Annotated in this window: 126 protein-coding genes and 1 riboswitch (2 of these 127 only partly in view); of the genes, 93 read left to right on the forward strand and 33 right to left on the reverse strand. The window is 35.4% G+C overall.

The annotated features are described in order from the left end of the window. Nucleotides 1-236, forward strand: the 3' portion of a protein-coding gene (locus tag LAU42_RS03110) for a GNAT family N-acetyltransferase (protein WP_224184234.1). It extends 382 nt beyond the left edge of the window; 236 of the gene's 618 nt are visible here — the last part of the coding sequence; its start codon lies off the left edge, out of view; the stop codon is at nucleotides 234-236. On the opposite strand, the gene LAU42_RS03115 is transcribed toward LAU42_RS03110, so the two are convergent. After that, nucleotides 220-510, reverse strand: coding sequence for a hypothetical protein (locus LAU42_RS03115; protein WP_224184235.1), 291 nt, complete (start codon nucleotides 508-510; stop codon nucleotides 220-222). The two genes, LAU42_RS03110 and LAU42_RS03115, sit on opposite strands and share 17 nt — an antisense overlap. A 143-nt stretch (nucleotides 511-653) precedes the next feature. On the opposite strand from LAU42_RS03115, the gene aroD reads away from it, so the two are divergent. Further along, a complete protein-coding gene (gene aroD / locus LAU42_RS03120) occupies nucleotides 654-1,376 on the forward strand; it encodes a type I 3-dehydroquinate dehydratase (RefSeq protein ID WP_224184236.1) in 723 nt (240 codons plus the stop codon). A 67-nt stretch (nucleotides 1,377-1,443) separates the two neighbouring features. Next, nucleotides 1,444-1,977, forward strand: a complete 534-nt coding sequence (locus tag LAU42_RS03125) for a nitroreductase family protein (protein ID WP_224184237.1) — start codon at nucleotides 1,444-1,446, stop codon at nucleotides 1,975-1,977. A 55-nt stretch (nucleotides 1,978-2,032) separates the two neighbouring features. Here the strand turns inward: LAU42_RS03125 and LAU42_RS03130 are convergent, their stop codons facing one another. After that, nucleotides 2,033-2,356 (reverse strand): thioredoxin family protein, encoded by a 324-nt coding sequence (locus LAU42_RS03130; protein ID WP_224184238.1) that lies wholly within the window; start codon nucleotides 2,354-2,356, stop codon nucleotides 2,033-2,035. 127 nt (nucleotides 2,357-2,483) lie between these two features. On the opposite strand from LAU42_RS03130, the gene LAU42_RS03135 reads away from it, so the two are divergent. The 13 genes from LAU42_RS03135 to LAU42_RS03195 all read left to right on the forward strand — a co-directional run bounded on the left by LAU42_RS03135 (nucleotide 2,484) and on the right by LAU42_RS03195 (nucleotide 13,314). Then, on the forward strand, nucleotides 2,484-2,837 hold the full coding sequence (locus LAU42_RS03135) for a Spx/MgsR family RNA polymerase-binding regulatory protein (protein ID WP_224184239.1): 354 nt from the start codon (nucleotides 2,484-2,486) through the stop codon (nucleotides 2,835-2,837). A gap of 73 nt (nucleotides 2,838-2,910) precedes the next feature. Continuing rightward, a complete protein-coding gene (gcvH, locus tag LAU42_RS03140) occupies nucleotides 2,911-3,279 on the forward strand; it encodes a glycine cleavage system protein GcvH (protein WP_224184240.1) in 369 nt (122 codons plus the stop codon). A 69-nt stretch (nucleotides 3,280-3,348) separates the two neighbouring features. After that, nucleotides 3,349-3,738: a toprim domain-containing protein gene (locus LAU42_RS03145; protein WP_224184241.1), complete on the forward strand. Its 390-nt coding sequence runs from the start codon at nucleotides 3,349-3,351 to the stop codon at nucleotides 3,736-3,738. Further along, nucleotides 3,710-4,021: a thioredoxin family protein gene (locus LAU42_RS03150; RefSeq protein WP_224184242.1), complete on the forward strand. Its 312-nt coding sequence runs from the start codon at nucleotides 3,710-3,712 to the stop codon at nucleotides 4,019-4,021. The genes LAU42_RS03145 and LAU42_RS03150 overlap by 29 nt, the downstream gene beginning before the upstream one ends. Before the next feature lie 49 nt (nucleotides 4,022-4,070). Beyond that, nucleotides 4,071-4,174: riboswitch (SAM riboswitch) on the forward strand. Between the two features lie 72 nt (nucleotides 4,175-4,246). After that, nucleotides 4,247-5,275 (forward strand): methionine ABC transporter ATP-binding protein, encoded by a 1,029-nt coding sequence (locus tag LAU42_RS03155; protein ID WP_420908211.1) that lies wholly within the window; start codon nucleotides 4,247-4,249, stop codon nucleotides 5,273-5,275. Further along, a complete protein-coding gene (locus LAU42_RS03160) occupies nucleotides 5,265-5,960 on the forward strand; it encodes a methionine ABC transporter permease (RefSeq protein ID WP_224184244.1) in 696 nt (231 codons plus the stop codon). The genes LAU42_RS03155 and LAU42_RS03160 overlap by 11 nt, the downstream gene beginning before the upstream one ends. 52 nt (nucleotides 5,961-6,012) lie before the next feature. After that, nucleotides 6,013-6,834, forward strand: coding sequence for a MetQ/NlpA family ABC transporter substrate-binding protein (locus LAU42_RS03165; protein WP_224184724.1), 822 nt, complete (start codon nucleotides 6,013-6,015; stop codon nucleotides 6,832-6,834). A gap of 188 nt (nucleotides 6,835-7,022) precedes the next feature. Further along, nucleotides 7,023-7,799: a Fe-S cluster assembly ATPase SufC gene (gene sufC / locus LAU42_RS03170; protein ID WP_224184245.1), complete on the forward strand. Its 777-nt coding sequence runs from the start codon at nucleotides 7,023-7,025 to the stop codon at nucleotides 7,797-7,799. A gap of 31 nt (nucleotides 7,800-7,830) precedes the next feature. After that, nucleotides 7,831-9,135 carry a Fe-S cluster assembly protein SufD gene (gene sufD, locus LAU42_RS03175; protein WP_224184246.1) on the forward strand — a complete coding sequence of 435 codons (1,305 nt, stop codon included), beginning with the start codon at nucleotides 7,831-7,833 and terminating at the stop codon, nucleotides 9,133-9,135. 24 nt (nucleotides 9,136-9,159) lie between these two features. Further along, entirely contained in the window at nucleotides 9,160-10,395 is a 1,236-nt protein-coding gene (locus tag LAU42_RS03180; protein WP_224184247.1) for a cysteine desulfurase, read from the forward strand. Continuing rightward, on the forward strand, nucleotides 10,385-10,849 hold the full coding sequence (gene sufU, locus LAU42_RS03185; RefSeq protein WP_224184248.1) for a Fe-S cluster assembly sulfur transfer protein SufU: 465 nt from the start codon (nucleotides 10,385-10,387) through the stop codon (nucleotides 10,847-10,849). The genes LAU42_RS03180 and sufU overlap by 11 nt, the downstream gene beginning before the upstream one ends. 21 nt (nucleotides 10,850-10,870) lie before the next feature. Then, entirely contained in the window at nucleotides 10,871-12,268 is a 1,398-nt protein-coding gene (sufB, locus tag LAU42_RS03190) for a Fe-S cluster assembly protein SufB (protein ID WP_086042075.1), read from the forward strand. A gap of 119 nt (nucleotides 12,269-12,387) precedes the next feature. Then, nucleotides 12,388-13,314: a magnesium transporter CorA family protein gene (locus LAU42_RS03195; RefSeq protein ID WP_224184249.1), complete on the forward strand. Its 927-nt coding sequence runs from the start codon at nucleotides 12,388-12,390 to the stop codon at nucleotides 13,312-13,314. A gap of 32 nt (nucleotides 13,315-13,346) precedes the next feature. Here the strand turns inward: LAU42_RS03195 and LAU42_RS03200 are convergent, their stop codons facing one another. Together LAU42_RS03200 and LAU42_RS03205 are read right to left on the reverse strand one after the other, a co-directional pair. Next, nucleotides 13,347-14,111: an ABC transporter permease gene (locus LAU42_RS03200; protein WP_224184250.1), complete on the reverse strand. Its 765-nt coding sequence runs from the start codon at nucleotides 14,109-14,111 to the stop codon at nucleotides 13,347-13,349. After that, nucleotides 14,108-14,824: an ABC transporter ATP-binding protein gene (locus tag LAU42_RS03205; RefSeq protein ID WP_224184251.1), complete on the reverse strand. Its 717-nt coding sequence runs from the start codon at nucleotides 14,822-14,824 to the stop codon at nucleotides 14,108-14,110. Before LAU42_RS03205 ends, LAU42_RS03200 begins: the two co-directional genes overlap by 4 nt. 71 nt (nucleotides 14,825-14,895) lie before the next feature. On the opposite strand from LAU42_RS03205, the gene LAU42_RS03210 reads away from it, so the two are divergent. From LAU42_RS03210 to LAU42_RS03240, 7 genes are all read left to right on the forward strand, one after another. Then, on the forward strand, nucleotides 14,896-15,744 hold the full coding sequence (locus tag LAU42_RS03210) for a DUF72 domain-containing protein (protein WP_224184252.1): 849 nt from the start codon (nucleotides 14,896-14,898) through the stop codon (nucleotides 15,742-15,744). Nucleotides 15,745-15,755: 11 nt separating this feature from the next. After that, nucleotides 15,756-16,589: a sulfite exporter TauE/SafE family protein gene (locus tag LAU42_RS03215; RefSeq protein ID WP_224184253.1), complete on the forward strand. Its 834-nt coding sequence runs from the start codon at nucleotides 15,756-15,758 to the stop codon at nucleotides 16,587-16,589. A gap of 12 nt (nucleotides 16,590-16,601) precedes the next feature. Next, nucleotides 16,602-17,918 (forward strand): bifunctional metallophosphatase/5'-nucleotidase, encoded by a 1,317-nt coding sequence (locus LAU42_RS03220; protein WP_224184254.1) that lies wholly within the window; start codon nucleotides 16,602-16,604, stop codon nucleotides 17,916-17,918. 86 nt (nucleotides 17,919-18,004) lie between these two features. Next, nucleotides 18,005-18,919 carry a lipoyl synthase gene (gene lipA, locus LAU42_RS03225; RefSeq protein ID WP_224184255.1) on the forward strand — a complete coding sequence of 305 codons (915 nt, stop codon included), beginning with the start codon at nucleotides 18,005-18,007 and terminating at the stop codon, nucleotides 18,917-18,919. A gap of 10 nt (nucleotides 18,920-18,929) precedes the next feature. Next, nucleotides 18,930-19,382, forward strand: coding sequence for a YutD family protein (locus LAU42_RS03230; protein ID WP_224184725.1), 453 nt, complete (start codon nucleotides 18,930-18,932; stop codon nucleotides 19,380-19,382). A gap of 73 nt (nucleotides 19,383-19,455) precedes the next feature. Beyond that, nucleotides 19,456-20,415 (forward strand): serine hydrolase domain-containing protein, encoded by a 960-nt coding sequence (locus LAU42_RS03235; RefSeq protein ID WP_224184256.1) that lies wholly within the window; start codon nucleotides 19,456-19,458, stop codon nucleotides 20,413-20,415. A 71-nt stretch (nucleotides 20,416-20,486) separates the two neighbouring features. Then, nucleotides 20,487-21,578: a serine hydrolase domain-containing protein gene (locus tag LAU42_RS03240; RefSeq protein ID WP_224184257.1), complete on the forward strand. Its 1,092-nt coding sequence runs from the start codon at nucleotides 20,487-20,489 to the stop codon at nucleotides 21,576-21,578. Nucleotides 21,579-21,616: 38 nt separating this feature from the next. Here LAU42_RS03240 and LAU42_RS03245 read toward each other — a convergent pair whose 3' ends face one another. Further along, nucleotides 21,617-21,880, reverse strand: a complete 264-nt coding sequence (locus LAU42_RS03245; RefSeq protein WP_224184258.1) for a DUF3055 domain-containing protein — start codon at nucleotides 21,878-21,880, stop codon at nucleotides 21,617-21,619. An 83-nt stretch (nucleotides 21,881-21,963) separates the two neighbouring features. Here LAU42_RS03245 and LAU42_RS03250 point away from each other — a divergent pair, with 83 nt between their 5' ends. The 7 genes from LAU42_RS03250 (at nucleotide 21,964) to dltD (ending at nucleotide 27,539) form a co-directional block, all read left to right on the forward strand. Continuing rightward, nucleotides 21,964-22,401, forward strand: a complete 438-nt coding sequence (locus tag LAU42_RS03250) for a DUF86 domain-containing protein (protein WP_224184259.1) — start codon at nucleotides 21,964-21,966, stop codon at nucleotides 22,399-22,401. Beyond that, entirely contained in the window at nucleotides 22,388-23,167 is a 780-nt protein-coding gene (locus LAU42_RS03255; RefSeq protein ID WP_224184260.1) for a TIGR01457 family HAD-type hydrolase, read from the forward strand. The genes LAU42_RS03250 and LAU42_RS03255 overlap by 14 nt, the downstream gene beginning before the upstream one ends. 189 nt (nucleotides 23,168-23,356) lie before the next feature. After that, entirely contained in the window at nucleotides 23,357-23,494 is a 138-nt protein-coding gene (locus LAU42_RS03260) for a teichoic acid D-Ala incorporation-associated protein DltX (protein WP_224184261.1), read from the forward strand. A gap of 15 nt (nucleotides 23,495-23,509) precedes the next feature. Beyond that, nucleotides 23,510-24,916 carry a D-alanine--poly(phosphoribitol) ligase subunit DltA gene (gene dltA, locus LAU42_RS03265; protein WP_224184262.1) on the forward strand — a complete coding sequence of 469 codons (1,407 nt, stop codon included), beginning with the start codon at nucleotides 23,510-23,512 and terminating at the stop codon, nucleotides 24,914-24,916. Continuing rightward, on the forward strand, nucleotides 24,916-26,127 hold the full coding sequence (dltB, locus tag LAU42_RS03270) for a D-alanyl-lipoteichoic acid biosynthesis protein DltB (protein WP_224184263.1): 1,212 nt from the start codon (nucleotides 24,916-24,918) through the stop codon (nucleotides 26,125-26,127). The genes dltA and dltB overlap by 1 nt, the downstream gene beginning before the upstream one ends. A 12-nt stretch (nucleotides 26,128-26,139) precedes the next feature. Beyond that, complete coding sequence (dltC, locus tag LAU42_RS03275; RefSeq protein WP_224184264.1) at nucleotides 26,140-26,376, forward strand: D-alanine--poly(phosphoribitol) ligase subunit 2; 237 nt, start codon at nucleotides 26,140-26,142, stop codon at nucleotides 26,374-26,376. Beyond that, nucleotides 26,373-27,539: a D-alanyl-lipoteichoic acid biosynthesis protein DltD gene (dltD, locus tag LAU42_RS03280; RefSeq protein ID WP_224184265.1), complete on the forward strand. Its 1,167-nt coding sequence runs from the start codon at nucleotides 26,373-26,375 to the stop codon at nucleotides 27,537-27,539. The genes dltC and dltD overlap by 4 nt, the downstream gene beginning before the upstream one ends. Nucleotides 27,540-27,584: 45 nt before the next feature. Here the strand turns inward: dltD and LAU42_RS11975 are convergent, their stop codons facing one another. Next, entirely contained in the window at nucleotides 27,585-27,917 is a 333-nt protein-coding gene (locus LAU42_RS11975) for a NifU family protein (RefSeq protein ID WP_420907989.1), read from the reverse strand. Nucleotides 27,918-27,926: 9 nt separating this feature from the next. Between LAU42_RS11975 and LAU42_RS03290 the strand changes: the two genes are divergently transcribed. Continuing rightward, nucleotides 27,927-28,235, forward strand: a complete 309-nt coding sequence (locus tag LAU42_RS03290; RefSeq protein WP_224184266.1) for a YuzD family protein — start codon at nucleotides 27,927-27,929, stop codon at nucleotides 28,233-28,235. Between the two features lie 96 nt (nucleotides 28,236-28,331). Here LAU42_RS03290 and LAU42_RS03295 read toward each other — a convergent pair whose 3' ends face one another. Beyond that, entirely contained in the window at nucleotides 28,332-29,396 is a 1,065-nt protein-coding gene (locus LAU42_RS03295) for an NAD(P)/FAD-dependent oxidoreductase (RefSeq protein ID WP_224184267.1), read from the reverse strand. A gap of 159 nt (nucleotides 29,397-29,555) precedes the next feature. On the opposite strand from LAU42_RS03295, the gene LAU42_RS03300 reads away from it, so the two are divergent. The 8 genes from LAU42_RS03300 (at nucleotide 29,556) to LAU42_RS03335 (ending at nucleotide 35,143) form a co-directional block, all read left to right on the forward strand. Further along, nucleotides 29,556-29,792, forward strand: coding sequence for a YuzB family protein (locus tag LAU42_RS03300; protein WP_224184268.1), 237 nt, complete (start codon nucleotides 29,556-29,558; stop codon nucleotides 29,790-29,792). Nucleotides 29,793-29,803: 11 nt separating this feature from the next. Beyond that, entirely contained in the window at nucleotides 29,804-30,163 is a 360-nt protein-coding gene (locus LAU42_RS03305; RefSeq protein ID WP_224184269.1) for a HesB/IscA family protein, read from the forward strand. Nucleotides 30,164-30,295: 132 nt separating this feature from the next. After that, nucleotides 30,296-31,513, forward strand: a complete 1,218-nt coding sequence (locus LAU42_RS03310) for an NAD(P)/FAD-dependent oxidoreductase (RefSeq protein ID WP_224184270.1) — start codon at nucleotides 30,296-30,298, stop codon at nucleotides 31,511-31,513. Between the two features lie 72 nt (nucleotides 31,514-31,585). Beyond that, nucleotides 31,586-32,065 (forward strand): NUDIX domain-containing protein, encoded by a 480-nt coding sequence (locus tag LAU42_RS03315; protein ID WP_224184271.1) that lies wholly within the window; start codon nucleotides 31,586-31,588, stop codon nucleotides 32,063-32,065. A gap of 10 nt (nucleotides 32,066-32,075) precedes the next feature. Beyond that, nucleotides 32,076-32,396, forward strand: a complete 321-nt coding sequence (locus LAU42_RS03320) for a YuiB family protein (RefSeq protein WP_224184272.1) — start codon at nucleotides 32,076-32,078, stop codon at nucleotides 32,394-32,396. Between the two features lie 10 nt (nucleotides 32,397-32,406). Then, nucleotides 32,407-33,354 (forward strand): hypothetical protein, encoded by a 948-nt coding sequence (locus tag LAU42_RS03325; RefSeq protein ID WP_224184273.1) that lies wholly within the window; start codon nucleotides 32,407-32,409, stop codon nucleotides 33,352-33,354. 58 nt (nucleotides 33,355-33,412) lie between these two features. Further along, on the forward strand, nucleotides 33,413-34,726 hold the full coding sequence (locus tag LAU42_RS03330; RefSeq protein WP_224184274.1) for a Na+/H+ antiporter family protein: 1,314 nt from the start codon (nucleotides 33,413-33,415) through the stop codon (nucleotides 34,724-34,726). Nucleotides 34,727-34,747: 21 nt separating this feature from the next. Continuing rightward, nucleotides 34,748-35,143: a PaaI family thioesterase gene (locus LAU42_RS03335; RefSeq protein WP_420907978.1), complete on the forward strand. Its 396-nt coding sequence runs from the start codon at nucleotides 34,748-34,750 to the stop codon at nucleotides 35,141-35,143. Nucleotides 35,144-35,262: 119 nt separating this feature from the next. Here the strand turns inward: LAU42_RS03335 and LAU42_RS11910 are convergent, their stop codons facing one another. The 10 genes from LAU42_RS11910 to LAU42_RS03380 form a co-directional block, all read right to left on the reverse strand. Then, nucleotides 35,263-36,162: an IS3 family transposase gene (locus LAU42_RS11910; protein ID WP_331463387.1), complete on the reverse strand. Its 900-nt coding sequence runs from the start codon at nucleotides 36,160-36,162 to the stop codon at nucleotides 35,263-35,265. Further along, entirely contained in the window at nucleotides 36,117-36,659 is a 543-nt protein-coding gene (locus LAU42_RS11915) for a helix-turn-helix domain-containing protein (RefSeq protein WP_338147625.1), read from the reverse strand. The genes LAU42_RS11910 and LAU42_RS11915 overlap by 46 nt, the downstream gene beginning before the upstream one ends. Nucleotides 36,660-36,818: 159 nt before the next feature. Continuing rightward, nucleotides 36,819-37,160, reverse strand: coding sequence for a monovalent cation/H(+) antiporter subunit G (gene mnhG / locus LAU42_RS03345; RefSeq protein ID WP_224184275.1), 342 nt, complete (start codon nucleotides 37,158-37,160; stop codon nucleotides 36,819-36,821). Beyond that, nucleotides 37,132-37,434, reverse strand: a complete 303-nt coding sequence (locus LAU42_RS03350; protein WP_277601859.1) for a Na(+)/H(+) antiporter subunit F1 — start codon at nucleotides 37,432-37,434, stop codon at nucleotides 37,132-37,134. Before LAU42_RS03350 ends, mnhG begins: the two co-directional genes overlap by 29 nt. After that, the gene (locus LAU42_RS03355) at nucleotides 37,431-37,910 is read right to left on the reverse strand and encodes a Na+/H+ antiporter subunit E (protein WP_224184276.1); all 480 of its coding nucleotides are present in this window, start codon (nucleotides 37,908-37,910) and stop codon (nucleotides 37,431-37,433) included. Before LAU42_RS03355 ends, LAU42_RS03350 begins: the two co-directional genes overlap by 4 nt. A 1-nt stretch (nucleotide 37,911) precedes the next feature. Beyond that, a complete protein-coding gene (locus LAU42_RS03360) occupies nucleotides 37,912-39,390 on the reverse strand; it encodes a Na+/H+ antiporter subunit D (protein WP_224184277.1) in 1,479 nt (492 codons plus the stop codon). Further along, entirely contained in the window at nucleotides 39,383-39,724 is a 342-nt protein-coding gene (locus LAU42_RS03365; RefSeq protein WP_224184278.1) for a Na(+)/H(+) antiporter subunit C, read from the reverse strand. Before LAU42_RS03365 ends, LAU42_RS03360 begins: the two co-directional genes overlap by 8 nt. Beyond that, nucleotides 39,724-40,155 (reverse strand): Na(+)/H(+) antiporter subunit B, encoded by a 432-nt coding sequence (locus LAU42_RS03370; RefSeq protein WP_224184279.1) that lies wholly within the window; start codon nucleotides 40,153-40,155, stop codon nucleotides 39,724-39,726. Before LAU42_RS03370 ends, LAU42_RS03365 begins: the two co-directional genes overlap by 1 nt. After that, nucleotides 40,136-42,517, reverse strand: a complete 2,382-nt coding sequence (locus LAU42_RS03375) for a Na+/H+ antiporter subunit A (RefSeq protein ID WP_224184280.1) — start codon at nucleotides 42,515-42,517, stop codon at nucleotides 40,136-40,138. Before LAU42_RS03375 ends, LAU42_RS03370 begins: the two co-directional genes overlap by 20 nt. 172 nt (nucleotides 42,518-42,689) lie before the next feature. After that, nucleotides 42,690-43,067 (reverse strand): kinase-associated lipoprotein B, encoded by a 378-nt coding sequence (locus tag LAU42_RS03380; protein ID WP_224184281.1) that lies wholly within the window; start codon nucleotides 43,065-43,067, stop codon nucleotides 42,690-42,692. A gap of 63 nt (nucleotides 43,068-43,130) precedes the next feature. Between LAU42_RS03380 and LAU42_RS03385 the strand changes: the two genes are divergently transcribed. From LAU42_RS03385 to LAU42_RS03415, 7 genes are all read left to right on the forward strand, one after another. Beyond that, nucleotides 43,131-43,721, forward strand: coding sequence for a peptidylprolyl isomerase (locus tag LAU42_RS03385; protein ID WP_224184282.1), 591 nt, complete (start codon nucleotides 43,131-43,133; stop codon nucleotides 43,719-43,721). 127 nt (nucleotides 43,722-43,848) lie between these two features. Then, nucleotides 43,849-44,019 (forward strand): hypothetical protein, encoded by a 171-nt coding sequence (locus LAU42_RS03390; RefSeq protein WP_224184283.1) that lies wholly within the window; start codon nucleotides 43,849-43,851, stop codon nucleotides 44,017-44,019. Then, on the forward strand, nucleotides 44,003-44,257 hold the full coding sequence (locus LAU42_RS03395) for a DUF1871 family protein (RefSeq protein ID WP_224184284.1): 255 nt from the start codon (nucleotides 44,003-44,005) through the stop codon (nucleotides 44,255-44,257). The genes LAU42_RS03390 and LAU42_RS03395 overlap by 17 nt, the downstream gene beginning before the upstream one ends. A 66-nt stretch (nucleotides 44,258-44,323) precedes the next feature. Next, a complete protein-coding gene (gene ygs, locus LAU42_RS03400) occupies nucleotides 44,324-44,692 on the forward strand; it encodes a S1 domain-containing post-transcriptional regulator Ygs (RefSeq protein ID WP_224184285.1) in 369 nt (122 codons plus the stop codon). A 130-nt stretch (nucleotides 44,693-44,822) separates the two neighbouring features. Then, the gene (gene pruA, locus LAU42_RS03405; protein ID WP_224184286.1) at nucleotides 44,823-46,367 is read left to right on the forward strand and encodes an L-glutamate gamma-semialdehyde dehydrogenase; all 1,545 of its coding nucleotides are present in this window, start codon (nucleotides 44,823-44,825) and stop codon (nucleotides 46,365-46,367) included. Between the two features lie 102 nt (nucleotides 46,368-46,469). Then, nucleotides 46,470-47,663 carry an ornithine--oxo-acid transaminase gene (locus LAU42_RS03410; protein ID WP_224184287.1) on the forward strand — a complete coding sequence of 398 codons (1,194 nt, stop codon included), beginning with the start codon at nucleotides 46,470-46,472 and terminating at the stop codon, nucleotides 47,661-47,663. 93 nt (nucleotides 47,664-47,756) lie between these two features. Next, entirely contained in the window at nucleotides 47,757-49,001 is a 1,245-nt protein-coding gene (locus LAU42_RS03415) for a Glu/Leu/Phe/Val family dehydrogenase (protein ID WP_224184288.1), read from the forward strand. 50 nt (nucleotides 49,002-49,051) lie between these two features. On the opposite strand, the gene tagH is transcribed toward LAU42_RS03415, so the two are convergent. Continuing rightward, on the reverse strand, nucleotides 49,052-49,843 hold the full coding sequence (gene tagH / locus LAU42_RS03420; RefSeq protein ID WP_224184289.1) for a teichoic acids export ABC transporter ATP-binding subunit TagH: 792 nt from the start codon (nucleotides 49,841-49,843) through the stop codon (nucleotides 49,052-49,054). A 136-nt stretch (nucleotides 49,844-49,979) separates the two neighbouring features. Between tagH and LAU42_RS03425 the strand changes: the two genes are divergently transcribed. The 3 genes from LAU42_RS03425 (at nucleotide 49,980) to LAU42_RS03435 (ending at nucleotide 52,850) form a co-directional block, all read left to right on the forward strand. Next, nucleotides 49,980-50,780, forward strand: a complete 801-nt coding sequence (locus LAU42_RS03425; RefSeq protein ID WP_224184290.1) for a WecB/TagA/CpsF family glycosyltransferase — start codon at nucleotides 49,980-49,982, stop codon at nucleotides 50,778-50,780. Nucleotides 50,781-50,793: 13 nt separating this feature from the next. Next, nucleotides 50,794-51,612, forward strand: a complete 819-nt coding sequence (locus tag LAU42_RS03430; protein ID WP_224184291.1) for an ABC transporter permease — start codon at nucleotides 50,794-50,796, stop codon at nucleotides 51,610-51,612. Nucleotides 51,613-51,689: 77 nt separating this feature from the next. After that, complete coding sequence (locus LAU42_RS03435) at nucleotides 51,690-52,850, forward strand: iron-containing alcohol dehydrogenase (protein ID WP_224184292.1); 1,161 nt, start codon at nucleotides 51,690-51,692, stop codon at nucleotides 52,848-52,850. Between the two features lie 38 nt (nucleotides 52,851-52,888). On the opposite strand, the gene argH is transcribed toward LAU42_RS03435, so the two are convergent. Together argH and LAU42_RS03445 are read right to left on the reverse strand one after the other, a co-directional pair. Continuing rightward, a complete protein-coding gene (gene argH, locus LAU42_RS03440) occupies nucleotides 52,889-54,277 on the reverse strand; it encodes an argininosuccinate lyase (protein ID WP_224184293.1) in 1,389 nt (462 codons plus the stop codon). Beyond that, nucleotides 54,270-55,478 (reverse strand): argininosuccinate synthase, encoded by a 1,209-nt coding sequence (locus LAU42_RS03445; protein WP_224184294.1) that lies wholly within the window; start codon nucleotides 55,476-55,478, stop codon nucleotides 54,270-54,272. Before LAU42_RS03445 ends, argH begins: the two co-directional genes overlap by 8 nt. A 229-nt stretch (nucleotides 55,479-55,707) precedes the next feature. Here LAU42_RS03445 and LAU42_RS03450 point away from each other — a divergent pair, with 229 nt between their 5' ends. The 9 genes from LAU42_RS03450 (at nucleotide 55,708) to LAU42_RS03490 (ending at nucleotide 69,070) form a co-directional block, all read left to right on the forward strand. Then, entirely contained in the window at nucleotides 55,708-57,042 is a 1,335-nt protein-coding gene (locus LAU42_RS03450; protein WP_224184295.1) for a glucose-6-phosphate isomerase, read from the forward strand. A gap of 83 nt (nucleotides 57,043-57,125) precedes the next feature. Beyond that, nucleotides 57,126-57,695 (forward strand): TVP38/TMEM64 family protein, encoded by a 570-nt coding sequence (locus LAU42_RS03455; RefSeq protein ID WP_224184296.1) that lies wholly within the window; start codon nucleotides 57,126-57,128, stop codon nucleotides 57,693-57,695. An 18-nt stretch (nucleotides 57,696-57,713) separates the two neighbouring features. After that, nucleotides 57,714-58,262 carry a signal peptidase I gene (gene lepB / locus LAU42_RS03460; protein WP_224184297.1) on the forward strand — a complete coding sequence of 183 codons (549 nt, stop codon included), beginning with the start codon at nucleotides 57,714-57,716 and terminating at the stop codon, nucleotides 58,260-58,262. 60 nt (nucleotides 58,263-58,322) lie between these two features. Beyond that, the gene (gene addB / locus LAU42_RS03465; protein WP_224184298.1) at nucleotides 58,323-61,676 is read left to right on the forward strand and encodes a helicase-exonuclease AddAB subunit AddB; all 3,354 of its coding nucleotides are present in this window, start codon (nucleotides 58,323-58,325) and stop codon (nucleotides 61,674-61,676) included. Next, a complete protein-coding gene (gene addA, locus LAU42_RS03470; RefSeq protein WP_224184299.1) occupies nucleotides 61,660-65,109 on the forward strand; it encodes a helicase-exonuclease AddAB subunit AddA in 3,450 nt (1,149 codons plus the stop codon). Before addB ends, addA begins: the two co-directional genes overlap by 17 nt. Before the next feature lie 8 nt (nucleotides 65,110-65,117). Then, complete coding sequence (locus LAU42_RS03475) at nucleotides 65,118-66,095, forward strand: hypothetical protein (protein WP_224184300.1); 978 nt, start codon at nucleotides 65,118-65,120, stop codon at nucleotides 66,093-66,095. A 75-nt stretch (nucleotides 66,096-66,170) separates the two neighbouring features. Continuing rightward, a complete protein-coding gene (locus LAU42_RS03480; RefSeq protein WP_224184301.1) occupies nucleotides 66,171-67,070 on the forward strand; it encodes a fumarylacetoacetate hydrolase family protein in 900 nt (299 codons plus the stop codon). A gap of 82 nt (nucleotides 67,071-67,152) precedes the next feature. Next, entirely contained in the window at nucleotides 67,153-67,536 is a 384-nt protein-coding gene (locus LAU42_RS03485; RefSeq protein WP_224184302.1) for a YisL family protein, read from the forward strand. A 136-nt stretch (nucleotides 67,537-67,672) separates the two neighbouring features. Then, nucleotides 67,673-69,070, forward strand: coding sequence for an alpha-amylase family glycosyl hydrolase (locus LAU42_RS03490; RefSeq protein ID WP_224184303.1), 1,398 nt, complete (start codon nucleotides 67,673-67,675; stop codon nucleotides 69,068-69,070). A 40-nt stretch (nucleotides 69,071-69,110) separates the two neighbouring features. Here the strand turns inward: LAU42_RS03490 and LAU42_RS03495 are convergent, their stop codons facing one another. Next, complete coding sequence (locus LAU42_RS03495; RefSeq protein ID WP_224184304.1) at nucleotides 69,111-70,430, reverse strand: CoA-disulfide reductase; 1,320 nt, start codon at nucleotides 70,428-70,430, stop codon at nucleotides 69,111-69,113. A gap of 2 nt (nucleotides 70,431-70,432) precedes the next feature. After that, a complete protein-coding gene (locus tag LAU42_RS03500) occupies nucleotides 70,433-71,245 on the reverse strand; it encodes a Cof-type HAD-IIB family hydrolase (protein WP_224184305.1) in 813 nt (270 codons plus the stop codon). Nucleotides 71,246-71,330: 85 nt separating this feature from the next. On the opposite strand from LAU42_RS03500, the gene LAU42_RS03505 reads away from it, so the two are divergent. Beyond that, nucleotides 71,331-71,639 carry a metal-sulfur cluster assembly factor gene (locus tag LAU42_RS03505; RefSeq protein ID WP_224184306.1) on the forward strand — a complete coding sequence of 103 codons (309 nt, stop codon included), beginning with the start codon at nucleotides 71,331-71,333 and terminating at the stop codon, nucleotides 71,637-71,639. A 37-nt stretch (nucleotides 71,640-71,676) separates the two neighbouring features. Here LAU42_RS03505 and LAU42_RS03510 read toward each other — a convergent pair whose 3' ends face one another. Next, on the reverse strand, nucleotides 71,677-72,372 hold the full coding sequence (locus tag LAU42_RS03510; RefSeq protein WP_224184307.1) for a Crp/Fnr family transcriptional regulator: 696 nt from the start codon (nucleotides 72,370-72,372) through the stop codon (nucleotides 71,677-71,679). Nucleotides 72,373-72,520: 148 nt separating this feature from the next. On the opposite strand from LAU42_RS03510, the gene clpB reads away from it, so the two are divergent. After that, nucleotides 72,521-75,103: an ATP-dependent chaperone ClpB gene (gene clpB / locus LAU42_RS03515; RefSeq protein WP_224184728.1), complete on the forward strand. Its 2,583-nt coding sequence runs from the start codon at nucleotides 72,521-72,523 to the stop codon at nucleotides 75,101-75,103. A gap of 39 nt (nucleotides 75,104-75,142) precedes the next feature. Here the strand turns inward: clpB and LAU42_RS03520 are convergent, their stop codons facing one another. Beyond that, nucleotides 75,143-75,337 carry a YjzD family protein gene (locus LAU42_RS03520; protein ID WP_224184308.1) on the reverse strand — a complete coding sequence of 65 codons (195 nt, stop codon included), beginning with the start codon at nucleotides 75,335-75,337 and terminating at the stop codon, nucleotides 75,143-75,145. Nucleotides 75,338-75,423: 86 nt separating this feature from the next. Between LAU42_RS03520 and LAU42_RS03525 the strand changes: the two genes are divergently transcribed. The 15 genes from LAU42_RS03525 to LAU42_RS03595 all read left to right on the forward strand — a co-directional run bounded on the left by LAU42_RS03525 (nucleotide 75,424) and on the right by LAU42_RS03595 (nucleotide 88,623). Continuing rightward, on the forward strand, nucleotides 75,424-76,425 hold the full coding sequence (locus tag LAU42_RS03525; protein ID WP_224184309.1) for a BMP family ABC transporter substrate-binding protein: 1,002 nt from the start codon (nucleotides 75,424-75,426) through the stop codon (nucleotides 76,423-76,425). 81 nt (nucleotides 76,426-76,506) lie between these two features. Beyond that, nucleotides 76,507-77,451 carry a beta-ketoacyl-ACP synthase III gene (locus LAU42_RS03530; RefSeq protein ID WP_224184310.1) on the forward strand — a complete coding sequence of 315 codons (945 nt, stop codon included), beginning with the start codon at nucleotides 76,507-76,509 and terminating at the stop codon, nucleotides 77,449-77,451. A 2-nt stretch (nucleotides 77,452-77,453) separates the two neighbouring features. Continuing rightward, nucleotides 77,454-78,686 carry a beta-ketoacyl-ACP synthase II gene (fabF, locus tag LAU42_RS03535; protein ID WP_224184311.1) on the forward strand — a complete coding sequence of 411 codons (1,233 nt, stop codon included), beginning with the start codon at nucleotides 77,454-77,456 and terminating at the stop codon, nucleotides 78,684-78,686. A 283-nt stretch (nucleotides 78,687-78,969) separates the two neighbouring features. After that, nucleotides 78,970-80,703 (forward strand): oligopeptide ABC transporter substrate-binding protein, encoded by a 1,734-nt coding sequence (gene opp4A, locus LAU42_RS03540; RefSeq protein WP_224184312.1) that lies wholly within the window; start codon nucleotides 78,970-78,972, stop codon nucleotides 80,701-80,703. Between the two features lie 59 nt (nucleotides 80,704-80,762). Continuing rightward, complete coding sequence (locus tag LAU42_RS03545; protein ID WP_224184313.1) at nucleotides 80,763-81,761, forward strand: ABC transporter ATP-binding protein; 999 nt, start codon at nucleotides 80,763-80,765, stop codon at nucleotides 81,759-81,761. Then, complete coding sequence (locus LAU42_RS03550; RefSeq protein ID WP_224184314.1) at nucleotides 81,761-82,765, forward strand: ABC transporter ATP-binding protein; 1,005 nt, start codon at nucleotides 81,761-81,763, stop codon at nucleotides 82,763-82,765. The genes LAU42_RS03545 and LAU42_RS03550 overlap by 1 nt, the downstream gene beginning before the upstream one ends. Then, nucleotides 82,746-83,711 carry an oligopeptide ABC transporter permease gene (gene opp4B / locus LAU42_RS03555; RefSeq protein ID WP_224184315.1) on the forward strand — a complete coding sequence of 322 codons (966 nt, stop codon included), beginning with the start codon at nucleotides 82,746-82,748 and terminating at the stop codon, nucleotides 83,709-83,711. The genes LAU42_RS03550 and opp4B overlap by 20 nt, the downstream gene beginning before the upstream one ends. A 10-nt stretch (nucleotides 83,712-83,721) precedes the next feature. Then, nucleotides 83,722-84,639 carry an oligopeptide ABC transporter permease gene (opp4C, locus tag LAU42_RS03560; RefSeq protein ID WP_224184316.1) on the forward strand — a complete coding sequence of 306 codons (918 nt, stop codon included), beginning with the start codon at nucleotides 83,722-83,724 and terminating at the stop codon, nucleotides 84,637-84,639. A 10-nt stretch (nucleotides 84,640-84,649) separates the two neighbouring features. Beyond that, on the forward strand, nucleotides 84,650-84,793 hold the full coding sequence (locus tag LAU42_RS03565) for a hypothetical protein (RefSeq protein ID WP_224184317.1): 144 nt from the start codon (nucleotides 84,650-84,652) through the stop codon (nucleotides 84,791-84,793). Between the two features lie 10 nt (nucleotides 84,794-84,803). Beyond that, nucleotides 84,804-85,076, forward strand: coding sequence for a hypothetical protein (locus LAU42_RS03570; protein ID WP_224184318.1), 273 nt, complete (start codon nucleotides 84,804-84,806; stop codon nucleotides 85,074-85,076). A gap of 52 nt (nucleotides 85,077-85,128) precedes the next feature. After that, a complete protein-coding gene (locus LAU42_RS03575; RefSeq protein ID WP_224184319.1) occupies nucleotides 85,129-85,380 on the forward strand; it encodes a DUF2087 domain-containing protein in 252 nt (83 codons plus the stop codon). Between the two features lies 1 nt (nucleotide 85,381). Next, nucleotides 85,382-85,912: an ABC transporter ATP-binding protein gene (locus tag LAU42_RS03580; RefSeq protein ID WP_224184320.1), complete on the forward strand. Its 531-nt coding sequence runs from the start codon at nucleotides 85,382-85,384 to the stop codon at nucleotides 85,910-85,912. Nucleotides 85,913-85,966: 54 nt separating this feature from the next. Further along, nucleotides 85,967-86,947, forward strand: coding sequence for an ATP-binding cassette domain-containing protein (locus LAU42_RS03585; RefSeq protein ID WP_224184321.1), 981 nt, complete (start codon nucleotides 85,967-85,969; stop codon nucleotides 86,945-86,947). Nucleotides 86,948-86,975: 28 nt separating this feature from the next. Further along, nucleotides 86,976-87,830 carry an ABC transporter ATP-binding protein gene (locus LAU42_RS03590; protein ID WP_224184322.1) on the forward strand — a complete coding sequence of 285 codons (855 nt, stop codon included), beginning with the start codon at nucleotides 86,976-86,978 and terminating at the stop codon, nucleotides 87,828-87,830. Next, nucleotides 87,820-88,623 (forward strand): ABC transporter permease, encoded by an 804-nt coding sequence (locus LAU42_RS03595; protein WP_224184323.1) that lies wholly within the window; start codon nucleotides 87,820-87,822, stop codon nucleotides 88,621-88,623. The genes LAU42_RS03590 and LAU42_RS03595 overlap by 11 nt, the downstream gene beginning before the upstream one ends. Nucleotides 88,624-88,763: 140 nt before the next feature. Here the strand turns inward: LAU42_RS03595 and trpS are convergent, their stop codons facing one another. After that, nucleotides 88,764-89,756: a tryptophan--tRNA ligase gene (gene trpS / locus LAU42_RS03600; protein ID WP_224184324.1), complete on the reverse strand. Its 993-nt coding sequence runs from the start codon at nucleotides 89,754-89,756 to the stop codon at nucleotides 88,764-88,766. A gap of 395 nt (nucleotides 89,757-90,151) precedes the next feature. On the opposite strand from trpS, the gene spxA reads away from it, so the two are divergent. The 4 genes from spxA to pepF all read left to right on the forward strand — a co-directional run bounded on the left by spxA (nucleotide 90,152) and on the right by pepF (nucleotide 94,244). Continuing rightward, on the forward strand, nucleotides 90,152-90,547 hold the full coding sequence (gene spxA, locus LAU42_RS03605; protein WP_012656519.1) for a transcriptional regulator SpxA: 396 nt from the start codon (nucleotides 90,152-90,154) through the stop codon (nucleotides 90,545-90,547). 128 nt (nucleotides 90,548-90,675) lie between these two features. Further along, entirely contained in the window at nucleotides 90,676-91,335 is a 660-nt protein-coding gene (gene mecA, locus LAU42_RS03610; RefSeq protein ID WP_224184325.1) for an adaptor protein MecA, read from the forward strand. A gap of 65 nt (nucleotides 91,336-91,400) precedes the next feature. Next, nucleotides 91,401-92,396 (forward strand): competence protein CoiA, encoded by a 996-nt coding sequence (locus LAU42_RS03615; RefSeq protein WP_224184326.1) that lies wholly within the window; start codon nucleotides 91,401-91,403, stop codon nucleotides 92,394-92,396. 36 nt (nucleotides 92,397-92,432) lie between these two features. Further along, entirely contained in the window at nucleotides 92,433-94,244 is a 1,812-nt protein-coding gene (gene pepF, locus LAU42_RS03620) for an oligoendopeptidase F (RefSeq protein WP_224184327.1), read from the forward strand. Nucleotides 94,245-94,502: 258 nt separating this feature from the next. Here the strand turns inward: pepF and LAU42_RS03625 are convergent, their stop codons facing one another. The 3 genes from LAU42_RS03625 to LAU42_RS03635 are packed head-to-tail and all read right to left on the reverse strand — an operon-like array spanning nucleotide 94,503 to nucleotide 96,293. Further along, nucleotides 94,503-95,282 carry a ClpXP adapter SpxH family protein gene (locus LAU42_RS03625; protein ID WP_224184328.1) on the reverse strand — a complete coding sequence of 260 codons (780 nt, stop codon included), beginning with the start codon at nucleotides 95,280-95,282 and terminating at the stop codon, nucleotides 94,503-94,505. A 15-nt stretch (nucleotides 95,283-95,297) separates the two neighbouring features. Then, nucleotides 95,298-95,666, reverse strand: a complete 369-nt coding sequence (locus LAU42_RS03630; RefSeq protein ID WP_224184329.1) for a globin domain-containing protein — start codon at nucleotides 95,664-95,666, stop codon at nucleotides 95,298-95,300. Nucleotides 95,667-95,711: 45 nt separating this feature from the next. Beyond that, a complete protein-coding gene (locus LAU42_RS03635) occupies nucleotides 95,712-96,293 on the reverse strand; it encodes a CYTH domain-containing protein (protein WP_224184330.1) in 582 nt (193 codons plus the stop codon). A gap of 153 nt (nucleotides 96,294-96,446) precedes the next feature. On the opposite strand from LAU42_RS03635, the gene LAU42_RS03640 reads away from it, so the two are divergent. The 7 genes from LAU42_RS03640 to fabI all read left to right on the forward strand — a co-directional run bounded on the left by LAU42_RS03640 (nucleotide 96,447) and on the right by fabI (nucleotide 104,232). After that, on the forward strand, nucleotides 96,447-96,788 hold the full coding sequence (locus tag LAU42_RS03640) for a UPF0738 family protein (RefSeq protein WP_224184331.1): 342 nt from the start codon (nucleotides 96,447-96,449) through the stop codon (nucleotides 96,786-96,788). A 14-nt stretch (nucleotides 96,789-96,802) separates the two neighbouring features. Next, nucleotides 96,803-97,429: a GTP diphosphokinase gene (gene yjbM, locus LAU42_RS03645; RefSeq protein ID WP_224184332.1), complete on the forward strand. Its 627-nt coding sequence runs from the start codon at nucleotides 96,803-96,805 to the stop codon at nucleotides 97,427-97,429. Between the two features lie 11 nt (nucleotides 97,430-97,440). Beyond that, nucleotides 97,441-98,238, forward strand: coding sequence for an NAD kinase (locus LAU42_RS03650; protein ID WP_224184333.1), 798 nt, complete (start codon nucleotides 97,441-97,443; stop codon nucleotides 98,236-98,238). Further along, on the forward strand, nucleotides 98,235-99,122 hold the full coding sequence (locus LAU42_RS03655; RefSeq protein ID WP_224184334.1) for an RluA family pseudouridine synthase: 888 nt from the start codon (nucleotides 98,235-98,237) through the stop codon (nucleotides 99,120-99,122). Before LAU42_RS03650 ends, LAU42_RS03655 begins: the two co-directional genes overlap by 4 nt. Next, nucleotides 99,101-100,477: a magnesium transporter gene (gene mgtE, locus LAU42_RS03660; RefSeq protein ID WP_224184335.1), complete on the forward strand. Its 1,377-nt coding sequence runs from the start codon at nucleotides 99,101-99,103 to the stop codon at nucleotides 100,475-100,477. Before LAU42_RS03655 ends, mgtE begins: the two co-directional genes overlap by 22 nt. Before the next feature lie 9 nt (nucleotides 100,478-100,486). After that, nucleotides 100,487-102,316 (forward strand): monovalent cation:proton antiporter family protein, encoded by a 1,830-nt coding sequence (locus LAU42_RS03665; RefSeq protein ID WP_224184336.1) that lies wholly within the window; start codon nucleotides 100,487-100,489, stop codon nucleotides 102,314-102,316. A 1,142-nt stretch (nucleotides 102,317-103,458) separates the two neighbouring features. After that, nucleotides 103,459-104,232, forward strand: coding sequence for an enoyl-ACP reductase FabI (gene fabI / locus LAU42_RS03670; protein ID WP_224184337.1), 774 nt, complete (start codon nucleotides 103,459-103,461; stop codon nucleotides 104,230-104,232). 118 nt (nucleotides 104,233-104,350) lie between these two features. Here fabI and LAU42_RS03675 read toward each other — a convergent pair whose 3' ends face one another. Next, a complete protein-coding gene (locus LAU42_RS03675; protein WP_224184338.1) occupies nucleotides 104,351-104,860 on the reverse strand; it encodes a YjcG family protein in 510 nt (169 codons plus the stop codon). 46 nt (nucleotides 104,861-104,906) lie between these two features. Next, nucleotides 104,907-105,584, reverse strand: a complete 678-nt coding sequence (locus tag LAU42_RS03680) for an alpha/beta hydrolase (RefSeq protein ID WP_224184339.1) — start codon at nucleotides 105,582-105,584, stop codon at nucleotides 104,907-104,909. Nucleotides 105,585-105,709: 125 nt separating this feature from the next. Here LAU42_RS03680 and LAU42_RS03685 point away from each other — a divergent pair, with 125 nt between their 5' ends. Both LAU42_RS03685 and galU read left to right on the forward strand, forming a co-directional pair. Further along, nucleotides 105,710-106,810, forward strand: a complete 1,101-nt coding sequence (locus LAU42_RS03685; RefSeq protein ID WP_224184340.1) for an AI-2E family transporter — start codon at nucleotides 105,710-105,712, stop codon at nucleotides 106,808-106,810. A gap of 78 nt (nucleotides 106,811-106,888) precedes the next feature. Beyond that, nucleotides 106,889-107,761, forward strand: coding sequence for a UTP--glucose-1-phosphate uridylyltransferase GalU (gene galU, locus LAU42_RS03690; RefSeq protein ID WP_224184341.1), 873 nt, complete (start codon nucleotides 106,889-106,891; stop codon nucleotides 107,759-107,761). A 30-nt stretch (nucleotides 107,762-107,791) separates the two neighbouring features. Here galU and ltaA read toward each other — a convergent pair whose 3' ends face one another. The 3 genes from ltaA to LAU42_RS03705 all read right to left on the reverse strand — a co-directional run bounded on the left by ltaA (nucleotide 107,792) and on the right by LAU42_RS03705 (nucleotide 110,598). Further along, nucleotides 107,792-108,970: a lipoteichoic acid biosynthesis MFS flippase LtaA gene (gene ltaA, locus LAU42_RS03695; protein WP_224184342.1), complete on the reverse strand. Its 1,179-nt coding sequence runs from the start codon at nucleotides 108,968-108,970 to the stop codon at nucleotides 107,792-107,794. Next, nucleotides 108,948-110,117, reverse strand: coding sequence for a diglucosyl diacylglycerol synthase (locus LAU42_RS03700; RefSeq protein ID WP_224184343.1), 1,170 nt, complete (start codon nucleotides 110,115-110,117; stop codon nucleotides 108,948-108,950). The genes ltaA and LAU42_RS03700 overlap by 23 nt, the downstream gene beginning before the upstream one ends. Before the next feature lie 292 nt (nucleotides 110,118-110,409). After that, the gene (locus LAU42_RS03705; protein ID WP_224184344.1) at nucleotides 110,410-110,598 is read right to left on the reverse strand and encodes an ABC transporter permease; all 189 of its coding nucleotides are present in this window, start codon (nucleotides 110,596-110,598) and stop codon (nucleotides 110,410-110,412) included. Nucleotides 110,599-110,809: 211 nt separating this feature from the next. On the opposite strand from LAU42_RS03705, the gene LAU42_RS03710 reads away from it, so the two are divergent. The 5 genes from LAU42_RS03710 to LAU42_RS03730 all read left to right on the forward strand — a co-directional run. Continuing rightward, on the forward strand, nucleotides 110,810-112,279 hold the full coding sequence (locus LAU42_RS03710) for a UDP-N-acetylmuramoyl-L-alanyl-D-glutamate--L-lysine ligase (protein WP_224184345.1): 1,470 nt from the start codon (nucleotides 110,810-110,812) through the stop codon (nucleotides 112,277-112,279). Between the two features lie 2 nt (nucleotides 112,280-112,281). Further along, nucleotides 112,282-112,521 (forward strand): YueH family protein, encoded by a 240-nt coding sequence (locus LAU42_RS03715; protein WP_224184346.1) that lies wholly within the window; start codon nucleotides 112,282-112,284, stop codon nucleotides 112,519-112,521. 11 nt (nucleotides 112,522-112,532) lie between these two features. After that, a complete protein-coding gene (locus LAU42_RS03720; protein WP_224184347.1) occupies nucleotides 112,533-114,095 on the forward strand; it encodes a peptide chain release factor 3 in 1,563 nt (520 codons plus the stop codon). Between the two features lie 17 nt (nucleotides 114,096-114,112). Further along, the gene (locus LAU42_RS03725) at nucleotides 114,113-114,886 is read left to right on the forward strand and encodes a TerC family protein (protein WP_224184348.1); all 774 of its coding nucleotides are present in this window, start codon (nucleotides 114,113-114,115) and stop codon (nucleotides 114,884-114,886) included. A gap of 65 nt (nucleotides 114,887-114,951) precedes the next feature. Beyond that, nucleotides 114,952-115,343 carry the 5' end (the start) of a S1C family serine protease gene (locus LAU42_RS03730; protein WP_224184349.1) on the forward strand. It continues 1,099 nt past the right edge of the window, so 392 of the gene's 1,491 nt are visible here — the first part of the coding sequence; the start codon lies at nucleotides 114,952-114,954; its stop codon lies beyond the right edge, outside the window.

Here is a 115,343-nt window from a genome sequence, read left to right on the forward strand (position 1 = left end):
TTGCGACGTTACCTGAATTTCAAGGTAGAGGTGTTGCAAAGCAGTTGATTGCTCATGCTGAGGCAATGTCAGTTGCAGAAGGGTTCAACAAATTATCACTTACTGTCGTTAAGCAGAACGATGCTGCATTTAATCTATACAGAAAGCTTGGGTTCAATGTCGTCGGTGAGATTGATGATAATGAATTACAATTGTATCGCATGCGCAAATTATTAACCGTTAATCGCGAGGATTAACGGTTATTGTTTTTTCGTTATGACAGATGGTGATCGATATTTGATTACTGTTATTCGGATTACTGAACTTAACATGTTCTCCATTATCAAATTCAATCATATCCAGAATGCTATGACTTTTATATATCGGTTTCGTTACAGCGATATATGATTTATTTTCAACTAATCGAATCGGAATTTTCGTATTGTTTGTTAAGGTCCAGTCGGGTAAATATTTTAATTTGAATGTATTTTTCATTGTAATCACCTTTACTTTAAATTTGTGCTTCGTCATTTAAATTGAACTCCAAATTTAAAATGAGGTTATTTTCATATAATAAAAAACAAAGTTGTTGTAAAATAGATACAAACAGCTCGTTTCAAACACATATATACATTTTACCATAGTTTCGGGCTTTCATTTGAGGAGGATTTAAATTGAGTGATAAAGGATTAGCGATTCCGAAAATAATTGTTACATTATCAGACGTACAAAACGAAAATAATACACATGTTAAAGAAGCGGAAGATAACCGTGCGTTCTTTGATATTATAGAGTATCGTGGCGACCTGAAAGTCATGGATAATGAAAGTTATAAAGAGGAATTACTGTATTTGCGCAATAAATTTCCGAATAAAAGATTGCTGTTTACGTACCGCATGTTTGATGATAGAGATCGTGCAATGATTGAAGCAGCGAATTATTATGAAATTATTAAGTATATTATTACGAATGATCTATGTGACATCGTGGATATTGATTTAATGATTTACGAGCAGTACATGGATGAATTATTATCGCTTGCGCGTCAGCATCAAATCGAAGTTTTAATCAGTCATCATGAATATCAGTACACGCCACGTATTAAAGATATGCTTGCGATGTATAAGAAGATGATTTCATTAAATGCAGATTACTGTAAATTAGCTGTTATGCCGCATGACGGTAAAGATGTGCTGAACTTGATGGATGCTGTATATGAAACGAAGCAGGCATATGAAGCAAATGTTATCGGTATCGCAATGGGAGACATGGGTAAAATAACGCGTCTTGCTTGTGGGGTATTCGGTTCTTCTATGACATTTGGTTATGTTGGTGAACCCGTAGCACCAGGGCAAATTCACGTTAAAGATTTACATCATCAGCTCGCTTTATATTAAGTTTACAAATGCAATCCCTTTTACTATAATTGATAATAGTTATCAATTAGTAGTGAGGGGATTTTTTATGGAATTAAAACAAGCAATTAAAGAGAGAAGAAGTATTAAGCAATATGAAGATACGATAGTTGAAGATTCGCTTGTAACTGAAGCGATTGAACTTGCAACTTATACACCGAATCATGGAATGCGTGAACCATGGCGCGTCATCTGGGTTAAAAAAGAACGATTAGAGGCTTTCGGTACTTTATTCGCAGATATCGCATTTAAAAATGATGAAGAAAAACACCGTCTACATGTAGAGACAGCAAAGAAACTTGCTGGTGTATTAGTTATAGTTGGTAAACGTGACCGCCGCCAGAAAGAAAATCTTGAAGATGTACTTGCTATTGGTGGATTTATGCAAACGCTATGTTTGGCATTGTACGAAAATGGCATCGGAAGTTGTATTAAAACGCAACCGCCATATTTAAATCCAAAAATGAACGAATCACTGAATGTTCATGGAGATGAAATGATTTACGGTGTCGTGTATTTAACTGCACAAACTGAAGCGGCATTTAAAGCACGTAAAAATGAAGGACTCATTTCTGAATTTTAAACTTAAAATGATATAAGAAAACTGTGCACCGGTATATATCGATGCACAGTTTTTATTATTTCGATAAATGTTCAGCTAAAAATGCTTTTACTGATTCAGGTGTTTTTGCATTTGCTGAATGAAGGTGCGCAAGTTTTTCGCTACCTTTGAAAATTAATATGCTCGGAATGCCCATAACATCATTTTCATCTGCTGCTTCTGGTACTTGGTCACGGTTAATTTTGTACCAGTTATAGTTATGGTACTCATCTACAATCGGATCAATCCAGAAGTCCATACGTGTACAATCAGGACACCAATCTGCAAAGAACTTTACTACTACAGGTTCTTCACTTGCGATAATTTCTTTAAATTCTTCATATTGACTAATTGTTCTCACTGTTATTACTCCTTATATGCTTTTCTCATATTATACCCCTTTTCATTATGTAATTAAACGAATACGCTTAGTTGTAGGAATCTTCCAAAGTTGATATGATAATAGTAATACACACAGGAGGTTATTTATGATTAAATTTTATCAGTTACCAAATTGTACATCTTGCAGAAAAGCAGCAAAGTTTTTATCGGATAACAGTGTGAGTTTTGAGCCGGTTCATATTGTAGAACATACACCAACTGCAAAAGAGTTCGATGCAATCGTTAAAAATACTGGTGTTGATGTTAATTTACTATTCAACAGACTTGGTACTAAATTTAAAGAGCTGAATTTAAAGGAAACACTTGATAAAAAGTCATATGAAGAGAAACTTGAATTACTTGCTTCAGACGGCATGCTTGTTAAGCGTCCTTTAGCAGTAAAAGGTGATAAAATCACATTAGGGTTTAAGGAAGTAGAGTATAAACAAACTTGGTTATAAAAAAGATTGAAGAAACGCTTACATTGTGTCATTATAAAGATGTTAAGTATTTTATATATATGGAGGGCTTATAATGTCAAACTTAAAATTTTCAAAAGATCATGAGTGGGTAAAATCAGAAGATAACGTTAAAGTTATCGGAATTACAGACTTTGCACAATCAGAATTAGGGGATATCGTATTCGTTGAACTTCCAGAAGTAGGAGATGAAATTACTGCAGGTTCACCATTCGGTAGCGTTGAGTCAGTTAAAACTGTTTCTGAATTATATGCACCAATCTCTGGTAAAGTTGTAGAAGTTAACGATGAATTAGAAGATTCTCCTGAGTTAGTTAACGAATCTGCTATGGATCAAGCATGGATGATCAAAGTTGAAGCAGACGATAGCGAACTTGCTGATTTAATGGATCAAGCACAATATGATGAAATGATTAATGCATAAATGGTATAATTTCCTTGATAATATTTATTATCAAGGATTTTTTTAATATGACGAAAAAGGTGATGGACAATGTCTGTAATTCAAAAGGTCATCGTAGTAGAAGGTAAGCGAGACAAGAAACGATTACAAGAAGTATTAACGGAACCTGTACATATTATTTGCACACATGGCACGATGGGCATCGAAAAGTTAGATGCTATGATTGAAGATTTGTATCATCATAAAGTTTATATTATGACCGACAGCGATAAGGCAGGGCGTAAAATCAGAAACTGGTTTAAACGTCATCTTAGCGAAGGGCAACATATTTATATTGATCCTAAGTATGGCGAGGTAAGCAATTGTCCGCTTGATTACTTAGCTAAAGTTGTTAGTCGTTATGATTTTGAAATTAAAGAACAGTTTGAATGGAAAGGTAAGCCACAACGTTATGAGTATCAGAACGCATTTGCAATCTAAAGATTTAACTGGATTAGAAAGTGATTATATCATATTTGGATACACGCCGTTTTGCGGCACTTGTAAACTTGCAGAAAAGATGCTAGATATCGCGAATATGACAATACAATGTAAGGTGTTGAAACTCGACTTAAATTATTATGAATCACTTTGCGAAACTTATAAAATTTCGAGTGTGCCAGTACTACTCGTCATTAAAGATGATAGCGTCGTAAAGACAGTATTCAAATTTGAGTCAGTTACTTCAATATACGAAATATTGAGAAATACTATTGACGAATAATTCAAATTACTTTAATATATAATTCATTAACAAAACAATTAAATAGTTGCTCTTATCAAGAGAGGTGGAGGGATGTGCCCTATGAAACCCGGCAACCGTCATATAATGACAAGGTGCCAATTCACATAAAGTGTATACTTTAGAAGATGAGAGAGTCGAAATATATTATTATGTCGTCTTTCTTATTTATTTGAGAAAGACGACTTTTTATTTAGGAGGATGCATGTGATTAAATTAAATGATGTTGTAAAAACGTTTACAACGAAAAAAGGCGATATTACAGCTGTTAATCATGTAAGCCTTGAAATTAATCAAGGTGATATATATGGTATTATCGGATTTAGTGGTGCCGGAAAAAGTACGTTAATTCGTATGTTTAACGGACTTGAAAAACCGACGACTGGTGAAGTAATTGTCGACAATGATGTGATTAATAAACTTGATCAGAAAATTTTAAACAAAAAGCGCCAGAAAATTTCAATGATATTCCAGCACTTTAATTTATTATGGTCACGCACTGTGTATGACAATATTGCATTACCACTTGAAATAGCAGGTGTAAATAAAGCTGATATAGATCATAAAGTTAAATCATTAATTAAACTCGTTGGACTAGAAGGGCGAGAAAATGCTTATCCTTCTGAATTATCCGGTGGTCAGAAGCAACGTGTCGGTATTGCACGTGCACTCAGCAATGATCCAAAAGTATTACTCTGTGATGAGGCGACAAGTGCTCTGGATCCACAGACGACTGATGAAATATTAGAACTGCTTGTTGATATTAATAAAAAACTGAATTTAACGATTATCTTAATTACACATGAGATGGAAGTTATTCGAAAAATTTGTCACCGTGTTGCGGTAATGGAGCTCGGTAAAGTTGTTGAAGAAGGTACAGTTTTAAACGTGTTTAACAATCCAAAGACAAGTATTACTAAACGTTTCGTCAAAGATGATATTTCTGATGATGAGCTTGAAACTTCAATTAAGGATATTAAAGCACAGTATCCAGTCGGAACATTACTACGCTTAAAGTTCATCGGATCCGCAACAGGTCAGCCAATTGTCAGCAAAGTAATTAAGAAGTATGGGCTGGATATGAATATATTAGCAGGAAATGTTAAACATACTCAGGCAGGTTCATTTGGTCACTTAATCGTTCATCTTACATCTGTGAAAGGAGATCTCGTTACGATTGCAGAAGAACTTAAGACGCACGGTGTAGAAGTGGAGGTAGAGCAGGATGCAAACTAGTTTTTCGGATACGATTAGAGACATGTTGAGTTTCAAAAATGTCGTCTGGCCAGATGTATGGACAGCAACACTTGAAACATTGCAGATGACTTTAATTTCAACGTTCTTTACATTTATTTTCGGACTGATTATCGGTATTATTTTATTTTTAACATCAAGAAGTAAAAATAAAGGTGTGCGAATATTTTATTCTATTACTGCATTTTTAGTGAATTTATTCCGAGCAATACCTTTTATTATTCTCATTCTATTGCTCTTCCCGTTCACTAACCTTATCATGCAGACGATTAGTGGTGTTAAAGGTGCACTTCCGGCTTTAATTATCGGAGCATCACCATTTTATGCACGACTCGTTGAGATTGCGATGAAAGAAATCGATAAAGGTGTCATCGAAGCGGTACAATCTATGGGCGCGAGTACTTTTACGCTAATTCGAAAAGTACTAATTCCTGAAAGTTTGCCAGCCCTTGTATCAGGTATTACTGTTACAGCGATTGCGCTTGTCGGTTCAACAGCGATTGCAGGAGTTATCGGTGCTGGAGGATTAGGGAACTTAGCATATTTAGTTGGTTTTACAAGAGCACAAAATGATGTCATTTTAGTGTCAACCGTATTAATATTAGTCATTGTATTTGTTATTCAGCTTATTGGTGATCTATTAACGAAACGCATCGATAAAAGATAATACTTGTGGGCTTTTGAATAAATAAAAATAAAACAAAAGGGAGAGATTTATGATGAAAAAGTTATTTTCTTTATTAGTAATTGCAACAATCGCAATCGTACTCGCTGCATGTGGTGGAAATGAGAAAAAATCATCTTCAGATGATAAAACGATTATTGTTGGTGCATCACCAACACCGCATACAGTTTTACTTGAACAAGCAAAACCAATTCTTGAAAAAGAAGGCTATACTTTAAAAATTAAGACTATTAACGACTACACGACGCCAAACCGATTCCTGGATGCAGGTGAACTTGATGCAAACTTCTTCCAACACACACCATACTTAGAAACTGAAAAGAAATCTAAAGGTTATAAAATTGAATCAGCTGGTAACATCCATATCGAACCGATGGCAGTATACTCAAAAAAATATAAATCATTAAAGGATTTACCGGAAAATGCAGAAGTATTTGTTTCAAACAATCCTGCAGAAGAAGGCCGTTTCTTGTCATTCTTTACTAAAGCTGGATTAATCACATTAAAAGATGGCGTAGATCCAGTTAAAGCAACATTTAAAGATATTAAAGAAAACAAGAAAAACATTAAGTTCAATAATAAACAAAGCGCAGAGTTTTTACCGAAATCATATAACAATGGTGAAGGTGACGCAGTTATTATCAACTCTAACTTTGCATTAGAAAATAAATTAAATCCTGTTAAAGATTCAATTGCGATTGAAAGCAGTGATTCACCTTATGCGAATTTAATCGCAGTTAAAGAAGGACATAAAAATGATGCAAAAATTAAAGCATTAGTAAAAGCATTACAATCTAAAGAAGTAAAAGACTATATCGAGAAAAATTATAAAGGTTCAGTTATTCCTGCAAAATAAATAACTTACGGATGGGTGTTCATTAAATGGGCATCCATCTTTTTTATATATTTAATCTCATTTAGTTCATATTCGTTCTCAATTACGTTATAATTGAAACTGTGATTTATGTTATAGGTCTTTGACCTTACATTAAAATTATTATAAACTAGAAATTATGAAAATATTATATACTGGAGGAAATCAATATGGTATCTGTATTAGAAATTAAAGACTTACACGTTGAGATAGAAGGAAAGGAAATCTTAAAAGGTGTGAACTTAACAATTAAGTCAAACGAAGTTCACGCTATTATGGGACCTAACGGTACTGGTAAATCAACTTTATCAGCTGCAATTATGGGTCATCCTAAATACACAGTAACACAAGGTGAAGTATTACTTGATGGTGAGAATGTATTAGAGATGGAAGTTGACGAACGTGCTCAAGCTGGTTTATTCCTTGCAATGCAATACCCTTCTGAAATTTCAGGTGTTACAAACGCTGACTTCTTACGTTCTGCAATTAATGCGAAACGCGGAGAAGGTAATGAAATTAACTTAATGCAATTCATCAAGAAATTAGATAAAAACATGGAGTTTTTAGAAATGGATCTTGATATGGCGCAACGTTACTTAAACGAAGGTTTCTCAGGTGGAGAAAAGAAACGTAACGAAATTCTTCAATTAATGATGTTAGAGCCAAAGTTCGCAGTATTAGATGAGATTGACTCTGGTCTTGATATCGATGCCCTTAAAGTTGTATCTAAAGGTATTAACGAAATGCGTGGAGAAAACTTTGGTTGCTTAATTATTACGCACTACCAACGTTTATTAAACTATATTACTCCAGACCATGTACACGTTATGATGCAAGGTCGCGTTGTGAAGTCAGGTGGAGCAGAATTAGCGCAACGTCTTGAAAAAGAAGGTTATGACTGGATCAAACAAGAATTAAATATTCAAGATGAAACTGTAGAAGCATAAACCTGATTAATCATAATAGGAGGATAAATTCATGAGCAATACGATAGATTTTACACAGGAAATATTAGCGGATCTTTCAGCAGCGCGTAAAGAACCATCATGGATGGTGTCATTACGTCAGGATGCACTGAATAAATTAAATACAATCGAAATGCCAAAACCTGATAAAACAAAGCTTGATAAATGGAATTTTGATGTTCATCATAAAGTAATCGAAAGTGAAACGTATGCGACAAAAGCTGATTTACCTGAATCAGTTAAAGCATTAATTGATATTGATAATACGCATAACTTAATCGTTCAGCACAACAATACACCGGCATTTATTGAAGTTGAAGCTTCACTTAAGTCTCAAGGTGTGATTATTACTGACATTCAAACTGCAGTCGCTGAACATAGTGATTTAGTTGAAAAGTATTATATGACAGATGCAGTGAAAGTGGATGAGCATCGTTTAACAGCATTACATGCGGCAATGATGAATGGCGGAGTATTCATCTATGTACCTCGTAATGTAGTTATTGAACATCCAGTTCAGTACATCGTGTTACATGACAATGAAGAAGCGAACTTATTCAACCACGTTGTCATCGTTGCAGATGAAAGTTCAGAAGTAACTTACGTTGAAAACTACTTATCTGGCGTTACAGCAGCAAAAGGTCAGCTTAACATCATTTCAGAAGTTATCGCTAAAGATAACGCGAAAGTAAACTACGGTGCAGTTGACTTCTTAAATAAAGATTTAGTTGGACATGTAATTCGTCGTGGTATCGCAAGCCGTGACGCTGTCATTGACTGGGCATTAGGTTTAATGAACGATGGCGATACAATTCATGATAATACGACATACTTAATGGGTGATGACTCTAAGAGTAACCTTAAAATTGTAGTTGTCGGTCGCGGTTCACAAAAGCTAAACTTTACATCACAGATTATTCAGTACGGTAAACGTTCTGAAGGACATATTTTAAAACATGGTGTTATGAAAGATAGCGCATCATCAATCTTTAACGGGATCGGATACATTAAGCATGGTGGAACGAAAGCGGATGCACAACAGGAATCACGTGTATTAATGTTATCTGAAAAAGCACGTGGAGATGCTAACCCAATTCTTTTAATTGATGAAGATGATGTAACAGCAGGACACGCAGCTTCAGTTGGTCGTGTTGATCCGATGCAGCTATTCTATTTAATGAGTCGTGGTATTTCTAAACAAGAAGCAGAACGTCTTGTCATTCACGGATTCTTAGCTCCTGTTGTTAATGAATTACCGATTGAAGCAGTTAAGAAACAATTAACAGAAGTAATTGAGTCTAAAGTTACAGGTAAATAAATACGTTTGAAAGGTCTTGATAGTGTGACCAATTTAAATATAGAAAAAATTAGAAATGATTTCCCGATTCTTTCAGAAGTAATCAATGATAGACCACTCGTTTATCTTGATTCTTCTGCAACGAGTCAGAAGCCAAAGTGCGTTATCGATAAAACAGTAGAATATTATACGCATATGAACGCAAACGTTCACCGTGGTGTGCATACACTCGGTACACGTGCAACGGATGGTTATGAAGGGGCGCGTGAGACCGTACGTAACTTCATTAATGCTAAGTACTTCGAAGAAATTATTTTCACGCGTGGGACAACAACAGCACTCAACTTAGTTGCACATAGTTTTGGCGATTTAGTTGTTGAAAGTGGCGATGAAATTCTTATTACTGAAATGGAGCACCATGCAAATTTAGTACCTTGGCAGCAACTTGCAAAGCGTAAAGGTGCGATATTAAAGTACATTCCACTTAATGCAGATGGTACTATTTCTATTGAATCTGTTGAAGCAACACTGTCTGACAAAACGAAGATTGTATCGATGACACATGTTTCAAACGTGTTAGGTACAATTAATGATATTAAAGCAATTACTGAAAAAGTACATGCACGTGGTGCATACATGGTAGTAGACGGAGCGCAGTCTATTCCACATATGAAAGTTGATGTACAAGACTTAGGGTGTGACTTCTTTGCATTCAGTGGTCACAAAATGTGTGGACCGACTGGTATTGGTGCATTATACGGCAAAAAAGCATTGATGGATAAGATGGAACCGATTGAATTCGGTGGCGATATGATTGATTTTGTTGGATTACAGGATTCTACATGGACAGAACTGCCAACGAAATTTGAAGCTGGTACACCATTAATCGCAGAAGCAGTCGGTCTAGCAGAAGCAATTAAGTATTTAGAAGCGATTGGAATGGATAACATTCTTGAATACGAACATGAATTAACAGCATATGCATATGAACAAATGTCTGCAATTGAAGGATTAGAAATTTATGGACCTACTGCTGATAAACGTGCAGGTCTCATAACGTTTAATCTGGAAGGTGTACACCCGCACGATTTAGCGACTGCACTGGACAGTCATGGTATTGCAGTACGTGCAGGTCATCACTGTGCACAACCGCTTATGAAGTGGTTAGGCCAATCATCTACAGCACGTGCAAGCTTCTACATCTATAACACGAAAGAAGAAATCGATCAGCTTGTTACAAGTTTGAAAGAAACGAAGGAGTTTTTCAGTTATGAGTTTTAATAATTTAGATCAATTATATCGTTCAGTCATTATGGACCATTACAAAAACCCTCGTAATAAAGGTGTTATTGAAGATGGTACATTAACGATAGATATGAATAACCCAACTTGTGGTGACAGAATTCGTTTAACTTTAAATGTTGTCGATGAAATCGTTGAAGATGTTAAGTTTGATGGAGAAGGCTGTTCAATTTCTATGTCGAGTGCATCGATGATGACTGAAGCAATTAAAGGTAAATCGATTCATGAAGCATTAAATATGAGCGATGAGTTTTCAAAGATGATGCTTGGTGAAGATTATACATTTGATGAAGATGCAGGAGACATTGAAGCGTTGTCTGGTGTGGCAAAGTTCCCGGCACGTATTAAATGTGCAACACTTGCATGGAAAGCTTTAGAACGTGGTACAAAAGATAATAATGATACACATGTCAGTGAAGAGATAAACGAATAATAATAAAAGGAGTGACGTCAATTGGCAAAAAAAGCACCTGAAGTTGGAGATTACAAATATGGTTTCCACGATAAAGACGTATCGATTTTCCGTTCTGAAAGAGGATTAACTGAGGATATCGTACGTGAAATTTCAAAGATGAAAGAAGAACCACAGTGGATGTTAGACTTCCGCTTAAAATCATTAAAACAGTTCTATAAAATGCCGATGCCTACTTGGGGTGGAGATTTATCAGAACTTAACTTCGATGAGATTACGTATTACGTAAAACCATCTGAGCATACAGAGCGTTCATGGGATGAAGTACCTGAAGAAATTAAACAGACGTTTGATAAATTAGGTATTCCAGAAGCTGAACAGAAATATCTTGCAGGGGTATCAGCACAATATGAATCTGAAGTTGTTTACCATAACATGCAGGAAGATTTAGAAGAACAAGGTATTATCTTTAAAGATACGGATTCAGCATTACGTGAAAACGAAGATATCTTCAAAGAACACTTTGCATCAGTAATTCCACCTGCAGATAATAAATTCGCAGCGTTAAACTCAGCAGTATGGTCTGGTGGATCATTCATTTACGTACCTAAAAACGTAAAACTTGAAACACCACTTCAAGCATACTTCCGTATTAACTCTGAGAATATGGGTCAGTTTGAGCGTACATTAATTATCGTTGATGAAGGCGCAAGTGTACACTACGTTGAAGGTTGTACAGCTCCGGTATATACGACAAATTCATTACACTCAGCAGTCGTTGAAATCATCGTTAAAAAAGATGCATACTGCCGTTATACAACGATTCAGAACTGGGCAAACAACGTATTTAACTTAGTTACGAAACGTACTTTCGTTTATGAGAATGGTACGATGGAATGGATTGATGGAAACATCGGTTCTAAACTTACAATGAAATACCCTGCATGTTACTTATTAGGAGAAGGTGCACGTGGTATGACATTATCAATCGCATTAGCAGGACGTGGACAAGTTCAGGATGCTGGAGCGAAGATGATGCATATGGCACCGAATACTTCTTCTACAATTGTTTCGAAATCAATTTCAAAACAAGGTGGTAAAGTAGTATACCGTGGTATCGTTCACTTCGGACGTAAAGCAACAGGTGCACGTTCAAATATCGAATGTGATACTTTAATTATGGATAATGAATCAACTTCTGATACAATTCCATATAACGAAATGTTAAATGATAACATTTCATTAGAACACGAAGCGAAAGTTTCAAAAGTATCTGAAGAACAATTATTCTATTTAATGAGTCGTGGTATTTCTGAAGAAGAAGCGACTGAAATGATTGTAATGGGCTTCATTGAGCCATTCACGAAAGAATTACCAATGGAATATGCAGTTGAGATGAACCGTCTGATTAAGTTCGAAATGGAAGGCTCGATTGGATAATCTTCATATTTAAAAAGATTGGGTTAATCCCAATCTTTTTTATTTTTTCTAATTATCTATAGATTTTATATGGAAGTTATTATAAGATTTTAATGTTAATGTATCACGGAGGTGGGCAAATGATTACTACATATATTAATTCAGAAGAAGGCACAATTATTAAAGCAGAGAAGTACTATACGAACAACTGGGTTAACCTTGTCATGCCTTCCCGTGAAGAAATGGAAGAAGTTGCGGAAGCATTTGATTTTCCAATCGAATTTCTTGAGGATCCACTAGATCCTGAAGAAGGTGCACGTATTGAATATGACGAAGATTCTAACAGCACGTTAGTTATTACAGATTTTCCGGTGCTTGATAAAAATATTAGACAGACAGAATCTTATATTACTGTGCCGATCGGTATCATATTAAGCAAAGGATATATCATTACAATTTGTTCAAGAGAGCATGATCTATTTAATAAAATTGTAAATTTAACATTTGATTTGCGAATGAAATCAAGATTTTTACTTGAAGTGATGCTTACAGTAGCGACGAAATATAACAATACGCTAAAGAAAATCAATCGCGAGCGAATTAAGATAGAAGCGAATTTAAGACATTCTTTAACGAATAAACAGCTATATGAATTAATGGAAATTGAGAAAAGTTTAGTATATTTTTTAACGTCACTTACTGCAAACGGTGATACGATAAAGAAGATTTTCAGATCGCGTTCTTTAAAACTATATGAAGAAGATAAAGAATTGCTGGAAGATTTAATGATTGAAAACACGCAGGCATTAAATACGACTGAACTTTATACACGTATCCTTGAAAGTATTACAGGTTCATATTCATCATTAATTGCAAATGAAATGAATAATATTATGCGTGTATTAACGTTGTTTACAGTATTTTTAACAATTCCGACACTTGTATTCAGCTTCTTCGGAATGAACGTAGATTTACCTAAATTAACGTGGTATGGTACGATAGGCGTTGCACTAACGTTGATGCTTTTAACGTTTATAACTTTATATAAAAGAAAGATGTTTAAATAAAAGCGTTCTGGAAAATTGTCCAGAACGCTTTTTTACTCAGTCTTATAATACTTTCCGATATATTGCGCACGTGTATTAAACAGCGTTGGATAACTTAAAAATCCTACAAGAACGCTCGATAATGTTGCCGCTGTCATAAGCAGAAAGATAATTAATAATTGAAGTTGTGCTGCAACGAGTGGGTCTGCACCGCCGATAATTTGACCGCTCATCATGCCGGGCAGTTGTACAAGGCCCATCGTTTTTGTACTTTCAATCGTTGGTATCATAGAGTTTTTAATGCTCGTCATTAAAACTTGATGAATTGCCTGTTTCGGTGTGCCCCCAAGTGATAGAATTAATTCAATCTGTTCATCATTCTGGTCTAATTCACTTAAAAATCGATTTAAGAAAAGGAGAGATAAAACCATGGCATTACCGATCATCATACCGCTAATTGGAATGATGTATCTCGGTTCAAAAGGAATGATATTAAAACTTGTTAATATTCCGATTGTTAATGCTTCAACGATAATAAGTGTTAACACGATTTTCCACGTAATGCCTTTAATGCCTTCGCCTTTTTTAATGATATTCTGTGTGGCTGCAGTTATCATCAGTAAAATCATTAACAACATATAAATCGGATGATTACCATCGAATACGAAAGTGAGGATATATCCGATGATCATCAGCTGGATTGTACTGCGTACTGCTGCAATGATGATATCTTTTTCAAGACCTAACTTTAATACACTACTCATGACGAGCGGTATAATTACGAATATAAATGCGAGTGTTATTTGAAAATATGTCATTCGATTTCTCCTTCTAAAAATGCTCTCAGTACTTCATGTTCAGTCGTTTCAAGTTCATTTGAATGTCCTGATATAACAAATTGACCGTCTTTTAACATACAGTATTCATCTGTTATTCGCTTTGCCTGTTCTACATCATGCGTAATCCAGATGATTGTTACATGAAACGTATCGCATATTTGTCTGATCAATGCTTCTACTTCTTTTACACTCGCTGGGTCGAGACTTGAAGTGATTTCATCAAGCAGTAATACTTCAGGTTTATTGACGAGCGTTCGAGCGATAGACAGACGCTGCCTCTGTCCTCCGGATAATGATTTAACATCAGTGACGAGCGAAATGTTATCAAGGTTTACTTGCTGCAGAAGTTTTAAGGCGTCATTTTTATTTAATGTATCATTAAAAATAATGCGCGGTAAGTTTAAATTGTCATATACAGTCCCTTGTATCATTGGTGCACTTTGAAGTGCCATTCCGATTTGCTTTTTTAACGCTACTAAATTAAATGTGTCGATTGCTTTGTCATCAATATAAATATTGCCACTGCTCGGACTTCTCAGACCATTAATTAATTTCAGGAGCGTCGTCTTACCCGCACCAGATGGACCGATGAGTGCAGTAATCTTACCGGATTGGAATGTAGTTGTTACATCTTTTAATATATATTTATCGTTTATATTAAAATCGATATTTTCTAATTTTATTTCTGTCATAATAACTCCTTATAAGTTTAGTTTAGTTTTGTTTTTAATCGTTTATGATAATATTGTAAATAGGTGATAATATGATTTATATAGGATTAACAGGTTGGGGAGATCATGATTTATTATATGAAGATTTAACGAATAAATCGGATAAATTATTTCATTACGCTGCACATTTTCCTATCGTTGAATTGGATGCGACTTACTATTCGCTCCAGCCTGAACGCAATATTCGCAAATGGATAAATGAAACCCCGGATAATTTTAAGTTCATCGTTAAAATTCATCAAGCCTTAACAGGGCATAATGATATTAGCAAGTTTGCACCGAGTAAAGAAGTTTTGATCAGTCAGTTCAGACAAATGGTGGAACCACTATTTAAAGTGGGTAAACTCGGCTGTGTACTCATTCAGTTTCCCCCATGGTATGAATGTTCTACTATTAATATTAACTATATTATATATTTAAAACAACATCTTCGCCCTTTGCCATTATGTATCGAATTCAGGCATGATAGCTGGTTTACGGATGAAATGAAAGAACATACGCTGAATTTTCTGTATGACCAGGGGCTCATACATTCAGTTTGTGACGAACCACAGGCAGGACATGGTTCAATTCCTTTCGTCAATCGTGTAACGCATGAAGTAGCATTGATGCGACTGCACGGCAGAAATGTTGCAGGTTGGACGAAGAAAGATTTAACAGATGATGAGTGGCGGGACGTAAGATATTTATATGATTATAATGATAAGGAGCTGAAATCTATCGCGCAGTCATTACAAATTCTTGATTATAAAGCGAAAGATGTCTACTGCTTATTTAACAACAACTCTGGGGGACATGCCGCGAAATGTGCAAAGCGCATGTGCGAACTATTAAATATTGAATATACAGGACTCAATCATAAGCAACTGAAATTATTTTAGGAAGTGAACGTATGACTATACAGGCAATCGTAATACTCATTATACTCGGACTATTTTCAAGCATTATCGGTGCAATCGTCGGTATCGGTGGTGGTATTATTATCGTTCCGACTTTGATTTATTTAGGTATTGATGCAGGCATAATAGATGGCATTACACCTCAGAAAGCAATCGGTACTTCAACAGTAATCCTTATTTCAACAGGGCTTACAGCAGCAATTGGATATATGAAAAACAAACAGGCAGACTTAAAGAATGCGTTAATCTTTATGATTGGTATTATACCTGGAGCGCTTATAGGTGCACATTTAAGTCAGTATTTAACGTTACATAGTTTCAACTTATACTTCGGAATATTTCTCATTATTATGAGTATCGTTTTGTTAGTCCGCGATAAGATTAAGCCGATTAAATTATTTCAGAGTGCTGCGCATATGAAAACATTTACAGATGCTGAAGGCAAAACGTATGAATATAGTATCGCACCTATCCCGGCAATTATTGCGACATTTTTTGTAGGGTGTTTAACAGGTCTGTTCGGAATCGGTGGTGGTGCACTGATGACACCGCTAATGATCATTGTATTTCGTTTTCCACCACATATTGCTGTCGGTACGAGTATGATTATGATATTTGTATCAAGTATTACTGGTGCAGTAAGCCATATGGTACAAGGAAATATTATTTGGATTTATGCCATCATATTAATATTGGCTAGTTTTATCGGTGCGAAACTTGGTGTTACAATTAATAAACGAATGAAATCATCTTCAGTCGTAACGATGTTAAGAGTTATACTGATGTTATTAGGAATGTATCTCATCATTAAAAGTCTGATTAGTTAGGGGTGGAACGATATGGAAGTAAAGTTATTTCATACGAATGATATACATAGTTATTTATCGAATTATCATAAAATTGCACGCTATATTAATGATCGCAGGACGGAGCACCCACACATGCTTTATATGGATCTTGGCGATCATGTGGACAGAAGTCACCCTTTAACAGAAGCAACGCTCGGAAAAGCAAATGTGAAATTACTTAATGATGCACAAGTAGATGTTGTAACAATTGGAAATAATGAAGGTATAACGCTGGATCATGAGTCTTTTAATCAGTTATATTCGGATGCAACATTTCCTGTCACTTGCTGTAATTTGTTTGATATGTCGGGCAACTTACCAGATAACATCAGATCTTCTGTAATACTTGAAAAGCATGGAATTAAATACGGTATTGTTGGCGCTACTGCAGAATTTACGCCGTTTTATAAAGCGTTAGGGTGGGATGTTACTGACCCGATGTCCGCAATTATCCGTGAAATTCATACATTACATGAACACGTAGATGTTGTAATAGTTCTCAGCCATCTCGGGAAGTTTTTTGATCGTCAACTTGCTGAAGCATGTCCTGAAATTGATATTATTTTAGGTGCACATACGCATCATTACTTTCTACAAGGCGAAGTCGTAAATGGCGTATTAATTGGTGCTGCCGGAAGATATGGTGAATATATCGGAGAGATGACGTTAACATTTGAAGGGACTACATTAATTTGTAAATCGGCTAGGCTTATCGATACGAATGACTTACGTAATACCGATGAAGATTATTATGAGATGGGCGCTAATTTATTAAAAACTAAAATTTCAACAGAGCAGCTCATGTTGCCAAGAAGACTTTATAGTGCATCATATACAACGCATTTATTACTTGAAGCATTAATGAAATTTACTGAAGGCGACTGTGCATTAATCAATTCAGGATTAATTGTACAAGGATATGAAGGAAATAACTTTACATATTATGACTTGCATACGATGTTACCTCACCCGATTAATCCTGTGAAAATTACGCTAACAGGACGTGAATTGAAGGAGATTATTAACATGAGTATGCATCACGATCATCGTGATGAGATTGTTAAAGGTTTTGGATTTAGAGGGGACTTGTTTGGGATGTATGTATGGCGCAATATCGGTTTCATACAGTCACAGCAACGTTATTTTATTGGTACAGAAGAAATTAATAACCATAGAAAGTATAAACTTGCGACGCTCGATATGTATACGTTCGGACGATTTTTCCCACAATTTACGCAAAATGAAAAACGTTATTACATGCCGGAATTTTTAAGAGATATTATGGAAACAGCAATTAAGAATTTATAATACAAAAGTTGAATTTAACAAATTGACAATAATCGCATGTTGTATATATGTTATAATAGAAGCATTAGAAATTTGGAGGGATTAGTTTGGCGACAAAGAATGAAGAAATACTAAGAAAACCCGAATGGTTAAAAATTAAACTTAATACAAATAAGAGCTATACAGGCTTAAAGAAAATGATGCGTGAGCATAATTTAAATACAGTATGTGAAGAAGCAAAATGTCCGAACATCCATGAGTGCTGGGCTGAGCGTAAAACTGCAACAATTATGATATTAGGTGCAATTTGTACACGTGCATGTCGCTTCTGTGCAGTAAAAACAGGTTTACCGAACGAACTCGACTTAAATGAGCCGGAACGTGTAGCCGAATCAGTGCGTTTAATGAACTTGAAACACGTTGTAATTACAGCAGTTGCACGTGACGATTTAAAAGACGGCGGGGCACATGTATACGCTGAAACAATTCGCAAAGTTCGTGAAGTAAATCCATATACGACGATTGAAGTATTACCTTCAGACATGGGCGGAAGCATCGAAAACTGGGAAACTTTAATGGCAGCAAAACCGGATATTTTAAACCATAATATCGAAACGGTTAGACGATTAACGCCGAGAGTTCGTGCGCGTGCAACATATGACCGTTCATTAGAAGTATTGCGCCGTTCAAAAGAACTTTATCCAGACATTCCGACGAAATCAAGTTTAATGGTAGGACTTGGAGAAACAACTGAAGAGATATATGAAGTAATGGATGATTTACGTGCAAACGGTGTAGATATTATGACAATCGGTCAATATTTACAACCAAGCCGTAAACATTTAAAAGTTCAGAAGTACTATACACCATTAGAATTTGGTAAATTACGTAAAGTTGCGATGGAAAAAGGATTCAAACATTGTCAGGCTGGTCCGATGGTACGAAGTTCTTACCATGCAGATGAGCAGGTAAATGAAGCAGCGAAAGAAAAACATCGTTTAGGTGAGCTTTCTAATAAGTAGGTGGCATATGATTATACAGACAGGACAACATTACTTTGAAGTAATAGAGAATCATAGAGATGCATTTAATCAGGAAATGTTTGATCACCGCTATTCAGAAATATTAGATCGTTATCCTTATATCGTTGGTGATATCGGATATGAACAATTAAGATTACGTGGATTTTTCGATGATAATAAGAAAGGCGCAGACGTAAATAAGCGATTTTCTACGATACAGGACTACTTATTAGAATACTGTAATTTTGGATGTGCTTATTTTGTACTCCGACGATTAAATGAGCATGAAATCGTGCAGCATTTCGGAGCAGACGTCATAATTTCATCAGATGATACGACAGAACTTGATGTGAAAGAGACAGAAAGTATTGCAGATGAAAATATCGAACTTGAAATAATAGAAGAAACAGAAACGACTGTTGTTATATCTGAAGATAAAACATTCAAATACTTTCAAAAGTAAATAAAACTTTAAGTCGGATGATTCGGAAAATTATATTTTCTTTAAATCATTCGACTTTTTTAGTGAGGGAATAATGATGCGTATTACGCTTAATAAACGATTTAACCAAAAATTAAAGTTTCATCCTGTTCATGAAATTGATGAATATTTATTATCTGTCCACTTTAATGGGCAAATAAGAATACGCAATGACGAAAAAGTGATCATGCATGAAAGTTATGGATATAAGAACTTAAGTTTTGATCCTATCACGTATGATACACAATTTTTAAGTGCATCTATACAGAAATTTATTACAGGCATTATTATTGAACAGTTAATTGATGAACAAAAATTAAACCGAACAGATCGTGTAGCACGATATATTCCGCATATTGCCTCACATATATTAATAGAAGATTTACTACTTCATATTAGTGGGCTTACCCGGTATAAAGTATATAAAGATATACATGGACTGGACGAAGCGGTAAGTTTGATCGAGATGTGTGGAGCGACATTACCGTATCACAAGTTTGATTATAATGACGCAAATTTTATATTACTCGCAAAAATAATAGAACTTGTCGAAAAAACACCGTTCAGAACAGTTATATACGACAGAATAATCGACAAGTATCAACTCGAACATAGTTGTTTTTATGATGAAACGTATGATGCGACGACGGGCATCCATCAGTACGGTGAAATATTAATAGAGGACTGGCATAGTGATCTGGATAAGTATTATGGTGCTGGGAATATGTATATGTCACTGAAAGATATTGATACATTAAGTCAATCATTTGCGCGTTACAATATATTTAATATGGACAAGACGAAAGAAATTGTTTCGCCAGATAGGTTTCAGAAGCAGAAGTACAGAAGCGGAATATCATTGCGTGACAATTTTTTAAGAATTAGAGGTACGCTTTATGCACATGACGTTGTCGCGTATTTTAATGAATGTACATTTATAGCAGTAGCGACGAACCGTGAAAGTGATTTGTATAAGGCAGAAGATATACTACGACAAATAATTGACACAAAATAATTTTTACTAATAATTGACAATAAACTTTGGAAGGTATAAATTTTTAATATCAAAATATTAAAGAGGTCTATATGAAAAAGTTTATCGTTGTAATACTTATTGTTGCATTATGGGGAGGATTGTTCTATCAATTAATTGGTAAAGAAAATAGACAGTTGAATACAATCTCTCAACTATCAGCACTGTCATATAAAGAATGGTTAAAAACGAGTTACAAAAATACACTAAAAAAGCAAGTTGATGCATTAATAAAAAAGCATCATTATAACGGAACTGTATATGTGACATATCATAATGAGACATTGATTGATAAATCTTATGGGTTCAAAGATGCTGCACAGACTGAACCATTCGACAAAAACAGTATGTACTTAATCGGTTCGAGTCAAAAATTAATTACAGGAATTATTACGAAGCAGCTCGTTGATAGTGGAAAAATAGATGTGAATGCACCAGTTCAGAATTATGTTACAAATTTTATTTATCCAGACATAAAAATAAAAGATTTAATTCTTCATCGCTCAGGTTTAGTAAAATTCAAGAATAGAAATAGTAATCATGGATTAGATGCATCGATTGATGAGATTAATCAGTATGGTTTAGGAAATGTTCCGATTGGGTCATTCTTATATAATGATGCAAACTATATTGTTCTTGCGAAAGTAATTGAGAATGTAACAGGAAAGACATATAAACAAAATGTTGAACAACGTATTTTTAAAAAATTTCATTTAAAGGAATCTGCATTTTTCGATGATATAAAGTTAAAACCTTACTTTGTTAAAGGCTTAAAATTTATTAATAACACATGGCAAATTTCAGAAGCAAGAGGTCTTGATAAGTTTTATGGTGCTGGCAATATTTATATGTCCCCGAAAGATATGGGAGTTTTATTAAATGATTTAATGCAATATAAAGTTCTGAATAAAAATCAGTTAGATTCTATATCAACTCCGATAATATTTAATACAGATTCAGCATATCGCTACGGAATGTATTTAAAAAATGGATACTACAGAACAAGAGGATACTTTTTTGGAACAGATTTTGTATGTTTATTCAATCATCATAAAGTCGTAGTAATAGCAACGAATAAACAGATAGATAAAGAAATTCCGAATAATGAAAAACTTGCACGAGAAATTTTTAAATTACTAAAATAAACAAGCGCGAATGATAATTTAATATCATTCGCGCTTGTTTATAAAATTACATCATACAAAAAGCTTTTAATTTCCATTGCGTCATTTTCACTAACACCAAGTGCGTGTTCAATGTACCCAGGTTCTTCGAGGTCATCACGACCGATAATCCCAAATTTATTAGACTGTGTATTCAGTACGATTGTTTTACCGTAATGTCTGTCTGTCTGAACTAACGTTAAATCATGTCTTGAGTCGCCTACGAAACTAACAAAACGAACTTTTGCCTGTTCTTCATCATCATATAAAAATAAATCTATCACTTCATCACCTCATTTATTATTAGTATACATTGAAGTGCAGATAAATTCAAAATTTGATAAACTTATTAATGGAGGTGAGTATTATGTATTTCGTAGATAGAGATGAATTAAATAACAAACTGGATTATATTGAAAACTTATCAAAAAACCTTGAGACGAGTGAAACATTTGCATTAGAGCGTATTGCACATATGTTAATTGAGAGTGTTGTAGATGTCGGGAATATGATAATAGACGGCTTTATTATGCGTGACCCTGGAAGTTATAAAGATGTGCTCGATATATTAGAGATGGAGATAGTTATTCCGTCACGTGATGCAGACATGATGCGAGATACATTGAAGTACAGACAATGGTTCGTAAGAGAATATACGCATATCGATCACGTTGAAGTGAAACGAGCATTTATGGACAACATCGAAAGTTATCAAAACTTCAAGATGAATGTAAATACATTTATTAATAATGAATTAGGACCGGTATCAGCATTTGGAAAGGGTGGCAAAGTTGAAGAAGTATAAAGGATATTTACTTGATCTGGATGGTACGATGTATGCAGGAACACGTGTCATTGAAGGTGCAAAAGAATTTATTGAATATTTGTCGAATCATAACTTACCATATTTATTTGTGACGAATAATGCTTCAAAGCGCCCGGATGAAGTCGCTGAAAAATTAACGCAGATGGGATTTGTTGCAACAGCTGATAATGTTGTAACGAGCGCGATGGCAACAGCAAGCTATATTGCAGCTGAAAGTCCTGGTGCTACTGTTTATGTTATTGGTGGAACTGGGATTAGACAAGCACTTACGGATGAGGGGTTAGTCATTAAAGACTCAGAACATGTAGATTATGTAGTCATAGGTTTAGATGTCGATATTAATTATGAAAAATTATCGACAGCATGTCTTGCAGTTCGAAACGGTGCGAAGTTTATTTCGACAAATCCTGATACGTCTATTCCGACAGAACGTGGATTTTTACCGGGGAATGGCGCAATCACGAGTGTAATCACAGTGTCGACAGGTGTTGAACCAAAGTTTATCGGTAAACCGATGGAAACAATTATGAATAAAGCGGTAGACATCATAAAACTTCCGAAAGAAGAGATTGTTATGATCGGTGATTTATATATGACTGACATTATGAGTGGTATAAATGCTGGCATTGATACACTTCATGTTCAAACAGGTGTGAGTACATATGAACAAGTTATGGCAGAACAAGTACCACCGACGTATAGTGTTAAAAACTTAATGGAAGTCATTAATTTATATGAACAATAAATAATAGCGAGATAGTTTAAATACTATCTCTTTTTTTGTGTCTAAATTATGAATAGGAAATTTATTGATTTTAATGGAAAAAAAGAGTAATATCATTTGGTATACTAATAAAAATTTATTAATATAAAATTAATATTTGAAATATGTTTGTAATATTATATAATGTGAACATTGATGAGGAGTGATGAAATGAACTTTAATTTATTTAAAAATGAAAATACAAAACTCGTATGTTTAACATTGCTCTATATATCGATATTATTTGCTTTGTTCTGGATTTATGCAGGCGGAAGCGTTGAAAACAACTTTATTTATAATGAATTTTAAGTTTGAGGTGAAAGTATGAAATTTTTAAATACATTCAGATCACTTGTAGAAACGCAACCTGATGCCAAAGCTTTTATCCATCGTGATGAAACGATGACATATCGCGTTTTAGATGCATTAAGTGATGATTTAGGTGAGCAAATTAAGCATTCAAAAAAACCTTTAATCGTTTATGGACATATGTCTAAATGGATGATTGTTGGAATGATTGGTGCATTAAAAGCAGGTATCGGTTATGTGCCGATTGACGTATCAATTCCGAGAGATCGCATTGAAAAAATCTTCGAAACGATTCAACCTGAATTAATTTTTGCAACGGAACAAATGGAAACGGATGTTAAAGTAATAACGCCAGATGACGTGTCTGAATCCAGTGCACAGCTTGTTGGCGTTCAACATAGTGACGTTGCTTATACAATCTTTACGAGTGGTTCAACTGGTATGCCTAAAGGTGTTGAAATATTAGGAGAATCATTAGATGAGTTTATTGATTGGATGGCATCACTGTACGTAAGGCAAGAAGAGAATTACTGGTTAAATCAGGCGCCATTATCATTTGATTTATCCGTGATGGCGGTTTACCCGGCACTTGCAACAGGTAGTGCACTCGTTATGATTGATAAAGATATGATAAAAAAACCAATCGGTATATATGAAACGTTGAAGCAATACCCAATGTCTGCCTGGGTTTCAACGCCATCTTTCATGGAAATGTGTTTAATGTTACCGGAATTTGATATGGCACATCATGAAAATTTAAAACATTTTTATTTCTGTGGAGAAGCATTGAAGCATAAGACAGCTGAAAATTTAAAGTCTAAATTCAATGAGAGCCGTATATATAATACGTATGGTCCAACTGAAGCGACAGTTGCGGTTACTGGTATTGAAGTAACGGATGAAGTACTTAGCAAGTATAATCCACTACCAGTTGGATATGCACGTCCAGGTGTATCGTTATCGATCAATGACGATGAATTACACATTCATGGTAAAGCAGTAAGTATCGGTTATGTGAATGCGCCCGATAAAACTGCTGCACAATTTTATAATAATGGTGAACGCAGCTATAAAACAGGTGATAAAGGACGTATTGAAGACGGATTATTATTTATTGACGGGAGAATTGACTTCCAGATAAAACTTAATGGTTACAGAATGGAATTAGAAGAAATAGAACATGTAATAACAGAACAGCAAGGTATTCAAGGGTGCATCGTAACACCAATTGAAAAGCAGGGGAAAGTACAGTATCTTGTTGCACATGTCATTACATCATCATTTGATGAAAATGAATTGAAAGAACAACTTAAGACGGTGCTACCTGAATATATGATTCCTAGAAAGTTTAATGTTATTGAGCAGCTACCGATGACTGCGAACGGTAAAGTAGACCGAAAAGCATTGATAGGTGAAAATTAATGATACCTTATGGTGATTTTCCGTTCTTTATGATTTCCCTTGCATTATTATTACCGGTCATCGTGCTTGGCCTAATGGGCAAGCGTAACGAATATTATAACTGGATTGTTACAGTTATTATGCTCGTGCTCATTTTTAAAGACCCGAATAAAAACTTATTTGGTGTATCTTTCTTATCGTTTGAAATGATCAGCTTTGTACTCTTTTTAATTTATCAACTTGTACTGATTAAAGTTTATTTAAAGATGGTTAAAGTGAGCAATACGTTACCGCGCTTTGTAACGCTTATAATCTTATCGATATTACCGCTTGCAATTGTTAAGATTATACAAAGTTCATTATTTGGATTTACAGGACATATTGGAACGTTCTCTATAAAATCGATTATCGGTTTCCTTGGAATTTCATATATTATGTTCAAATGTATCCAGATTATAATGGAAATTCGTGATAAGCGTATAAAAGAAATTAACTTACTTGAAGTTGCGAAATTTTTAACATTTTTCCCGACAATTTCATCAGGACCAATTGACCGATTTAAGCGATTTAATAAAGATATTACGAAAGGTTTTACGAAAGAGAAATACGCAGATATGCTGCAAAAGGCAATACATTATATATTTATCGGATTTTTGTATAAATATATCATTGCGTATTATATCAATCAAAAAGTAATATTAAATATTAATTTTGACAGTGCTGATATATGGATGAAAATCATCTATATGTATGGCTATAGTTTTTATCTGTTCTTTGATTTTGCCGGGTATAGTTTATTTGCAATTGCATTCAGCTATATAATGGGGATCGAAACGCCTCCAAACTTCAACCAGCCATTTAAAGCTAAAAATATTAAAGACTTCTGGAACAGATGGCATATGTCATTATCATTCTGGTTCAGAGATATGGTCTACATGAGATTTGTATTTTTCGTATCTAAGAATAAATATATTAAGAATAACTTTACGACGAGCAACATTGGATTTATGATTAATTTTTTAATTATGGGAATATGGCACGGTGTTGAATGGTTTTATATGGCTTACGGTTTATACCACGGCATACTATTCGTGCTATACGGTTACTACGAGCAGTACCGTAAAAAACATCCATATAAATTACCGGCAAAAGTAGTAGATGCTATGGGTATTATTATTACTTTCCATGTTGTAGCATTTGGCTTTTTAATCTTTTCAGGAAAACTATTTTAGGAGTGAATATTAATGGAATTTAAACAAGAAGTATTAGATGTAATTGCAGAAGTTGCAGAAAACGATATCGTGAAAGAAAATCCGGATGTAAAGATTTTTGATGAGAACATTTTAGATTCATTTGCAACAGTAGGATTATTGCTTGCTTTAAACGAACGTTTAGATATGGATTTAACGATAACGGATTTCGACCGTGATGAATGGGCAACACCAAATATGATTGTTGAAGTATTAGAAGGATTAAGATGATTAAGAAGTTTTTACCTGCAATCATCGCTCTAACCGTATTTGCAGTGTTCTTATTAATACCAGCACCATTTATTAAACGATTTATCCCGCTTAATACAGCTACAGGTGAAGGCGTTAATTTAAATGAAACAACGTTTAAAGGAAGTGCAATTCAGACGGAAATGTTCGATGAACCGAAGTTTTATCCGATATTTGGTTCAAGTGAATTAGAAAAACGAGACCCTTTTCATCCAACACGTATCTTTAAAGAAAAATCGTTCGGCAAAATACCTTTTCTGATTGGAACAGGTGGTTCAACAGATTTAATACATGCAATTAATATCGGTAGTCATATCGGTCATATTGAAAACAAGAAAATTGCAATTATTATTTCACCACAATGGTTTACTAAAAAAGGATTAGAAGATAATAACTTTTCAGCACGTTATTCACAACTACAGTTGAATAACTTACTGAGTAATCCCGATGTTTCACCAGAATTGAAACAAAAATTAAGCAAACGATTAATGCACTTCTCTGCGACGAAAGAAGATTCGCAAGTGATGCTTTATTCACAGAATACTGCAGATAACAGCACTGTTTCAAATTCGTTTACTGATGATATATATGATGACTTAATGAAGAAAAACGATATATTCAAGTCTAAGTTTATGTTCCATAACAATCGATTTAAAGTGAAACATAATATAGATTTACGTGAAAAAACTTGGCCGCAAATAAGAGAAATTGCTGCCGATTATGGTAGAAAACATGCTACTAACAACCCATACTTCATGAAGAATCAATACTATAATATGATTCAAAAACATCAGAAGAAATTATACCGACCTGGAGAGTTTTATGTAAATTCACAGGAGTTCAATGATTTACAATTATTATTGGATGTATTAAAAGAAGCAAAGGCAGATCCGTTATTCATATCTATTCCTGCAAACGGAAAATGGTATGATCATATTAAAATTCCGGCTGAACAACGAAAACCTGTTTATGATAAAATTAATCAACAAATTACAAATGCTGGATTTAAAATTTATGATTTAACGGATAAAGAGTATGAACCGTATGTTTTAAGTGATGCCGTCCATATCGGATGGAAAGGCTGGACTTATATTGATGAGCAGATGGAAAATCATATTCATAATAGACCGATTACAAATCCATAAATAAAAAAGCTTCGAACAGCAATATACTGTTCGAAGCTTTTTAAATTAAAATACTTGTTCTACTTCTACTACACCTGGTACTTCTTCTAATAATGCACGTTCGATACCAGCTTTTAAAGTGATAGTTGATGAAGGGCAAGTACCGCAAGCACCTAATAAACGTAATTTAACAATCCCGTCTTCAACATCTACTAGTTCACAGTCTCCGCCATCTCTTAATAAGAAAGGACGTAACTTATCTAAAACTTCATTAACTTGATCAAACATTGTTTGTTGTTCAGTTGTCATAATAACTCCTTTCAAGAGTAATACTATGTAATTACTCAATTCTTTAGTATAATCAATATAGCATATTTTTCTAAAAAAATTAAGGGGGATGACTTATAAATGATAAATGTTATCATCTATGGTGCAGATGTAGTGTGTGCAAGCTGTGTAAATGCACCTACGTCAAAAGATATTTATGACTGGATTCAACCGAATTTAACGAGAAAGTTTCCTGATTTAGAATTTAATTTTACGTATATTGATATTAATAATAGTTCTAATTTAACAGATCATGATGAGAATATTATTGAACAGATTAATAATGATGAGCTTTTTTATCCTTTAATTACGATGGATGATGAAATCGTTGCGGATGGATATATTCAGCTACCACAAGTAACTAAATTTGTAGAGAAGACGTATCTATAAAAAGTATACGAAAGACAATGACCGGACAGAATTGATAGAGCATTCAATTCTGTCCGTTTTAATAATTATGTCACAATGCTTTTATTCAAGCTATTCTTATCCGTTATGATATTTGTACAGCCATAATACGCCTGACTTCATAAGACGTGCAAGTCGGCCAGTCACTGTTTTCTCCATTAAGAATGCAAATCCTTCTTTATCGCCAAGCGACCCCATAAAGCCTTGTACTTTAAGTTCAGGAATTTGTTCAGGTAATAGTTTACCTTGCCAAATATGTTTCATAACGTCCACGATTTGTTCTGCCTGTAATTCAGCAAGCTGGGCACTCGGTGCATGTGGTAACAATGCACAATCTCCAACAACATAAACATTTGTATGATCAGGAATTTGATGATACTGATTGACTTTCACACGATTTCCATCACCAAGTTCAACTGGTAATGTACGCACTAATTCAACAGGTTGAATGCCAGCAGTCCATACGCAAATGTCGACATCATAAGTCACGTCATTGTTGTAAAGTTTTCCTGGTTCAACTTTAACGACATTTGAATTTGGAACTACTTCAACATCATTTTTATCGAACCACTTTTTCACGTAATTACTTAATTTCTCAGGAAAAGCCGGTAAAATTCTTTCGCCGCGATCAAATAGGCGAATTTTTAAATCCTTTCTTGATTCGCGCAGTTCACTAGCAAGTTCTATCCCGCTTAAACCAGCGCCAACAATTCCGACACAACTACCACTTGGCAAGTCAGCAATCGCCTGATAAGTTTTACGCGCTTTCGTCATCGTCTGAATACTGTAAGTGTATTCTTCAGCACCAGGTACGTTGTGATACTTATCTTCACAACCTAATCCGATAACAAGTTCGTCATAATCTACATGATTTTCTCCAAGTGAGATAATCTGTTTATCCAGATCGATATGTGTAATTTCCCCAAAAACAATGTTTAATCGTTTATCTTTCGGAAATTCAACACGAACATCCTTGTCTGATTCTGTACCGGCTGCTAACGCATAAAACTCTGTTTTTAAACCGTGAAATGGTATCTTATCGATTAATGTAATATTGTACTCATCCGGTAATACATTAGGCAGCAAACGTTGCATAATGCGCATATTACCATAGCCCCCACCAAGTAATACTAAATTTTTCATTGTTTTCTCCCCATTTGTAAGTCAAAGTTCTATAGTTTTTATACAATTTAAATTATAATATAGTTTGACTTTAATTTATAGCAATACAATAAAACTTGCTATAATAAATCATAATGATTCATGATAAGTATTAGTTATCATGTTTAGAGGAATGATATAATGAATCCAATTGTAGAATTTTGTATATCTAATTTAGCTAAAGGTGGGCAAATCGTTTTTGATGAGTTATCAAAGGATGATAACATTGATGTATTAGATTATGGGTGCTTAACATATTGCGGACAGTGCAGCGATAGTTTATATGCACTCGTTAATGGCGATATTGTGACAGGTGATACACCGGAAGCTTTAAAAGAGAATATTTATAAACATATTAAAGAAACATGGATTTTTTAGGAGGTAATGTAATGTCTACAGTAATTTTGACAGAAGCAGCAGCATATGAAGTGAAATCAATGATGGAAAAAAACGGCATGCCGGATGGATACTTAAAGATTTCAGTAAAAGGTGGAGGCTGTACCGGATTATCATACGGTATGAGCGCAGAAGAAGCACCAGCAGAAAATGATGAAATTCTGGAGTATTATGGTGTGAAAGTTTTAGTTGATAAAACAGATGCTCCGATTTTAAATGGCACTACAATTGATTTCAAGCAGTCATTGATGGGTGGCGGCTTTGCAATAGAAAATCCAAACGCGATTGCATCTTGTGGTTGTGGTAGTTCATTCAGAACGAAAGATGTTGCAGGAACACCTGAAAACTGTTAATACATTTTACTTGTATATGCTTGAATAAATACGGTAAAAGGATTAATATAAAAGGTGAAATGTTAAAAATACATTTGTGACAAAAATCACAATATTTTTTAAAATTAAATTATATAAGAATGGGTGAAATCGATGGGATTTAAAAGAAAAAAAGTTGTTATTTTAGGTGGGGGTTACGCAGGTCTTAAAACGGCTACAAAACTTCAGAAGTTAGTTAGCGCACAGGATTGTGATATTACATTAATCAACAAAAATGAATACCACTATGAATCTACATGGTTACATGAAGCGTCTGCAGGGACACGTGAATATCAAGATTGTTTATATCCGATTGCAAGTGTATTAAACCAATCTAAAGTTGATTTTGTTACTGCAGAAGTTACTAAAATTAACAAAGATGACAAAACTGTTGAAACTACTAAAGGTACATTTAACTTTGATATTTTAGTAGTTGCACTTGGTTTTGAATCTGAAACCTTTGGAATCGAAGGTATGAAAGAGCATGCTTTCCAAATCGAGAATATCAATACTGCACGCCGTATTGCGACACACATCGAAGAGCGTTTTGCTAACTATGCAAACAGTGCGGAAAAAGACGAAAAAGATTTAGCGATCCTAGTTGGTGGTGCTGGATTTACTGGTATTGAGTTATTAGGTGAATTAGTAGAACGTATTCCTGAATTATGTAAAGAATACAACATCGACCAATCTAAAGTTAAAGTAACATGTGTAGAAGCTGCACCGAAAATGTTACCGATGTTCTCAGAAACATTAGTGAAATACGTTGTAAATTATCTTGAAGCTCGTGGTGTTGAATTCAAGATTGCAACGCCTATCGTTGCTGCAAATGAAAATGGATTCGTTGTAAAAGTTAACGAGCAGGAAGAGCAGTTATATGCAAATACAGTAATCTGGGCTGCTGGTGTACGTGGTTCTAAATTAATGGAAGAATCATTTGAGGGTGTTCGTCGTGGACGTATCGTTGTACGTGAAGATTTACGTATCGACGGTTACGATGATATCTTCGTTATCGGTGACTGTTCAGCAGTTATGGTTGGTGAAGGCGATAACAAGCGTCCATTACCAACAACAGCTCAAATCGCAATGCAGCAAGGTGAGTTTACTGCAGATGCGATTACGAAATTATTAAATAACGAAAAATTATCTACATTTGAATATGACGATAAAGGAACAGTATGTTCTTTAGGTTCAAATGATGGTGTAGGTGTTGTATTCGGCAAAGAAATTACTGGTAAAAAAGCAGCATTCATGAAGAAATTAATCGATACACGTGCTGTATTCAAAATCGGTGGTACTGGTGTGGCATTCAAAAAAGGTAAATTTCTATAAGTTTTAAATATGAGTATATTTAGGGATGGGGTATTATGTCCCATCCTTTTTATTTTATAATTAGGTGATGAAATGAAACGAGACAAAGTATGGCTAGGTGTAAGTGGACTCATCATTAATGAAGCTGGCGAGTGGCTAGTTGTTGCTAAACAGTATGGTGGCATGAAAGGTATGTGGAGTTTTCCCGCTGGTTTCGTAGAGAATGGAGAAACAGCAGATCAGGCTGTTGTAAGTGAAATCTTCGAGGAAACTGGTATATCCGGTCAAGTTGAAGGTGTCATTGGTGTGAGAACGGGTGTTATTAATGATATTATTTCGGATAATATGATTATTTTTCGCGTTGGTGCTGATGAAATGATGATTAAAGTTGATATTCCGAATGAAGAAATAAAGGATGCTAAGTTTATAGCACCGGAATCACTTTATCATGACAAAAACTGCAGCCCAATGGTAAGGGCATTAATCGAGGAACTGCCACAACCACTACGTTTAAGAAGTACGACATCACCCGGCGCACAATTTAATTATTCGCACTATCATTTATTTTTATAGGAGGGTTAGCGTGACAGCATTACTACAATTGATTATTTCAACAGTGTTGTTTTTTGTATTATTTTTCGGTATTGCATTTATTTTAAATATGTTACTAAAGTCGACATGGATAATGACGGTGCTTTACCCATTCGTAGTATTTGCAATTGTTGATAGAATTTCAACTGCAGATTATATATTAAAGCCTAAATTTGCATTCAGCCAGCTCGTTCGTGGTTTAACACATATGATGCCAGCAGATATTATCATGTTATCTGGTGGATTAGTTGGTGCGATTACTGCAGGCTTTGTTATACGTAATTTACGTCGTAGCGGTTACACGATGTTTTAGAGGTGAATATATGAATCAACAATTCGAAACACATATAGCATACTATATGTGTTTTTTACCATCACAAATCAGTCAGTTAAAGCCATTTACGAATGCAACAGTTTATGAAGACTTAAAACGCATTCATCCATTGAATAAAGACGAACCTGAAACGATGGATATCAACGGTAGCGTATATTTCATAATACCGTGTGGAAACTTAAAGCACTATACATTTAAAGATATACGTGCGTTATTAAAATGTATCAATAAGTTACAGTCATTACCTGTGCACTTAAAAGTAGATTTAGCTATACTCAAAAATTATTTAAATGACGACTTTATCAATATGATTGAAGAACTTATTATAAAAAAACAGGGAAAAGTAATTAAACCCCACGTAAACAATGAGGAATATCATCATTCAAGATTAGAAATTGAGCGTTACTTCCCATTAGCACATGAATATATATTAAATGTTTCAGAATTTATTCATGATCATTCACTGTTAAATATCGTTATTTGCACTGAAGATCATCCGTTGCAGCATGTTGAACTGAGCGATGATTACATCAAAATTTTAATTAAAAATCATTATCTGAAAAAAACACGTATTGCATCTAACAATAAATCGATAAATTTAAACTGCAGCGTGCAGCATTCGGTGCTTTATGATGTGCTGAGCTATGCAAAACAATATAGAAAAACAGCAGTAGTATTTACATCGGAAACACATGAAGAAAAAATCTTAATTACAGGACATTCATCACAATTTTTAGATGCTGCAATTCATTTAGACTATCCACTCCAATTTAATTATGAATCGGGTGATTATCCCGTTTTAAGTAATGAAAATATATTCGCACAACTGCATTATGACTATGAAAAATTTCACTGGATACATATTAATAGTACTTGGCGTTTATACACTTATTTTCAGTATATTATAAATAATTTTCAAAATAAGGTTGACGTATGAATAATAATCATTTAGTATGCTAATATACTAAAGGGTTTTTAAGTAAGGGGGTTTTTATATGAATGCAGTTTTAATTGCAGTATTAGTAATGGTAGTTTTAAGTTTATGCCGACTGAATGTCGTACTTTCATTGTTTATTGGTGCATTAACTGGAGGATTAATTTCTGGTTTAGGTATTGATAAAACAATCAGTACATTTTCTGGAGGCATCGTTGATGGTAGTGAAGTAGCATTAAGTTACGCATTACTTGGAGGATTTGCCGCAATATTATCTTATAGTGGTATAACGGATTATTTTGTTGAGAAAATCATTAACATGTTAAAGAAAGACAACACTGTTAAAACAAGAACAGTTACGAAGATTACGATTTTAGTGTCTTTAATTATTATGGCATGTATGTCACAAAACATTTTACCTGTGCACATTGCTTTTATCCCGATTATTATTCCGCCGCTTTTAAGTTTATTTAATGAACTGAAGATCGATAGACGTTTAATTGCGGTAATATTAACTTTTGGACTCAATTTTCCGTATGTTTTATTACCATATGGATTTGGATATATATTTCACGGTATTATTAAAAAAGCATTTGATAAAGCAGGACAACCGATTGAACTATCTCAAATTTTCCCTGCAATGATCATTCCTTCTCTAGGGTTCGTCGTCGGCTTACTGATTGCGTTTGTTGTATACAGAAAGCCACGTGAATATAAGATGATTCAGTCTAAGGAAGAAACGACGAGAAAAGTGTTAAAACCATATGTTGTATTTATTTCAATCGTTGCGATTTTAGCAACATTTATCGTACAGCTGACGACGGAATCAATGATTTTCGGTGCACTTGCAGGTATATTAGTGTTTTTCATCTCGTTTGCATTTGACTGGAAGACGCTTGATGATGAACTTGTTTCAGGCATTAAAATTATGGCATATATCGGTGTCGTAATGCTTACCGCTAATGGTTTTGCAAGTGTAATGTCAGCGACAGGGGATGTTGAGCGATTAGTTGCAGATATGGTGCACTTTACACACGGTTCTAAAGCGATGACGATATTATTCATGTTAATCGTCGGCTTAATCGTAACACTCGGTATCGGCTCATCATTTGCAACGATTCCAATTATTGCAGCATTATTTATTCCGTTAGGGGAATCAATCGGATTATCAACTGCGGCAATTATTGCGGTTATCGGTACAGCTGGTGCACTAGGTGATGCGGGTAGCCCGGCAAGTGATTCTACGCTAGGACCGACAGCTGGATTGAATATGGATGGTCAGCACAATCACATTTGGGATACTTGTGTACCAACATTTGTGCTCTTCAATATTCCACTCATCATTTGTGGATTTATTGCAGCAATGATATTATAGTGGAAAACGAATGGAGTTAATATGGAAAGTATTCATCAATTATTTAAACAGAACAACTTAATGAAGCACCTGAAAATGAAGTTTCAGTCGTTTGACGGGGAAGTCGTAATAATTTCGATGCCTGTATCAGATGAAGTTACACAGCCATTTGGCTATTTACATGGAGGTGCTACAGTTGCATTATGTGAAACTGCTGCATCACTCGGTTCAAATTTACTGACGGATAAGGATGAAATTCCATTAGGTCTTGAAATTAATGCGAATCATATTCGAAGTGTAAATAGTGGGACAGTGGAAGTTAAAGCGAGAATCATTCATAAAGGGCGTCAAACACATATTTGGCAAATGGAAGTCATGCAAGGTGAAACATTGATTTGTATCAGTCGTGCAACGATTGCAATAAAGCACAAAAAATAAAAGAGGCTGGACCAAAAGTGTTCTGCCACAAGCAAAAACCGAGCAAAACTAATAAATCGCTCTTTGTAGTGAACCCTAAAAGTTAGACTATTTGGAATGGAGAAATCCATTCCATTTTTTTATGCAATTTTTACATTTAGTCTACTTTCTCTGAACCCTATCGGGCTCTTCCATTCTAATTTTGATTTAATTCGCTTATTGTTGTAATACCATATATAATTTTCAATTGCTGCTTCAAGTTGTTCATAACTTTCATAAACTTTTCCGTAGAATATTTCCTGTTTTAAAATACTGAAAAAGCTCTCCATCGGCGAGTTATCCAGACAATTTCCCTTACGGGACATACTCTGAAATATTTTATTATCTTTAAGCTTTTGCCTATATTTTTTCATCTGATAAGCCCAACCTTGATCGCTATGAAAAGTTCTTCTAAACTCACATGCATCTGTTAATGCCACAGCTTTTGTAAGTGCTGACATAATACCTTCTGCATTTGGCTTTTTGGATATACTATATGAGATAATTTCTCTATTAAACAAATCCATAAATGGGTCAAGATAAAGCTTCCCAGTACAAATTAAACCATTTTCATTAAGATAATGGTATTTAAACTCTGATGTATCTGTAGTTATTTTCTGATAGGGAATATTTGTATCAAACCTACGGTTAACCAAATTATCAGCGATACGGCCAATTTTTCCTTTGTAGGATGAATATTTTCTATTTTTTCTAGTAAATGAGATTGATTTTAAATTCAATTTACTCATGATTCTCTGAACTTTCTTGTGATTAATAATATATCCTCTATTTCTAAGTTCACCTGTAATCCTTCTGTAGCCATAATTCATGGCGTTTTCCTCAAAAATTTCCTTTATTTGATTTTCTATTTTCTGATCCTTATTTTCTTTATCAAACTGCTTCTGCCAATACATATATGTAGATTTTGGGAATTTCAGTGCTTCAAGGACAATGTTTAATTTGAAATCTTTTCGGAGCTCTTTAATGACTCTTGATTCGATTTTAGCAGTCGGTTCGGTATACTTATCCCTGAAGCTTTCAACTTTTTTATATAGGCAAGTTCAGCTCTTAAAAGTTCATTTTCATGTTCAATTTTTTTCACATAGTCACTATTACTATTATTAATTTTTTTCTTCTTCATAGATGGACTTCCTTTCTTCTTTTCAGACAATCCATCAATACCATGCTTATTATAAGCATTCACCCAAGAAGATATAAGAGATGGATTATTAATACGGAATTTGGTTGAAGTAATACTTAATGAAGCATTATTCTCTTTCATCCATCTCAGTATAACAATCTTATCCTCTAAACTGTATTTATTCTTACTTCTTTTTCTTTCTAACCCTTCAATGCCGAAGGCACTATATGCTCTATACCAATCTCTAACCATAGAGCGACTTATACCATTACGCTTACCAACAACACTGAATCCACCTGTGCCATTAATATATTCAATTACGATTTTCAGCTTGAATTCCAAATCATATTTAGCCAAATAAAACACCCCAAAAGTTAGATTTTAAGTCTAACTTTTGGGGTGCACCACACTTTGATTTATAGTTTTTGTTCGGTTTTTGTCTTAGTGGCAACTTTTGTTCCGCCGTTTCGTCTGTTAATCGAAAGTAGATTGAAACTTATGTCTGGATCTGTTTTGTTATTTCTGTTCCTTTAAATCATCTCTAATCGTGCTATTTGTATACTTTGTACCGCTGTAATATGCGCTACGCATAATTATATGTGAACCGATTGGACCTGTCGTAAAGATAAACAATATCGCAAGGATTAACGTCGGTTCAAAATGGTGATCTCTCGCTAAGAAAAAGAGAAAGACACCAAACATCATAAACATAACACCAAGCGTAGATGACTTACCTGCTGCATGCGCTCTCGTGTACACATCCGGGAGTCTGATCAACCCAATAGCACTCACACAAGATAGCAATGCACCGATCATAATAAAGATGATGCTAGTGATTTGTACGATTGTTTCGATCATATTCTACAATCTCTCCTTTTTGTATAAACTTCGCAAATGCAGTCGTTCCTAAAAATGCAAGTACCGCAAGCAGCATAATAATGCTGATGAAATATTTTGTGTTAAGTAATACAGAGAATAGCGCAATCATCGCCATTAATGATATACCAAGTGCATCTAGTGCAACGACGCGATCTGCAAGTGCTGGACCTTTAATAACGCGATACAATATACCGAGCATCGCAAAAGAAACTAGCATCAATGCAATTATTACAATTATATCCATGTTGATCATTGTATACCAATCTCCTTTATCGCTTTTTCGAATGAATGTTTTATTGATGCACATTCAGATTCAATATCACTGAAGTCTATTGAATGAATGTATAACTTTGATTTATCATCACTAACCGCAACAACGACAGTTCCCGGCGTTAAAGTAATTAAAAGTGATAGTAAACTAATTTCCCAGTCTTTTCTTAAATCTGTTTCATACGTGAAAAATGCCGGTTTAATATTAATTTTAGGTGCCATTACAATCTTTAGTACGCCGATATTTGCTTTAAACAGTTCGATAATAAATATCGTAAATAATCGTAGTACTTTTAAAAAAGGAATTAAGTAAAAGCCACCAGGTAAAAATGGGCGCATGACATAAATTGCACATAGTCCAAATAAATATCCAAGAATTAAGTTACCGAGTGATGCAGAACCAGTCATAATAACCCACATAATCATAAGACCGATGTGAATAATTAATTGTATCGCCATATTATTTCACCCCCAGAGCTTTTACGTAAGTCACTGGATCGTATAAATGTTCTGCTGCTTGAGCAATAAAGGGATAGAGTTGTTCACTGCCCACTCCAAATAGTACAGCAATCGCAGTCATAATTACTGAAGCGACTAACGTTTTATAATATGGTTCAGGATGATAAACTTTGTTTTTATCATCACCGAAGAATACCATAATAAAAATTTTAATAACAGATAGAAGTACAACGAGACTACTGATCAGAATAATGATTGCACTCCATGTATAACCTTCCATAAATGCTGCTTTCACGATAAAATATTTGCCGAAGAAGCCACTTAGTGGTGGTATACCTGCGAGACTTAAAGCTGCAATAAAGAATGTCCAGCCAAGCACTGGGTAACGTTTAATTAAACCACCAATATTTCTAATATCTGTTTCACCAGTAATCTTGATGATAACACCTACGAGCATGAATAGGCTCGCTTTAATAATCATATCGTGCAGTAAGTAATATATACCGCCAATAGTTGATTCCTTCGTGAAAATTACGATTCCCATAATGATGACACCAACAGCAATCATTATGTTATAGATAATGATCTTCTTCATATCAAAGTATGCTAATGCTCCGATACAGCCGAATATAATCGTTAATAAACTTAGTACTAATAATACGTTCGTTACGACCGGACCTGAGTAGCTGAAAAATAAGCTGTATGTTCTGTAGATTGCATATACACCAACTTTAGTTAATAACGCACCGAATAACGCAAGAATCGGTATTGGTGGTGCGTAGTACGCTCCAGGTAACCAGAAATAAAGCGGAAACATTCCGGCTTTCGTTGCAAAGATAAAGATAAACAATATTGAAATTACAACGATAATATCCTGATTTTCAATTGTAGATATACGTTTACTAATATCTGCCATGTTCAGTGAACCGATGACAGAGTATAACATACCTATAGCAAGTACAAAGAACGCTGAAGAAGTTACGTTTATTAAAATATACTTAATACTTTCCTGCAGCTGAATTTTCGTACCTCCGATAATCATCAGTACATAAGATGAAATTAAGAACACTTCAAAGAATACGAATAAGTTAAAAATATCACCAGTCGTAAATGCACCGTTAAGACCTGCCAGCATAAACATTACTGACGTGTAGTAATAATAAGTTTCACGGTCTTTACCGATTGTCTGATAAGAATAAAATATCATGACTAGCGTTATTAACGATGTCGTAACAACGAGTAAGCTTGAAAACATATCACTGACGAGAACGATACTGTATGGTACTTTCCAGTTTCCGAGCTCAAGATACGTTGTGCCATTACGATATACGTGTACGAACTGAATCATTGCACTTATAAATGTAATTAATGTTCCGAAAAACGCAACCATTCGTTTAATAATCGGACGCTTCCCGATTAATATTAATATAATTGCAGTAATTGCTGGTATGATTATCGGCATTACAACTAAATTACTCATCGTCTGGCACCCCCTTGTAATCTGCTACATTATCAGTGCCGAGTTCTTTATAGCTACGGAATGCAAGCACGAGAAAGAATGCAGTAACCGCAAAGCTAATAACGATTGCTGTTAATATGAGTGCCTGCGGTATTGGATCGACATATTCTTTGTTCCCACCGGTAAAGATTGGTGAGGCTGCATTTTTTAGCGTCCCACTCGTAAGTAATAGCAAGTTTACAGCGTGAGAAATAATCGATGAACCGATAATAATTCTAAGCAAACTTTTAGAAAGAATTAAATAGACGCCAGCAGCTACAAGAATGCCACTTAATATAATAATTAATATTTCCATTATTCATTCTCTCCAATCGTTAATATTATCGTTATCGTCGTACCGATTACGACGAGCATAACACCGATATCAAAAAATAATGCAGTATGATAGTGAATGTTTCCGATTACAGGTATATAGAGCTCTCCGAATGAATGCGTAAAAAATGGTTTGCCCTGAAATATACTCACAAGCGGTGTAGCAAAACAGAATATAAGCCCGATACCTATCATTTTCTTAAAATCAATCGGAAAAATTTGATATAACGTTTTAATATCATATGCAATTAAGATTATAAGTAAAGCAGCAGACAGTAACAAACCGCCGACGAAACCACCACCAGGCAAGTAGTGACCATTCATAAATATAGAGAATGCGAACATTACAATAATGAAGAACACGACGAGCGTACAAAATTGTAATATCACATCATTATCGTGTTGTTTCTTCATTTTGTTCACCTCTCGTTTTTCTAAGTCTGATTAATGTATAAATACCTATTCCTGCAATCGCCAGTACGCTTGATTCAAATAAAGTATCAAAGCCACGGAAGTCAACGAGTATAACGTTTACCATATTTTTACCGGCAGCAAGATCGTATACATTTTTAATATAGTATTCTGAAATTGATGTAAAGTGTTTGTTGCTGTAAGAAACAAGTGCAATCAATGACACGATAACACCAGTGGATAATGCGATAAGCACATTCGTAAATTTAAATTTCTTCTCTTCTGCATGGCGATATTTCTTTGGCATATGATAGAAGCACATTAAAAATAGTGCAGTAGAGATGGTTTCTATTGAAAGTTGTGTCAGTGCAAGGTCCGGTGCTTTAAAGAATACAAACAATAAAGCGATAGAATAACCGATAGCACTTAACATAATAATGCTGAATAGACGAGATTGCGCCTTTAAAATCATAATCGTTGCAATAACGATTATTAATATAAGAATCAGTTCATATAATCGAATGTTCGCAATTGATTCGAAATATATCGATAAGTCTGTTTTTAAGAAAACGTAAACTGTAATAATAAGCAATGTAGAGAAGATGCTTGCAATACTGAAACGTATAGAGTGATATACAAGCCTCCTATTAATTTCAAAGCTTAATTTTTGAGACTGATCTAATGCGAAATTGTATAAATTGTTCAGCTTTAATTGTTCTGGCCATAACTGATATACATTCTGCCATTTTGAAATGAAATACAGTAATGCACTACCAATTACGATAATCGCAATTGTTACAATAAGCGGTATATTCACACCGTGGAAATGGTGTATATGGTTTAATGTAATATTATTGCTTACAATCGCACTTGTTGCAGACTGTAATAACGGTCTGAACATATCAGGAAATACTGAAATGAACAGCATTACACAAATGAGTATTATCGGTGATAATAAGAATAGTACCGGTGCCTCATGCGGTTTCTTTTCACTATTGTTTTTAATATTATTCGGAATAAAGACGTCTTTAATAATCTTTAATGAATAAATGAATGTAAATAAACTACCAACAAACATTAACGTCAGAATAAAACCACTTACAATCGTATTGATCATCGGATGTTCTGTTGATAATAAAACAGATTCTAAAAACATCTCCTTACTGATGAAACCATTAAATGGCGGTACACCTGCCATGCTGAGTACACCTAACGTTGTTAACGTAAACGTAATTGGCATAATAAACATTAAACCGTTTAGTTTATGAATGTTACGCGTACCTGTTTCATGGTCGATAATACCGACCAGCATGAAGAGTGCGCCTTTAAATGAGGCATGGCTTAATATATGAAATACAGCTGCTGTAACTGCAATATAATACAATGTTTCGTGCCCAGCTTTAAAGCTCAGTGACCCAATACCAAGTAAACTCATGATAAGACCGAGTTGACTTACAGTACTAAAAGCTAAAATACCTTTTAAGTCGATTTGATTGACTGCTTTAATAGAAGCGAAACACATTGTAAACAACCCGACGATGACAATGGCATATGTCCATACATTACTCACTGCAAAAAGCGGTGTAAAACGGGCAATTAAATATATACCGGCTTTAACCATCGTTGCAGAGTGTAGATATGCACTAACGGGTGTCGGTGCCTCCATAGCATCCGGTAACCATATATGGAAAGGAAACTGCGCTGACTTTGTAAATGCAGCAAGTAATATAAGCACAACAGCTAACATAAATAATGGATGCGCATGAACTTTCGTTGCCTGTGCCATTATTTCAGAGATTACAGGTGTTCCTGTAATTCCAATTAATATACTGAGACCACCGAGCATCATTAAACCACCAAAAACTGTGATCAACATTGATTTTAATGCGCCATCTGTTGATTTTTGTTTATGATACCAGAATGAAATTAAGAGGAAACTTGATATACTTGTAAGCTCCCAGAATAAATAGAGTGATAACACGTTGTTGCTTGTCACAACACCAAACATTGCCCCCATAAACAAAAGCAAATAAGTGTAAAAACGTCCAAGCGCTTCATCTTTATGTAAGTAATGAATTGAATAAAATACAACGAGTGAACCGATGATAGAAATCAGTAATGTGAATAATAATGCTAATCCGTCTAAACGAATATCAAAGTTTAAACCGATGCTTGGCATCCATGAATAATGTTTAATAATAGGTGCGCTTAATACCGATTGAATTAACGATATAAAGTAAAACGACGCAATAACAGGAACAATTAATACAAAGTATCCTGTATGTATGCCTTTAACGTACTTCGACAATATGCCAGGTAATAAACTGGCGATGAGTGGAAGTAATACGACAAGTAATATAGACATCGAATGAACCTCCTTTTAATTTCATACTCTCTATTATACAGAAAAATGACTGATTATTAACGCACGTCGTTTTACAGAATAAAGCGTAAGTTTATAAAATTTATGTTTCTTTAAATAAGAAGAAACCATATTCATTAGTATGTAAAGTTCACGAAATTGTCACAAAATTAAATTAAAAATCAGTTTTATATTGCTTCGCGTATTCAGCTTTTAAATTTTGAAGCATCAATAAAGACTGTTTGTTAAATGCATTGTCATTACTTTTTAATTTTTCTTCCATTTTATTTATTGCGTTGCGTAGAGAATCTTCATATGAAAGTACGTCATCTTCATACGGTTTTAGCAAGTTTTTATCAACGATACGTTTTTCCTTGTAGCTTAATGCACGACGCTCATGAAAAAAGACATTTTCGACTTCATTACGGTTGTGCAGATCACCTTGAGTTGGGTGTGTGATAACATTGATCACTTGAACGAGTTCACCGTTTTGTCTTGACTCGAGGTGCTCAACAATATAAATTCCTGTTTTATGCATAAGTCTAAAATACATATTCATCATCCTTTATGTTAAAATGGTTTATTGTAAACATCATATCATGAAGGAGAGAGAAAAATGACAAATTTTCCTCAATTAAGTACAGAAGTTTCTAAAAATGAAAAACGCGTAACAATGCATACAAATAAAGGTGAAATGCAGTTTAAACTCTTCCCGGAGATTGCACCGAAAACAGTTGAAAACTTTATTGAGTTATCTAAGCGTGGTTATTATGAAGGTATTACATTTCACCGTGTCATTAATGATTTTATGATTCAGGGGGGAGACCCAACTGGAACTGGTATGGGTGGCGAAAGTATTTATGGCAGTGCATTTGAAGATGAGTTTTCAATGGAAGCATTTAATTTATATGGTGCTTTATCTATGGCGAATGCAGGACCGAATACGAATGGTTCACAATTTTTCATCGTACAGATGAAACAAGTACCAGCACAAATGTTATCTCAATTAAAACAAGGTGGATGGCCTGAAGAAATAGTAGATGCATATGCTGAACGTGGTGGTACACCTTGGTTAGATCAGAAGCATACAGTTTTTGGCCAGTTAATTGCAGGTGAAGATACACTTGAAGCAATCGCAGCTGTAAAAGTAGGTGGACAGGATAAACCGGTTGAAGATGTTATCATCGAACGTATTACTGTAGAATAAAATTCTTTTCATAAGTCATGAATTCGTCATGACTTATGAATTTTTTTTATGTCCATCATGTTATAATGATAAAAATTAGGAGTGTGAAGTAATTATGATGGAGTTTCTTTATTTTCCAGAAAATAAAATGGAATATATACCTGCAGTGCTTTCGCTAATATTCTTTATGACGCTTGCGTACTTTACTTTTAAATATTTTAAGAAAAATTCTCAGGCACAGGAAGAAAAATTAAAAGCATTTGAACAGGAAGTAATGGAAAGATTGAAAGAGGACAAAGATCATGAATCCAGAATTTAATATTAAAATGTATCAAATTTTAAGTCAGTGGAATCCGATGCAGCTTGATGATTCTACTGAAGGTGATATGGAATACTATGAAATTATGGACATCATTCATCAGAAGTTATCACACGAAACAACAATCGAAAAAATTCAGGCTGTATATTTATTTAGTTTTAATGAAACCCCCGAAAAAACCGATATTGAACGTATTCTAAACAAAATATATCAACTTAATGCATCATGTGAAGTGTAAGCTTCACATGATTTTTTTAATTTTTCTAATTATGATAAAATAGTGTTAAGAAAATGAGGGATGAACATGAAGAAAAATTATAAAAAAGGTCAATTTATTAAAGTGAAAGTAACAGGTATTCAGCCTTACGGTGCATTTGTTGAAACAGATGATCACACAGAAGGTTTAATTCATATTTCAGAAGTGATGAATGATTACGTTCATAATTTAAATCTACTGTTAACTGTCGGTCAAATTGTAAAAGCAAAAGTCATCAATGTATCTGAAGAAGGGAAATTAAATTTAACGCTTAAAGAGAACGATTACTTTAAGAAACAAGAGCGCAAAAAGGTTAAACGTTCTGTTCTTGAACAATTGGACGAGCCTGAATCCATCGGTTTTGAAACTTTGGAAGAACGTTTACCGGAGTGGATAGAACGTGGCTTAAAGCTATAATTTTTATGCACTTAAATGCATAAAAATTTTTGTGAAAATTTTGAGTAATAAGGGTTGAACAATTGCTGAAAATTGTTCATTATATGTATGTAAGGGTTTTCTAACCAAACTATTAAGGGGGAAATAATAAATGATTCCGTACAAACACGAACCATTTACAGATTTTACTGTAGAAGAAAATAAACAAGCGATGCTTGAAGCAATTGAAAAGGTAAACGGTTACCTTGGTCAGGACTATCCATTAATTATTGGTGGGGAGCGTGTAATGACAGAAAACAAATTACGCTCATTCAACCCATCAAAAAGAGAAGAAACAATCGGTCATGTTTCTCAGGCAACACAGGAGCATGCAGAGCGTGCGATGGCAGTAGCGAAAGAAACATTTGAAACTTGGAGATCTACAAATCCAGCAATGCGCGCTGACATTTTATTCCGTGCTGCAGCGATTATTCGTCGCCGAAAACATGAATTCTCAGCGTTATTAATTAAAGAAGCAGGTAAACCTTGGAACGAAGCTGATGCTGATACAGCTGAATGTATTGATTTCTTAGAATTCTATGCACGTGAAATGTTACGCCTTAAAGACGGTGTTAAAGTAGAAAGCCGTCCTGGTGAATATAACAGATACGATTACATTCCATTAGGTGTAGGTGTTGTTATTTCACCTTGGAACTTCCCATTAGCAATTATGGCTGGTACTACTGTAGCACCACTCGTTACAGGTAACACTGTATTATTAAAACCATCTTCAAACACTTCTGTAGTTGCTTACAAGTTTATGGAAGTATTAGAAGAAGCGGGTATGCCTAAAGGTGTTGTAAACTACATCCCAGGTTCAAGCCGTGATATCGGTGACTTTATCGTAGATCACGTTGATACACGATTCATCTCATTCACTGGTAGCCGTGACGTAGGTGTTCATATTTATGAACGTGCTGCGAAAGTACACGAAGGTCAGTTAAACTTAAAACGTGTTATCGCTGAAATGGGTGGTAAAGATACGATCGTTGTTGACGCTGAAGCGGATTTAGAATTAGCTGCAGAGTCAATCGTTAAGTCAGCATTTGGATTCTCTGGACAAAAATGTTCAGCTTGTTCACGTGCAATCGTACTTGAAGAAGTATATGACGAAGTTGTAGCGAAAGTGAAAGAAAAAGCAGAAAAATTAACTGTAGGTAACCCAGAAACGAATGAACACTTTATGGGACCTGTAATTGATGATAAATCATTAAACAAAATTAAAGAATACATTGAAATCGGTAAACAAGAAGGTAAATTATTAGTAGGTGGAACTACTGATGAGGCTGTTGGTAACTTCGTTCACCCAACTGTATTCGTTGATGTTAAACATGATGACCGTATTATGCAGGAAGAAATTTTCGGACCAGTTGTTGGTATTGCAAAAGCGAAAGACTTTACTGAAGCAATTAAGTTTGCAAATGATACAGATTACGGTTTAACTGGTGCAGTTATTACGAACAACCGTGAGCATTTAGAACAAGCACGCCGTGACTTCCACGTTGGTAACTTATACTTTAACCGTGGATGTACAGGTGCTATCGTTGGATACCAACCATTCGGTGGTTTCAAAATGTCAGGTACAGACTCTAAAGCAGGTGGACCTGATTACTTAGTGTTACACATGCAAGGTAAAACAACTTCTGAAATGCTTTAATTTCGATGTTTGTACTTTAAACAATCAAATAATTAATTTAATAAAGCAGTAGTGTGAATTCACTACTGCTTTTATAAAAAATTGTAAAAAAGGGGAATAAAAATGACTAAATCACAAGATATAATCGAAATTACAAATCACTACGGTGCGCCGAACTATCATCCACTTCCAATCGTAATTTCTGAAGCAGAAGGTGTTTGGGTACGCGATCCGGAAGGTAACAAATACATGGACATGTTATCAGCATATTCTGCTGTTAACCAAGGACACCGTCATCCGAAAATTATTCAGGCGTTAAAGGATCAGGCAGATCGCGTGACATTAACATCTCGTGCTTTCCACAGTGATCAGTTAGGACCATGGTATGAAAAGATTTGTAAGCTTGCAGGTAAAGAAATGGTATTACCGATGAATACAGGTGCTGAAGCTGTTGAAACTGCAATTAAAGCTGCGCGTCGTTGGGCTTATGACGTAAAAGGTGTAGCGAAAGATCAAGCTGAAATTATTGCTATGAACGGCAACTTCCACGGTCGTACGATGGCTGCAGTATCATTATCAAGTGAAGCGGAATATCAACGTGGTTATGGCCCATTATTAGGTGGATTCAAACTTGTTGACTTCGGTGATATCGAACAAATTAAAGCTGCAATTACACCAAATACTGCTGCAGTATTATTAGAGCCAATTCAAGGTGAAGCAGGTATTAACATTCCTCACGACGGTTTCTTAAAAGAAGTTCGTGATTTATGTACAGAAAACAATGTATTATTCATTGCTGACGAAATTCAGGCTGGACTTGGACGTTCAGGTAAAATGTTCGCTACAGATTGGGATAATGTAGTGCCTGATATGTATATTTTAGGTAAAGCTTTAGGTGGCGGTGTATTCCCAATTTCTTGTGTATTAGCAGATAAAGAAATTTTAGAAGTATTTAATGCAGGAAGTCACGGTTCAACATTCGGTGGAAACCCATTAGCATGTGCAGTATCAAGTGCGGCATTAGATGTGTTAGTTGATGAGAAATTAGCAGATCGTTCATTAGAATTAGGAGAATACTTCCAGGCTGAACTTAAGAAAATTGATAATCCAGTTATTAAAGAAGTACGCGGTAAAGGATTATTTATCGGTGTAGAATTAAATGAAGCAGCACGTCCTTACTGTGAACAATTAAAAGAATTAGGTTTATTATGTAAAGAAACACACGATACAGTTATTCGTTTTGCTCCACCATTAATCATCTCTAAAGAGGATTTAGATTGGGCAATTGAGAAGGTTAAACAAGTCTTCACAAAATAATTGATAGCGTTTTCATTTTAGGACTTTTAAAAGTTTTTTAATATGTTACAATTAAACATGTAGAATTATAGAATGAAAAAAGAGGCGAATAAAATGTCAGAAACTACTAACTTAGTGTCATCTACACAGGAAATTATTCATGAAGCACTGGATAAATTAGGCTTCGATGAAAGTATGTATGAATTAGTGAAAGAACCTTTACGTTTATTAACTGTACGTATTCCAGTTCGTATGGATGATGGAACAGTAAAAACATTTACAGGCTACCGTGCACAGCATAACGACGCTGTTGGTCCTACTAAAGGTGGGGTGCGTTTCCATCCGGATGTTGATGAAGCGGAAGTAAAAGCTTTATCAATGTGGATGACATTAAAGTGCGGTATTGTTGATCTACCTTATGGTGGTGGTAAAGGTGGTATCGTATGTGACCCACGTCAAATGAGTATTCACGAAGTAGAACGTTTATCACGCGGATATGTTCGTGCGATCAGCCAAATTGTTGGCCCTACGAAAGATATTCCAGCACCAGACGTATTTACTAACAGTCAGATTATGGCATGGATGATGGATGAATACAGCATGATGGATGCATTCAATTCACCAGGTTTCATTACTGGTAAACCGATTGTACTTGGTGGTTCACAAGGACGTGACCGTTCAACTGCATTAGGTGTTGTTATTGCAATTGAAGAAGCAGCGAAACGCCGCGGAAAACAAATTAAAGATTCTCGTGTTGTAATTCAAGGATTCGGTAATGCAGGAAGCTTCTTAGCGAAGTTCTTATACGATGCAGGTGCTAAGATCGTAGGTATTTCTGATGCATACGGTGCATTACATGATCCAAATGGTTTAGACATTGACTATTTATTAGATCGTCGTGATAGTTTCGGTACAGTTACTAACTTATTTGAAGATACAATTACGAATAAGGAATTATTCGAATTAGAATGTGATATTTTAGTACCAGCTGCGATTTCTAACCAGATTACTGGTGATAATGCACATGATATTAAAGCAGATATCGTAGTTGAAGCTGCAAATGGACCAACAACACCGGAAGCAACTAAGATCTTAACTGAACGCGGTATTCTATTAGTTCCAGACGTACTTGCAAGTGCAGGTGGTGTAACGGTTTCATACTTCGAATGGGTACAGAATAACCAAGGTTACTACTGGACTGAAGAAGAAGTTAATGAAAAATTACGTGATAAGTTAATCACTGCTTTTGATAATGTTTATACGTTATCACAAAACAGAAACATCGATATGCGTTTAGCAGCATACATTATCGGAATTAAGCGTACAGCTGAAGCTGCACGTTACCGTGGATGGGCTTAATATAAATAAAATCCCGTGATTGCATTAATGCAATCACGGGATTTATTTTATTATTTAAAGAAAAAACGTTTTTCATTGAGTTTATTACGGAATGCTTTTTGCTCATTTGCACTTTTTTTCTTATATTCTTTTAAAAATGCTTCGTATTGATCCATAATATCGTCTGTTTCTCCAAATGCTTTTACTTCTCCGGCTTCAATCCACATAATTTTTGAACAGAAATCACGCACTTGTCGTAAATTATGGCTGACGAAGAAAATTGTTTTACCGGCATCTTTAAATTCATGAATCTTTTTTAAGCTTTTTTGTGTAAATGTCTGGTCACCAACAGATAACGCTTCATCGATTACTAATATATCTGGGTCTACATTAATACTGATTGCAAAGCCGAGTTTTGATTTCATACCACTTGAATATTTTTTCACTGGCTGATAAATGAAGTCACCGAGCTCAGAGAATTCAATAATCTTTGGCGTTAGCTCTTTAATTTTAGACTTAGAGTATCCCATAAGCAGTAATTTAAATTCAATATTATCATATCCTGAAAGTTGTGCATTTAATCCAGCAGCAATTGCGATAACGCTGACGATACCATTTCTTTCAACGTGTCCATTTGTAATTGCGACACTGCCACCGATAATATTACTGATTGTTGATTTTCCGGATCCGTTTATGCCAACTAATCCGATAACATCTCCTTCATATGATTCAAAGTTAATATCTTTTAATGCATAAAATCGCTTCGTTTTCTTCGGTCTTATAATATCGAGCAGGCGTTCTTTATTGTTATTAAAAAGTTTATATTCTTTCGTGACGTTTTCAAATTTTACTGTAGGTTTCATTGTTATTCATCCTTATATATTGGTTTAATATGTAAATGTTAAGAGATTGTAAAGAATGTTTAAATACTGTATATTATAATATACATTATACTAGAAAATTGCAAAGAGGTGATGGATGTTTCGTACATCTTGACCAATGACATATGAACTATTAAAAAATAATGATATTACAACTCCGATTTGTGACGTATTAGGTGTTCCTTTTAATGATATAACAAACGACGAAGCTTTAGCGATAATTAAACAGTTTGACTCGTTAAACACGCATGATAATTTATTTATCGTAACAGCTAATCCAGAAATTGCATATATGGCACATAAAAATGAAAGTTATATGACACGTATATCTATGGCAGACTTGATAGTACCGGATGGTATCGGTATTATTAAAGCATCAAAGCAATTAGGTCGTCCAATGAAAGCGCGCGTTCCTGGTATTGAGTTAATGGAAGGAATGCTTGAAGTCGCCAATAGAGAGCATAAGAAAGTATTTCTATTAGGAAGTTCGAAAAAGACGGTTAAAAAGTGTAAGAAAAAATTAAGCGTCCAGTTTCCGAATATAACATTTAAGTCTAAACACGGGTATAAAGAAATAGATGACCAGAAAACTTTACAGAAGTTAAAAGACTTTGAACCGGACTATGTATTTGTTGCAATGGGTTTTCCGAAGCAGGAAAGTTTTATATACTTTAATCAGCATCACTTTAAACATACAGTTTTTATGGGCGTAGGTGGCTCATTTGATGTGTTCAGCGGCAATGTCAGACGTGCTCCTGAATTATTCATAAAGCTTAATCTGGAATGGCTGTACCGTATTATGACAGACTTTAAACGCTTTAAACGTGCAACGACAATACCGATGTTTATGCTTGAAGTACGTAAACAAATGTTTAATGAAAAGTATGATCCATATAAACATTTAAAAGAAAAAGAATAGAAAAGAGGATATTATGAATCCTGTAACGACGGTTTTAAAAGAACAATTTAAAAACTTTTATTTAATACAAAGACTTGCTCAATTTCAAATTAAAATATCGACGCATGATAATTATTTAGGTCTTGCCTGGGAATTTATTAATCCACTGATTCAAATCGCCGTTTATTACTTTGTATTCGGTATCGGGATAAGAGGTGGACGTGCAGATATCCATGGTGTTCCGTTTATTTTATGGATGCTTGTTGGTATAAGTATGTGGTTTTTCGTGAATCAAGGAATCCTGGAAGGTACAAAGTCCATTTCGATGAAATATAATCAAGTGGCGAAAATGAACTTTCCGTTGTCGACGATTCCGAGTTACATATTAATGAGTAAGTTTTATACGCATGTTGTTTTACTCGGTTTAATTATCGGTATTTGTTTCTTATCCGGAATAAAACCAACTGTATATATGCTGCAATTACTTATTTATATTCCATTTGTGTACATTTTTAGCTTATCTGTAACAATGTTTACATCTACGCTAGGAGTACTCGTAAGAGACGTGCAAATGGCAGTACAGGCGCTTTTAAGAGTATTGTTTTACATGTCACCGATATTATGGTTACCTGAAGGCAATTCAGAAAAAATGCAAATCGTTGAATTTATTATGAAATTAAATCCGGTATATTTTTTAGCGGAAAGTTATAGAAGTGCAATACTGTATCAGGAATGGTATTTTGTAGAACATTGGAAACTTGCGTTATACAATGTAGGATTTGTTCTGTTTTTCTTTATACTTGGTTCAATCATTCATATTAAGTTCAGAGAGCGATTCAGCGATTTTATATAGGTTCAATTAATTGAATATACATTCATTGCTATGACATAATGTGGTTAACACATTATGTTTTTTATTTGGAGGAAATTATGAATCAATTTACATTTTACAACCCTGTTAAGTTAGTATTCGGTAAAGAAAGTTTAGAGCAATTAAGTGATATGGTGAAATCATTTTCAAATGGCAATAAAGTATTATTAACTTACGGTGGCGGTAGTATTAAAAGAACGGGTCTATACGATAAAGTGATGGAACGATTATCTGACTTTGAAGTATTTGAACTTGCGGGTATTGAACCGAATCCACGCGTTGAAACAGTACGTAAAGGTGTAGAGATCGTTAAAGAAAAACAAATCGATTTCATCGTTGCAGTTGGTGGCGGTTCAGTTATTGATGGTACGAAATTAATCGCAGCAGCAGGAAAGTATGAAGGTGATGCGTGGGATATCGTAACACGTAAAGCAGAAGTTAAAGATGCTGTACCATTTGGAACTGTATTAACATTATCAGCAACAGGTTCGGAAATGAATTCAGGTAGTGTTATTACGAACTGGGAGACGAAAGAGAAGTTAGGGTGGGGCTCTCCACTTGTATTTCCTAAGTTCAGTTTATTAAATCCTGAAGTGCTATATACGTTACCTGAGCATCAAACAGTAAACGGAATAATTGATAGCATGAGTCATTTATTAGAACAGTACTTTAACGAAGCAAACAATACAGAAGTGCAGGATCAGATGATCAGTGGTGTAATGAAGACGGTTATGAAAACTGGTCCGATTGCTGTGAAAGAACCTGAAAACTATGAAGCACGTGAGACGTTAATGTTATCATCAACAGTTGCATTGAATGGCTTTTTACGCTTAGGTTATATCGGAGACTGGGCAACACATAATTTAGAACATGCAGTAAGTGCGGTTTATGATATTGCACACGGTGCAGGTCTTGCAATTTTATTCCCGGAATGGATGCGTTACGTTAGCAAAAAATCTCCAGCACGATTTGTAAAGTTTGCTGAAGATGTATTTCATGTCGATGCATCATTATCTGACGATGAGAAAATTAACTTTGCCATTGATGCGTTACAGAACTTCTGGACAAGTTTAGGTGCAAAACAAAAGTTATCAGATTACGGTGTGAAAGAAGAAGACTTAGAAGTGTTTGCGGATAAAACGTTAATTTATGGTCCATTCGGTAATTTCTATAAGTTACAACGAGAAGATATAATAGCGATTTATAAAGCGGCATTATAAACAAAGCAATTTAATATAATAAATCAAAGGAAGCGGAATTATTCCGCTTCCTTTTGTATATATGCTTCTGCTTTTTCGATTTGTAATGAAACACTTTTAATACTCGTACCGTTGTCGTTTGTTCTTCGATTGACAGCATATGCAGGATCTAATTTTTCATAAATGGCGTCATTAATTTGAGGCACAACTGTTTTATAATGTGACAGTGGAATATCTTTCAGTAATATCTCATTATCAATTGCATAGAGCACAAGTTTCCCTGTAATTTCGTGTGCTTCTCTAAATGGTATGTTCAGCGTCACAAGATAATCTGCCAGTTCTGTTGCGTTAGAATAGTCACTTTTTGTCGTCTCAATTAGCTGTTCGGTATTTACTTCCATCGATTCAATCATCCCAGTAAAGATCTGAACGGACTGAATCGCTGTATCAATACTATTGAAGAAACCTTGTTTGTCTTCCTGTAAATCTTTGTTATATGCAAGTGGGAGCCCCTTTAATGTCATGAGTAATCCGATATAATTTCCTGCAACAGTTCCTGATTTGCCACGTATGAGTTCTGCCATATCAGGATTTTTCTTCTGGGGCATAATGGATGAACCTGTCGTATATGCATCCCTTAATGTTATGAATTTAAATTCTTCACTGCACCATAATATAATTTCTTCTGAGAATCGTGATAAGTGCATCATTAATACATTAATATTATGCATCATATCAAGTATATAATCTCTGTCACTTACGGCATCGATACTGTTCGGATAAACACTATCGAAGCCTAGTGCATGAGCTGTATATTGCTGTTCAATCGGAAATGTTGTTCCGGCTAATGCACCTGATCCAAGCGGTGACACATTCACACGTTTTAAAGCGTCATTAAATCTTTCTTTATCACGATTTAGCATCCAGAAATACGTCATAATATGGTGACTGAAGAGTATCGGTTGCGCGCGTTGCATATGCGTATATCCAGGCATAATGACCGATAAATACTTTTTACTCAGTGTAATAAGGACTTGCTGTAATTCGTTGATGGACTGAATAATCGTTTCTGTCTGCTCTCGTGCATAGAGATGCATATCTGTTGCGACTTGATCATTACGTGAACGTGCAGTATGCATCTTTCCACCGACAGGGCCGATTTTTTCAATGAGTAGCTTTTCGATATTCAGATGGATATCTTCATATTCTTTTTTAAAGTCAACGGTCCCTGCTTCATAATCCTGAACGATTGCGTTTAGTCCGTTAATAATTAGTGCAGCGTCATCTTTACTTATAATGTTTGTGTTTTTCAACATGTTAACATGAGCGATACTTCCATTTATATCATGATAAAAGAGTCTTTGATCAACTTCTATCGACTGATTGAAGTTAGCGACTTGTTCACTCATCGACTGTGTAAATCTTCCACCCCAAAGTGCTTTACTCATGCTGCTCACCACCATATACACGTGTCGCCTGTTTTACTGGTAATTCATATATTTCAATAAATCCAACACTTGCCTGATGATTAAAAGTATCTTCTTTCGTATATGTTGCAAGTTTTTCATTATAGAGTGCATTATCGCTCTTTCTACCAATTACAGTAATGTTACCTTTATAAAGTTTTACTTTCGTCTCGCCGTTTACGTACTGCTGCATATCTGTAAGCAAGTTTTTAATATGGTCTGCAAGCGGTGAAAAGAATAAACCGTTATAAATTAAGTTAGAGAATTGCTGCTCGATATACGGTTTAAAATGCTGAACATCTTTCGTTAACGTAATCGTCTCTAAATCTTTATGTGCAGTAAGTAGCATCATTGCACCTGGTGCTTCATATACTTCACGGGATTTTATGCCGACGAGACGATTTTCAACGTGATCAATTCTTCCGACACCATGTTTTCCGCCGATAACATTTAACTGTTTAATAATTTCGTGTAATGGCATCATTTTTCCATTTAATGCGATAGGGAGGCCCGATTTAAATGTTATGTCGATAATTTCCTCTTCATCGGGTGCTGCTTTTGGCGCTACAGTTAAATCGTAAGCATCTTCAGGTGGCATCGCATATGGATCTTCTAAGATGCCACACTCATTGCTTCTTCCCCATAAATTCTGATCGATAGAATACGGAGAATCAAGGTTGATAGGTACTGGAATGTCATGTGCTTTCGCATATTCTATCTCTTCTTCACGACTGAATCCCCAGTCACGAACAGGTGCAAGCGTTGTAATTGATGGATCGATGCTGTGTATGGCAACTTCGAATCGTACTTGGTCATTCCCTTTACCAGTACAGCCGTGCGCAATAAATTTTGCATCATACTGATGTGCAATTTTTACGAGTTCCTTTGCGATGAGTGGTCTGCTGAGTGCAGATATTAACGGATACGTCTCTTCATATAAACTATTACCTTTAATTGCATAAGATAAGTATTCATCCGCATATGTCTCAACTTTATCCAGCATAATCGATGCTATTGCCCCAACATTTAATGCTTTTTCTTTTACATTCTCTAGATCCTTCCCTTCACCAACATCAAGGCAGCAGGCGATAACATCATAACCTTTATCGATAAGCCATTGTATTGCGACGCTCGTATCAAGTCCTCCTGAATATGCGAGTACTACTTTTTCTTTGTTATTCATTTTACATTCCTCCAGATGATTTAAAAATATTTCAACTAATTATACATAATAATGTATCAATATACATAAATATTATCAAGTATTTTTATGCAAAAATTTGAATAAAAATATTGTTTTTGTTTTTCTGAAATAAAATTATAGATGTAAGCGCTTAATAAATCACTATGGATTGAGAACTGTTGCTGAATCAAGTACAATGATTGTGAAACTATGAACAGGAGGAACAACGATGACACACATTAAATTTAATTACGACATGGCAAAATCATTCGTTGGCGAACATGAGCTGACACAGATGCAGGACTTAGTTAAGAACATTCACCACGTCATTCACGAAGGAAGCGGCGCTGGGAATGACTTTTTAGGGTGGCTTGATCTACCTGTTGATTACGATAAGGAAGAGTTTGCACGCATTAAAGAAAGTGCGAAGAAAATTAATTCAGATAGCGATGTATTAATCGTTATCGGAATCGGTGGTTCGTATTTAGGCGCACGTGCAGCAATTGAAATGCTTAATAAATCGTTTGATCATCTTGATACAAATAAAACGCAGATTATTTTCGCAGGACATCAGTTATCTTCAAGTTATTTGAATGATTTAATTGAATATGTACAGGATAAAGATTTCTCAGTAAATGTAATTTCTAAGTCTGGGACAACGACAGAACCAGCTGTTGCTTTCCGTGTATTTAAAAAATTATTAGAAGAGAAGTACGGTAAAGAAGGTGCGAAGTCACGCATTTACGCAACTACAGATAAGGCTAAAGGTGCTTTAAAGTCATTAGCAACGACTGAAGGTTATGAAACATTCGTAGTGCCGGATGATGTTGGTGGACGTTTCTCTGTATTAACAGCAGTAGGACTATTACCGATTGCTACAGCTGGTCATGATATCGATGCAATGATGGAAGGTGCAGCAAATGCGCGAACTGAACTTGCTTCATCTGAACTTTCTGAGAACATCAGTTATCAATATGCAGCATTACGTAATATTTTATACAATAAAGGGTATACGATTGAAATGCTGATTAACTACGAACCAAGTCTGCAATACTTTAATGAATGGTGGAAACAGTTATTCGGTGAGTCTGAAGGTAAGGACTTTAAAGGTATTTATCCATCAAGTGCAAACTTTTCAACGGATCTTCATTCATTAGGTCAATACGTTCAGGAAGGCCGTCGCGACATATTTGAAACAGTCGTTAAAGTAACAACACCAAGAAGTGATGTTACAATTGAAGCGGATGAGAATGATTTAGATGGTCTGAACTTCTTAGCAGGTAAAACATTGGACTTCGTTAACACGAAAGCATTCCAGGGAACATTGCTTGCACATAGCGATGGTGGCGTACCTAACTTCGTCGTTGAAGTACCGAAATTAGATGCATTTACTTTCGGTTACCTTGTTTACTTCTTTGAGTTAAGTGTTGCGATGAGTGGTTACTTACTCGGTGTGAATCCATTTAATCAGCCAGGTGTTGAAGCATATAAACAAAATATGTTTGCATTATTAGGTAAGCCTGGATATGAAGATAAAAAAGCTGAACTTGAAGCACGTTTATAATATTTATGTTAAGCCTGGGACTTTATTTGTCCTGGGCTTATTTTTCATTTATAATCACTTAAAAGCTAAGTGGAGATGATGATATGTTTACAGAAGCACAACTCATGGACTTATTACAGCAATTTAAAGGACTTGGAATTGTAATTGCTTTTCTTCTGCCGTTTATTGAGGCGTTTATACCGATACTGCCAATTGTTGTATTTGCTGTCGTGAATGTAAATGCTTACGGATTAATTCCAGGTTTTCTTATTACGTGGAGTGGTGCTGTGAGTGGTGCATTTTTAGTCGCACTTATCATTAGAAAGTATGGTCAGTATCGTTTCTTGAGGCGATTCAGTAAACATCCGAAAACTTTAAAGTTTATTCGACGTGTTGATGATAAAGGTGTGATGCCTCTCTTTTTATTACTCTGTTTTCCTTTTACGCCATCCAGTCTCGTGAATATTGTTGCAGGATTAAGTACGATAAATCTTAAACGCTATTTAGTTGCTGTCATGTTCGGGAAAGCCATTATGTTATTGACGTTGAGTTATATTGGTAACGATATATATTCCTTTGTGAAAGCACCTAAAAAGAGTATAATTGTCATTATAGTATTGATTTGTTTATGGTGGATTGGAAAGCAAGTTGAAAAGCATATCCATAAAAATTAGTGAGCTGAGGTGTAATTTTTGAGACAGGAATTTATAGAATGGTTTATTGCAATTATTATTGCAACACTATTGTATATTATTGTTACTACATTTTTCTTTATGTCTTATACCGTCAGCGGAGATTCTATGTATCCTACATTTGAAAATGGAGATAAAGTGATTGTCAACAAGATGAGCACGATACATCATGGAGAAGTCATCGTATTTAAAACGGATAAAAAAGAAAATTTTGTAAAACGTGTTATCGGTATACCGGGAGATAATGTCGAGTATGTTAATGATGTGTTATACATAAATGGAAAACGAATCGCAGAACCTTATTTGCAGGAAAATGAAATTGCAAAATCTAATGTTCTATTGACAGAAAACTTTAATATTACTGAAATTGTGGGATCAGAGGGTCAAAAAACGATACCGAAAAATAAATATTTAGTACTCGGAGATAATCGTGAAATTAGTCAGGATAGTCGTCATTTCGGTTTAATCGAAGGTAGTCAGATCGTTGGAGAAGTTCAAGTCAGATACTGGCCGATCAGTACATTTCATGTTAATTTTAGCCCACAATAATATATAAGCAACTTTACAAAGTAGTATTGTTTGTAAAGTTGCTTTTTTAGGAGGAAAGAGATGACAGTTCAATTGTTATTAGGTAGACGCGGCACTGGTAAAACACATCATATCGTAGAAGTTATTAAGTCGGATTTGAAGGATAAACCGCTTGGGGATCCGATAATTATGATTACACCAAGACAGAGCACGTTTCAAATCGAACAGGCGCTCAGTCAGGATGCGTTAATAAAAGGAAGCGTAAGAACTGCAATTTATTCATTCGATAGACTGTACTGGCGTCTTGAAAGTGAAGAAGGATTATCATCATTGAAACAAATATCAAAAAGTGGTTCTGAAATGATGGTTTATCAAATGCTGAATACGCATAAAGCACAATTAAAAAGATTTCATTCAACGAGTGAATATTATGGATTTAGTCAGAAGATGGCGGCAGTTATTTCTGACTTAAAAAAATATAATGTAACGCCAGCAAATCTGCTCAATATATTACAGGAAAATATTGATGTCAGAACGAAAGATAAACTCCACGATATTCATGTTATTTATAATGCATTAGAAAATAAAATAACTGGTCAGTATATGCAAACAGAAGATATGCTGCTGAATTTACGTGAACTTATCGCACAAAGCAGTACAATACGTAAGTCTGATATTTTTATTGATGGATTTTATAACTTTACGACTGTAGAGTATATGGTTATAGTAGCACTCGCACAGCATGCGAAGTCATTAACGATTGCTTTGACGATTGATCAGACTGATCCAGTACTTTTCAGAAAGACGTCAGAAACACTTGAGCATATAAAGACGCATCTAGCTCATGTCGATATCGCATACAACGTCCAGAATTTTAATACGCGTTATCGATTTAATGAAACGTTGAGCATATTAGAAAGTAGTTTTTCTGAAGATATAAATTTCAATGCAACGAAAGATATTCAATTATCCGCACACAGTACTGTAATGGATGAAGCAGAATATACAGCACATGAAATTATGAAACGTGTGCGAAATGGGCAACGCTTTAAAGATATTGCGATACTGTATCGCGACGAAAGCTATGTAAAGGCGCTTACAGATGCAATGGATATACATCAAATTCCATACCATACAGATTTTAAAACGCAGATGATTCATCATAAAGTAATCGAATTTATACGTTCAATACTTGATGTATGTAAGTCAAATATGCGTATAGAACATTTATTCAGAGCATTAAAGACAGGACTTATTACGCATGCGCATAAACATGATGAGGAATTGCTGCTCGTTGACATGCTGGAAAATGTAATGATTGAACGCGGCATGTATTATACAGACATTTTAGAAGGGCGTAAGCTGTTTTATGATGACAATGATAAATACAATAAAGATCAGTGGGATGCATTATTAAATTATATTAATTTTATTACCGAAACAATCGAGCCATTCAGAAAGACGTTGCAAAATGCAGTAACAGGACGTGAATTTGCGGTAGCCATTTATGAACTGCTCCTTAAATTATCAATTCCAGAATATTTAATGCAGCAGAAAGATTATGCACGAGATAATGGTGAACAGTATATAGCACTTACATTTGATCAAATATTATCAGGCATTAATCAAGTGCTGGATGATTTCGTATTAATACTGGACGACACAACGTTAGATTTAAAAGCGATGTGCGATATTATAGATGTTGGATTTGAAACGCTTGAGTTCAGCGCACCGCCACAAGGACTTGATCAAATTCAAATTCTGAACCTGGACTTAGCAAAGGTAGAAAATAAACCGATAATCTTTGTTGTCGGTGTTAACGATGAATTGTTACCACGACCATTGAAAGAAGATGCGATTATTACAGATAAAGAGAAAAAATTAATGCAGGAAGTACAGAATGTACAGCTTGCACCGACAACAGATGTATTAATACAGGATGAGTGGTTTGTATTTTATACTGCCGTTACGCACGCAAAGCAGTCAGTATATTTATCATACAGTTTAATGAGTGTGAATCATGAAGCGATGCGTCCATCTCGTTATTTAGACCGTCTTAAACGACAACTTAATTTATCTGTTACGGATATGACACATGTTACGTCTCCTGAAGCACTTATTACAACATATGATGGAGGTATCAAACATGCTGTGACACATATTAATGATTTAGCATGGCATGACGTCGTTGAAACGTATAAATCCGATGCGAAGTTTAAACATATCTTTAAGCTGAAAGGTTTTAATAATCAATCAGAAACTTTAACAGATGGAGAAGTATCTCAGTTATATGGGGATACGATTAAAGCGAGTGTGTCACGATTTGAAACGTTTAATCAATGTGCGTTCAAACATTTTGCGAATCACGGATTAAAATTGAAAGAACGTATACCTTATCAATTCCAGTCATTCCAGCTCGGTAATATTTTTCATGATGTACTGCGACATTTAAGTGAGAAATATAAAGAAGATATTACGAAAGTGACACCATCTGTACTGCAAAGTGAGATTGATCAGTATTTACAGACAGTACTGCCGTCAGTCCAGTATGAAGTATTATATTCAAAACATTATTATAAGTATATTGTGAATCAAATTAAAACGATTCTGTTATCAACATTTACAGCATTACAGCGTCAAACGAAATATAGCAATTTTAAGATGCAGCACTTTGAAACGCGCTTCGGTAAAGGTGGTGCGTTAAATACGCAAGTATACAATTTCGGCAATAAGCGTATTGAAATTACAGGGCAGATTGACAGAATTGATACGATGCGTGCACAAAATAAAGATTACGTACGCATTATTGATTATAAATCAAGTGACACTGATCTGGATTTAAGAAAAGTATATTACGGCTTGCAAATGCAGATGTTAACGTATATGGATGTTGTATTATCCAATAAAGAGAAGCTCCAGCTTAATGAGGACGTCATACCTGCAGGTTTACTCTATTTCCATGTATTTAATCCGAAGCTGTCTTTCGGATTAAAGCAGGATTTGTCAGCACTTGTAGACGAAAGGTTCAGTCAGTACAGTATGAAAGGTTTTATACTGGATGATGTTGATATTGCGCGTGATATGGATACAACACTCGATGATGGAATGAAATCTTTAATCGTACCGGCGAAACTAAAAAATGACGGCACGTTTAACAAAACAAGCTCTAAAACATTATCAGTCGATGAAATGCATGCGCTAATAACGCATAATAAAGGAAAGTTTTTACAGACAGCAAGCAATATATTACAAGGTGATAGCAGCATTAATCCTGTAAAATTCCAGGACATTAATCCGTGTATGTATTGTGAATTTAAATCGGTATGTCATATCGATCCGATTATTAATCAACGTGACATCCGTACATTTGAAACAGATATTAATCCATTAAATGAAATTTTGAAAGAGGTGGACCGTGATGCAGTGGACGACTAGTCAGCAGGAAGCAATTGAAACGTCTGGACAGGATACGCTCGTTGCAGCAGCAGCCGGAAGTGGTAAGACAGCTGTACTTGTTGAACGTATTATCCGTAAAATCATTGATAAGCGTATTAATGTAGATGAACTACTCGTCGTGACATTTACGAATGCCAGCGCAAAAGAGATGAAACATCGAATTCAGAAACGTTTACAGGAAGCGTTACAATCTAATCCATCAGATAAACATTTAGAAGCACAACTCATTAAATTACATCAGGCTGATATTTCGACGTTACACCGCTTCTGTTTAAACTTAATCGAACGCTTCTATTATACGATTGATCTGGACCCAACATTCAGAACTGCAGGTGACGAGGAGCGCGCATTATTGTTAATGCAGGCAATTGATGATGTATTAGAAGTGATTTATGAACGCGCTGATGAAAATGATATGCAGCTGCTTCTACATTTATCGACGGACCGTAAAGATGATTATGTGAGAAGTACATTATCTAAGCTCTATCACTTTGCTATTGCAAATAATGAACCGAAAGCATGGCTTTGTTCAATTGCAGAAAGCTATGCAACGATTTCACCTGAGAGCGAGCTTTTCGCACAAATTAATGCACAGATGAATCGGGAAATTGCACAGGCGATTGCTTTAATCAGCCAGGCTGAAGATTTATGTATATCAGAAGCACTTGAAACGAATTTAACTTACTTACAGAAGCTCAGACACACGCTTTCTCAATATCCTGAGCAACTCGATGAGAAGTTTCTATTTATTCAAAGTGTGGACTTCGGACGTAAACCGAATATGAAAAAGTCAGATGATCCGAATGATAAAGTGTTAAACGAAGGTGTCAAAGCGCATTTAACGAATGCCAAACAATTGATAGCAAATATTAAAGAAAATTACTTATATGCTCCTATCGAAGAACTATGTGAAGATGTAAAAGCGATGGCCCAAGAAGTAAAAAGCTTAACGCAGATGACTGAGATGGTCATCGATACATTCAGTAATTTAAAGCGCGAGCGAAAACTTATTGATTTCAGTGACTATGAACACTTTGCGCTGCAAATATTGCTAGATGATGGCAATCCAACTGAAATTGCACGTATGTTACAGGAACAGTATCATGAAATTCTAGTTGATGAGTACCAGGACACAAATAGAGTACAGGAAAGTATTATACAGGCGATCAAGCAGCCGAATAATATGTTTATGGTAGGAGACGTGAAACAGTCTATCTATAAGTTCCGACAGGCTGAACCTGAATTATTCTTATATAAGTACAAACAATTTAAATCCGGTGGTCCCGGTAAAGTTATCGATCTATCCCAGAATTTCAGATCGCGCCGTTCAGTTATAGAAAACACGAATGAAATCTTCACGAAAATAATGGATGATACGTTAGGTGATATTGTTTACGATGAAGCACAGATGCTTTATTATGGCGCGCCGTATGATGAGCAATCACAGCAGACAGAACTACATTTTTTATCAAAGGCAGATCTTGAAGAAACTGAAGATTTTGAGTCACATCACATTGCGGATATTATCGAGCGTATTATTCAAGATGAACAAGTATACGATGTTAAAACAAGTACGTATCGCCGTGCACAGTATAAAGATATCGCAATATTAGAACGTGGTTTCAGTAATGCGGCAGTTCATATGAAAGTACTGAAAGACAGAAATATCCCATTTCATGTGAATAGTAAAGAAGGTTATTTCCAGACGGATGAGATTAATACAATTTTAAGTTTATTACGCGTAATCGATAATCCATTACAGGATATCCCGCTTGCAGGTATACTGCGCAGCATCATCTATCAGTTTAATGCACATGAATTAACGACACTACGTACAGATACGGATGTTTATTTATATGAGAATTTACTTCAGTATCGTACATTCGGAGAGAACGAGGAGTTAAAGCAGAAAGTTAATAAAGTGCTAGCAGATATTCACGATTATAGAGCGCTTGCGCGTACTGTGAGTGTTAAAGCATTAATTGATTATATATATAAAGATACGTTATTAATTGAGAAGTTTACGTTACTGCCAGGTGGCTTACAGCGTCAGGCAAATTTAGAAGGGCTTATTAGTAAAGCTGAACAGTTTGAACAAAGTAGTTATCGAGGGATTTATCAATTTCTCAGATTTATTGACAATATGATCGGTGCTGGTAAAGACTTCGGTGAAATGAATATCGTTTCAGATGAAGTGGATGTTGTACGCATGATGACCGTGCATGCATCAAAAGGACTTGAGTTTCTGTTTGTAATTTACAGCAATATTAATCGTAAGTTTAATTTAATGGAAACGAAGGAACAAGTGCTGTTAAATCAACGTCTCGGTTTATCTATCAATTATTACGATAAAGATGCACACGTGACATATCCACTCGTTATGAATCAACTATTTAAAACGAAGATTCGTAATGAACAAGTGTCTGAAGAATTGCGTCTCATGTATGTAGCGTTAACCCGTGCAAGAGAGAAGTTAATTTTAATAGGAACGGTTAAAGACAAGGAAGCTGTAGCGAAACTCGGAGATGTAAATGCAGCAACTAAGCTTGACGATTACTACAGATTAACGGCTCAAAGTCCGCTACAACTCATCGCACCAGTCGCGCTATATGATGCGTCGATACAAATTCATATCATTGATACATTAAATGAATCACAAGTACACAAATCCGAAAGTGAAAATATTGCATCAAGTGATGTTGCCTGGCTTGAATCAATGAAACAGTATCGTTATCCATATCGCGACGATAATTTATTGCCGACGAAAGAAAGCGTATCTGAAATTAAGAAAGCTCAGGAAAGTGACGACGAAAGAACGAACTGGACGTATATTAATCAGACACGTCTAGGAAAAACGATGTACGACAGACCAAAATTTATGTCGGATGAGAAGAAGACGGCAAGTGAATATGGTACGTTAATGCATAAAGTAATGCAGCATTTACCGATTAAAGCACATACAGATATTGCATCCATTGAGCAGTTTCTTGACGATGTTACAGACCGAAACATTATTACAGCGGATGAGCGATTACTTGTAAATGTAGAACACATTTATCAATTTACGAAAAGTAAACTATTTGATGCAATGCAAAGAGCAGATGAAATCTACTTTGAATTACCGTTTGTAATCGGAAAACAATACATTACAGAAAGTCATCCGGAACAACTCGTTCAGGGGATGATAGACTGTGTCTATAAAGTAGAAGGTAATTATTATTTTATTGATTATAAGACGGATAAAGTGATCTCAAGACTTGGCAGATCGACGGATGAAACACTGCAGGAATTAAAAAAACGTTACATAGTACAGATGCATTACTATAAAAAGACACTTGAAGCGATATTAGGTGAGCCTGTTACCGGCTACTTGTATTTCTTTGAAGCAGGAACAGTTGAGGTATCATCATGAAAGTAATAATGAAATATATTATTGTCGCAGTTGTACTCATGCTGTATTTAATGCATTTTTCATTTTTAGTCGGTGAGCCATTTGAATTTATCAATCCATTTGAATATTTCGCGCAAGATGAACTCGTAACGCTTGAAAATTATATTTTTTTAATGTTGTATACGGCGATACCGATAATAAGTTACTTCATCGGACGAACGCAAATAACAAAGCGTACGCTTATAATGATGTTAACGTTAGGGATAATCCTCCTGATCATATCACGCATGAGCATCGTACTCCTCATTGCACTTGGTATAATCGTTTTAAAAGCGATTGAAAAAATTATTAAGTCTCACGCACAAATGCTCTATGCAACAATTAGTATGTTACTCATTACAACGCTTATATTTGTAATTGTTATGCCATCGCTAATTTTAAATGGTGCAGAAGAAACATTTCTTGATGTGAATGCATTTCAGTCTTATATCGGTACGTATAATGAATCGAACTTCATTCATATAACGAAACTGAATTTACAATTATTCGTTCAGCATATCGGATTATATAGCGTATTATTATGTTTTATCGTAGTGCCTTCAATGTTACTGGGAAAAGTAAACTTGAAACAATTTAAGTTACCGCTTGCAATGATTTTCCTGACAATAGGGGTAGCTATAAAACTATTGATATTCATTGTGAACCATAACTGGACACAAAGTTTAATTATTATTAACGGATCACTATTTATCGGACTTGGCATCGCGTTATTAATCGATAATGGAAAACGTTTAAAGGTGCAGGATATTGTTGTTACAACGCTATATATTGCAGTCTGTGAAGTAATACTTGTTATTACGTTTACTGGATATATCGGTATGTTCCCGGCAGAAAGTCTGAATATACTATTCAGTAAAAGTGTTGTCATTACAAGTATTATGAGTGTAATTTATGTGGTTTTGATGGTATTAATCAATAATAAATACAATAAATTCAAAAAAATCTGATAAATAAGATGAAAACGATGAAACATTCACTTAAGTTCTGTATAATGGAACAAAGTATAAGAAGGAGTGGAACTGATGAAATTTTTATCATTTGAATATGATGGCAACAAAACGTACGGTGTCAAAGTAAAACGCGAAGATGCAGCTTGGGATTTAGTACGCGTCTTCGAAACGACTAAAACGAAAGATTATCCGAAAACATTACTGGAAGCATTACAGCAGAACAATACGCTCGATTTTCAGGAGCTTGTGCGTGAAACAATTGAGAAACTTGAAGCAGAAAGTAATGCAGATGATTATAAAGTTGCATTTACAAATATGAAATTTTTACCACCAGTTGTCCCAACGAATAACGTTATCGCAATTGGACGTAATTATACAGATCACGCGAAAGAACTGAATAATGAAGTAGATGAATTATATGTGTTTACGAAAGCGCCATCGAGTTTAATTGGGGATAATGCAGAAATTCCTTCACATGAAGATGTAACGAATGCACTTGATTACGAAGGTGAGCTAGGAGTAGTAATTGGAAAGTATGGTCATAAGATTCCTAAAGCGCTGGCACTGGATTATGTATATGGTTATACAATTATTAACGATATTACTGCACGTGACTTACAGAAAGAACACGCACAGGCATTCCTTTCAAAAAGTTTACTTGGCGCATGTCCAATGGGACCATATATCGTAACGAAAGATGAATTACCTACACCAGAAAATGCAAATATCGTTACGAAAGTAAATGGTGAAATTCGTCAAGACGGCAATACGAAAGATATGGTAAAGAAAATTGATGACTTAATTGCAGAAATCTCTCAATATGTTGCATTACATCCGGGAGATATTATCGCAACAGGCACACCAAGTGGCGTAGGAGCTGGAATGAACCCGCCGGTATATTTAAAGCGTGGCGATGAAGTAAAAGTCACAATTGATGGTATCGGAACTTTAACGAATACAATCGGTGAGTAACTTAATTTTGTGCCGTTATTCTATTACAATATACATGTAATATGGTAAGATAATAACAGTATGAAAAAAAGGAGTGAAAACAATGACAACAGGTATGTTTCATTTACACATTTTAAGTTGGGTAGTATTAATTATTGTATTCTTTGCATCTTATTCTAATTTCTCTGATCGATTAGGACCAAGCAAATATTTCAAACCATTATTAATGGTACAGCGATTATTTGCATTGCTCGCAATTGTGAGTGGGGTATTTATTTTCTTTGATGTCGACCAAACAAGTCCGGCATTATATGGAATTAAGTTCTTGTCAGGAATTATTACAATTGGATTAATGGAAATGACGATTGCGAAGAAGAAAAAGAAAAAACCATCAAGAACATTCTTCTATCTTGCAGTTCTATTTATTGTAATTACAATTGCATTAGGTATACATCTACCATACGGTGTAATTCCAAAATTATTTTAATCTTTCAAAATTAATTTAGCCGACTTTAGTTAAGTGAAACTTTCTAAAGTCGGTTTTTTGAATTTTTTATGAATTATTACATAACGCTGTATTTATTTAGTATAATCAATGTAATAACTTAAGTGAGGGTATTTCAATGAAGAAATTTGCAATGATGATTATTGTATTCCTATTAACATTAAGCGCATTACCAGCACAGGCAGAGCGTAATGCACAAGATGAACTACGTATTTACAGTATACTTACTGACCGATTTATGAATGGTGATGAGCACAACAATAAAGATATTCATAATGAAAAGGAAAACAATTTACCATATGGTGGAGACTTTAAAGGGATTATCGACAAAATAGAGTACATTAAGAAAATGGGCTTTAACACAGTTCATGTTTCACCGGTATTTGAGCATGAGAAAAATGATTATATGGGCTATAAAGTATCAGACTATAAAACGATTTCTAAAAGATTTGGTGGAGAAAAAGAATTTAAACAGCTCGTATATCTCGCACATAAAAATGATTTAAAAGTAATTGTAGATATGCCTGCGGTTGCAACAGATGAATTTACGAAAGCATCGAATACGAAGATGAACAAAATAGAGCAATCTTATTTTAAAGATACGCCGATCATTAATCTAACGAATGAAGCGAATATTAAACGTTATAAGCAGTATATGACAGATTTCGTAAACAAAACGAAAGTCGATGGTTTATCGATGTATGTTATGCAGGATAACGTTGACCTATCAAAAGTATTCCCTGATAATGTAACGAAAATTGCAATAACAAATAGTGATACGAACGTTTTAGGTTATGATTATATTCAAAAAGGGACGACAGCAACACAGATTGCACAAGCATTTAAAAATGTAGACCAGGATATACCTGAACAATACAGCAAAAAAGAATTATTAGCATCTGACAATTACTTTATGCCGAGATTTACGAGTTATGCGGTTAAAGAAAATATGTTCCCGGGAACACGTATTAAGCAAATGATGGCATATTTATTCGTTCAGAAACAACCGGTCAGCATGACATATGGTACTGAAATCGCGATGAACGGTGAGAAGTTACCTGATTTACATCAATTACTTGATTTCAGAACTGACCGAGAAGTTGTAGATTATTTAGGACAGACGAGTGAAGTACTGCAGAAATATAAAGAAATGTTCGATGGTACATCTAAAGTAATCTATAACGAAAAAGGTGAACAAATTATATACTTTGATACCGATAAAGTAGATTTTGTATTCAATATGAATGATACGAGTAAATCAACGAATGTTACATTAACTGAGAAGGACGTTCCAGGAGATAAAATGTTAAGTGGTTTACTCATCGGTGATAGAATTCACGTGAAGGACGGAAAGTTTAATTTAATAACGAACCGTGAAGAAACAGAATTATACGCAGTAATACCACCACGTGGATTGAATATGGGTTACGTTATTGCTTCGCTATTAACGATTGTTCTGTTTACAATTTTTATTATCGGCGCTGCAAGAAACAGAAGAAAAAATTTACAGAAATAATAAAGAAGACAACGCTATCGATTGCGTTGTCTTCTTTAATTTATTTCGCTTTATAGCCTATCATATTCACAATATCTTTCGGACTTGAGTAATCCGGGTGATATGCAACTTCAATATCCGCTAAATCGTCGATCGTTAAGCCACCAATCATTGCGGTTGAAATAATATCAATTCGCTTATCAACACCGTGCTGTCCTGATGCTGAAGCGGATAATATTTGTCTTGATTTGTTGTCATAATAAACGACAAGACTTAACTTACTACTTCCTGGCATATAACCAGCTTTATGCTTTTGAGTTTGGGATACTTTTGTAACGTGATCCATTTTTTCAAGAATACTTTCCGGTAATCCGGTTGAAGCATATGTAAAATTAAATAGTCTTAATATATTGCTACCGAGTAACCCTTTAAATGCTATTTTTTCTTTCTGTGTAATATTATGCGCAATAATAGAAGCAGCTCTATGTGTACCCCATGCAAGTGCGATTGTTGCAGGTTGATCGATATGGCGATAAAATGTTTCAATTGCATCTCCTAACGCATATATCGATTCATCACTCGTTTCGAAATACTTGTTCACTTTAATATAGCCTTTATCATTCAGTTGGATGGCTTCACCGATAAACTCACTGTTCGGTGTCAGTCCAAGTGCCGTTATGATCATATCAAACTGCTTTGTTTCTCCCGACTTAAAAGTTATAGTTTTACCTTCGATTTGTTTTACTTCGTCATTCAGCATAAGGTGAACATCATTGTCCGTCAGCACATCTTTAACTGAGGCTGTAATCTCTTTACTCATATTTTTTAAGAAGTGTTCACTGCGATGTACGAGTGTAACGTTAAGTCCACGATGTTTTAAATTTTCAGCCATTTCTAAACTAATATATCCACCACCAATGACTAGTGCGTTTTTAACGTGATGTTCCTGGATATAGTTTTCGATATTATCTGTATCTTCAAGGTTATGAAGCTGTAATACGTGTTTATGTCCTTTATAAATATCAGGCACAATTTGTCGTGCACCAGGTGATAGGATTAAGTAATCGTATGTATCCGTCATAGATGTGTTTGTTTGATGATTATAAATTTCTATCTTTTTTTCATCCGGTAATATTTTCGTTACTTCGTGATACGTATGAACATCAATATTACGTTTCGCTTTAAATTCATTTGGAGTCGTCATGACGATTTCATCGCGACTTTCAACTGTTTCTCCTAAATAATAAGGCAATCCGCAATTTGCGAAGCTCATATCTCGATGCTTTTCATAAACAGTAATTTCTGCATTTGAATCGAGTCTTCTAATTTGTGATGCGACAGTTGCACCACCTGCCACAGCACCTACGATTACGACTTTCATACTTACACCTCCAGATTAAAGTATTGAATTAAATACTTAGCAATACCATCTTCATTGTTTGTATCTGTCACATGGTTTGCAATTGTTTTTAACTCATCGATGGCATTGCCCATTGCAACACCAGTACCTGCATAGCGAATCATTTCATTATCATTATCTTCATCACCGAATGCAATGACATTTTCCTGTTTAATGTTTAAGTATTCGTGGCAAAGTTTAACTCCGACTGCTTTATTAATCCCTTTTTTTACGATTTCAATAACTGGGAATGGTGCACCCCAGCGTCGATGTTCAAGATGGTCAGCATAGATTTCATCAAAGTGTTTGTATATATTCGGAATTTCTTTTTCTTCTGCTTGTATCAGTATAGTTGTTGGGGGTTCCTGAATGCTGTCTAGTAAATCTCCAATTTTAATGATAGGGTTGCCCATGCTGAAACCTTCAAATAAGTACTCGTCGTGATAATGTAAAAACACGCGGTCTTTAATTTCAGCGACAATGTTTTTTATATTAAGGTGAGGGATTTTTGCAAAAATATCACGTGACACATCTAAATCAAGCGTTTCATGAAACGTTTCGAAATTCATATCACACGGATGATGAACGAATGCACCATTGAAATTTACAATCGGTGTATCTAAATTGAGCGCGTTATAATAAATTTGACTTGCACGATACGGACGTCCTGTAGAAATAATAAATTTATGCCCTTGTGCCTGTAATATTTCGATAACCTTTTTCGTCAAAGGTGTGATTTCCTGCTTGCTATTTAATAACGTCCCGTCAAGATCGAGACAGATTAAATGTTGTTCCATTATATTACTCCTTTAGTTGTATTTCGTTTATATGTTTAATGATTTCTGATATAGTAAGTGTATAATAAACTTAGAGGTGATACAAATGGAAGAAGCTATGAAAGATAGTATTATGGGTGCACTTGAGAACGTTATCGACCCTGAACTTGGAATAGATATCGTAAATTTAGGATTAGTGTATCATGTAGATATGGATGATGATGGTTTATGTACAGTAGAAATGACATTGACATCAATGGGTTGCCCGATGGGACCTCAAATTATTGATCAGGTGAAAACTGCATTAGGTGAATTACCTGAAATTAAAGAAACAGAAGTAAATATCGTATGGAATCCAGTATGGAATAAAGATATGATGAGCCGTTATGCGAAAATCGCATTAGGTGTCAGCTAATAGAAACGTCCGAACATAAAATTGTTCGGACGTTTGTTTATTCAATTCGGCATATATTGATCGGACAGTGCTCACAGTTTATTTTATCTTTTAAATATTGAATATCTTTTATGATGATTTTCTTACCGTTCGTTTCTATTATATTCTTTTGTTTGAGTTCGCTAATAATACGGTTTACACCTTCACGCGTAGTGCCACCGAAATTCGCAAGTTCATTATTTGTAAGATCGATATTAAGTTTTATGCCTTCATCTGTTTGAACACCGTATGTATTCGTTAAGCGGATAAGCGTTGAGTATACAGCACCTTTTTTCCCTAAAGTATATAAGTCGCGTAATTTATATTCCTGCTTTTCGTTTTCGTTCTGAATGAAGAGCAGCCACTCATAGTTCAATACTTCATCATTTAGTATCGCACTTTCAAATGTTGCGATATCCAGCTTATAAACAGTCGTTCTGCTTTTTGTTTTAGCAAATAATGCGTGATATTTCGTACCACAAAACAGCGTGTTCACCCCGAATATGTTACGGCGCCCTAGCAGTTTTAAATTAAATTCCTTGCCATCTTCAAGTACGCGGTGTATTACAACATTTCCGCTTCCGATTACATATATTGAGTCAATTGGATCTTCTGCCTGAAAGATATACTGATTCGCATCGAACGTTTCTATCTTTCCTTCTTCCATTATAAAATTGACGATACTAGTTGCTTCATGAAATGCAGATTGAACCATTTTACTCACCTTCAGTCGTTACGTAGTTTTATATATATTATAACATAAGAAATTTTTAAGAATGTTAAGATTCGTTATATTTGTATTATGACGTCATTCGATTTATAATTAAACTATAGTCAAAGAAGGTCAAACAGAGGTGAGTAAATTGAATATAGAGCAAATGACATATAATGTACAAAGTGCTTTAGAACAAGCACAGCAAATGGCTAAAGACGATAAATTACAGGCGATTGAAACAGAACATGTATTGCTGTATTTCGTAAATACAGCAGACAGTATGCTGAATACAGTATTTGAACGTGCAAACTTAAATATTAAATCTTATAAATCAATACTGCAGTCAGCTTTAGAAAAAATGCCGCGCGTAGAGGGAAATGTTCAGTATGGTCAATACGTCGGCAATAATCTTGGCGCTTTAATTAATAAAGCAGAAACGCTTATGAAAGAGATGAATGATGAATTTATTTCAGCTGAGCATCTTATTCTTGGTGCAACTGAAGTTCATGAATTAACGCGTAACTTTGTAGGGAATAAAAGTGAAGTAATTAAAGAAATTATAATGAATATAAGAGGGGGAAATCATGTGACAACACAAAATCCAGAAGTTCAGTATGAAGTATTGAAGAAATATGGACGCGATCTCGTTGAAGAGGTGCGTAACGGTAAGATGGATCCGGTTATCGGTCGTGATGATGAAATTCGCAATACAATACGAATTTTAAGCCGTAAAACGAAAAACAATCCAATATTAATCGGGGAACCTGGTGTTGGTAAGACAGCAATTGTAGAAGGGCTTGCACAACGTATCGTGAAGCGTGACGTACCAGATAGTTTATTAGATAAAACGATATTTGAACTTGATTTATCAGCACTCGTTGCCGGTGCGAAGTTCCGTGGAGAATTTGAGGAACGTTTAAAAGCAGTGCTGAAGGAAGTTAAGGAATCTGACGGTAAAATTTTATTATTCATCGATGAGATTCATATGCTCGTTGGTGCAGGGAAAACAGATGGTGCGATGGATGCCGGTAATATGTTAAAACCGATGCTGGCACGCGGTGAACTGCATTGCATCGGAGCAACGACATTGAATGAATATCGTGAATACATTGAGAAAGATTCAGCGCTTGAACGTCGTTTCCAGAAAGTAAATGTTAAGGAACCGGATTTAGAAGATACAATTTCGATATTACGTGGCTTAAAGGAACGTTACGAAGTACATCACGGTGTGCGTATTCAGGACAATGCACTCGTTGCTGCCGCTGAATTATCAGATCGATATATTACAGATCGCTTTTTACCTGATAAAGCTATTGATCTCGTTGACCAGGCGTGTGCAACGATTCGCACAGAGATGGGCTCTAATCCGACTGAGCTGGATGCTGTAAACAGAAGAGTATTACAACTTGAAATTGAAGAGAAAGCATTAAAGCATGAAAGTGATGCAAAGTCAGAAGCAAGATTACATGAACTCCAAAAAGAACTTGCAGATGAAAAAGAACGTCAGCAAATGTTAACAGCTAAAGTTGGAAAAGAAAAAGAACAAATTAGCGTCGTACAGAATAAACGTGCTGAACTCGATGATTACCGTAAACAGTTAGAAGATGCACAAAGTAACTATGATTTAGAAAAAGCATCTGAACTACAGTACGCGAAGATTCCGGCAATTGAGAAAGAATTATCAGACTTAGAAGCACAACTGCTGGATGAAACGAAAGATACAGATCGTCTCATTCGTGAAGTTGTTACAGAAGAAGAAATTGGCTATATCGTATCACAATGGACAGGTATTCCTGTAAATAAACTCGTAGAATCTGAAAAGGATAAACTATTACGACTTTCAAATATTCTGCATGAACGTGTTGTCGGTCAGGATGAAGCAGTTGATTTAGTATCAGATGCAGTTATTCGTGCACGTGCCGGTATTAAAGATCCAAATCGTCCGATAGGTAGTTTCTTATTTTTAGGACCTACAGGAGTCGGTAAAACGGAACTTGCCAAAGCACTTGCAAGTACATTATTTGATTCTGAGAAACATATGGTCAGAATAGATATGAGTGAGTACATGGAGAAACATTCTGTCAGCCGTTTAATCGGGGCACCTCCTGGATATGTAGGTCACGAAGAAGGTGGACAACTTACTGAAGCAGTGCGAAGAAATCCGTATACTGTGCTATTACTGGATGAGATTGAAAAAGCACATAGCGATGTATTTAATGTGCTGCTCCAACTACTGGATGAAGGACGTCTGACGGACTCGAGAGGTCGTAACGTAGACTTCAAGAACACAATCGTGATTATGACGAGTAATATCGGTTCGCAATATTTACTGGATGGTATTGAAAATGGCGAGATTACTGAGGAAGCAAGAAATAATGTGACTGCTGCGTTACATCAATACTTTAAACCAGAAATATTAAATCGTATGGATGATATCATTATGTTTAAACCATTATCTCGAAATGATATGACATTTATCGTCGATAAGATTGTGAATCAGCTAAATATTCGATTAATGAATAACGGCGTACATGTTCACTTAACGGATGCGGTAAAAACTTGGATTGCAGATACAGCTTATGAACCACAGTTCGGTGCACGTCCGTTAAAAAGATTCGTACAAAAAGAAATCGAAACACCACTTGCAAAACTTCTGATTAAGGAAGATTACGCTGAAGGAACTGAAATCACGATAGACCGCACTGATGATGAAATTACATTTAAAGCATAATAAAAAGCACCAGATTCATAAATCTGGTGCTTTTTTAAATTAGTGCTCTTCATGATGTGGGATTGGTTCGTTCGGAATAATGTTTGCAATTACAATTGCAAGTACACCAACGATTACACCCATAATAGAAGCAAATGGTAAGTTAAGATCCTGTCCGCCACCTAAACTCATTAAAACGAAGTTAATCATTTGAACGAGAATGAATGCCCAGACAAAAGTAAAAATATAATTCATATAATTTTCCCCCAACTTTGTTATATATAGTTTATTATAAAAGAGTAAACACAAAATGTATACCTTAATTTAGAAAGGTGGCACTTATGAAATATAAAATTACATTACTGTTAATTGTTATAGCACTTGTATCACTTTGCATTTATTCTTTCTTACCGAAACAACAGGAGATTAAAATTGTTGGATATTTATCTACTAAATCTATTCATGACCAGACTTGGGGAACTGAAGGATATAAAGGTGTATTAAATATTATTCAGATGTATGATACAAATTTTTTTATTCAGGAAAACTTAAAGTCGGATCAGGCGATTATGAATGCAATCGCTCAATTTGCAGCACGTGATGTCAGTATTGTGTATGGACAAGGTTCAGAATTTCAGAATATCTTTAATAAAGCTGCAAAAAAATATCCGAAAATGCATTTCGTATTTTTAAATGGTGAAAGTAAAGCGAAGAATGTATCAGCACTTAATATCGAAGGATATGCGATGGGCTTTTTTGGAGGGATGCTTGCAGCACATGAATCAAAATCAAAAGTACTCGGAGTCGTTGGTGCATTTAAAGGACAGCCTGAGATTGAAGGATTTATTGATGGCGCAAAACACGAACATAAAGCTACGAAAGTTTTCACGCGATATGTCAATACATGGGGATACAGTCGGGATGCCCAGCAGTTTACGCTTGACCTTATAAAAAAAGACGATGCAGATGTTATTTATCCAGCTGCTGATGGAACGAATCGTGATGTTATGGAAGTCGTAAAAGTAAATCAAAAAAAAGCGATTGGCTATATTTCTGATCAGCGTTATTTAGGTGACTTTGTAATAGGAAGTACGACACAGAATATTTCAAAACTTTATTCGGATATTGCAGATGATTATTATGAGCAACGGTTAAAAGGTGGTAATAAGCTATATGGAATGAAAGATGATATTACAGATTTAACAGGTATATCCAGTACGGTAGATAAACAATTTATAGATAAGCTGGAAGAAGGCATTCGCACATACAAAGCTACAAATGTGTTACCGAATAAAAAACGACCGCCACTGTACAGCAATGAAGCTTATTTAACTGAAGAATAAAAACACTTCTATATTGAAGTGTTTTTTAATTTGTGATAAATTAGTACCAGATAATAAAAGTAGATATAAGTAGGTGCTGGAATGAAAGCAGGAATCATTGGTCTCGGAACTTATGTACCGGATACAATTATAGATAACCATTATTTTGAGCGCTACCTCGAAACTTCAGATGAATGGATTACAACTAGAACTGGAATTGAAGAGAGAAGGTTTGCAGGAGATGAAACTGTAACCGATATGGCTTATAAAGCATCATTAGAAGCGATTAAAGATGCACAAATAGCGCATGAAGATATTGACTTAATCATCGTTGCAACTTCAACAGGTGAACATCATTTTCCTTCTGTTGCATGCCAATTGCAGCATCGCCTGAAATTGAATAAAATTCCCGCAATGGATCAGCTTGCAGCTTGTACAGGATTCATTTACGCATTAATTACGGCGAAACAATTTATTGAATCGAGGAATTATCGTAATGTACTTGTTGTCGGTGCAGACAAACTTACAAAAATAACAGATATGGATGACCGCAACACTGCAGTACTATTTGGTGATGGAGCTGGTGCAGTCATTGTAAGTCAAGTGAGTGATACATACGGAATACTGTCCTATAGTTGGGGTAGTGATGGTAGCGGTGGTATGCACTTATATGATGATGCAGAAACTTCTTATATGAAGATGAAAGGTCGGGAAGTATTTAAGTTTGCAGTACGCATATTAGAAGAACAATCAAGAAGTGTAATGGATAAAGCAAATATGACAGCTTCTGATATTGATATGCTCATTCCGCATCAGGCCAACACAAGAATAATAGAAGCAGCAAGAACAAGACTCGGACTAAAACCGTCACAAGTCAGCATAACGTTAGATCGATATGGAAACACGTCAGCAGCAAGTATTCCGTTGTCGATTGCATACGAAAGAAGTTTAAATAAAATTAAAAATGGAGATACACTCATATTAACAGGATTTGGCGGAGGATTAACTTTTGGTGCTGTACTGTTAAAGTGGGGTCAGGAGGATTAAATATGAGAAGAGTAGTAATTACAGGTATTGGTGCTTTAACACCAATCGGAAATGATGCACATACGACATTTACAAATGCATTAAGAGGTAAAAATGGTATTGATACAATTACACGTATCGATACGAGCGATTTAAACGTTAAAGTTGCAGGTGAATTAAAAAACTTTAATATAGAAGATTATATGGATAAAAAAGAAGCGCGTAGAATGGATCGCTTTACGCAATATGCTGTTGTAGCAGCAAAACAGGCATATAATGATTCAAAACTTGAAATTACAGATGCAAACAGTGATCGTGTTGGTGTATGGATCGGTTCAGGTATTGGTGGAATGGAAACATTTGAAATGGCGTATGCAACAATGACTGAAAAAGGGCCGAGACGCGTTAGTCCATTTTTCGTACCGATGCTAATTCCGGATATGGCAGCAGGACAAGTATCTATCGCACTGGGTGCTAAAGGACCGAATGGTTGTACAGTAACTGCATGTGCGACAGGCACAAACTCTATTGGAGATGCAACGCGTATTATACAGTACGGAGATGCAGATGTAATGTTTGCAGGAGGTGCTGAAGCCCCGATTACACGATTAAGCATCGCTGGATTCAGTGCGAATAAAGCATTGAGTACAAACGACGATCCAGAAACAGCATGCAGACCATTTCAGGAAGGTCGAGATGGATTTATTATGGGTGAAGGTGCAGGTGTCGTTGTTCTTGAAGAACTAGAACATGCATTAGCACGTGGTGCGCATATATACGCAGAAGTCGTAGGTTATGGAAATAATGGGGATGCACATCATATTACTGCACCAGCACCAAATGGTGAAGGTGGTGCACGTACGATGAAGATGGCACTTAACGATGCAGGCATAGAACCACATCAAGTCGGCTATTTAAATGCACACGGAACGAGTACACCGATTGGAGACTTATATGAGACGTTGGCGATTAAATCAACTTTCGGTGAAGCGGCGAATGACTTACTTGTGTCATCAACGAAATCTATGACAGGGCACTTACTCGGTGCAACAGGTGCTGTAGAAACAATTATTACAGCATTAGCGCTAGAGACGAGCCAGATTCCGCCAACAATACATCAGGCGACACCTGATGCTGAACTTGATCTGAATTATGTTCCAGAAAAATCTGTTGTGCGTGAACTTGAATATGCGATGACGAACAGTTTAGGGTTCGGCGGTCATAATGCAGTATTAGTTTTGAAGAAATTTAAGTAATATTAATATTATAGTAGTGGAATATTCCACTACTATTTTTTAATAGTGTATAAAAAACACAAATGTATATATTATATAAACAAAAAGTTAAAAAAATCTGAAAAATTACGTTGACAGAATTGTCTGAAATCAATATAATTTATTTAAGTTCATAAATATATCGGAATTCGTACATTATTAATTCGGATTTTCCATTATATGAATATAATAATTATTCATATAATGGAAAATCTAAAACGATAAGTATAGATTCCAACTTTAATTCAAATATGGGGGGTATATCATGAAGAAGAAGTTTAAGTTTTTTAGTGTATTAATGTTAGCTTTAGTCTTAGTACTTGCTGCTTGTGGTGGCGGTAAGAAAACGGAAGACACAGGTAAAACGGGTGCTAAAAGTGGTAAGACTGAAAAAAGTGATGCTAAAGGCGGAACTTTAAATGTAGCTTTAGATGCTGCTCCTGAAGGTAACTTCCAGTCAATCTTTGCAGGCAGTGAAGTAGATTCTAGAGTAATCAGTTACTTTAACGACGGATTAGTAGATTATGATGATGAGTTAGAAATGAAACCTTACTTACTTTCATGGAAAGATAAAGGGGACGGAAAAACTTACGAATTCAAACTGAAAAAAGGCGTTAAATGGCACGATGGTAATGAACTTACAATTAACGACTGGATCTTCACTTTAGAAACATTAGCGGATAAAGACTATGACGGTCCACGTTACACTGGTGTACAAGATGTTCAAGGTGCACAAGCGAAACACGAAGGTAAAGCAGACAAAGTTTCAGGTATTAAGAAAATTGATGACTACACTGCAGAAATCACTTTCGAAAAGAAAAAAGTTAACAACTTATTAAACTTATGGACATCAGCTCCAATCAGTGAAAAAGTATTCAAAGATATTCCAGTAAAAGATATGGCGAAATCAGCTGAGGTTCGTAAAAACCCTATCGGTATCGGGCCATTCAAAGTTAAGAAAATCGTTGACGGTGAGTCTGTAGAATTTGAAAAGTTTAAAGACTACTGGCAAGGTGAACCTAAACTAGATAAAATTAATTTACGCGTTGTAGAACAAACTTCATTAGTACAAGCTTTAGAAAGTGGAGAAGTTGATATGGCTTCAGTTACTGCACCAATCGCAAAAGAAGTTAAAGAGTCTGGAAATGAAAAACTTCAAGTATTAGAATCTCCTTCTGTAAGCTACATGATTATCGGATTCGTATTAAATGATTTCGATAAGAAAGCATTAAAGATTGGTAAAGAACGTCCGAAATATCAAGACTTGAAATTACGTAAAGCAATGGCACATGCAATTAACCGAGATGAATGGATCAAAGCATTCTTGTATGGTTATGGTGAGAAAATCAATGGTTTAATTCCTTCAGAACACTGGGTAGCAGCTGATAAAGATCAATTAGATGATTACAAATATGATCCGAAAGAAGCTGAAAAGTTACTTGATGAAGCTGGTTACAAAGATAAAGATGGCGACGGATTCCGTGAAGATCCTCAAGGTAAGCCGTTTGAAGTGAACTTGAAACACTATGCAGGTTCTAACCCAACATTCGAACCACGTACTGCAGCATTAAAAGGGTACTGGGAAAAAGTTGGTTTAAAAACAAAAGTACAAATGGTAGAGTTCGGTAAATTTGGAACTGACTTAGAAAATGCTGATAAGAGCATGGAAGTATACTTCCGTAGCTGGTCTCAAGGTGCTGACCCAGACCCATCTGGATTATACCGTTCAGATGCATTATGGAATGAGTCACGCTACAACAATCCAGAAGCTGATAAGTTATTAGATGACGCATTAGACTTCGATAAAGTTGGTACAGATAAAGAAAAACGTAAAGATTTATACGTGAAATGGCAACAATTAATGAATAAAGAATTACCAGTAATTCCAGTTGCTGAATTGGTTGATACTACAGTTGTTAATGATCGAGTTAAAAACTATGAAGTATCACTTAAAGGTACTAACCCAATTTACGAGTGGGCTGTTGAAGACAAAAAATAAATGATTAAAACCTCGATCATATCGAGGTTTTTTTCAAGAAAGAATGAAGGTGGAAGCATATGAGCGAAAGAAGAATTATAGAAGTTAATGATCTAAAAGTTGGATTCGATATAAAGGGCGAATTTTATAATGCGGTTGACGGTGTATCATTCACGATTGACCGTGGTGAAGTAATGGGGATCGTAGGAGAATCTGGTTGTGGTAAATCAGTATTAAGTATGTCTCTTATGAAACTTCTTCCAGAGAAAATCTCAAGAATTTCAGGTGGAGAAATTATTTATAAAGGCGAAAATATTGAAGAAAAATCAGAACAGGAAATCAATAAATTTCGTGGTAAAGAAATCTCGATGATTTTCCAGGAGCCAATGACTTCACTTAACCCAGTATTTACGATCGGTAATCAGTTGATTGAAATGATTCAGCTGCATCTGAAATTAGATAAACAGCAGGCGCGTGAACGTGCAATAGAATTATTAAGACAAGTTGGAATTCCTCGTGCGGAAAAAATAGTTGATGAATACCCCCATCAACTATCAGGTGGTATGCGTCAGCGTGTTATGATTGCGCTTGCCATTTCATGTATGCCAAGTTTATTAATTGCAGATGAGCCGACTACAGCTTTAGACGTAACGGTTCAAGCTCAAATATTAGAGTTGTTAAAAGATGTTCAAACTAAAACTGAAATGTCTATTATTTTTATTTCTCATGATTTAGGTGTTATATCAGAAGTGTGTGATACGGTTGCGGTAATGTATGCTGGTCGTATTATTGAAAAAGCGAAAGTTTCAGAAGTATTTAAAAACCCGAAACATCCATACACACAATTATTACTTAAATCAATTCCGAAGTTAGACGAAGAAGTTGAGCGTCTTGAAACAATTAAAGGTATTGTGCCTTCCATCACAGAATTAAGAACAGACGGATGTCGTTTTGCTGAGAGATGTCCATTTGCAATGGATCATTGCTATACAACTACTCCTAAAGCGTCTGAATTTGAAGATGGTCATGTTGCATATTGTCATCTTTATAATGACGTTAAAGAGGAGGTCGTGAAGTAATGGAAAAAAAGACGATTCTGGAAGTTAAAGATTTAAAACAGCATTACCCGATTAAAGGTGGATTCTTCAAACGTACGATCGGTCACGTTAAAGCTGTTGACGGCATCTCGTTTAAAATCCTTGAAGGAGAAACGATGGGTCTTGTTGGTGAATCTGGTTGTGGTAAGTCAACAGCCGGACGTACAATATTAAGATTACATGATGCGACGGATGGAACAATTAATTTCCTTGGACAGGATATTACAAAGCTTAAAGGAAAAGAACTTCGTGAAGCACGTAAAGGCTTCCAGATGGTGTTCCAGGATCCTTATGCGTCACTTAATCCAATGCAGATGGTTGGAGATATTGTAGGTGAGCCGATTCGCAATTATTACGGTAAAAAGATGAGTGAAATTGAAGATGAAGTAAAAGATTTATTAAATCGCGTTGGCTTAAATGAAGATGCTTATTATCGATATGCACATGAATTCTCTGGAGGTCAGCGTCAAAGGATTGGTATTGCACGTGCACTTGCACTTAAACCAAAACTGATTATCGCAGATGAACCGGTTAGTGCCCTTGACGTGTCAGTTCAATCTCAAGTATTAAACATTATGGACGACCTTCAGAAAGAATTTAATTTAAGCTATTTATTCATTGCCCATGACTTAAGTGTCGTAAAACACGTGAGTGATTATATTGGCGTAATGTATCTTGGGCATATCGTAGAACAAGGTCCTGCTGATGAAGTTTACAGTAACCCTCAGCACCCATATACGAAAGCATTAATTTCAGCAATTCCTGAAATTGATCCTGAAAAACGTAAAGAACGTATCATATTAAAAGGGGATCTCCCTTCACCAGCTGATCCGCCGACAGGATGTCCGTTCCATACGAGATGTCCGGTTGCTAAAGCGGAATGTAAGACAATTAAACCAAGAAGTGTTCAAGTGAGTGAACGTCATTTTGCTTCTTGTATCTTACTTGAAGAAGGGAGTGTCGTAGATGATTCAGTTAATCATTAGACGTTTATTATTGATGATTCCATTATTATTCTTAACATCTATCGTTATTTTTGGGATTTCTAAATTACAGCCAGGTGATGCTTTCACTGGAATGATGGATCCGAAAAATGCGAAATCTGGATATATTGAAGAGCAACGTGAAAAATTAGGATTAAATGATCCGATTCATGTTCAGTACATGAAATGGGGACAAAATGTTCTTAAAGGAGATTTAGGAGATTCTATCCGTTATAAACGTCCAGTAATGGATTTAATTAAAGAAAGAATGCCAAACACGATTTTATTAGGTGTTGTAACACTTATCATTACTTATTTAATCGCGTTTCCGCTAGGTATACTTTCAGGTAGAAAGCCTTATACATTTATCGATTATGCGATACAGTTTTTTAACTACTTAATGCTTGCAGTACCATCGTTCGTTGCAGGTGTATTTGCGATTTATGTATTTGCATTCCAACTAGGATGGTTCCCGTTCTCTGGTTCAGTATCAATCGGTCTTGAAGAAGGATCGATGCAGTATTACTTAAGTAAACTGTATCATGCAATTTTACCAGGTACAATTTTAGGGATATTATCAACAGCAAGTTACGTACAATTTTTACGTAATGACATTATTGAAAACTCTCGTAAAGACTACACAAGAACAGCACGTGCGAAAGGTTTATCTAAATCAAAAATTTACAACAAGCACATCTTAAGAAACTCGATTATTCCAATCGTAACGTTCTTTGGTGCAGATGTATTATCAATCTTTGGTGGAGCAGTTATTACTGAAACAATCTTCTCATATCCAGGTATCGGTAAATTATTAGTAGATTCAATCAGTGGTAAAGACTATCCATTAATGATGGCATTATTATTATTCTTCTCTTTCTTAGGTTTACTTGCGAACTTAATTTCAGATATCGCATACAGTATTGTAGACCCAAGAATTAAGAGTAACTAGGAGGATGACGATGAATACAGTTAAAACAGAACAAGTAAACGTTAAAACTAAAAAAGTAGCAAAGTCACCTCTGCAAATCGCACGTGCAAAATTTATGAAAAATAAAGTAGCAATGGGTGCATTAATAACATTATTTACAATCTTTATTATTTCGTTATTATCACCGTTACTAGCACCATATGATCCAAATTTACAGAACTTAGTACTTATCAAAGGAGATATGAGTGCTGAGCATTGGTTAGGTACAGATGCAGGTGGTCGTGATATATTCAGTCGTCTATTATACTCTGGACGCGTATCATTAATCTTCGGTTTAGTAACGACAGTTGGATTACTGATTATCGGTGTATTAATCGGTATGATATCTGGATACTACGGTGGCTGGGTTGATACGATACTCATGCGTTTCACTGAATTCGTAATGTTATTCCCATTCTTACCATTCGCAATTGTATTAAACGCAACATTCAGCGATAAAATTAAAAACCCATACGGCTCAGCAATGATTTTAGCTGCGGTATTAATCGCATTATCATGGGTCGGAATTGCAAGGCTAGTACGTGGTAAAGTAATGCAGGAGAAAGAAAATGAGTATTTCTTAGCCGCAAAATCAATCGGAACACCGACATATAAGATTTTATTCAAACATTTATTCCCGAACATCTTAAGCGTTATTATCGTACAGGCAACATTATTATTCGCAGTACAGATCGTAGCAGAAGCAGGTTTAAGTTTCTTAGGATTCGGTATCGATAAATCTACACCGACATGGGGGAATATGTTATCAGATGCGCAGGAAGGGGATATCCTTCGTGGTAAGCCATGGATCTGGATGCCACCAGCGATTGCGATTACAGTAACAATCCTTTGCATTAACTTCATTGGTGAAGGTATTAAAGATGCAATGAACCCTAAATCAAATCGATAGAGGTGATAATATGACAGAACATCAGGATGAAAGAGAAATTCGTTACGATGAAGACGAGCTGTTGACAGAACAGGAAGTTTCTGAAGAGGAAATCACAGAACGAAAGATCGAGATTGAAGAAGAAATGATTGAACATGATCGTAAGTTGATTTAGGAGTGATAATTTGAAATTAGTTATTACTGGAAATCATGACATTATTTCAAATCCATTACTTGTGCCGTCTGTTATTCAGATAACTGCACTTAAAAATGCATTGGTTACAGGTATAGGACTACTACAAAATCATGAAATACATGATGATAGAATTTCAATAGATTTACATCATGATGGAGAAGTTGAAGAAACCACTCTATTGGAGTTTAAAACTCAACTTGAGCAGTTACTCATAAGTTATTTCAAGTTTGCGAAAATTGAAGTTACTGTTGAAGTACTTTGAAAACAAGCGGCTGATTATTATATCAGTCGCTTATTTTTATAGGGAGGTATATATGGAAGATTTAAAGTTAAGATTTTTTAAAGATAATAAACTTGTACAAATACCTAAAAAAGAGAAAGATAAGATTCTGCTCTTTGATTGGTTTGTCACGTTATTTGATGCATCAAAAACTTATACAGAGAAAGAAATTAATGAAGTGATAAAACGCATATATGACGATTATGCAATAATCAGAAGATACATGGTAGATTACGGTTATTTGAAAAGAACAGATGACGGAAAAAGTTATGAAAGGGTGAAGTGAGGTGGATGGCCTATTTAAAGAAAATAAGAAATTTTTAATTATTACATTTATTTTTACTTTAATAACAGCATTGCTTACAGTATCTGTACCATTACTCCTTACAACTGTATTTGGAGAAAACTATAATATCAATAAAAGTACGCTTTTGTTAGTCATCATATTCATGTTTATCACTTATATCATTCAAATTGTAATGGTGTATATTAGAGAACATTTTGCCTATGTGTTTAATGTAAGTCATACACATAAGATGTATCGGCTGATGCATAAAATGAATTATGATGATTTACTTCAAAAAGAACCTACATATCTTATTGACCGATTTGCTATGATTGTGAACAGTTTCTATATGTTTATCGCAAATAGCGTTACAAGTTTGATGAGCAATATCATTATTCTGTTTGTTTGTCTTGCGATTATATTGAAAATTAACATATGGCTAGCTGTCATTTTGTTTTTACTGATTCCTGTAAATTACTTTGGATATAAGCTGATCAATAAAAAATTAATGGAAAAAAGTAAAGTTATGTAGCAGCAGACATCTAGCGGTTATAAAGAAATCATCGGTATATTCAATAATGTTGATATGGTAAAACAAACGTCATATGACCGAATAGAAAATTTAATCAGACCTTCTGTTCATCGTGTATTTCACTCGATGAAAGAAGTGAATAAATTCGCACAAAGCACGAGTTTACTAATTAAGTTGTTAAATAGCTTTGTTCAGAATATGATGTATTTTGTACTCGCTTATTTTATCTATTCAGGACAAACTGAAGTAAGTGCGCTTGTGATTGTGAGTATTGTATTACCGATTTACTTTGTATCATTACAGGCATTTACAAGTATTAACTTAGAATTCCGAGATATGCAGGTATCCAACGATTTTATTACAGATGAGATTTACCCTTCAGTTGAAAGAGATGGACAAAAAAGCATCGATGGGATTGATACAATAACAATTAAAAATGCAATTGTTGAAATTGGTGAACGCATTTTTCAATACGACGTGAATGAGACTTTCAGTAAGGGCGATATCGTCTTTGTTACGGGTACTTCAGGAAGCGGAAAGAGTACATTGATGAAGAGTTTGCTCAAGTATAGAAAATGTTCAGGTTTAAAGATTAATGACCAAAATATTACTGATTTAAACAATCAAAGTTTGCGTGAACAAATTTATTACCTTTCACAGGATAGTTCAATATTGCCGATGTCAATCAAGCAGAATATTGCATTCGGGAAGGATGAAAGTGCGATTGACTGGGATATGATGAGCGGTCTGGATGTAATACAGTCAGTATTAGCACACCATAATTTAGATGAAGTTATATACGAAAAAGGTACGAACTTCTCTGGTGGGGAGAAACAGCGTATTATGATTTCACGATTATTCCATGAACAAGTAGATTGTGTCATTTTAGATGAGGTGACAAGTAACATTGATAAAGAATCACAGCACATAATTTTTGATTCAATATTAAAATATTGTCATGACAAAATTGTTTTTATAATCTCTCATGATCCAGAGGTCGAAATATTTACAAATAGAACGTTGAAGGTGAGGTGACATTGTGTTTGCACTGGAAGTTCATAATTTGAGTAAAGCATTTAAAAACAAGAATGAAGTTGTAAATGCAATAAATAATGTGTCTTTTAATATACAAAAAGGAAAGATAACTTGTCTGCTCGGTGAAAATGGTGCAGGAAAATCAACGTTAATTAAATGTCTTGTCGATTTGATTATTCCAGATAATGGAATGATACAATATCATATTGGTGATAATCCATTATCTCAAATAGGATGTATTCTGGAAGGGGAACGAAACGTTTATTATTATTTAACGGTGTATGATAATTTGTTCTATTTTGGCAAATTAAATAAATTAAAACGAAAACAGTTGAATCATCGAATTGATGAAGTGCTGGAAGCATTGGATTTATTACATAAGAAATTTACTTACGTTGCAGAACTATCAAGAGGGATGCAACAAAAAGTTGCATTAGCAATTGTGATGATACGAGATCCCGAACTCCTTATACTTGATGAACCTACCCTTGGCTTAGATGTGCAGTCTACACATCATTTGATGGAATACTTATTGAAATTGACGAATGAAGGAAAGACAATTATTTTAACGACACATCAAATGGATGTTGCGGAACAACTCGCTGATCAGATTATTTTATATAAGGATGGATGTATTTTGAAAGACGTATCTAAACAAGAATTGTTTGCTTCTTTTCAAAATGAATGTATCGTTCACATCGTTACTGATAAGAAAGTAACAGGATATATATGCGACGATATGATCTATCGAATAGAGATGAATGAATTGTCAAAATTTATACAGAAAGCAACTGAACAAAATATTCAAATCAAAGAAATTACGACAGAGAAACAAGATTTAAAATCGATATTTGTTCATTTGATGGGTGAGTATGATGACTGATATTCTATATGCAGAGTTTGTTAAGTTTAAAGGTATGTTCAAGCGATATTATGTGGATTCTATTGCTGAAATCATATCATATTTAATACTATTCTCAGGGCTTACTTATGCTGTAGTTATAAAAAATAGTAGTGATAATAACATTGTTGCACAGCTTTTGATTGGTATATTTGTATGGTATATCGGGATTAATGCAATCGCAATATTTACATTTATCTTGCAGGAAGAAATGCAATTAGGCACACTGGAACAAATATACTTAACGAAAACAAATTTAAGTCTAATGTTAATGGGAAGAGCAATTGCGACATTTATATTTGATGCAATTGGCGGTATTATTTTAACGAGTGGTACTTTATTGTTTATTTTTGTATTTTCCCCGAATCTAATAAAAGGTCATTTTAACTTAATGCCTCTAATTAATCCTTTAATGATTATAATCTTAATACTTACGATGCTTGGTATATATGGATTCTCATTTTTATTAGCAGGACTATCGATTATTTTTAAAAGAATTTCTGCCATAACAGTAATATTGAATTATATATTTCTGTTTTTTACGGGAGTGCTTGTAAGTGGAAATAACTTACCTTATGCGCTAGATATTTTTTCAAAGTGTTTACCTATAACGTGGGGAATTATTAATATTAATGGATTATTTAATGATTCCTTTTCATACATTGATTTATTAGGCTTGTTTATTAATACATCATTATACTTCTCTGTTGGGATCATTACATTTAATAGAATGACTTATTATGCTAGAAAAAAAGGGTCGTTGAATCAATATTAAACAACTTTGATTCGTGCAAACAATGGAATAGATTGAACTCTGCACTTATGAGCGCTGGTACGTGCAACACTCTTCTAAATATAAATACAACGCCCAAACTATTTCCGGTTTGGGCGTTAATTTTCTTTTATATTATTATGTTACTTGCGTTTTCTTCCTAATCCCATTGCATTTTCCATTTTCTTTAACATCTTGAACGACTTTCTGCGTGCTTTTTCAGCACCTTCATCCAGAATTCTATCCAGTTCATCTGAATTCATATAATACTCATATTTCTCCTGGAACGGGGTAATAAATTCAACCATTACATCTGCAAGGTCTGATTTAAAGTCACCGTAGCCTTTTCCTTCATACATTGTTTCAAGTTCCGCAATTGTCTTACCTGTAAAGATTGAATAGATGCTAAGGAGATTTGATATACCAGGTTTGTTTTCTTTATCATATTTTACGATACCATCAGAATCTGTAACTGCAGATTTAATCTTTTTAGCGACAATGTTCGGTGGATCGAGTAGTGAGATAAAGCCTTTCGTATTGCTATCTGATTTACTCATCTTCTTCGTTGGTTCCTGCAAGCTCATAATTCTACCGCCGACTTTCGGCATACGAATTTCTGGTATAGTGAAGATGTCATTATATCGCGCATTAAAACGTTCTGCTAAATCACGCGTTAACTCTAAATGTTGTTTCTGATCTTCACCAACCGGTACGATATCCGTTCCGTATAGCAGAATATCAGCTGCCATTAGTGGTGGATATGTAAGTAATCCTGCAGGTATACCTTCTTTTCGGTCTTTCGCTTTATCTTTATATTGTGTCATACGTTCTAATTCACCGATAGATGATATTGTTGTTAACATCCATCCGGCTTGTGCATGAGCCGGCACTTCTGATTGAATGAATAGTGTTACTTTCTCTGGATCAAGTCCGCTTGCTAAATAGAGTGCAGCAAGTGAGCGTATATTTTTGCGTAATGCTGCTTTTTCCTGTGGGACTGTAATTGCATGCTGGTCTACGATGCAGAAATAACAGTCATAATCGTTCTGAATTTCAGTAAATTGTTTTAGTGCACCGATATAGTTTCCGATAGTTGGAACACCGCTTGGCTGTATACCAGAAAATAATGTTTCCATAGTATTGTCTCCTTTATTGTCACTTCATTTATTATTCATTGTACTATAAATTGTTGATATTCGAAATATGACGATTTTGAAAAATTATGAAAACGTATTGTTATTATTGTTTGATAGGTGTATAGTGTAAGAGTAATTAGCAAATCGAAAATAAATAAGGCGAAAATGTGAATAATCTGAAATTTATTTTGAAATTTACAGATTTCTTAAAGAATTTTCATTTAATTTTAATGTTTGCATATTATAATGACACTATCAGGTTAGAAAAGACAAATAAATTAAAGATTTGTCAAATTATATGTTTAAAGAAATCTTTTTCGGGTATATAGAAAGAGTACATAAACGTATGAACAAGAACTAACCGATAAATCTAAACAATTAGGAGAGTGAGATGTATGGTAACATTATTTACTTCACCAAGTTGCACATCTTGCCGTAAAGCGAAAGCATGGTTACAAGAACATGACATTCCGTATACGGAGCGTAATATTTTTTCAGAAAACTTATCAATTGATGAGATTAAAGCGATTTTAAGAATGACTGAGGACGGAACAGATGAAATTATCTCTACACGTTCTAAAACATTCCAGAAATTAAATGTAGATATTGATTCTTTACCGTTACAAGATTTATATGACATTATTCAGAAGAATCCAGGGCTTTTACGTCGTCCGATCATTTTAGATGAGAAACGATTACAAGTCGGCTATAACGAAGATGAGATTAGACGTTTCTTACCACGTAAAGTGCGTACGTTCCAATTACTAGAAGCACAACGTATGGTTGATTAATCACTTGTTATGGATTGAAGAGGTCTGCATATGCAGGCCTCTTTTTTCTTAAACAGTTTAATTGTCGGAAATCACTTCTTCATGTACAATGGATATACCATTCATACATAGGATTGGAGGCATGACGCATGAGAATAGAACGTGTCGATGAATCGACTTTAAAATTTTATTTAACATATACAGATATTGAGGCACGCGGTTTTAAGCGTGATGATTTGTGGACAAGCCGTAAGAAAGGTGAGGAGTTCTTCTGGTCTGTGATGGAAGAAATTAATCAGGAAGAGGACTTCTTTGTTGATGGTCCATTATGGATACAAGTGCATGCCTTTGACAAAGGTATCGAAATCGTCGTTACGAAATCTAAAAATGACGATCTGCATTTACCAGAAGATAACGCATCTAATATAGATGAGAAAGTGAATGATTTTATTAATAATTCAATACAGGATGATACTGATATTAGAGATTTGCTGATGCGTGCAGCAGAAGCGCCGTCTGAACAGTTCTTTATTGTTAAATTTAATGATTTAGAAGATGTGATTCAATTCAGTTATCATGAATATGATGAAGTGGATATAGAAGATTTATTATATATGTATGAAGGTAACTATTATTACTATGTTGAGTTTGATGACCATATGTCAGAGGATGCAATTCATAGTTATATTGCGCACATGCTGGAATATGCAGATGAGACGTCAATTTCACATGAATTACTCGATGAATACGGCAAGATTATTATGAGTCATAATGTGAAACGACAAGTAAAACAATACTTTAATCAATAATCTTTACGAAAATTTAATAAATAAAAACGGCATTTCCTGATATATATTATCGGGAGGTGCTTTTTTTGATACAGGCAATGAATATTCATGGAGAAATTGTACAGGCACAGTTTGCAAATAAGAGTGATCGTTATTTTTGTCCTGTTTGTCAGCAGCAAGTAATGCTTAAGAGTGGTCATGTCAATGTGCCACACTTTGCGCATATTAAATCGAAGGATTGCTTTGCGCATATTTACCGAAAGGAGACGGCGGCTCATATTGAAGGTAAATATAAACTGTATGCGTTGTTCGGTTCCAAATATGCGAGCATGGAATATTACTTAAGTGAGATAGAACAAATTCCGGATGTTTATTTACATGAAGGTATTGCACTCGAATTACAGTTATCTACAATTCCGGCACATTTAATTGAAAGTAGAACACGAGGCTATCAATCAATGAATATTAATGTTTGCTGGATAGCAGATTACAATAGCTTAAATTTAAATGGCAACGTATTAACGTTAAATTATTTTCAGCAGTCGCTTATTCATTATCCATCTCGCGCGCTGTTTACGCTAAATATCACTACTGGAGACGTTTATGCACTGCGTATCATACAAGTGACGGGGCGTAATCAGTATGTTGTGACGCAGCTTAAAATCGAGTCAATGGATGCGTTTTTAAATGCGCTCAATGCACCATGTCATAATGGCAAAGATTACGTGTTAAATCAAGGTGAAACAATGCAGTATATTAGAAGCTGTAAACATAAACGTTCTGTATTAGAACCAACATTGAGTGCATTATATCAGCTGCGTATTCACCATAACGACATACCATTGCAGTTTCGTATCGTGATGATGGAGCAACTTTATCTTTATACACATCCAATGCTTTGGCAGTTAGAGCTGGAACGTATGGTACAAACACAGTCGTTTACATTGCAAAAGTTTTTAGAAATCATTAATATTCACCCTGTAGCACGTTGTTATATTCATGATTTTGCGCTTTGTAATCACATATTAGAAAAATATTATCGGATAACGAAACAAATGCGTGCAAAATCTATTGAAAAATGAGAAAATTAAGATAACTTTATTTTTAGGAGGATTAAGATGACTGAATTAATTACAAGAGATGAACAGAAATTAGAAAACACATGGGATTTAACGACAATATTCGAAAGCGATGATGCATGGGAAGCGGCTTTTTCTAAACTTGAAGGGTACCTTGGGAAGGAAGAAGAAGTAAAAGGTAAAATCGGTGACAGTGCTGAAAATTTATTGAAAGCACTATTATTAGATGCTGAAATTGATGAGCAACTTGGAAAAGTTTATGTTTACGCACATTTAAAACATGATCAGGATACTTCAAATGCGAAGTATACAGCACTTGAACAACGCGCTGCAAATTTAGCAAGTCAGTTCAGTGCAAGATGGAGCTTTATGTTACCTGAACTGATGACCATTGATGAAGCGACGATGAAAGCTTACGTTGCAGAGCTGGACGGTTTAAAACGTTTCGCATTCGATTTAGAACGTATTAATAAGAAACGTCCGTACGTTTTAAGTGAAGCAGAGGAAAAACTATTAGCAGAAGCATCTGAAGCATTATCAGCATCACCGAATACATTCGGTATGTTTAACAATGCAGATCTGAAGTTTGATAATGTACTGGACAAAGATGGCAACAGCTTACCATTATCTCACGGTAACTATATTACTTATTTAGAGTCAAGCGACCGTGTATTAAGAGAAAATGCATATAAAGAAGTGTACAGTAAGTACGGTCAGTTTAATAATACGTTAGCACAAACACTATCTGGTAAAGTAAAGGCAAGCGTATTCTCAAGTAAAGTACGTAACTATAAGAGTGCGCGTGATCAAGCGTTATCGAACAATGATATTCCGGAATCTGTATATGATAATTTAGTGCAGACGGTGAATGATAATTTACATTTATTACATCGCTATACGAAGTTGCGTAAAGAGTTATTAGGACTTGATGAAATGCATATGTATGATATGTATACACCAGTCATTCAGGATGAGAAGTTTGAAGTTACTTATGAAGAAGCGAAAGAATGGATGCTGAAAAGTTTAGAACCGATGGGGACTGAATATACAGATGTCATTAAAGAAGGATTAACGAATCGCTGGGTAGACGTATACGAAAATAAAGGGAAACGTAGTGGAGCATATTCTTCTGGAACTTTCGGTACAAATCCGTTTATTTTAATGAACTGGACTGACAGTGTAAACAATACATTTACGTTAACGCATGAATTCGGTCATAGTGCACATAGTTACTTCTCAAGGAAAAATCAGCCGTCAAATATGTCAGGATATTCAATATTTGTTGCAGAGGTTGCATCAACATGTAATGAAGCATTACTTGCAGATTATATGTACAACAATTTAGATGATGATAAGAAGAAATTATACTTATTGAACTATCAGTTGGATGGCTTCAGAGGAACGGTGTTCAGACAGACGATGTTTGCTGAATTTGAATATTTAATTCATACACTCGCTGAACAAAATGAACCATTAACTGCGGAACGTCTGAACGCAGAGTATCGCAAATTAAACGAGAAGTATTACGGAGATGCTGTTATTACAGATGATTATATTCAGTATGAGTGGAGCAGAATTCCACACTTCTATTACAATTACTACGTATATCAATATGCAACAGGATACAGTGCAGCATATGCGTTAAGTAAGAAGATTTTAGAAGAGGGTAAACCGGCTGTTGAGAAGTATATTAATGAATTCTTAAAAGCAGGAAGCTCTGATTATCCGATTGAAGTACTGAAAAAAGCAGGTGTTGATATGAATGATAAAACACCAATTGAAAATGCTTGTAAAGTATTCGAAGAGCGCCTCGATGCATTTGAAGCGTTAATAAAAGCAGAAAAGAAATAAAAAGAATGTGAAATCGTTTACAATATGTCTATTTTGTGAACGATGATATAAATCGTTGAAATAAATAATCACACATGTTATATTTTATACATGAAATTGTTCACAAACCAAACATACCCCTTTGTTTGAGTGAAAGATTTCTCCCATCCCCTTTGTTTAATACCGTGTATTCAGACACGGTATTTTTTTATGTCTAAATATAAAAACAAGCGTGAACATTGAATTGTTCACGCTTGTTTTATGAAACAATATTTCTTGTTAAGTCACTTTTCTCCAGAATAAATCATGGTCATAATGCACATCTTCAATGAGACGCTGCATCTTCAATTTTCGCAATTCATTCATTAATATTGGCTTTGGCCATTCATATATTACTTCCAGTTCTGACTCACTTACAAGTTCCTGCTCTGTAATGTATTCGATGAGTTTCGGCGGTAATTCCTTTTCAATCGGAATATCGAGCAGCTCATTAATGATATACGTATATATATGATAGTTCTGTACGCCTTCCACTTTTAATCCTTCATCTTCGTAATTCTCATTGAAGAATACGAGTGTTGGCGTAATCGATACGTCCATTTCATTAGAGATATGCTGATCACACTTGAGTGATGAAGTGATGTGACTGCTTTTAATATCTTCCAGAAAAACTTCAACATCAATTCCTGCTTTAAGCGCTGAATGCAATATTAAATCTTTCGTAATAATATCCTGTTTCGGCATAATTGCATTCTGAATGTAGTTTAAAAATTGTGCTGCTTTCTTTCTTCCCTGCAGTTCAGCTGCTTTAAATGCAAGTGCGATATTGTCATCATTCGTCGTGCTTTGTGCCTGACATTTCGTCAGTACTTTTAAACTCGGCAGTAGAATTTGCTTAATATCAATAAACTGATTGTATTCAATTTGTAGCTTACGAAGTAACGATTTTAAATGCCACGATTCCTTACAGAATGGATCGAAAAATGAATAAATTTCAATCTTTTTCTTAGTCATCAATGGATCAAATTGATTTTCGCGAATAAGCTGTAAATGGTTCATAATATTCACCTGCAATTAATATTCAGCGTTCACCATATGCTCCGCTGTTAATGTCAGTCTCGTAAGTAAATAGTCTCTGACATCACTATCCATATGTACTTCATGTGCTGCTTTATACATGTTCTCTAGCCAGGCATCCTTTTCATTCGGGCCGATTGTAAACGGCATATGACGCGCGCGTAACATCGGATGACCGTGTTCATCTGTATATAGACTAGGGCCACCGAGAAACTGCGTCAGAAACTGTTTTTGTTTACGGCTTGTTTCTGCAAAGTCACCTGGAAAGAGGTGATTAATGCGTTTATCCTGTTCCACATACTGATAAAAAATATCAATCATTTTATATAAAGTTTCCTGACCGATTTGTGTGTAAGGTGTTTCCAAATGAATGACTCCCTTTTTTACTTAATATATCATGAATCGTTAATATTAAAAGTTTTTTGCTTGTAAGTAAGTTAAATGACGGTAGAAACGACCGACTTTCGTCAAAGTATCTGTAGGCTTAATTTTGTGTGCTTTTAATAAGTCATCAAATATTACTTTTCCTTTATCGTAATCATCAACTTCATATTCAAGTTCATAGTCTTCTGTATCAAGATAGTGACTTTTATCTAGAACAAGCAGTCCTGATGCATATCGTGTTTCAAGTCGGTCTGTAGATAGCGCACCGAATACTTTTACAGGCGCATGAATATTCAGTTGGACGAGTTGCTGCTGAATGGGTTCTGGCAGCTCAGAAATTGCATACGTTTCCTGCGTAAAGTCAAAGTCAACCAGTGGTACATTATATTCCATATTGCCAACTGTTTGCGGAACTTTCAGCGTCATTTCTTTCTTGATGCCGGTATCACGAACACGAAGTGCAACTCGGTTACGTTTTAAGCTGAAATCATCTGTATCCATATAGAAGTTCGTCTGTGTAAATGGCATATCATCATTAAAATATTCTTTTTTTAATGCGGCATACTGCTCGTATGTAAGCATGTTTTTAAATTCTATTTCTAAGTTCACTGAATTTCCCCCTCTGAGTATATCCACTTAAACTCATTATGCGAAATGTCTCATTTTAAGTAAAGAAATTAACATATTTAATATAGAAAATATCAATACGTTAAAGTAATTCTTTATTTTATGGTAAAATATTGTTGTTAAGGAGTGGAGATAATGAATTTACATGTAAACGAAATTAAACTTGAAAATGAACGCGTAAATATCTATACAGAAGAACAGGAAATGGACGTACAGGCAACCGGTACGATGGTCGTTGATAGTGATCATTTCCAGTTCGTTTATTTATTAGATGATGGTGAATTTCATCATCTAAGATTCGTACAGGAAACATGGCCGATGTTAAAGGAATACAAAGATAAAGAATGGTATTTATATGGCAAAGTAAAACTTGATAACTTTACTGAAGAGTTACAGTTTTTACTTGAGAATATAGAAGGCAACTATAATTACGGTAAAGATTTTACGGAAAGCGTTGAAAGTGTATTTGAATTGTAGGACGGAGTGATTTTATGAATCAATGGGATTTGTTTTTATCGCCATATCATCAGGCGATAGATGAGCTTAAAGTGAAGCTGAAGGGGATTCGTAAACAGTTTATGAGCGAAGGTAAATCATCCCCTATTGAATTTGTAACAGGACGTGTTAAACCAATTCCAAGTATTATCGAAAAAGCAAATACACGCGGTATTGCATTTGATCGATTAAGTGAAGAGATGTATGATATTGCTGGACTGCGTCTTATGTGTCAGTTTGTTGATGATATAGATGTCGTCGTAAATATGTTAAAGGGCAGAAAAGACTTTGAAGTAATAGAAGAAAGAGATTACATAAAGGATACGAAAGAAAGTGGTTATCGTTCTTACCACGTCATTATAAAGTATCCGATTGAGACATTAAATGGTCAGAAATTTATACTTGCAGAGATTCAGATTAGAACACTTGCGATGAACTTCTGGGCAACGATTGAACATACGTTACGTTATAAATATAGCGGCGATTATCCACCTGAAATTAGAGCACGCCTTGAACGTGCAGCAGAAGCAGCATTTCTCCTTGATGAAGAGATGAGTGAAATTCGTGAAGAAATTCAGGAAGCACAGAAATATTACACAGAACAACGCAGTGAAAAGCGATAAGAGGTGAAACGATGAAGTATGCAATATTAACGAAAGGCGATTCCAAAAGTAACGCATTGAAACAGAAGATGGTCGGTTATATGAATGACTTTAATATGCAGGAAGATACAGTAGCACCTGAAATCGTAATTTCTGTCGGTGGGGACGGTACATTACTTCAGGCGTTTCATACGTATAGTCATCGTTTAAATGAAACGAGTTTTGTAGGGATTCATACAGGGCATCTCGGCTTTTATGCTGACTGGTTGCCTCATGAAGTTGAGAAACTAATCATTGCGATTAATAATGATACATTTCAAGTGATAGAGTATCCGCTCGTTGAAGTTGTCGTCCGCTATGAAGAAGGAAAAGCAAGCAGATATCTAGCATTAAATGAAGCAACGGTTAAAACGCATAACGGTGCGACGCTGGTAGCTGATATCAGCTTACGAGGTGAACTGTTTGAACGCTTCAGAGGCGATGGCTTATGCGTGTCAACGCCGAGTGGATCGACCGCATATAATAAAGCGCTCGGCGGTGCACTGATTCATCCATCATTAGATGCGATTCAAGTTACAGAAATTGCATCGATTAATAATAGAGTATTCCGTACAGTTGGATCACCGCTCGTCTTACCGAAACATCATAACTGTCAAGTAAGCCCGGCGAGTCCGGTAACGTTGCAGCTTACCTTTGATCATATCACTGCTGATCATAAAGGTGTAACATCTATTCAGTATCGTGTTGCAGATGAAAAAGTCAGATTTGCAAGGTTCAGACCATTTCCGTTCTGGAAACGCGTCCATGACTCGTTTATTGCAAGTGAATGAGAACGATCAATTATGCAGTGAACGATAATATTACAGTTAAAGCGTACTTACAATCATTAAATTATAGTAGAAAGAGTATAAGCGCCATTAAACAAAATGGTGCTTTACTTGTTAATGGGAATCATGTAACAGTGCGCTACGTGCTGCACAGAGGTGATACGTTAACAGTACAGTTACCACAAGAAACGAGAAGTAAGTCGCTTATTTCAAATCATATCCCAGTAAAAGTATTATACAATGATGATGACGTTATCGTTGTAAGTAAACCTCCATTTATGAACACGATTCCTTCACGACTGCATCCGCATAACAGTTTGATTGAAGCAGTTTATGGTGTACTGGAAAAGTTAGGTGACAAAAGTGTGTTACATCCAGTGAGTAGGCTTGACCGGGATACGAGTGGCTTAATCGTATTCAGTAAACATCAGTTAACACACCATTTACTGACAAACAAAATTGAGAAGCATTATGCATTACTTGCTGAAGGCCATGTAAACGATGCAGGCAACTACGTATGTCCAATTAATAGGGCAGATGATTCAATTATTACACGTATTGTGCATGTATATGGACAGCATGCACGAACAGAATACAAATTAATGACATATTATGCATCAACAAACATCAGTTACGTACGTGCGAAGCTGCATACAGGAAGAACACATCAAATTCGTGTCCACTTTTCAAGTGCAGGTCATCCGTTAATCGGAGATACGTTATATGGCGGACAGCAGGTAATCGCACGACAGGCATTACATGCAATAAGTGTAAGGTTTAAACATCCGATAACAGGAGAAAATATAACGATTGAGGATGATTTACCAGAAGACTTCAAATCTATACAAAATGAGGAGGAGGACATATGGCAGAACACGATTTCTTAAATGAAGAAGTAATGTATGATAAAGCATTGCTTGATTCATTATTATTAAATAATGAAATTGATGCGTTTCGTGAAGAATTCCTTGAATTACACACGTATGATCAAGGTGAATATTTCAGTGAAGCGACAGATGAATTAAGATCGCATATGTATGAATTATTATCTCCTAGAGAAGTCGCAGAATTTCTTGAGACGACTGAATTAGAGGATGAGGAATACGATCATATATTCGAAGAAATGGACACGCTATATGCAAGCGATATGTTATCAGAAATGTCATTTGATAACGCGGTAGATATGCTTAAAATTCTGCCGAAGACGAAAGTCGCAAGTCTCCTTTTATTAATGGACAAGGAAGCTTCCGAAGAAATAAAAGCATTACTACATTACGAAGAAGATACAGCCGGAAGTTTAATGACGACTGAATTCATCTCAATTACTGAGACGATGTCAGTCCGTGAAGCACTCATTCAAGTTAAAGCACAGGCACCTGAAGCGGAAACAATTTACGTCATTTTCGTACAGGATGAAAGAAAACGATTATCCGGCGTATTATCATTAAGAGAGTTGATCGTGGCTGAAAACGATGCATACATTGAAGAAATTATGAATGAACGTGTCATTAGCGTGAATGTAGCTGATGACCAGGAAGACGTTGCGATGATTATGCGTGACTATGACTTTTTAGCAGTACCGGTAGTAGATTATCAAAATCATCTCCTCGGTATTATTACGATCGATGATATTTTAGACGTTATCGATGAAGAAGCAAGTGAGGACTACTCACGATTAGCCGGGGTAAGTGATATCGACTCAACGAAAGATACAGTGTTTACAACGGCACGTAAACGACTACCGTGGCTCATGATTCTGACTGTCCTCGGTATGATTACAGCAACGATTCTCGGAAATTTTGAAGAAACGTTAGAGCAAGTTGCACTGCTTGCTGCATTTATTCCGATTATCGGAGGGATGGCCGGTAATTCCGGCACACAAAGTTTAGCGGTTGCAGTTCGCGGAATTTCTACCGGTGAAATTGACGAGCAAAGTAAACTAAAGCTTGCACTGCGTGAGATGGGTTCAGGATTACTTTCTGGATTGTGTTGTGCGGTATTATTGTTTATTATAATAGTATTAATTTATCACACACCGCTACTCGCATTAATCGTTTCGTTCAGTTTAACGATAGCGATGACGGTTGCAACATTGTCTGGTGCAGTTGTACCATTACTAATGCATCGCATGAAGATTGACCCCGCGGTGGCAAGTGGTCCGTTTATTTCAACGATTAATGATATTATCAGTATGTTGATATACTTTGGACTGGCAACAACATTTATGAACTATTTAATTTAGGAGGGTGTTATGGAAAATCATGGTCAATTAGTATCACTCGTCGTCGTAGTAGTATGTGCATTTTTAACTCCAATATTACTGAATCGACTGCGCATCAATTTCCTTCCGGTTGTTGTTGCAGAAATATTAATGGGAATTATCGTCGGTAAATCACTTTTCCATTGGGTAGAGCGTACTGAAATGCTGAACATTTTATCGACGCTTGGATTTATATTCTTAATGTTTTTAAGTGGTCTTGAAATTGATTTTAAAGCATTCAAATCAAAGCCAGGCGCAAAAAAAGGAAAAGAACCGAATCCGCTCGTATTAACGATGAGTATATTCGCTGGTATTCTCGCATTAAGTGTATTAAGTGCGTATATCTTTAAATGGTTTGGATTAATCGATGATGTATTGTTAATGGTCATCATTATTTCAACGATTTCACTAGGTGTTGTTGTACCGACATTAAAAGAAATGAATATAATGCAGACGAGTATTGGTCAAATTATATTACTCGTTGCAGTTATCGCAGATCTTGCAACAATATTATTATTAACATTATACGGAACACTACACGCAGAAGGGGACTCGCCAATATGGTTAATCGGAATTCTCGTCGTGTTCACTGCGCTATTTTATGTAATGGGGAACCGTTTAAAAAAGCTAGAATTTCTGCATAAGTTGATGAAAGGAACGACGCAGATCGGAATTCGTGCAGTATTTGCACTTATTCTACTCCTTGTAGCACTTGCTGAAAGTGTAGGCGCGGAGAATATTCTAGGGGCGTTTTTAGCAGGGTGCGTCGTAAGTTTACTTGGACCAGATAAAGATATGGTCGATAAACTCGATTCATTCGGATACGGATTCTTTATTCCGATCTTCTTTATTATGGTTGGGGTTGACCTGGATATCCCATCATTATTCAAGGATCCATCAAAATTATTATTAATACCTGTACTATTTGTCGTGTTTTATTTAACGAAAGCAATACCTCTTGCTGTATTGCTGAAATGGTATGACAGACAGACCGTACTTGCATCATCGTTTTTATTAACGGCAACATTATCTCTTGTTATTGCAAGTGCGAAAATCGCTGAACGACTTGGGACAATAGATGCGGCAACGTCAGGAACGTTAATATTAGCAGCTGTCATAACTTGTGTTATCGTACCGATATTCTTCAAGAAACTCTTCCCGGTTGCAGCTGTAGAAGAAAAAGTAATAAATATTGCATTTATCGGTAATAACCAGTTATCAATACCAGTTGCCCAAAGCTTTAAATCAGACTTGTACGTACCGACGTTAATATACCGCAAAAATAACGATGCGCGTAAAATAAGTGATATTAATGTTATAGAGCTTGATGATTATTCATTTGAAACATTGGATGAAATTGGATTATTTGATTTTGATATCGTTGTATGTTCTGCAAATGATGAATCGATTAACAGAAGTGTCGCACTAATGGCGAAAGAACAAGGCGTGCAACGTGTTATCTGCCGCGTTGAATCGAAGAAAGAAGACGAGCCATTAGTCGATAAAGATATTGAGATCTTCAGTGAGTTCCAGAGTACGAAGACATTACTAAAAGGTCTGATCGAATCACCGAACATGCTGAACTTATTATCAAACGTAGAAACATCACTATACGAAATCGAGATGCTGAATACTCGCTATCACGAAATGCGCTTACGTGAATTTCCGTTTAGAGGTGATATTATTTTCGTTCGTATATTACGTGGAAAAGATTCAATCGTACCGCACGGTGAGACAGAATTACACTTTAAAGACCGTCTAATTGTGACAGGCTCAAGACAATATGTAGACGAAATAAAGCGAGAGCTGGAATTATTTTAATTAATACTCCATGGAGGAAACTTCATGGAGTATTTTTATGAGGTGATTGGGATAAATGTGATGCGTGTCCTATATGAAAATGTAGCCGAGTGTCCCAAAAAGTGACACCCGCATATGAAAATGGAGCTGAGTGTCTCAAAAAGTGACACCCGCATATGAAAATGTAGCCGAGTGTCCCAAAAAGTGACACTCGCATATGAAAATGGAGCTGAGTGTCCCAAAAAGTGACACCCGCATATGAAAATGGAGCCGAGTGTCCCAAAAAGTGACACCCGCATATGAAAAGAGAGCCGAGTGTCCCAAAAAGTGACACCCGCATATGAAAATGGATCTGAGTGTCCCAAAAAGTGACACCCGCATATGAAAATGTAGCCGAGTGTCCCAAAAAGTGACACTCGCATATGAAAATGGAGCTGAGTGTCCCAAAAAGAGACACCCGCATATGAAAATGGAGCCGAGTGTCCCAAAAAGAGACACCCACATATGAAAATGGAGCCGAGTGTCCCAAAAAGAGACACCCGCATATGAAAAGAGAGCCGAATGTCCCAAAAAGAGACACCCGCATATGAAAAATGTAGCCGAGTGTCCCAAAAAGAGACACCCGCATATGAAAAGAGAGTCGAGTGTCCCAAAAAGTGACACCCGCATATGAAAATGGAGCTGAGTGTCCCAAAAAGAGACACCCGCATATGAAAATGGAGCTGAGTGTCCCAAAAAGTGACACCCGCATATGAAAATGTAGCCGAGTGTCCCAAAAAGAGACACCCGCATATGAAAATATAGCCGAGTGTCCCAAAAAGTGATACCCGCATATGAAAAGAGAGCCGAGTGTCCCAAAAAGTGACACTCGCATATGAAAATGTAGCTGAGTGTCCCAAAAAGAGACACCCGCATATAAAAAGAGAGTCGAGTGTCCCAAAAAGTGACACTCGCATATGAAAATGTAGCTGAGTGTCCCAAAAAGTGACACCCGCAAAATAAAAAAAGTTGGTAGATGGCAGCACCTTTGCCATTCATATAAAAAATCACCGTTTCAATATAAGAATTCGATAGTAAAACACAATATTTTTACTGAAATTCAACGTAACTTCTGATATATTTAGTAGTAGGTACTAGAACTTACTTTTATAAAGGAGACTTATATGTTAAATTTTCAGGATAAAGTGTATGTAATTATGGGTGTTGCCAATAAACGCAGTATTGGTTATGGTGTTGCACAAGTTTTAGATGAAGTTGGAGCAAAACTCATCTTCACATATCGTAAAGAACGTAGTATGAAAGAACTTGAAAGATTGCTACCTAACTTAAAAAATAATCAGAATGCATTAATGATTCAATGTGATGTACAGCAGGATGAGGATGTTGTTCGAGCATTCGAAACAATTAAAGATAAAGTAGGGCACATTGATGGCGTATTCCATTCGATCGCTTTTGCGAATATGGAAGATTTACGAGGTCGATTTATCGATACGAGTCGTGATGGGTTCCTGCTTGCACATGATATTAGTTCATACTCACTAACAATCGTTGCTAGAGAGGCAAGTAAATTAATGTCTGAAGGTGGATCAATCGTAACAACAACTTATCTTGGAGGAGAGTTTGCGATTCCGAATTATAACGTTATGGGTGTTGCAAAGGCTAGTTTAGAAGCAAATGTAAAATATTTAGCACTCGACTTAGGTCAGGACGGTATTCGTGTGAATGCAGTATCACCAGGTCCGATTAGAACATTAAGTGCTAAAGGAATCGGTGACTTTAACACAATCTTAAAACGTATCGAAGCAGAAGCACCATTAAAAAGAAATGTTGATGTTATTGAAGTAGGTAAAACTGCGCTTTATTTATTAAGTGATTTATCAAGTGGTGTAACAGGTGAGAATATTCACGTCGATAGTGGATATCACATCGTTGGATAAACAAATATCTTGAGTAATTTATATTCCTGTCACGCGCGAACTCTTGAGCGTGACAGCTATCCTTATTACAACAATAAAAAATCCGAGCGACATGAAATTATGTCGCTCGGGTTTTTGTTTATTTTCCTAATTTGAATGTTTCAAGAACGTTCCATGTTTCGTTTTCTAACTGATAACAAAGGCTGATTTTATCAATGACTTCATTGTGTTTTTCATCTTTCATCTGAAGTTGTCTCATAATATCTTCAAATTCCTGAGATGATAATCCTTGTCCAATCGTAAAGTGTGGTACGAATGGATGTACGTTTTTACCGTAGAAATCTCCGCTGTTAAATGCTTCAAATAACTGTGTTAAACCTTCATTCGGTGTAACTTTCAAATAAATGACGTTTTTTGTTGGGCTGAAGCTTGAGACTTTCTCAACATTTACTTCTACTGGTGTGCTATTATCTGCTACCGATTGAAGTTTTTCGGTAACGTGTTTCACTTCATCATCCGGCACTTCAAATGCATCTTTTAACGTAATATGTGGTGCAATGACTGCATAGTGTGCATCATAGCGCTTTCTATAATTATTAATATAATCCTGATATTGTTTAGATGGATATAATACAATTCCGAGTTTCATGTTGATCACCTCTAAATAGTTTGATAATTCAATTATATCAGATAATTTACAAAAAGTAATAATTTAACACATTTTTGATTTCTGGTTTCCACGTCTTCCAATTATGATTTCCTTGCAGTTCCTTATAATAATGCGCGCGGCCATGTCTATTTAAAGCATCGTGTAAATCTTGTATAGGTGTTAGGAAATCTGCTTCACTTCCATCTTTTAATGTGAATTCATACTCTTCATCTCCGACTACGATATAGTAATCTGCGTCCGTCTTAACTGCGGAATCGATTAATGTGTCTGTGATCATAGGGCTAAATAGTGCCGCTTGTTTAAATATGTCATATTCAATCGTCAGCATAAGTGCGATACTTGCTGCTAAACTATCACCGATTAAAAGTATCTCGTCACGATTAATATTAAATTCATCCGTTAAATATTGCAGCAAATCTTCATGAATAAATTGCATCATTGCAAGGCGTTTCTTTCCTTCTGGATGGTATTCTTCTGCTCTTATCGTAACGTTCGGGTAATGTACAAAGACAATGATATGTTCATTTAAATCAAGTGCATTATATGATTTATGCAATTGCGCAATTTGTGATAAATCCTGCCCATCAAATGCGATGATTAATTTTGGTTGCGCAATTTCTGCTGGTAAATATATGCCGAGTTTTACATCTCTTTGCAAAGCTTTACTCTTCATTATGACTGGGTTTACGAGTCCTATGTTCATGATTCTCTCTCCTTTAATATTAATATAGCATAATTAATGTAAATTATTTTAAATTCATCGATGGACGATGATAATTCGATTTAAACTAGGGTATAATGAGATATACATTATTTAAGGAGGTAACTATGACTAATAAAGTATGGTTCAGATTTGGCGTTGGATTATTACTGACGTTTTTAATCATTAAATATTTTCTTGAGATCAATCATATTTTTTATCCGATAATTATTATCGTCAAATCAATTATTCTTCCATTATTACTCGGTGGTTTTCTGTATTATATCGTCATTCCTTTTCAGGATAAGCTCGAGGAGAAACGTAATTTAAAACGATGGCAAAGTGTAACGGTTATTATGCTGTCATTCTGTTTATTAATCGGCATACTCATCTCGTTTGTCGGTCCGATAGTTTCGAAGCAGACGAATAACTTTATCGATAATTATCCTACTATTCAGCATGAATTTGAAAATTACGTAAGTATTGCACTTGATCAGCGTGATAAATTACCGGATGATATGAAAGATAATATTAATAAGGCGATTGAAAAAGTAAATGCTTATTCCGGGAAAATTGTTGCAAATGCGTTCTCATTTATAACGCAGTTCATTTCAACAGTATTTTTGCTTATTTTAGTGCCGTTTTTCTTAATTTATATGCTGAAGGATCACGATAGATTTGTCCCGTTTGTTGCAGCACCTTTTTCGGGTATGCGTAAAGTTTTTGTCGTTAATTTATTTAAAGATATCGACAAAACGTTACGTTCATATATTCAGGGGCAAGTGACGGTAAGTATTATTTTGGGGATTTTATTATTAATTGGTTACTTAATAATCGGTTTAGATTATGCTGTCATTCTTGCATTATGGGGAATGGTGACTAACTTAATTCCTTTCTTAGGTCCTTATATGGCTGTTATACCTGCAATTATTATTGCATTAATTCAGGATCCGATGATGGCGATTTATGTTATTATCATTATGTTTATCGCACAGCAGTTAGAAGGTAACGTAATTACACCTAACATTATGGGGAAAACGTTAAACATGCATCCGTTAACAATTATTACTGTTATTCTTGCAGCGGGTAATTTAGGAGGATTCTTTGCAATATTAGTAGCAGTACCGACATATGCTGTAATTAAGACGATAGTAAGAAACGTTTATATGCACCGTCAGGACATTACGAGTGAAGCGAATAAAGTAGTAACAGAGAAGCGTGAACATTAAGCGTACAAGTTACTTGTACGCTTTTTTATATAAGTGAAATATGTTAAAATAAATGAAACGAAATAAAGGAGTTAACCGATGAAAAAGGTCAGAAAAGCAGTAATACCGGCAGCGGGCATTGGTTCAAGATTTCTTCCGGCGACAAAGGCGATGCCAAAGGAAATGCTGCCTATATTAGATAAACCGACGATTCAGTATATTGTAGAAGAAGCGGTAGCAGCAGGGATTGAAGATATTATTATCGTTACAGGGAAACATAAACGTGCGATTGAAGATCATTTTGATGCACAGATGGAACTGGAACATCATTTAAAGAGTAAAGGTAAAGATGATTTACTTCAGAAAGTACAGCATTCAACGCATTTAGCAAATATTTTTTATGTGAGACAGAAATCTCCTCAAGGGCTGGGGCATGCAATATGGACAGCGAAACAGTTTATCGGTGATGAGCCATTTGCGGTGCTGTTAGGGGATGATATTGTTGAGTCTGAAACGCCTGCAATTAAACAGCTGATGGAGCAATATGAATCTACAGGTAAATCAGTCATTGGTGCTAAAACTGTTTCATATGAAGATACAGAACGATACGGCATTATTGAATCGAAGTCTCAGCACGGTCGATTATATGAAATTAATCATTTAATTGAAAAACCTAAGCTCGGAACGACCGATTCAAGACTTGCCATTATGGGTAGGTACATCTTAACACCGGATATCTTTACATATTTAGAGGAACAGAATATTGGCGCAGGTGGCGAAATTCAGTTAACAGATGCAATTGCACGTGTCAATGAAACGGATGAAGTATACGCATATGACTTTATCGGAAATCGTTACGATGTAGGTGACAAAATCGGGTTTGTCAAAACGACGATGGAATATGCAATGCGCTCAAATATGAAAGATGACTTAATACCATTTTTAGAAGATTTGATTAAAACATATAAATAAAATTAATAAATAAACGCATGAGGACGATCCTCATGCGTTTTTAGATTTAAAGAAATACAACATATAAAATAATGAGAGACTGATAAATACGATCGCCGAAGTGTATAACGTATAGTCTGTATTTCGGAATAGTTCTGTTATAATACCACCGATAATCGGTCCGAGCATCGTGCCGATACCTTGTAGACTATTGAATACACCCCACGATTCTTCTTTCAGTGCATCGTCCACCTGACTTGCCATAAAGGCATTCCAACCTGGGAGTAATAAGCCGTAGAATAAACCGATTACAACTGCCGCACATAAAACAAATGTATAATTTACGACTTGTGTCATCAGCATAATACTCACGCCGAAAATAAAAAATCCAGCGAGAATGACGATATGGGAATAAATATTAGAAACATCATCCATAAACTTAGAAATAAATAACATTGATATTGTACAACCGACACCACCTGCAATAAGTATGTATGTATATTCAAGCGTTGTTACATTTAAACTGTTGACTGCATAAGACGGTAATATCGGTACGAGCATACCGATTGCAATGCCCTGAAACATAATTCCAGGAAAAAGTACTAAATGTCTGCTCATAACGTGTTTAATATGCTGATACTGCGTCTTCAATGATTTCTTCTCAATAAACGAAACTTCAACTTGTACAAATAAGTATAATATCCATGCAAAAAGTACAAATAACGGCATTAAATAAATAAACTTTGTTGGATGTACTTTTATAATTAAGTTCATACCAATCATTCCACTCATCATCCCAACAAGCCAGGCGAAATAAACATAACCCATATGTTTACTGCGTTTACTTTCCTCAACACTTGAAAGCATGATAACCCATATCGGACTAACTGCGATTCCAAGCAGGATGGCCCCTAGAAATAACGTAACCGGACTACGGTCAAATACGATTAATGTAAGCCCCATAAGCGCGATAAAAAATCCCGCATTTAAAACTTTTTTCGTACCGTATCGCTTTAATAAAAATCCGATGCCGAAGTTTGTTAAAGCATCACTTACGAAGTGTAGCGTAATACACGCGGATATAATCCCAACCGTAATATTACCGACAGTCGGTAATATCGGCAGAAAGCTTAATATATACATTCCACGTGCGAATTCCATCAGAAACAATATAACGATCATTAACCAGAAGTTTTTGCCTTTAAACTTACTTTGCGAAGAGTCGGGCATATAATCCTGCTTTCGAAGTAGCAATTGACTGAGAATTAGTAGATTCCAGTAACTGCATTAAAGACATACATATATATTTTGATGATTCCGGTAAATAATGCTTTTGCATATTTTCTTTATATTGTTTAAGCTGGTGCTCATCGCTCAGTAATTCCAGAACTGTTGCAGTCGTTTCTTCATAAGAATTCGTAATACGGGAAAAACCTTTCTCAGTGAAATATATTGCATTTTCACCTTCCTGACCCGGCGCTGGATTAAAGAAAACGAGTGGTATGCTTTTACATAAACTCTCTGAAATTGTAATACCACCAGGCTTCGTTAACATTAAATCACAGCTTGCCATCCACCTAGCCATCTCTTTCGTAAAGCCGATAATTAACACATTTGGGTTATCTTTATATGCTGCTTTTAGCGTATCAATAAGTTGTGTGTTATTACCGCAAACAACGACATATTGGTGGTCACTTTCTTCCGTTAATGTTGCAAGCATCTCATTGAAACCACCAACAACACCAAATGCACCGGCAACCATTAATAATGTCTTCTTATTCGGTTGTAATCCATTATTTGTTAACCATGCATTACGCTCAACTTCTTCGTTGAAGCGTTCATGAATCGGTATACCTGTAACATCAATGATTGATGGATCTACACCGTACTGGATAAGTTGTGATTTCGTATGTTCAGTTGCTACGAAATAGCGGTTGCTGTTTGGTGTGTACCAGTTTTTATGCATCGTATAATCAGTGATCACAGTCGCTACAGGGATATCCACACCGAGATCTTTCTTAATAATCGACATTGCAGGGGTTGGGAACGTTAACAGTATTAAATCTGGTTTTTCTTTCATGATCAGATTAATGAGTCTGTTCAGCCCATAGTATCTATAGAAACACTTTTCTGGATTATCCTGATTCGCATAATAAAAATAGCGATAGGATTTTCTGAAGTATTTATAACTGTTAATATAATATTTTTTGGCAATGCTATTAATAATAGGATGTGCCTCCTGATATAAATCATGTTCAATCACAGTTAAGTTCGGTAAATGCATACGATTTAATTGATTTACAATTGAATTCGTAACAGAAATATGACCATTTCCATATGAACCTGTGATGATCAGAATCTTCTTATTGTTTGACATTGCGCACACTCCGATTCTAAAAGTTAAAGTCATACTATTATTATTCATAAAATAATACAACTTGTCATTAAAAATACAAAAAAATTACAATATTTATAAAAAATAAATATTTATTAAATTAAATATTGCGATGCTATTTTAATAATACAATGTTTAACAATGTAAACACTACTAAAAACATTAAAAGCACGAATATTTTGATATATAAATATTCAATGCTCTGCCCTTTAAACATTATTCGCGTTAAATTATCAGCACTATATTTCAGTGGCATGATCATGCTTATAATACGTCATACAGGATGCATCGTATCGAGTGGAATAATCCCGATGAACAATAGTTGCGGCACGATAATGATAGGTATAAATTGTATCATCTGAAACTCGTTTGTGGCAAACGTAGAAATAAAGAGACCGATAACGAGTGCCGTCATTGCAAGTACAAGATTCATCATGATGAATAAGAATATACTACCTTCCACTTCAAATGCATGATTGCAAACGGGTTGAAACCTATTATATAGCCGAGTACGATTTCATATCGACGTATCGGGGTAGAGTGTAGTTTTTTAGCGTTCCGTGTGTACGCTCTTTCATTCTATTATAACTAATTTATTGTATAAAACGATTGTCAAAGATACATAAACTTATTAAAAAGGTGTATAATTAAGAATTGACTAAAGGAGGCTTCTTATGAAAACATCTGAATTACTTTCTAAAATTAAAGCCAAAAAATTATACGGAACATTTCCTGAACATATAAACAAGGTCGTCGTTGATTCAAGAAACGCTGATGCTAATAGCGTATTCGTAGCGAGTCACGGTTATACTGTAGACAGTCATCAATTCATTCCGAATGTAATTGCACAAGGTTGTCGCATGATTGTGACGGATCATTACGTTGAAGGTATCGACGTTGGACAGGTCGTCGTTCGTGATACATTGCAGGCAGCACGAATTTTCACGCAGCATGTTATGGATTTCCCGTCGCAAAAGCTTACGACATATGGTGTAACGGGCACAAACGGCAAGACGAGTGTTGCAACAATGATTCATCATCTGCACCGTGCACTGAAAATCAATTCAGCATACCTCGGCACGAACGGATTTCAATATAATGAAGATGTTGCAAAAGGATCAAATTCAACGCCTGAAACAGTGACGCTGAACAATCATATTCAAAGTGCAGTACAAAGTGGAGCACAGGCGATGTCAATGGAGATGTCAAGTCACGGTTTAGCACTTGGACGTACAGATGGCGTTGATATAGACGTTGCAATCTTCACGAACTTAACACAGGACCATCTTGATTTCCATGAAACGATGGAGCGTTATGGTTTTCATAAAGCATTGCTCTTTGCACAGCTTGGCAATGATTACACGAGACAGAAGTATGCTGTCGTAAACGGAGATGATAGCTACGCACGTGAACTGATGATCGCATCACCGCGTGAAGTTATTACGTACGGCATTGACAACGATACTGACGTTAAAGCAGTTAATATTAAAGAGTCAATTCACGGTATTCAGTTTACGATGGTCACGCCTGAAGAAAGTGTTGTTATTGAATGTCCATATATCGGACGCTTTAATGTATATAACATGCTTGCAGCACTGACAGCACTCTGGACACAAGGGCATACATTACAGGATTTAAAACGGGCTGCACAGAGCTTACCACCTGTTGAAGGACGTCTTGAAGTGTTAGACCGCACATTACCGATTGATTTAGTAATAGATTATGCGCATACACCAGACGGTATGAATAAACTTATTGATGCGCTTGAACCATTTAAGCGTGGTAAAATGATTTTCTTAGTCGGTATGACAGGTGAGCGCGATTTAACGAAAACGCCTGAAATGGGTGCAATCGCATGTCGAGCGGATTATGTTATCTTTACACCGGATAATCCGGCAAATGACGACCCTCGTAAACTTACGGATGCACTTGAAAGTGGTGCGACACATACGAACTATGTATCATTTCTTGACCGAGCAGAAGGGATACGTCACGCAATTGCGATGAGTGAACCTGGAGATATGGTAGTGCTAGCTTCAAAAGGTCGGGAACCTTACCAAATAATGAAAGATTATGTGAAAGTACCGCATCGTGATGACTTGATTGGTCTCGACGCGGCATATGATAAATACGGGAGAGATTAACGATGAAAATTAGAAATAGTATAGGAGAAAACTTACAATGTAAAGTATATATACACGAAAACAAAAAAGAAGAAACGTTTTTAGTAAGTATTCCGGATATTTTCTTTTCGATTCAGTTTGATTATGATTTATACGGCGAAGCTTTAGAAGAACATTTATATTTACATTTATTTAACTTATTAGACGAAAAAGATGCATCTGAACTTGCACAACGCATAGTGCAATGGACGAGCGAAACTTAAGGAGCGAATTTATGACATTAAGAGAAGAAGTAGAAATAAGAAAGACGTTTGCCATCATCTCTCACCCGGATGCCGGTAAAACAACTTTAACGGAGAAATTACTATTATTCGGTGGAGCTATTCGTGAAGCCGGAACGGTAAAGGGTAAGAAATCAGGGAAGTTTGCAACGAGTGACTGGATGGAAGTAGAAAAACAACGTGGGATTTCTGTAACAAGTTCGGTTATGCAGTTTGACTACGATAACTTTAAAATCAATATATTAGATACACCAGGGCACGAAGATTTCTCAGAAGATACTTATCGTACGTTAATGGCAGTAGATAGTGCTGTAATGGTTATCGACTGTGCGAAAGGGATCGAGCCGCAAACGTTAAAGTTATTTAAAGTTTGTAAGATGCGTGGCATTCCGATTTTTACATTTATTAACAAACTTGACCGTGTCGGTAAGGAACCGTTTGAACTGCTTGAAGAAATCGAGAAAACACTTGAAATTGAAACGTATCCGATGAACTGGCCGATCGGTATGGGACAATCGTTCTTCGGTATTATCGACCGTAAGACAAAAACAATCGAGCCGTTTAGAGATGAAGAGAACGTGCTGCATCTAGATGAAGATTATGAGCTAAAGGAAAGTCATGCCATCACGTCAGATAGCGCATATGAACAGGCGATTGAAGAATTAATGCTCGTTGATGAAGCAGGCGAAACATTTGATAAAGAAAAACTGATGACTGGTGATTTAACACCTGTGTTCTTCGGATCAGCACTTGCAAACTTCGGTGTACAGAACTTCCTGAATGCATATGTGGACCATGCACCGATGCCATCAGGACGTAAAACGGAGTCAGGTGAAGAAGTATCACCATTTGATGAAAGTTTCAGTGGATTTATATTTAAGATTCAGGCGAATATGAACCCGCAGCATAGAGATAGAATCGCGTTTATGCGTATCGTAAGTGGCGCCTTTGAACGTGGTATGGACATTAAGATGACACGTACGGATAAGAAGATGAAAATTTCCCGTTCAACGTCATTTATGGCAGATGATACGCAAACGGTAAACCATGCAGTGAGTGGTGACATTATCGGACTATATGATTCAGGTAACTTCCAGATAGGTGATACGCTTGTCGGTGGTAACCAGAAGTTCCAGTTTGAGAAATTGCCACAGTTCACACCAGAAATCTTTATGAAAGTGTCACCGAAAAACGTCATGAAGCAAAAACATTTCCATAAAGGGATTGAGCAGCTCGTACAGGAAGGCGCAATCCAGCTATATCGTACATTGCATACGAACCAGCTTATTTTAGGCGCAGTAGGTCAGCTTCAGTTTGAAGTGTTTGAACATCGTATGAATAACGAATACAATGTAGACGTTATCATGGAACCAGTTGGTAGAAAGATTGCACGCTGGATAGAAAACGAAGAAGATATTCGTGATGCAATGAATTCAAGTCGTTCAATACTTGTTGAAGATAGATTTGAAAACAAAGTATTCTTATTTGAGAATGAATTTGCAACACGCTGGTTTTTAGATAAATTCCCGGAAATTAAACTGTACAGTTTACTGTAGGAAATGGAGTTATAAATATGGATCCGTCAATTATTATTACGTACTTATGGGTCGTACTCGTACTCGTAGTATTAGAAGGATTACTCGCAGCAGATAATGCGATTGTTATGGCTGTTATGGTAAAACATTTACCTGAGGAAAAACGTAAGAAAGCCTTATTCTATGGCCTTGTCGGTGCATTTATATTCCGATTTGCTGCGTTATTCGCGATTAGTTTTCTTGCGAAATACTGGCAAATTCAAGCGCTCGGTGCAGCGTATTTGTTATATATGTCGATTAAGAATTTAATAGAATATTATAAAACAGGGGACGCTACAAGTGAAGCTGAAGAAGCGGAACTCGAAAACCACGGTGAAAAGCAAAGTAAAGGTAGTGGGTTCTGGATGACTGTTGCGAAAGTAGAGTTCGCGGATATCGCATTCGCGATTGACTCAATGCTTGCAGCTATCGCAATTGCACTTACGTTACCGAAAGTAGGTCCTGAATTTGGTGGTATGAACTTAGGACAGTTTTTAGTCATGTTCACAGGTGGAATGCTCGGTGTCATTATTATGCGATTTGCAGCGACATGGTTCGTAAAATTATTACATGACAATCCGTCACTTGAAGCAGCAGCGTTTGCCATCGTCGGATGGGTCGGTGTTAAACTAGTTGTGATGGTGCTGGCACACGAAAAAGTAGGCATATTACCTCATGAATTTCCGCATAGTACATTATGGCAAGTAATTTTCTGGTCAGTATTACTCGGCATACTTGCAATCGGATGGTTCAGTGGAAAGAAAAAAGCATAAAGCAATACTCAACTTAATGTATCTATATTATAATAGATACATTAAGTTTTTTTGTGGAGGCAGCGATGAAGAAAATTACGATAAAGAGAAAAAATTATAAACGACCGAAACGTCTATTTTATGACGAACAGGAGAAGCGTCATATATTTCCATATTTACATAAGAAAGATGCAACGAAACATATCATTAAACCTGAAGAGAGTCGAGATGACTTACTTGAAACAGAACGATACATAGTAGATTCAGATGTTCATGAGAATGAAGAAACGCATGTACATCAAGATTTTCCACATGATAATTCACAAGACATACCACAAGAGACAGAATCAGAAGAACATATAGATGAAACAATACATGAATCAGATCATGAACAGGAAATAAAAAGTGATGTAGCACCGGTACAAGAAATAGAAATTCCGCAAGAAACAATAGAAGAACGTTCGGAAATGAATGCATT

The sequence above is a fragment of the Macrococcus armenti genome, from assembly GCF_020097135.1.
In the GTDB taxonomy this organism is placed as follows: Bacteria; Bacillota; Bacilli; order Staphylococcales; family Staphylococcaceae; genus Macrococcoides; species Macrococcoides armenti.

Excerpts from the sequence above, each read along its gene's own strand:
- LAU42_RS03115 (WP_224184235.1), bottom strand. The coding sequence starts at position 510 with ATGACGAAGCACAAATTTAAAGTAAAGGTGATTACAATGAAAAATACA.
- LAU42_RS03125 (WP_224184237.1), top strand. The coding sequence starts at position 1,444 with ATGGAATTAAAACAAGCAATTAAAGAGAGAAGAAGTATTAAGCAATAT.
- LAU42_RS03135 (WP_224184239.1), top strand. The coding sequence starts at position 2,484 with ATGATTAAATTTTATCAGTTACCAAATTGTACATCTTGCAGAAAAGCA.
- gcvH (WP_224184240.1), top strand. The coding sequence starts at position 2,911 with ATGTCAAACTTAAAATTTTCAAAAGATCATGAGTGGGTAAAATCAGAA.
- LAU42_RS03145 (WP_224184241.1), top strand. The coding sequence starts at position 3,349 with ATGTCTGTAATTCAAAAGGTCATCGTAGTAGAAGGTAAGCGAGACAAG.
- LAU42_RS03150 (WP_224184242.1), top strand. The coding sequence starts at position 3,710 with ATGAGTATCAGAACGCATTTGCAATCTAAAGATTTAACTGGATTAGAA.
- LAU42_RS03160 (WP_224184244.1), top strand. The coding sequence starts at position 5,265 with ATGCAAACTAGTTTTTCGGATACGATTAGAGACATGTTGAGTTTCAAA.
- LAU42_RS03165 (WP_224184724.1), top strand. The coding sequence starts at position 6,013 with ATGAAAAAGTTATTTTCTTTATTAGTAATTGCAACAATCGCAATCGTA.
- sufC (WP_224184245.1), top strand. The coding sequence starts at position 7,023 with ATGGTATCTGTATTAGAAATTAAAGACTTACACGTTGAGATAGAAGGA.
- sufD (WP_224184246.1), top strand. The coding sequence starts at position 7,831 with ATGAGCAATACGATAGATTTTACACAGGAAATATTAGCGGATCTTTCA.
- sufU (WP_224184248.1), top strand. The coding sequence starts at position 10,385 with ATGAGTTTTAATAATTTAGATCAATTATATCGTTCAGTCATTATGGAC.
- LAU42_RS03195 (WP_224184249.1), top strand. The coding sequence starts at position 12,388 with ATGATTACTACATATATTAATTCAGAAGAAGGCACAATTATTAAAGCA.
- LAU42_RS03200 (WP_224184250.1), bottom strand. The coding sequence starts at position 14,111 with ATGACATATTTTCAAATAACACTCGCATTTATATTCGTAATTATACCG.
- LAU42_RS03205 (WP_224184251.1), bottom strand. The coding sequence starts at position 14,824 with ATGACAGAAATAAAATTAGAAAATATCGATTTTAATATAAACGATAAA.
- LAU42_RS03210 (WP_224184252.1), top strand. The coding sequence starts at position 14,896 with ATGATTTATATAGGATTAACAGGTTGGGGAGATCATGATTTATTATAT.
- LAU42_RS03215 (WP_224184253.1), top strand. The coding sequence starts at position 15,756 with ATGACTATACAGGCAATCGTAATACTCATTATACTCGGACTATTTTCA.
- LAU42_RS03220 (WP_224184254.1), top strand. The coding sequence starts at position 16,602 with ATGGAAGTAAAGTTATTTCATACGAATGATATACATAGTTATTTATCG.
- LAU42_RS03235 (WP_224184256.1), top strand. The coding sequence starts at position 19,456 with ATGATGCGTATTACGCTTAATAAACGATTTAACCAAAAATTAAAGTTT.
- LAU42_RS03240 (WP_224184257.1), top strand. The coding sequence starts at position 20,487 with ATGAAAAAGTTTATCGTTGTAATACTTATTGTTGCATTATGGGGAGGA.
- LAU42_RS03250 (WP_224184259.1), top strand. The coding sequence starts at position 21,964 with ATGTATTTCGTAGATAGAGATGAATTAAATAACAAACTGGATTATATT.
- LAU42_RS03260 (WP_224184261.1), top strand. The coding sequence starts at position 23,357 with ATGAACTTTAATTTATTTAAAAATGAAAATACAAAACTCGTATGTTTA.
- dltA (WP_224184262.1), top strand. The coding sequence starts at position 23,510 with ATGAAATTTTTAAATACATTCAGATCACTTGTAGAAACGCAACCTGAT.
- dltB (WP_224184263.1), top strand. The coding sequence starts at position 24,916 with ATGATACCTTATGGTGATTTTCCGTTCTTTATGATTTCCCTTGCATTA.
- dltC (WP_224184264.1), top strand. The coding sequence starts at position 26,140 with ATGGAATTTAAACAAGAAGTATTAGATGTAATTGCAGAAGTTGCAGAA.
- dltD (WP_224184265.1), top strand. The coding sequence starts at position 26,373 with ATGATTAAGAAGTTTTTACCTGCAATCATCGCTCTAACCGTATTTGCA.
- LAU42_RS03290 (WP_224184266.1), top strand. The coding sequence starts at position 27,927 with ATGATAAATGTTATCATCTATGGTGCAGATGTAGTGTGTGCAAGCTGT.
- LAU42_RS03295 (WP_224184267.1), bottom strand. The coding sequence starts at position 29,396 with ATGAAAAATTTAGTATTACTTGGTGGGGGCTATGGTAATATGCGCATT.
- LAU42_RS03300 (WP_224184268.1), top strand. The coding sequence starts at position 29,556 with ATGAATCCAATTGTAGAATTTTGTATATCTAATTTAGCTAAAGGTGGG.
- LAU42_RS03305 (WP_224184269.1), top strand. The coding sequence starts at position 29,804 with ATGTCTACAGTAATTTTGACAGAAGCAGCAGCATATGAAGTGAAATCA.
- LAU42_RS03310 (WP_224184270.1), top strand. The coding sequence starts at position 30,296 with ATGGGATTTAAAAGAAAAAAAGTTGTTATTTTAGGTGGGGGTTACGCA.
- LAU42_RS03315 (WP_224184271.1), top strand. The coding sequence starts at position 31,586 with ATGAAACGAGACAAAGTATGGCTAGGTGTAAGTGGACTCATCATTAAT.
- LAU42_RS03325 (WP_224184273.1), top strand. The coding sequence starts at position 32,407 with ATGAATCAACAATTCGAAACACATATAGCATACTATATGTGTTTTTTA.
- LAU42_RS03330 (WP_224184274.1), top strand. The coding sequence starts at position 33,413 with ATGAATGCAGTTTTAATTGCAGTATTAGTAATGGTAGTTTTAAGTTTA.
- LAU42_RS03335 (WP_420907978.1), top strand. The coding sequence starts at position 34,748 with ATGGAAAGTATTCATCAATTATTTAAACAGAACAACTTAATGAAGCAC.
- mnhG (WP_224184275.1), bottom strand. The coding sequence starts at position 37,160 with ATGATCGAAACAATCGTACAAATCACTAGCATCATCTTTATTATGATC.
- LAU42_RS03350 (WP_277601859.1), bottom strand. The coding sequence starts at position 37,434 with ATGATCAACATGGATATAATTGTAATAATTGCATTGATGCTAGTTTCT.
- LAU42_RS03355 (WP_224184276.1), bottom strand. The coding sequence starts at position 37,910 with ATGGCGATACAATTAATTATTCACATCGGTCTTATGATTATGTGGGTT.
- LAU42_RS03360 (WP_224184277.1), bottom strand. The coding sequence starts at position 39,390 with ATGAGTAATTTAGTTGTAATGCCGATAATCATACCAGCAATTACTGCA.
- LAU42_RS03365 (WP_224184278.1), bottom strand. The coding sequence starts at position 39,724 with ATGGAAATATTAATTATTATATTAAGTGGCATTCTTGTAGCTGCTGGC.
- LAU42_RS03370 (WP_224184279.1), bottom strand. The coding sequence starts at position 40,155 with ATGAAGAAACAACACGATAATGATGTGATATTACAATTTTGTACGCTC.
- LAU42_RS03375 (WP_224184280.1), bottom strand. The coding sequence starts at position 42,517 with ATGTCTATATTACTTGTCGTATTACTTCCACTCATCGCCAGTTTATTA.
- LAU42_RS03380 (WP_224184281.1), bottom strand. The coding sequence starts at position 43,067 with ATGTATTTTAGACTTATGCATAAAACAGGAATTTATATTGTTGAGCAC.
- LAU42_RS03385 (WP_224184282.1), top strand. The coding sequence starts at position 43,131 with ATGACAAATTTTCCTCAATTAAGTACAGAAGTTTCTAAAAATGAAAAA.
- LAU42_RS03390 (WP_224184283.1), top strand. The coding sequence starts at position 43,849 with ATGGAATATATACCTGCAGTGCTTTCGCTAATATTCTTTATGACGCTT.
- LAU42_RS03395 (WP_224184284.1), top strand. The coding sequence starts at position 44,003 with ATGAATCCAGAATTTAATATTAAAATGTATCAAATTTTAAGTCAGTGG.
- ygs (WP_224184285.1), top strand. The coding sequence starts at position 44,324 with ATGAAGAAAAATTATAAAAAAGGTCAATTTATTAAAGTGAAAGTAACA.
- pruA (WP_224184286.1), top strand. The coding sequence starts at position 44,823 with ATGATTCCGTACAAACACGAACCATTTACAGATTTTACTGTAGAAGAA.
- LAU42_RS03410 (WP_224184287.1), top strand. The coding sequence starts at position 46,470 with ATGACTAAATCACAAGATATAATCGAAATTACAAATCACTACGGTGCG.
- LAU42_RS03415 (WP_224184288.1), top strand. The coding sequence starts at position 47,757 with ATGTCAGAAACTACTAACTTAGTGTCATCTACACAGGAAATTATTCAT.
- tagH (WP_224184289.1), bottom strand. The coding sequence starts at position 49,843 with ATGAAACCTACAGTAAAATTTGAAAACGTCACGAAAGAATATAAACTT.
- LAU42_RS03425 (WP_224184290.1), top strand. The coding sequence starts at position 49,980 with ATGACATATGAACTATTAAAAAATAATGATATTACAACTCCGATTTGT.
- LAU42_RS03430 (WP_224184291.1), top strand. The coding sequence starts at position 50,794 with ATGAATCCTGTAACGACGGTTTTAAAAGAACAATTTAAAAACTTTTAT.
- LAU42_RS03435 (WP_224184292.1), top strand. The coding sequence starts at position 51,690 with ATGAATCAATTTACATTTTACAACCCTGTTAAGTTAGTATTCGGTAAA.
- argH (WP_224184293.1), bottom strand. The coding sequence starts at position 54,277 with ATGAGTAAAGCACTTTGGGGTGGAAGATTTACACAGTCGATGAGTGAA.
- LAU42_RS03445 (WP_224184294.1), bottom strand. The coding sequence starts at position 55,478 with ATGAATAACAAAGAAAAAGTAGTACTCGCATATTCAGGAGGACTTGAT.
- LAU42_RS03450 (WP_224184295.1), top strand. The coding sequence starts at position 55,708 with ATGACACACATTAAATTTAATTACGACATGGCAAAATCATTCGTTGGC.
- LAU42_RS03455 (WP_224184296.1), top strand. The coding sequence starts at position 57,126 with ATGTTTACAGAAGCACAACTCATGGACTTATTACAGCAATTTAAAGGA.
- addB (WP_224184298.1), top strand. The coding sequence starts at position 58,323 with ATGACAGTTCAATTGTTATTAGGTAGACGCGGCACTGGTAAAACACAT.
- addA (WP_224184299.1), top strand. The coding sequence starts at position 61,660 with ATGCAGTGGACGACTAGTCAGCAGGAAGCAATTGAAACGTCTGGACAG.
- LAU42_RS03475 (WP_224184300.1), top strand. The coding sequence starts at position 65,118 with ATGAAATATATTATTGTCGCAGTTGTACTCATGCTGTATTTAATGCAT.
- LAU42_RS03480 (WP_224184301.1), top strand. The coding sequence starts at position 66,171 with ATGAAATTTTTATCATTTGAATATGATGGCAACAAAACGTACGGTGTC.
- LAU42_RS03485 (WP_224184302.1), top strand. The coding sequence starts at position 67,153 with ATGACAACAGGTATGTTTCATTTACACATTTTAAGTTGGGTAGTATTA.
- LAU42_RS03490 (WP_224184303.1), top strand. The coding sequence starts at position 67,673 with ATGAAGAAATTTGCAATGATGATTATTGTATTCCTATTAACATTAAGC.
- LAU42_RS03495 (WP_224184304.1), bottom strand. The coding sequence starts at position 70,430 with ATGAAAGTCGTAATCGTAGGTGCTGTGGCAGGTGGTGCAACTGTCGCA.
- LAU42_RS03500 (WP_224184305.1), bottom strand. The coding sequence starts at position 71,245 with ATGGAACAACATTTAATCTGTCTCGATCTTGACGGGACGTTATTAAAT.
- LAU42_RS03505 (WP_224184306.1), top strand. The coding sequence starts at position 71,331 with ATGGAAGAAGCTATGAAAGATAGTATTATGGGTGCACTTGAGAACGTT.
- LAU42_RS03510 (WP_224184307.1), bottom strand. The coding sequence starts at position 72,372 with ATGGTTCAATCTGCATTTCATGAAGCAACTAGTATCGTCAATTTTATA.
- LAU42_RS03520 (WP_224184308.1), bottom strand. The coding sequence starts at position 75,337 with ATGAATTATATTTTTACTTTTGTCTGGGCATTCATTCTCGTTCAAATG.
- LAU42_RS03525 (WP_224184309.1), top strand. The coding sequence starts at position 75,424 with ATGAAATATAAAATTACATTACTGTTAATTGTTATAGCACTTGTATCA.
- LAU42_RS03530 (WP_224184310.1), top strand. The coding sequence starts at position 76,507 with ATGAAAGCAGGAATCATTGGTCTCGGAACTTATGTACCGGATACAATT.
- fabF (WP_224184311.1), top strand. The coding sequence starts at position 77,454 with ATGAGAAGAGTAGTAATTACAGGTATTGGTGCTTTAACACCAATCGGA.
- opp4A (WP_224184312.1), top strand. The coding sequence starts at position 78,970 with ATGAAGAAGAAGTTTAAGTTTTTTAGTGTATTAATGTTAGCTTTAGTC.
- LAU42_RS03545 (WP_224184313.1), top strand. The coding sequence starts at position 80,763 with ATGAGCGAAAGAAGAATTATAGAAGTTAATGATCTAAAAGTTGGATTC.
- LAU42_RS03550 (WP_224184314.1), top strand. The coding sequence starts at position 81,761 with ATGGAAAAAAAGACGATTCTGGAAGTTAAAGATTTAAAACAGCATTAC.
- opp4B (WP_224184315.1), top strand. The coding sequence starts at position 82,746 with ATGATTCAGTTAATCATTAGACGTTTATTATTGATGATTCCATTATTA.
- opp4C (WP_224184316.1), top strand. The coding sequence starts at position 83,722 with ATGAATACAGTTAAAACAGAACAAGTAAACGTTAAAACTAAAAAAGTA.
- LAU42_RS03565 (WP_224184317.1), top strand. The coding sequence starts at position 84,650 with ATGACAGAACATCAGGATGAAAGAGAAATTCGTTACGATGAAGACGAG.
- LAU42_RS03575 (WP_224184319.1), top strand. The coding sequence starts at position 85,129 with ATGGAAGATTTAAAGTTAAGATTTTTTAAAGATAATAAACTTGTACAA.
- LAU42_RS03585 (WP_224184321.1), top strand. The coding sequence starts at position 85,967 with ATGGTAAAACAAACGTCATATGACCGAATAGAAAATTTAATCAGACCT.
- LAU42_RS03595 (WP_224184323.1), top strand. The coding sequence starts at position 87,820 with ATGATGACTGATATTCTATATGCAGAGTTTGTTAAGTTTAAAGGTATG.
- trpS (WP_224184324.1), bottom strand. The coding sequence starts at position 89,756 with ATGGAAACATTATTTTCTGGTATACAGCCAAGCGGTGTTCCAACTATC.
- spxA (WP_012656519.1), top strand. The coding sequence starts at position 90,152 with ATGGTAACATTATTTACTTCACCAAGTTGCACATCTTGCCGTAAAGCG.
- mecA (WP_224184325.1), top strand. The coding sequence starts at position 90,676 with ATGAGAATAGAACGTGTCGATGAATCGACTTTAAAATTTTATTTAACA.
- pepF (WP_224184327.1), top strand. The coding sequence starts at position 92,433 with ATGACTGAATTAATTACAAGAGATGAACAGAAATTAGAAAACACATGG.
- LAU42_RS03625 (WP_224184328.1), bottom strand. The coding sequence starts at position 95,282 with ATGAACCATTTACAGCTTATTCGCGAAAATCAATTTGATCCATTGATG.
- LAU42_RS03640 (WP_224184331.1), top strand. The coding sequence starts at position 96,447 with ATGAATTTACATGTAAACGAAATTAAACTTGAAAATGAACGCGTAAAT.
- yjbM (WP_224184332.1), top strand. The coding sequence starts at position 96,803 with ATGAATCAATGGGATTTGTTTTTATCGCCATATCATCAGGCGATAGAT.
- LAU42_RS03650 (WP_224184333.1), top strand. The coding sequence starts at position 97,441 with ATGAAGTATGCAATATTAACGAAAGGCGATTCCAAAAGTAACGCATTG.
- LAU42_RS03655 (WP_224184334.1), top strand. The coding sequence starts at position 98,235 with ATGAGAACGATCAATTATGCAGTGAACGATAATATTACAGTTAAAGCG.
- mgtE (WP_224184335.1), top strand. The coding sequence starts at position 99,101 with ATGGCAGAACACGATTTCTTAAATGAAGAAGTAATGTATGATAAAGCA.
- LAU42_RS03665 (WP_224184336.1), top strand. The coding sequence starts at position 100,487 with ATGGAAAATCATGGTCAATTAGTATCACTCGTCGTCGTAGTAGTATGT.
- fabI (WP_224184337.1), top strand. The coding sequence starts at position 103,459 with ATGTTAAATTTTCAGGATAAAGTGTATGTAATTATGGGTGTTGCCAAT.
- LAU42_RS03675 (WP_224184338.1), bottom strand. The coding sequence starts at position 104,860 with ATGAAACTCGGAATTGTATTATATCCATCTAAACAATATCAGGATTAT.
- LAU42_RS03680 (WP_224184339.1), bottom strand. The coding sequence starts at position 105,584 with ATGAACATAGGACTCGTAAACCCAGTCATAATGAAGAGTAAAGCTTTG.
- LAU42_RS03685 (WP_224184340.1), top strand. The coding sequence starts at position 105,710 with ATGACTAATAAAGTATGGTTCAGATTTGGCGTTGGATTATTACTGACG.
- galU (WP_224184341.1), top strand. The coding sequence starts at position 106,889 with ATGAAAAAGGTCAGAAAAGCAGTAATACCGGCAGCGGGCATTGGTTCA.
- ltaA (WP_224184342.1), bottom strand. The coding sequence starts at position 108,970 with ATGCCCGACTCTTCGCAAAGTAAGTTTAAAGGCAAAAACTTCTGGTTA.
- LAU42_RS03700 (WP_224184343.1), bottom strand. The coding sequence starts at position 110,117 with ATGTCAAACAATAAGAAGATTCTGATCATCACAGGTTCATATGGAAAT.
- LAU42_RS03710 (WP_224184345.1), top strand. The coding sequence starts at position 110,810 with ATGAAAACATCTGAATTACTTTCTAAAATTAAAGCCAAAAAATTATAC.
- LAU42_RS03715 (WP_224184346.1), top strand. The coding sequence starts at position 112,282 with ATGAAAATTAGAAATAGTATAGGAGAAAACTTACAATGTAAAGTATAT.
- LAU42_RS03720 (WP_224184347.1), top strand. The coding sequence starts at position 112,533 with ATGACATTAAGAGAAGAAGTAGAAATAAGAAAGACGTTTGCCATCATC.
- LAU42_RS03725 (WP_224184348.1), top strand. The coding sequence starts at position 114,113 with ATGGATCCGTCAATTATTATTACGTACTTATGGGTCGTACTCGTACTC.